Origin of the sequence: Leptospira sanjuanensis, from assembly GCF_022267325.1 — a bacterium.
Taxonomy (GTDB): domain Bacteria; phylum Spirochaetota; class Leptospiria; order Leptospirales; family Leptospiraceae; genus Leptospira; species Leptospira sanjuanensis.
Window position 1 is genome coordinate 342948 of the sequence record NZ_JAIZBG010000002.1, and the last position, 115343, is coordinate 458290.

Here is a 115343-nt window from a genome sequence, read left to right on the forward strand (position 1 = left end):
TTCTCGACGTTTGCGGTTCTGAAGCGCGCTAAACGCGCGAAAGAATTGGCGCGAGGTTCGAGCGACCTTAGTCGCGGCTCGCGAACCGAGTGACAAAGCAAATGTGCCGAAGGCCAAGCAAGAGTTGCGTAGCAATCTCGAAGCGCCGCGAGAAGCCGCAGTTAGACGACGTTTGGTTGTTGAATCATCTTCTTATTCAAGTAATTTATCAGGCTTCGAAAGACCTGATAAATTTAGTATCACTTTCAAGTCCGAATTTCATTCTTCAATGTAATCAACATGATTTTTATCATTTAAAACCTGATGAACTAATTTGCGATCAATACCAAGACTTATTAAATACCCTTCCCTATCTTTGTTCCAAAAATCCCAGTTGAATTCAAACTCAAAAACTTCTTTTTCTTTAATTAAGAATTGCTGAAGCTCTTGTAATTCTTTTCTAGAATAGAACTTCTCTGGTGGATTATCCCATTTTTGACCATTACACTTTCTACAAAGAGCAACTAGATTACCTGGTATTAAATGTCCGCCCAAAGACATAGGAATATGGTGATCAATAACTAAGTGCTTTTCTTTCTTACATTTAAAGCATTGATTGTCGAAACATTCAAAGAATTTTTGCTTATAGTGATTAATAATTACGCGAAGTCTGAATCGCTTAAATAACTCCGATTTTTCCTTTCGTCTTAGTCTTTCGAGACTTTTTTCATTAATCGACTCCTGCTGATTTGAATAATTTTGAATTGGATTATTAAAATCAGTTGGAGTCTTTAGATTTAGAAAAGTATAAATGTTTTCAATTAACTCACCAGAACTTGGGATAACCGCTTCTACGATTCCTGAAATCATGAATCCCATCTCCATGTCCCGTAAATGGCAGTAAGCATAAATTTTATCATCGCCATTTGGTCGAATATTTGTGATTCGCCTGCTCGTAATTTTACCTTCAACCGCTCTATATTTTATTATTAATTCTTTCACTGATATAATGAAATTTTCCAAATGTCGTCTAACGAAAGAGTCTCCTCGACGTTGCGTCTCCGAGCGCTTACGCGCGAAGGAGTTGGCACGAGGTTCGAGGCGCCTTAGCGCCGGCTCGCGAACCGAAGTGACAAAGCAATGTGGCGAAGCCCGTAGTGAGGGGCGCATTAGCGATCCCGAACGGAGCGAGGAGATGAAGTTAGTCGACGTTGCGTTTTCTTTTAGATTTCTTATATTCTTCGAAATTAAAAACTTTTAACTTTGTAATTCCTGAAAGTCGTAAAAAGTCATTATCATAAGTTGCAAGAATTAGATTGTGAGTAATTGCAATTTGAGCAATTAAAGCATCGATTGTTGCCAATACGATTCCTTTTTTAGAAAGTGAGTTTCTTAATTTTGCAGCTTCAATATGATCTCTTTCTGTTGGAGAGATGAAATTAAAATATCTAAACTGTTCTTCTATTTCTGAGAACATTTTCGGTTCTTTTATTCCCGTGAGAATTTCTTGAAGTATTATCCCAGTAACAAAAATATCGTCTTCGTTTTGAATAATGTCGTAAAGATAAGTTTCTTCAGAATTTAGAGTTTTACCCTTTCTTCTTAAAGCTTCAGACCAAACTGAAGTATCTACTAGTAATTTCATAGAGGTTCGGCAATCTTATCTTTTATTACGTGCCTCTTTATAATCGTAACTCTTATCATACTCGACTAAATTGATAAATTTGAGAATGTCTTTCTGCTTATGACGTTTAATAAATTCGATTAAAGCTAAATTCACAGTCTCACGTTTAGTTCGCAACCCGCTAACCGTATAGGCCTCTTCTAGTAATTTTGGATCGATATTTAAGTTTGTAGCCATTTTGTGCTCTTTTATCAAGTTTACACAACTACTTGTGTATGGTTCAAGCAATTTTCTCTTCCGAATTTAGCCCCTTTTCTTGATTTTTTCTTCATTCTCAAAATCACCGTCAGCTTACGCAATGTCGACTAACGACAAATGGTTGTCGACGTTCCGCAAGTGCGCAAGCACTTGGCACGAGGCTTGCTAAGCAAGACGAGTGACAAAGCGGAATGTGGCGAAGCCCAAGCAAGGGTTGCGTAGCAAGCCCGCAGCGCAGCGACAACTTTTTAGTTATGTGCAGTGCTATAGTCTGTTAAATAGGGGCACCTAATAAGAAACCAGTGGTTAGACCTTTATTTCTAAACCAATCTTTTAGATTACTTTTTGTTCCTGCAATTTGTGTATCAATGTCGGAATGAATTGGAGCAGACCAAATTTGCCAATTAAATAAACGTTCAAGAATTGATTTTATTTTAGTAAAATCAGTATCTGATATTTCACGATAGAATATTTTATCTTTTTCATCTGAATCATGTATTTCGAGTTTTGCAGCTACAGCATCCTTAAATAGTTCCATCCACGCCATTATAGATTTAGAGGAGAATATTCTATTTAGCTTTGTTTGATTGAGATCCGAGGAAGGCAAATCAGCATTCCAATTTGAGAGGGATAGATCGAATGTCAAATTCATTAAAGAAATTAAATTCTTGGATTCAATATCTCGTTTATAATTTTCTGATAACATATCATCCGAAAGTGGTGATTGGTGAAGGAAACAAGCAAAGTAGGATTTTGTAATCATATCAATTGTCAATGGTTGATCTTTCGAACTTCTATTACTTACAGAAATTAGTCTCTTAAGCTTATTATTTTCGTCTTCTAATATCGAATTGTATAGATAATTCTTGAATCGCTTATTTATGTCGGCTGTGGATAAGGATTCATCTCTTTGCCGAATAAAATTTAAGAAATTGATTTCATTCTTTATGTTTCCATCGTCAAGACTTTTATATTCCTCAAAATCATTACCAAATTGGCTTCCAAGTTTGAGTATCATAATTGAGGAGAAAAATCTTGTTTGACCAAATTTATCATGAGCCGATATATTCGCTTGATTCAATTTAGAAATTTCCGGATTTAAATAAATTTTACATTCAAATATCTTGCGATTATTCCAAAGAAGTGCGGCTGCTTTATGTTGCCCATCAAACAATAGTATTGAGTCATTGCTGATTCTTCCAATTGATGGTTGTAATACGGGGTAAGATTGAAAGTGCCTATACATATCAAAGACTTTGGTCGAAATTAAATACCTTGGTTGTAGTCCATAAGAATTTTCTTCACCGTCATCACTATTTAAGATTTCTACAGGGAGATTCCCATAAAAATATTCCCATGATGTTAAAGGACATTTCTGTAAAGGGAATATTCCGGAGTATGAATGAGAAGATAGTCTAATTAATTCATTTTCTTTTTCTATGGAAATTTTGTTTCCATAAGATGCTATTTCATCCTTGCCTTTAAGATACTTGAGCAAATCTTTTAAAGTTAATCTATCTCCAAGTTCGAAAAATTCATCCATTTTTATTTTTATCCGATAATCATTTAAAGATAAAGTTCCTTTAGATTTATTATGGAATTCACACATAGGAGCTATATTATCGAGCTCCGATTCCCCTCCTTTTGAGAAAGGAAAGATATGGTCGTAGTGCAATGAATCGCTATCTGGTATTAAGTGGCCAGTAGCAAAGCAATGTCTACCATGTCGGTTAAGAATAATATTTTTCTCTTCATCGTTTAGTTGTCTTTTTAATGTTATAGCCATATTTTATTCCTAATTTTATTTATTTTTATAGCATTGCACATAACGACGCAGGTTTCTCGACGTTTGCGTTCCCGGAGCGCTTGTGCGCGAAGGGATTTAAACTCAACTTGAGTGAGCCTTAGCGAACGTCCCGCAAGTTGAGTTTAAAAGCAAATGTGCCAAAGGCCAAGCGAGAGTCGCGGAGCGATCTCGAAGCGCAGCGAGAAAGCGCAGTTAGGCGTAGTTGGATTGTTTATCTACTCTTCCGAAAGCTCATTATTTCCTTATGAACTTCAAGTTCTTTCAAAATACGATCTTTTCTCAATACATAAAGCAAATTTTCAATATCTTCAAATCCTATTGGTTTATTTGTAGATGTTAACGCATTATATAGATCAGAGTATTTATTAATCAATTCTAAACCTTCTTCGCTCAAAGTAATAAGATCAACCCCACTCAAAGGGGAATCTTGAAAGATATCAATGTCCTGAATAATTGATTTTGCTGACAAATGAGCAAGAGCGTTATTTCTCCATCTTATTAAGTTTCTAATTTTAGAATTATTTTTAATTTTATTAATATCTGCGTTTATCGATTCAATGCTCGGGATAATTCTTGAATCCACCAAATTTTTATATTGACTTCGGCGTGGATTACGGTTTAAAAAATATTCTTTCCCAAAGTATTCTTTATTAAGTCTCAACGTTTTGAGTAAATTTAAAATATTCAAATTCGTAGACTTTTCTGAAAGTTCATAGAACTTGTATAGAAACGTTAGACCGGAAAGAAAATAACCCCTTAAAACGTATCCCCAAAAAGTATTATATGTAGTAAATGTAAGCCTATCCTTTTTTACTTCTTTCTTAACTTTAATCCAATAGTTTAAGTAAATATTTGCCTGAACAATTTCAGAAGACAAAGTATTAATGTATTTTTCAATATCTTTTGAATTTTCAACCTTCAACATAAAATTAATCCAATTACGCCTAACGAAAGAGTCTCCTCGACGTTGCGGCTCCGAGCGCATATGCGCGAAGGAGTTGGCACGAGGTTCGAGCGACCTTAGTCGCGTTCCGCGAACCGAAGTGACAAAGCAATGTGGCTTTAGCCCGCAGTGAGGGTCGCGTTAGCGATCCCGAACGAAGCGAGGAGACGAAGTTATGCGAAGTGTAGCCTAAATTAAATCGAATATCATATTTTAAAGTAAGTGTATTATCAGTTCTTTACTTTTTATTGACTGAGCGAGATATTATGCTATTTTTGGATATTCCCTTATCTAAAAAGTCGTAATAGAGTTTATTATATTCTCTGAGATTTACAATTGTTGAAGCATTCCATGTAAAAATATGCGCATTACCTTTTCTTTGTTTTAAAAATATTTTCCATTTTGAATGAGTAGTAGCTTTAAAAAATGGTGATGCCAGTTGATTTCTTATTTCATCAGAGAATTCTGTCATTTCAGCTGCATAGTCAGGCGCTAAATCGCTAAATCTGTTAGACTCAATGTAGTCGCCAAGGCTATCAAACGATCTTATAGAAACATTTCTTTCATAAGCTAATTCATTTCTTTTTTCTAAGAAAGGTTCAGAATTTTCTCGGTTTCCAATATAAATAGTAAATGAATAATTTAAATGGCCCTTAAAAACTTTGTAAGCTTCGTTCGGAAACAATCTTTTAAACTTTTCTCTATTTTCTTTAATCCAAAATTTCCAATCATCAATCTGCTGAAGCGCAGTCGTTAATCTATCCGAAGGTTTCCCAGCTTTTGTAAAGGGTGGAGAATGCGGCGATTCTATTTCTATTAAATTATAGCACATACCATTACTGCACATATCCTCAATCGTTACAAAATCCACTTCGTAATCATCCGCAAGTTTAATCTTCGATAAGACCATATAACTGAAATCGTCTGGAGCTAAGATAATTCCCGCATGTTCACTGAGAAATTTATGGTAATCATGTTCGGTCAGTTTTTTATTCTTTAAATGCTCGTTCCATTCTGCTTTTATTTTTTTAAGAATCTTTTTATCACTATTAAGAAGAGACCATTTATATATCATAACTTTTACTCCGGGACAGATAAGTTGCTACATTTCGCATAACGACGTAGGTTTCTCGACGTTTGCGGTCCTGAAGCGCGCTAAACGCGCGGAAGGATTGGAACGAGGTTTGAGCGAACCTAGTGAGCGGCTCGCAAACCGAGTGACAAAGCAAATGTGCCGAAGGCCAAGCGAGAGTCGCGAAGCGATCTCGAAGCGCCGCGAGAAACCGCAGTTAGACGCCGTTTTGTTTATCTATATTTAGTTCTTTGAATCACGATGTTTAATTACTCTCGATTAAGCTTTTCTAGTTTTTTAATATTTTCTTCAGTTTTTCTAGCAATATCGATAAAACCATCAAAAGACATGATCTTAATATCATACTCAGAAAATTGATTAATTTTTTGCCTAGCTTTTGCATTGATACTTTCCCTTCTTCCTATTATAATATTGTAAGTAAATCTCACGAAAGAATCTGGATCTTTAAGCTTTTGACCAGAATAGTTAGAAGGCTCGAGTTCAGTAGAATGATATTTAATCAAATCACTTTTCATACAGGCTCTGGATAAATCTTGAAGGACTATCGATCTATTATTTTCAACAAATTGTTTCCATTCCTTAACCTGCGAAAGTGCCGTATTTAATCTTTTCGTTGGGATACCTTGTTTCGTAATTAGCTTGTCCTCAGTATTTTCAAGTTCTATAAAATTCACTTCCCAATTCCCAGAATAGGAAAGTAAAACAACGAAATCTACTTTATATTGGTTCCCAAGCTGAAATTCGTTTAAAACGAATTTAGTGTGTCCTCCGGTCCAGCAAAATTTCCAAAGCACTAAATCTGGATTATTTTTTAGAAATTTAGTTATTGCCCGCTCTCCATTTGTCGCAATGGATTTCTTTAAGTTTCTTGTTAAGTTTAATTTATTAGGCATATTTTCAAAAAATGGCGTCTAACGAAAGAGTCTCCTCGACGTTGCGTCCCTGAAGCGCATTTGCGCGAAGGGTTGGCACGAGGTTCGAGTGAGCCTTAGCGAACGTCTCGCGAACCGAAGTGACAAAGCAATGTGTCGAAGACCGTAGTGAGGGTCGCCTTAGCGATCCCGAACGAAGCGAGGAGACGAAGTTATGCGAAGTTTGGCTTTTTTATTCAGAAAAATGCTTTAATATAAATTCTTCTAAAAAAGCGATTAAACTTTTTACTTCAGGTGTATCAATTTTATCCCACTCCGCATGAAAAGCTTTATTTCGTAATTTTGTATACGATTGAATAACTTTTAATTGAGGACCGCTTATTATTTCTTTCGATTTTAATGTATTAATCGTTTCAGACATTTCTTTGTTTTCGACGTCAATATTTTTTATCTTCGCTAACCTTTTAAGGGAATCTTCTAAAGCTGCACAAGTTAAGACTGCTGCTACGTCCTTTTGGTTAGAATCCATCGCTTCCTTTGCCATGACCATAAAGTCGGAAAATAAATCGCCTGAAATAATTTTTTCCAAACTGTAAATCATATCACCAGTAACTTCGTTTTCTAAATTCTTAATATACCCCATTGTAGCATGATATAGAGCTAAATACTTTTCACCTTCCATATATTTGGAATTTGCAACTTTATCTCTCAAATCAATTAAATATCGTAATTGAGGAGAGTTAATTCCGTAAACGCTTGTAGCTATGCTTAACGTTCCTACAAACAGCTCCTCAGAAGATTGAAGGCTATTCCCATCGATCGAGATTTCTTTTAGTTCTGAAATACGTTTAAGAATTTTCTCTTTTATTATTTGCATTAGAATCCTTTATCCAACGAAGTGATCATTGCCAAATTTCGCATAACGACGTAGGTTTCTCGACGTTTGCGGTTCTGAAGCGCGTTAAACGCGCGAAAGAATTGGCGCGAGGCTTGAGACGCCTTAGCGTCGTCTCGCAAGCCGAGTGACAAAGCGAATGTGCCGAAGGCCAAGCGAGGGTTGCGATAGCAATCCCGAAGCGCCGCGAGAAATCGAAGTTATGCGAAGTGCGCATTTTATATATAAATTGAATTTGAAAGTATTCAATCTGCTTGTAATCTAGAAATCACATTATAAAGAAATAAATAAAGCCCTAATAAACCTTGCTTTGCCTCCCCTATATCAACTTTAGAATGAACTCCTTTTGAAGAAATGTCATTCAATCTCCTCAGAAAAACCGTTAGATTCTTAAGTTCCGATTCTAAAAGTTCTGTTGATGTTGATTTGCTGAAATTGGTGCTTAAAAATTCTTCAAGGCGATTTAAATATTTTTCACTACTTAAATCTCGCTCTTTCCCATCTGAGCATCTATAAAGACCAGTCGTAACTGGTGGAAAAAAGTGGTCCGCCGCAGATTGAATCGATTTTCTTACCAATGTCAGCAAAAGAGCAAAATCTTCTGGATCAGTGGAATCAATTAACTGAGAAGCCTTAATTAATTTTTTATAGGTATCTTCAGAACGAGACTCAAAGAAATTGTTTACTTCAGTCTGTACACTTTTTAGGAAAGATTCGCTCTTGGTTTGCGCAGCTAATTGTTTTTCTATTTTTATAATATAATTTGTGCATCTAACAAGGATGTTTCTTTTTATTTGATTTAAAGCTTTTATTCGTAACCTAATGTTTCCTTTTATCTGAAGTGCTTGATTATAAAAAACAGCGGTATCGATTGGAGTCATGCCAGTCGGAATATTCAGATCAATAATCGATTTTTCGCTCTGTTTAATTTCATCCTCAATTTCTGACGAAGTTACTCGCATAATGTTTAGATCATAACCTTTATCGTCTTTACCGAAACTAAAGTCTAATGTATGAGAAATTAACCAATACTCTTTAGATTTTTTCAAAAGATACGCTTTCGTCTTATCATTTAGCTGTTCCGTATCCTCCATCAGCGTTCGCGTGAGTTCATCTTCGTTTAGAATCATTTCTCTAAGAAAAATAGCCGTATAAAAATGATCTTTAAGCTTTCGAGAAATTTTTAGACAACTAATGACTAGGCTACCAATGGAATCTGCATCTATTTGTTCATGCGCTTTATTTATTAATTCTATTAGCTCCATTTTAGTAATTATTTTGACTTAATTTGCGCATTTCGCATAACGACGTAGGTTTCTCGACGTTTGCGGTTCTGGAGCGCGCTAAACGCGCGGAAGAATTGGAACGAGGCTTGAGCGACCTTAGTCGCGTCTCGCAAGCCGAGTGACAAAGCAAATGTGCCGGAGGCCAAGCGAGAATTGCGAAGCAATCTCGAAGCGCCGCGAGAAACCGCAGTTAGGCGAAGGTGGCTAAATTTCCGGGAATCCCGGAGCCCATCCAATTCGCTTTAAGCTATTATATAGGAACCTAAGATTTTCATCTTCATATTCGGTAATCTCAAAATCTTGCATGTAATCTATTAATACGCCAGAGAAAAACTTCGCGTGTAAATATTTTATTTCATTTAATGACAGTTTCAGAAATTGAATTTTACTTTTTAAATAGTCAATTTCATCATTGGAAATCTCGAAATCGTAAAAAGTAGTTTTAAGTGCTTCCCAGTATTCATTCAACCGTTTACTTTTGTCATCGATAACCTTAGATCGCGCCTTTAAACTATTAGAAACATTAAGTGATTTATTCGTTTGTTTTTTAAACAGAGGGCGCTTAAAACTTTGAAGAAATTTATAAGTGCCTAATTTGGTCATCTCACCGAACGTCGCAATGTTCTTATTTTGCAATTCACTTTTATAACGTTTCCATAAATGTGCTCCGGATAAAGCATCCGAAGATGCTCTATGGTGCTGCTCAATTTTTATACCTTCCTCATTACATGCATCCGTTAGGGGACATTTTTTTCCAATCTTGAGCATCGGTCTCATGTACATTAAACAAAAATAAGGTATATCAAAATCTATTTTTAAATTTGCTAAGCCTGACTGAAGAAAACTCAAATCAAAGTATACGTTATAAGAAGCTAAAATGGATCCGTCAATCGCCTCAATGATATTACCTGCAATTTCTTTGAAAGTCGGAGCACCTTGAACGTCTAAATCACTAATCCCATGAATGCTAGTTCCCCTAACCTTTATTTCTGGATTTACAAGTGTATCTAAGATAAGCTTTGGTTCTTGATCGGGCTCAATTTTTACTAATGAAATTTCCACTATCTTGTCACCGACTGGATCAAGACCAGTGGTTTCTGTATCAATGATTACTATGGGAACTTCTAAATAACTTAATCCTGATATACTCATGTGAATTTCCTTAATAAAATATTTTTGCCACTTTCGCCTAACGAAAGAGTCTCCTCGACGTTGCGTGTCCAAGCGCTTTAAGCGCGCCGGACTTGGCACGAGGTTCGAGGCGCCTTAGCGCCGTCTCGCGAACCGAAGTGGCAAAGCAATGTGGCTTTAGCCCGGAGTGAGGGTCGCATGAGCGATCCCGAACGAAGCGAGGAGACGAAGTTATGCGATGATGCCTAATATTAATTAAAGCAACTATTTGAATGTTCCAGTCTTAATAAATTGCAACGTTGCTTTCTGGACTTCCACGCCATCCATAATAAAAGTGTGGGTTCGATCAACGAGTAGAAATTCTTTCATAGAATTCAATTTACTATTTTCAATCGAAACTTTACCATCATCGTCGCCAGGAATAATCATTGAAGAAATTGGATCATTGCTCGAATCTCCCATAATAATTCCAAGTTCAAAATTCGGTGTTCCTATGTTATTAACAAAACTCGAGTTATCTGTTTTTAGTTGCATCAATATCGGACCAAGCAAGGTATTAACAAAATTATAGCCCGATAGAAAATCAGCGATCTCGCTTCCCTTATTTGGTGGAGCCAACATTACAACTCGACCAAGCCTTTTGATTTTATTCTCTTTAAGAAAGTGCCTCAGAACGATTCCGCCTGCGGAATGAGTAACGAAATGAATTTTATTAAACTTAGAAATACAATTATTTTGAACTATAGGGGATAAATAAGATTTAGATACTTCTTGTATAGTATTACTCCTCGAAGGATAATCCACGTAAAAAACCAAAAGATTATTATCAGTCAAATAATCCCCCATATTTTTAAGCTGTTTTGAAGATCTTAAAAACCCATGAATAAGTATAACGCAATCAAATGATTTTCCATTCTTTGCTTTCTCAAACTTTTGAGCAAACAGAGGAATTGATAAACTAAGAAAGAGGATAATCAAATAATTTCTTGTCATGGTATTTTTATAATAAGTGCTTTTTAGGCATTGTCGCATAACGAAAGAGGCTTCTCGACGTTTGCGTTTCTGGAGCGCGCTAAACGCGCGGAAGAATTGGCGCGAGGCTTGAGTGAGCCTTAGCGAACGATCACAAGCCGAGTGACAAAGCAAATGTGCCGAAGGCCAAGCGAGGGTTGCAAAGCAATCCCGATGCGCCGCGAGAAGCCGAAGTTAGGCGAAGTGCAGAAATCTATTTAAAATATTTATCAATGGCTTCCTTTAAAGATTGAAATAACCGCTCCGCTTCAGCCCCTTGTTTTATTTTCTGATCCAAAGCCTTTTCTATTAAATCCACTGTATGCTTTTCCATTTGATAAGTGTTAAAGATTGTATCATTTATTGCGGTCTGCAATACTCCAATTGACCCCATTGCTACAGTATAACCAAAAAAATATAGATAGAGGCTTTCATGCTTCCCTAATTTTAACAATTCTTTCAAATCAAATGCTTTCTTAGTCGTAAATGATTTATAACAAATATAAATACTGAATAATCCGTACGTAGATGATGCCGAAAGTATCTGCTTAGATAAGGCTTCATTGATTTCAACCTTTTTCGTGGAAGTTGTATTCTCGCCCTTTGATGTAACTTCCAAATCCTTGTTATCGTTTTTCTGACTGATATTCTGTAACAATAAATTCGACTGGTCAACCTTGGCCTCAACTTTTCCTACAATTGTCGGAATTTGATTGATTACTTCTTTCAAATGCGAAGCGTTAGATTCAATAGTCGTGGAAGCAGATGACATATTCAATGAAGCATTAGACAATAATTGTAAACTATTAGTAAGAGTACTATTGGAGACGATAGAATAAAAAATAGCAATTAAGCCTAAAAACAAAGAAGTTAAAGTAGCTCCAAAGCTAATATAATTCACCGTATTTGAATCCGTTGATAGTTGAATTGTTAACAAAATAATTATAATCGTAAGCAAAATCCCTGATGTATAATAAAAATGTATCGTTATATTTTTCATTTTTCCTCTTAATATAGTTTCTTTCTGCATTTCGCCTAACGAAAGAGTCTCCTCGACGTTGCGTGTCCAAGCGCTTTAAGCGCGCGGACTTGGCACGAGGTTCGAGTGAGCCTTAGCGAACGGCTCGCGAACCGAAGTGGCAAAGCAATGTGGCTTTAGCCCGGAGTGAGGGTCGCATTAGCGATCCCGAACGAAGCGAGGAGACGAAGTTAGTTGCAGTAGTGGCTTTAGCTACCTACCCTATCTTTTAAGCTCTTCCTCTACTTTATCTGAAAGCAAAAGTTTTATTAAAGATTGATACGGAATGTCTTTCTTGTTCGCCATAACTTTCAATCTATCAATTAGTGCTTCAGGCAATCTAAGTGAAATCATTTTTGTTGTAGGCTTTAAATTCGGAAAAGATACTTTTTTTGCCTTCGAATAATCGATATAGTCAGTAGAATCATTCTTTGACCAAAAATCAATTTCTGCACTCTCTGTTTTTAAAGACGATATTTTTTTACGAGTTTTCATAGACTTTTCTTTCCCGAGGTGTCATTTCACGAACTGAGATAGGACGGATCTTATCTTTACGAATCGTTATTACAGCGAACAACTTTCTCCCTGAATTCGTAATCCCTAAAACGATATATCGATCTTCTATTCCTGAATGGTAATCATCCGGTATTACAAGTAAAGGATCGTTAAAAAAGATTTCTTCTATTTCACCTGGCTTTACTTTGTGCTTTTTCCAGTTCTTTTCAATATTACCTAAATCCCAGTCAAAACCTGTAATTTGGCTTAAATCCGGTAATTCCATTTGTATATTCCTAAAATATACGAAAGAAAGTGAGTTTCAAGCAAAATTAATCACATACTCTCCGTTTTTCTTCCAATTTCTTTTATAGAGATTTTAAAATCAAACGCTGCTTTCAAATTTATTTTTGCCACTATTGCAACTAACGAAAGAGTCTCCTCGACGTTGCGGCCGCAAGCGCTTGTGCGCGACGCGGTTGACACGAGGTTCGAGGCGCCTTAGCGCCGTCTCACGAACCGAAGTGGCAAAGCAATGTGGCTTTAGCCCGGAGTGAGGATCGCATTAGCGATTCCGAACGGAGCGAGGAGACGAAGTTAGACGGCGTCTGCTTTTAATCTCATGCAATATTCTTGCGAGATTTAACCTTTACTTCTAAATCTAATGCATGACAAACTTTCAAAAAAGTAGCAAGATTACAATTCACACCGTTTTCAATTTTTGAAAGTTGTTGTTGAGTTACATGAGCCATCTTTGCAAGTTCTGATTGAGATAGACCCTTTTTTTCTCGTAACTCATGTAGTTCTATAGATAAATTTATAAGTTCTTTTTCTTCTTGGAACTTTTCTTTGAATTTCTCGTTTTTAATTTTAGTTTTTAAATGTGTTTTGAATGATTTCATGATAATAACTTCCCAATTTCTTTTTCCGGATATTTCTTCAGAAACTTTTCCCTTCTCTTTATAGCTTTATCCATTTCAGACTTCGGAACCTTGTCAGAGCGCTTAATAAAATAATTTGTTAGTATAACGTAGTCTTTATAACAAAAAAAAGTATAAAATACGAACCTGATCTCCCGAAAGTTTAATTCGCAATTCATGAATTACATCTTTTAAAATATCTGCGTAAGGCCTTGGTAAATTTGGACCTAATTCTTCAAGTTTATCGATCCAAGCTAATATCTTCGCTTGATTTCGTTCATCTTTTGAATTGATAGAAGTTTCGATCTCGCTTTCTTCGTTCTCTGATTCCGAATAATAGTAGGCTTTCCATTTTCTCGCCACAAATCATATTACATCATATATGACGTATTGTCAATTCCAAAAATAAACAAAACTCGCTTAAATATCAAACTACGTTGCAATATTCATTTTTAGCAGATGCCGTCTAACGAAAGAGTCTCCTCGACGTTGCGGCCGCAAGCGCATTGGCGCGACGCGGTTGGCACAAGGTTCGAGGCGCCTTAGCGCTGGCTCGCGAACCGAAGTGACAAAGCAATGTGCCGGAGGCCGGAGTGAGGGTCGCATGAGCGATCCCGAACGAAGCGAGGAGACGAAGTTAGGCGCTGGTCCCGCAATTATTTAGTTTTTCTTTAATAAGTCGACACAGGCAATTTTTAAAGATGATAAACGATTAGTAACAATATCCCAAATTATATCATCATCGACAGAAAAATATCCATGAGCAAGAATATCTCGGACTCCAGCAATTTTCTTCCATTCGATTTCAGGACGTAAATTCCGTAAACTCTCAGGGAGTTTCTTTACTGCTTCACCAATAATTTCTATATCCCGTTCAACGGCTCTTTTCTTTTCTAAATTACTGACAAGCTTAGATTTTGAATCAATTCCAGAAGTAAATTTCTCGATTTCGTTTATGCTATCAAGTATATCTTGTAAATAGGCACCAAAATCACGCTGCATAGATAACTTCTTCTAAAATACGTTCCTTTAGATACGGCTTGATGCTAGATTTCGTAACTAAATCTACCTTGCATTGAAATAAACTTTCTAGAAAAAACTTCAGATCCATATAAGAATCCAAATTAAGTTTGCCATCTCGATAATTTACAAGAATGTCTAAATCACTATTTTGCGAATTTTCGTTTCTTGCCACAGATCCGAATAAACCGATTGAATCTATTCCAAATGATTGAATAGTTTCAATATGCTTTCGAATATTTTCTAAAACTTGTTCCCGATCCATAACTATTAATAAATTTGCTAATTCGACTTCGTCTTGTCGAGGAATTTTCTCATTGAACTTTACGATTTGCGGGACTGGCGCCTAACGAAAGAGTCTCCTCGACGTTGCGGCCGCAAGCGCTTTTGCGCGATGCGGTTGGCACGAGGTTCGAGCGACCTTAGTCGCGTCCCGCGAACCGAAGTGACAAAGCAATGTGTCGAAGACCGTAGTGAGGGTCGCATCAGCGATCCCGAACGAAGCGAGGAGCCGTAGTTATACGCCGTCGCAATGTAAATAATCAATTATAAATGGCTCAATAGAAATATCAATAATCCCTTTGGATCTATTGACTTCATATTCTTTTCCAATGCCTATAATATATAAACGATTTTCATGAGTTGGAATATAAAAAATAGGTGCTCCACTCAAGCCGTTCAGTTCCGGTTGTAAATCGCCTTCCTCAGTTTTCCAAGGTAATGCAAACATGATTTTACCAGTTTCTGTTAATATTGGAGTAAGTTCGTGGCTAAAGGCCCTAACGTAAAGAAATTTGCTATTTACGATAAATTCAGTTTTCGATGTAAGAAAGCCAGCGATAATAAATATACCAGCACCGAAGCTTCTGTGCTGGTATATAAAACTTTCATCAAAGCCGATTATATTATCTGCATTTTTCTTCATAAATAATTTAGTTAATGTAATAATACAAAAATCAGGTTTAAACTGTCCTGAAATTTTACCTTCTACGTCGTACGAAAAATAAGGAAAATGTGCATCCCCTTCTATTGGAATAAACTCTTCTTTATGTGAAACATAAAATTCTGTTCCCTTCCCTTCGAAAACATGCCTTGCAGTGACTAATTTTGATTTTTCTTTTTGGTGTATAATGAAACCACTGCCATGCAATTCGTATCTAAGTTTTTCCTTTTTGAAGATTGGAATTCCGGTGCAATGAATCAAAGAAGCAAAGCTGCCATCATACTTTTTTTCTTTAAATTTGATTTTTTGCCTAATGAATTTTCCGAATTTTTTCATAACTTAAAAAAGGTTTTTGCGATGGCGTATAACGACGCATGATTGTCGAAGTTCCGCGCGTCCGAAGGACTTGGCGCGAGGCTTGCTTTGCAAGACGAGTGACAAAGCGGAATTTGGCGAAGCCCAAGCAAGGGTTGCGAAGCAATCCCGCAGCGCCGCGACAATTTTTAGTTATCTGCTGTGCCGCGCCCCGAATGTCTAACCGAGCGAAGCCATGGAAGGCTGAGCCGGTTAGGGAACGCCAATAAAATTGCTGTTTAAGATTTAATATAGCATTGTTTAAATATCTAAAAGATCTTTGGGCTTAACCTTTAATCGTTTAGAAAGCTTGAAAATTGAGTTAGCAGTAAAATTAGCCCTGCCCGCTTCAATATCTTGTAAAGTTCTTACCGGAACGGCGTAATCACCTTCATCCATATTTTCCTGGGTAAGTCCCTTTTCCTTTCGTATTCTCTGAATATTCTTTCCGACTTTTATTAAAAATTCTTCGAAATCCACACACGGTATAATGCGGCATGGTTGACAAAATGTGAACTCGGTATACCGTGGGACATGTATTCTTTACAAATCTCTGCTCAATAAGGTTTCTTTATGATGGGAAAATCTAAAAACAAGTCTCAAAGTATTGTCCGAAAATGGCCTAAATCGGAGATCATAAGAAGAATTTCCGAGGAAGAAAGGAAAGCATTCTATCATCAGCTAAAAATCGCGAGACTAGAAGCTAATCTTACCCAAGCGCAGGTTGCAAAGATGATTAAAAGGAGCAGAAGTCAGGTTTCAAAGATAGAATCAGGGAAATGTAGAGTAAGCGCCTAAACAACCGCACCTTTTTCTAATCGTATAAATGTTGTAAACTGTCTTTGATGAAAAAAACGAAAATAGATTGGCCCAAAGAGTTTGATGACTTTTCAAAGAGTGGACTTTCCCAGCCTCAGTATTGTAAAGAAAGACACCTCAAATACACGACGTTTCGATATCATTGGGAGAGACGTTCTAAGCATTCAGAGAAGAACGACTTTGTAGAAATTCCTCCTTCCTCGACAAATTCTCAGTCATTGGTAGAAGCCGAATTTTTGACCCTAAAGATAGATACGTCGGGGAAGGCATCGCTCCAAGTAAACGTTCAGTTTAGTTTAGGACGATGGAGTTAAATCCCGGAAACAGAAAAGTGTATCTTCGACCTGGGGCGACGGATTTAAGGAAATCGATCAATACGCTCTCTGTAATCGTAGAAGGAAAGATGAAAAAAGATCCGTATTCGGCGAGCGTCTTTCTCTTCTGCAATCGCAAGAAAGATAAACTGAAGATGCTCTACTGGGATAAGAGCGGGTTTTGCCTTTGGCAGAAGAGACTGGAAGAGAGTAAATTCCCGTGGCCGAACTCAGAGGAGGAAGTGCATAAAATACCCGTTGAAAGGTTTCATTGGCTATTGAATGGGATCGATTTTTTCAAAGAGCACAAGAAACTAAAATACAAGAATGTCAGTTGAAAATGTTTGACTCAAGAAAAGAAAGTATTAAGACTGAATCCGAATGTCTTTGGATCTAAACTCTCTTCCTGATGATGTAGAAGAACTAAAAAGAATCATTATATTAGAGAATAATAAATATCAGGAAGAATTACGACTCCAAAAACAGAAAGAATCCGAACATTTGGATCAGATCGAGAGATTGAAGATCCAGCTTTTCGGGAGAAAGACTGAGAAATGGAGTCAGATCGAAAAAGATCAAGGATTTCTTTTTAACGAAATAGAAAGCTCCTTGCAAGAAGATTCTCCTGAACCCGAAGAAGAAAGTCTTTTTAGTCCTGTTAAAAGCCATACAAGAAAGAAGACGGGAAGAAAACCTTTCCCGGACTACTTTCCAAGAATCGAAATCCTACATGATATTCCTGAAATTGATAAAACCTGTTCTTGTGGTCACGAGCTTACTCGTATCGGAGAAGACAAGTCCGAGAAGTTAGATATTATCCCGGCTAAAATACAAGTCGAAGTTCATATTCGCCCTAAGTATGCGTGTAAGCATTGTGAAGGAACTTCTGATGAAACTCTACCTGTCGTAAGAATCGCGCCGGTTCCCCATCAGATCGCTGAGAAGAGTATGCTTTCTTCCGGATTCTTAGCTCACACGCTTACTCAAAAGTTTGCGGATGCTCTTCCGTTTTACAGACAAGCCGGGATTCTCCAGAGATCGGGAGTGGATATTTCAAGGAGCACCCTTTCCAATACCGCAATTCAAGTTTTTGAAAAACTTTCTCCGATGATCGAGGATGTGAGAAGGGAACTTTTCAAATCGAAGTATTTGCAGATCGATGAGACGATTCTTCAAGTGTTAAACGAAGAAGGAAAGTTGAATACATCCAAATCGTATATGTGGGTGATCCGAGGGTTCATCAGAGAAAAGCCCGTTGTTCTCTATCATTATGAGCCGAGTCGGAGCGCTAAGTTTTTAGAAGAATGGATCCAGGGATTTGAAGGAATCATCCAAACGGACGGTTTTGAATCTTACGATTCTTTGTTGAAAGTTAAATCTAAGATTCTTCACGCGGGATGTTGGAATCATGCGAGGAGGAGATTTTTCGAAATTCTAAAAATCGATTCTAAGAATGTGCAAGCAGAATGGATCGTAAAGAAAATCGGTAAGCTTTATACAATCGAGTCAAAAGCTAAGGTAGAAAGTTTAAGTTCTGAAGAACATCTGAAACTCAGGCAATCCGAATCTAAGCCTATCGTTGATGAGATTCGTTCTTGGATGAACAAACGGATCGTCGAAGTTGCTCCCAAATCTTCTATGGGAAAAGCGCTCTCTTATCTTTCTGGCCAGTGGGAAAAACTGCTTCTCTTTTTGGATCATCCGGAATTGCAATTAGATACGAATCTCGTTGAGAACGACATTCGTCCTTTTGTGATCGGTAGAAAAAACTGGCTCTTCTCCGGTTGTCCACAAGGGGCAACTGCGAGCGCGGGATTCTATTCGTTAATTCAAAATGCAAAGATCTCAGGTATCGATCCTTACGCTTATTTACGAGATCTTTTTAAGTCTTGGGAAACGATACCGAGAAGTCTTTCTTGCGAGGATCTGCCAAAAAACGGTGGGCTTGTGGTTCGTTAGGCGGTTACAATGTAGATTATACATGGATGAGTTTTTAAAGTTTATGAAGATTTATAAGAAGTCTCCTTTCTTCTTTTACTCCGTATTTACGACAAATGAAGTTATTAAATAGCAGAAGAGAGCCCGAGTAAAATCTGCGAAGCAGTTTTAACGAGGGCAATTAGAACAAACTAAGCCAAGATTCTGCGACCCGATCGCGAAGCGTTCGGGGTGAATCTGGTTCGTATGAACCAGGATAAACCCAGAAGACTACAAAAGACTATTGAGAACATTTAAGCATTTACTAAATCTTTCAATAGTATTCATATCAAGCTCATCATTAAATTTTGATACATTTTCAAGAAAATATCGTGCTGGTCGGTAATGATTAAAGCTGACGCCATTTTTCAGTGGCTTTTGTTTAAAGTATTCTTCTAGCTTTGCAGTAATTCTTGGTAAAGCGCCATTTAGTTCTTCCAACACAATCGGAAGTTGAAGTTCAGTAGCAAATTCTTCATTCACCAACCGAATATAAAAACCTGGGTCAAACATATCTTCAATATCAGCCTCTGTTGCACTAACAAAGTCTACAAATGTTACAACCTGTTTTTGTTTTAATAACTTTCTTTTATATAGATTTTCAATTGTTTGCTGATCTTTCTTCTGATAATCCATTAAGACAGCTATATTAAGATCTTTCTGCGCTCCTAAAAGTGCAACAAAAGTCGGAATTTTATCAGCACCGCCTACAGGAGTAATAACCCAACGCTGATCTAAGCCATTCTTTTTTTTCAATTCTAAAATTATACTTATTCCTTGAATAAATAAAAGATCTGAAACGCCTTCAACGACTAAGCTATTCGGTCCAACAAATAAAGTTTGGCTAAGTTCATACCCTAAAGCTCCTTGTAACGGGAATAAACTATCTCCACTTGCCTCTAGAACATCTGAAATAATCTTTGTTCCATCTTGACTTATAGGAAGATCTTCATCTGAGGTAATAGAATTATCTTGAACAATGCGGATTCTATCGAATTGCTTTGGGTTAACCATAAATGGAGAGTGAGTAGAATAGATCAGTTGATGCTTATCCTTCAATTCAGACTCAAAATAGTTTAATAAGTCCTCTTGCGCTTTTGCATGGAGGAATAACCCTGGTTCATCTAATAACAATATAAGCGGACTGTCTTTTTGCTTTAAATCTGAATACCACGCAAGAAAAGAAAAAAACCAAACAAACCCTCGTGATCTTGTTTCTAAACCAGTACTTACCCAATGCTTACTATCATATACTTCAGCCCAAATATTCGTTCCTGATCTCATTCCCTCTGGATCTTGAGGTTGCGCTGGTCTAACATCAAATCTCATTTGAAGATGCTTATTTTGAGACCAATATTTAACTATTTGTTTAGTGAGATGATTCCCTGCCCCTTCTAATCGATTTTTCAACTCTTGAGTTCTTCCCGGATTCAGAAGTTCATCAAGTTTGAGTCGAGATAAGTTCACAAGACCTATCAGTGGATAATCTGGGCTTTGCAAGGTATTCGTTTCAAGTCTATGTTTCAATTGCTCTATATTATCTCGACCGCGCATTTGATGATATTCATCAAAGTATAAGAACTGAGGAACCCTTGGTCTCAACAATTGATTGTATGCGTAATGTGAAAAACCTTCCTTCATTGCCGCAACTTTCTTTTCAAGCTTTGCAACAGCTTCCGTCTTTTCAACACTTGATATTAAAGATAACACATCCTCTGCGTCTTCACTATTAATAATTTTTTCCTTAAAATCTGGAAGCAATTCAATCCCAGAGCATAGAAACTCTAAAGATTTTTTTATATCAATCTCAAAGACAAATGTGCGTACGTTACTATATCCTTTTGAAAGTTTAAGCTCCTTTGTTATAATACAATTTTTTCCAAAAACTTTAGTTAATTCGGAGATGTCTGAATCTTCTAATTCAAAGATTGCATCGACGACTGTCACATGACTCTTTTTTCCATTTTGAACAGATTGACGATAGTCTTCTACATCTCTACGCGGATAATCATCAGTAATGCTAAATTCTCCCAATTTAGCTTCTACAGGATTCAACCGACGAAGGGCTTCTAAAACGGCGGTCTTCCCTGCTTCATTTTTACCAACAAGACAAGTAATATCACCGATTGAAAATTCGTTAGAATCTCGAATGCTATGAAAATCTGATATTTTAACTTTTTTTAAAATCATATTTAGTTCTTCCTAAAATAGTTTCCCTTTAAATTGCGTTGTAACTCCATCACCTGTAGCAATTTCTGAAGATACTGCCATTTTACTCGGGGTAGCTGCTTTCTTCAGACCTGGATATTCAAGAATTATTTCAAAATCTTCATGTGATCCGCTATGTTCAATTGTAGGAAATGGCAATGTTTGCTCAGACGGCAACACAATCTGTTTTAAGCTAGATATAGTCTTAATGACACATTGTAATTTATTTTCTGAATTCTCTATTGCAGTAAATGAATCATTTACAATATAATTTTTTTCTTTATGCAATACTAATTTTATGGCTTCTGATAAATGATATCCGGTATCGTATATCTCATATAATATTAGCGAAATCTCTCTATTCAAAGAAACAGGACTTCCGTTATTTATTTCGTTATATGGACCAATCGCATTGCCATCGCCCTTTCCATGCAGTATATATCCTAAAATCAAATCATCTTTATTTTTCCAAATGCTTGCCATGAGTCTTGCTTGATTATGCTTTATTTTATTTACATAATCTGCAACATGCTGTCGACTTTTCTGAATTGAATTTTTGAAGTATTTAATGCCTGGACAAGAAACTGATTCTAACCACTTATCTGCAAATATATTCTTTTTAGAAGCTCTTGTGAATGAGTAAAAAGTTTTTAGAATAGAATAACAATCATCGTAGTGAGATTGCATCAGATGAAGCAGGTTTGATAAAGAAGATATAATAGATTCCTTTAATGGGGAATTTAGTTTAGCATCCTTTCTCTCTTCAATTAGATTCTGATAGTCAGTCACTATTTTTTCTAATTCTTCAAATAAGGAGAAAAGAGAAGTATTATATATCCCTAAAGGATGTCTTAAACTGTGTTCTTGATGTTTAAATATAGAATCATCTAACTGTTTTAATGTATTATATGCAAATGGAAAACAATTTCCTCGTTTTTTCTTTTCAATATGAAATTTCATTTTATACTCCTATTGTAAATAGATAACACCTGCCATGGACGGCAGGCGTTCAAATTGGAAGGGGCGCGGCATGGCAGATAACGAAAGAGTCTCCTCGACGTTGCGTCCGCAAGCGCTTATGCGCGATGCGGTTGGCACGAGGTTCGAGCGACCTTAGTCGCGTCCCGCGAACCGAAGTGGCAAAGCAATGTGGCTTTAGCCCGTAGTGAGGATCGCATTAGCGATTCCGAACGAAGCGAGGAGACGAAGTTAGACGGCGTCTGCTTTTAATCTCATGCAATATTCTTGCGAGATTTAACCTTTACTTCTAAATCTAATGCGTGACAAACTTTCAAAAAAGTAGCAAGATTACAATTCACACCGTTTTCAATTTTCGAAAGTTGTTGTTGAGTTACATGAGCCATCTTTGCAAGTTCTGATTGAGATAGACCCTTTTTTTCTCGTAACTCATGTAGTTCTATAGATAAATTTATAAGTTCTTTTTCTTCTTGGAACTTTTCTTTGAATTTCTCGTTTTTAATTTTAGTTTTTAAATGTGTTTTGAATGATTTCATGATAATAACTTCCCAATTTCTTTTTCCGGATATTTCTTCAGAAACTTTTCCCTTCTCTTTATAGCTTTATCCATTTCAGACTTCGGAACCTTGTCAGAGCGCTTAATAAAATAATTTGTTAGTATAACGTAGTCTTTATAACAAAAAAAAGTATAAAATACGAACCTGATCTCCCGAAAGTTTAATTCGCAATTCATGAATTACATCTTTTAAAATATCTGCGTAAGGCCTTGGTAAATTTGGACCTAATTCTTCAAGTTTATCGATCCAAGCTAATATCTTCGCTTGATTTCGTTCATCTTTTGAATTGATAGAAGTTTCGATCTCGCTTTCTTCGTTCTCTGATTCCGAATAATAGTAGGCTTTCCATTTTCTCGCCACAAATCATATTACATCATATATGACGTATTGTCAATTCCAAAAATAAACAAAACTCGCTTAAATATCAAACTACGTTGCAATATTCATTTTTAGCAGATGCCGTCTAACGACGTAGGTTTCTCGACGTTTGCGGTTCTGGAGCGCGTTAAACGCGCGGAAGAATTGGAACGAGGGTCGAGCGACCTTAGTCGCGTCTCGCGAACCGAGTGACAAAGCAAATGTGCCGGAGGCCAAGCAAGAGTCGCGAAGCGATCTCGTAGCGCAGCGAGAAACCGCAGTTAGACGCCGTAATGCTTCGTTATTTCGGCACAAACGGGCTTTCAATAAAACTATCATTTAATTTCGTTATATTAATACCAAGATTACTTGCCATATGCTTAATGAGGCTAATAATGTTGTCAATTAGTCGACCTTGTAATTGTAATTCATCATGCAATTTTTTTAAGCAATTTAGAATTTCTTTTGAATCGTGAAAAATAATAAATACTTCATTTAATGCTGCAAAAAATTCTTTATTATCATTTGTAATAGATCCGGAAGATAGGAGGAAAAAACGAAACTTCACAATATTTCGCAAAACATCTAATTTCAATTTTCGAGTTTCTAATCTTCGAAAATAATAATTTGAAATCAAAACGCCGATTAAACCCGAAATCAAAGAGCTAAATAAAGTAAAAAAAATATAAAATGTCTTTTCAGAAAAATCTATCATATCACTTAACTTCCTTTATTTTTTCTTTAAGTGGGACTTGAAGCATTATTTTACTTAGCTGGTTAATCGAAATTGAATAATATCCATACTTTGGAATTTTTCGGTTTTTAATCAGATCCCAAACTCTAACACCTTTCCCATTATAAATCTCATGAAATTCTCCATTGTCTTCCAATTTAAGCACAATCAAGTGCTTTGGTTTATGCGCAATTACTATTGATTTCCTTTGAGTTGTCTTAACTTGAACTAATTTATTACCTTTTTGGCAATCATGCGTTTTAGTCCCACTTTTCAAAGGTGTTAGTCCATATTTATATTCTGCATAAACTTCTCCAATACTCCCTATAAGTATGCCATCTAAAGTAAATTTTTTTCCCGGATGATCGATCTGTAAAGATCTGACAATTTTTTTTAGAGCAATGATTTGATTGGGTAAATTATCCAAAAACTGAGTTCCTTATGCATTATGGCGTCTAACGACGTAGGTTTCTCGACGTTTGCGGTTCTGGAGCGCGTCTAAAACGCGCGGAAGAATTGGCGCGAGGCTTGAGCGACCTTAGTCGCGGCCTGCAAGCCGAGGGACAAAGCAAATGTGCCGAAGGCCAAGCGAGGGTTGCCTTAGCAATCCCGAAGCGCCGCGAGAAATCGCAGTTAGACGGCGTAATCTCGTTTTCTTACTTCTAACCTAATCCTTTCTCAAATCATTAGAAGCTTCCATTTTCTTTTCACCTGTATTGATTATTAAAGCAAAAAACTTATCAGATGAAAGCCCCGCTATTAGTGATAAAAATGCTAAGCTATAAGGATTGAAAAATCCGGGATCAAATGAAGAATTCAAAAACAGTATTGCCTTACCACCAATAATCGCAATATATGCAGCAAATCCTGTTAAGAAGCCGAGAACCGCATTTGATAAGTTAATACTTTGCTGCTTACGAAAACTATGTATAAAAGTGCCTACGATAGCAGATGATATCATTAAAGCAGAAAGCAACGCTTGATATGAGAATGTTTCTATCGGATTTATCGATATTGCTTTAACTTTGATAGTCGCCGATTTCGATTCGAGTAACTTCGATTCTACTTGCATTTTAAACTCTTGAAACCCTTGTTCAGAACTCACTCCAGAATGCTGCTTAGAATATTCATCTAAATAATTCAAAGTGTCTTCTAAGCTTTTAGTAACCTCATAGCTTTTTCTTTCTTCCGCCGTCATAGCCATAATATGCTTAATTGAATAATATGGAGAGCCTGTAATACTTAGGTCTTGAATTGTATTCAACTGCCTTTTACTTACATTCAGCTCTTGCTTAACTTCATACTCAGAAGTAGTAAATTGAGACTCTCGAATCTGTTCCTCTAACAATTTAATTTTCTTTTCCAGAGACTTAATTGCATTGGATCGCGATTCAATTTCTGCAAGAGCGGTAATTGCCGAATAAAATGAAAGAATCAGAAACAAACTTGCTACAGAAACGTTTGCTATTTTTCTAATTATTTCCAAATATCTTAGGTAATTCTTCATATCAAGCTCGTTTAGAGATTATGCCGCCTAACGAAAGAGTCTCCTCGACGTTGCGTCCCTGAAGCGCATTTGCGCGAAGGGTTGGCACGAGGTTCGAGCGAGCCTTAGCGAGCGTCCCGCGAACCGAAGTGACAAAGCAATGTGGCTTTAGCCCGCAGTGAGGGTCGCATGAGCGATCCCGAACGAAGCGAGGAGACGAAGTTAAGCGACGTGCCGCATCGTTAAGATAAAATTAATCGAATAAATCCGAATGTGTTCCAGTTCTTTCAAATATGATTAAATTGCCTTCTAACTTGTAGATCAAAAGCCAATCAGGTTCAATATGACATTCACGTCGATTCTTATAATTCCCAGTTAACTTATGATCTTTATGCTTTGAACTTAGTGAAATCCCATCAATCAGTAGCGACATGATTTCTTTAAGTTTGCCTAAGTCCTTTTTGCGCTTTTTCTGTAACTTAATATCTTTATTGAATTGAGTTGTAAAGCTAGGATTAAATTTCATATTCCCAGCTTCGTGAATAATTCCTCTTTAGATTTAAAAGACTTTATTCCTTTCTTTTTATCAGTGGCTTCAAAAGTCTTTTGCGTTACTTTATTTGGTAGTTTAACTGGAAATGGTAAACCTTTACTAAGTTTAATTTGATGATAAAAAATATTGATAGCTTCTGAAGCAGAAATACCTAAATGGTCGAGTATGTTTTCTACGTCCTTTTTTAAATTCCCTTCAACTCTCGCCCGAATCATTGCTGTTTTTGCCATGACAATTACCTTTAATTTAATTGTTCCCCAATTGAGATACATTGTCAATCATTACTTTGCCTTAAAAATACTCAAACAAAATGATTTTAATTATCTGATAAATCGCGGCATGTTCGCTTAACGAAAGAGTCTCCTCGACGTTGCGTCCGCAAGCGCTTATGCGCGACGCGGTTGGCACAAGGTTCGAGTGAGCCTTAGCGAACGGCGCGCGAACCGATGTGACAAAGCAATGTGCCGGAGGCCGTAGTGAGCGCGAGCGGGGACCGTGAGTCGCGAACGAAGCGAGGAGACGAAGTTAAGCGACGTTGTGATTTTTAGTTAATCAAAAAGAGTTTTTTCTTTTGATATAATTAAATTAATTTGAATTTCTAGATTGGGAATTTTAGTTATTACCAAATCCCAAACAATATCATAATCCACTACAAAGTAACCATGAATTAAGCGATTCCGGGTAGCCGACAGCTTTTTCCATTCCACATCGGAATATTTTTTCTTGAATGAATCTGATAGTTTATTAGAAGCCTCGCCTATTATCTCAATGCTTCTAACGAAAGCTCTTTTCATTAAATCATCAGAAACGAACTGATCACGATTTAATTTTTTCGATTCAATCTGTAAGAAAATAATCTCTTCTTTAATGTGATTTATATAACCTAAATCAGATTTCAATAAGAATTGCCTCAGAAAGTATAAAATCTCGTAAATCTTTAGTAAGAGACTCTTCAGTTAATAGATCAACGTGAGTATTTAAAAGATCTTCCAATCGGAAGGAAAGATCCATAAAGCTATCAAAGTTTTTCTTACCAGAATGGAATTGAACAAGAATATCTACGTCACTACCTTCATGATTTTCATTTCTCGCAACGGAACCAAAAAGCAAAAGTTTTTGAACTCCTAAATTTAGGAGTTCTTGCTTATGTTCGACTAATATATCTTTAACTTCGCCGGAATTCATACTTACTAATGATTTGTTCAGTAATTTTCTTTTCTCGCTTAATAAATGTCAAGATTATTTAGATCCGGCAATTTCTAATCTACTTTCATTCTAAAGTGATTTTTCTCACAATGTCGCTTAACGACCAAGGTTTCTCGACGTTTGCGTTCCCAGAGCGCTTACGCGCGGAGGGATTTTAACTCAACTTGAGTGAGCCTTAGCGAACGTCCTGCAAGTTGAGTTAAAAAGCAAATGTGCCGAAGGCCGTAGTGAGGATCGCATGAGCGATTCCGAACGAAGCGAGAAATCGCAGTTAGGCGTAGTCGGGTATTTCTAAGAAGACGTTTTTAATCTCGATGACTCATTCATAATTTCTGTCATTGGTTTTCCAAGCGAGTTTAAAATATCATCATATAAGAATACTAAATTCATTACAGAGGACTTTTCAATGGATCGATAGATTGAATTGTATTCTATGAAATTGTGGTCTCTGTGGCCCCCGAAAGCATTTCGGACGTTTTGAAGATCGATAAAATAGCACTTTTTAAAATTTATGATCTTATTTCTTTCCTGCTTTAAATCATTTAAAATTCTTTTTTCTAACCCCAGTTTAATTAACTCTTTCGATAATTTTCCACCTAATAAACTTTCTAAATCACTAATAGATTCATAAATTAGGTTAATTATATTCTTTATATATAAACGTTGCTTATCAAATTCAGTCTCATAAGTTAATAATTCAATCGCATGTTTTGATTCTAAAGAAATGTATAACATATATCCAATTGCGTTCCAAATTATTATAATATCATCCCATTTATTTATTTCTGCTGCTATTATAACATCATGAGTGATTTTTATCATCTTATCTATATTTTCATATGTATTTCTAAATGTTGACCGTAGATCCGATTTGTTTTTTCCTAGAAGAATCTCGAAAGATGCTTTAGCATCCTCTTCGAGTTTTAGATTATCCCAGGAAAAATTTTTCGTTTTTTTCATAGTTTTACCCGATTACGCCTAACGAAAGAGGCTTCTCGACGTTTGCGTTCCCGGAGCGCTTGCGCGCGAAGGGATTGGAACGAGACTTGAGTGAGCATTAGCGAACGGCTTGCAAGTCGAGTTACAAAGCAAATGTGCCGAAGGCCAAGCGAGGGTTGCGAAGCAATCCCGAAGCGCCGCGAGAAGCCGAAGTTAGACGCCGTGGCTAAACTTCGATTACGAATTTAATATGTGCTCGAGATACTGAATCCCTTTATAAACAAATGTGGATCCCGTTACAATCGCATTGAAATCCTTCAATTTATTTAGCACCATCTGAAGATAGTTCGTATGCTTTGTATTGATCTTTTCAATATCTTCTAAGTAAACTTCAATTAACCCCGCTAATTCCTCTTTTGCCGAAAAACTTGATGAATTTATCTCTTTTAAAATAATAGAAAATAATTTGGAGATCTCCGAATTATCGATAGTTTGCGCTATATTTTGAGAATTTTGAGCGATTTGAAGATTTCCAGCTAAGTAACCTATTGATACTGATGAAGAAGAAGTTGTTGATGAATCGGCAGAACTTAATTGATCAATCAAATGGCTTTCCAAAAGCTGGAGAAATGGCATAATGACGGCCTCATTGAACGGTCGGATATGCTTGCTTACGTCTTTTGAACCGCCACACGCGTTTCCATAGTGGTCAGCAAGATTCCAGTATTGCATATCTTGATCTTTAAGGAAGAATTCAATTAATGACCAAGTAAATCCAATTCTGCCTTTTGTATTTCCAGGAATTTGGTACCGGGACCAATCTCTTCCAGCAAAAAGCTCCTCTTCCGAATATTCTCGATCTCTACTCTCTATCACATAATTTAATAGGATAGAGTTCTCTAAAATAAAATTGTAAATTTCTTCTAATGAATTTTTTGCGTCATCCAATCCTGAATTAAGTAAGGCTGTGGACAATATCTCTAACCTTCGCTTAATTTGATTAATATTCATAGATTATCCTTTTTATTTCAATTTTAGCCATGGCGTCTAACGAAAGAGTCTCCTCGACGTTGCGTGTCCAAGCGCTTTAAGCGCGCCGGACTTGGCACGAGGTTCGAGGCGCCTTAGCGCCGTCTCGCGAACCGAAGTGGCAAAGCAATGTGGCTTTAGCCCGGAGTGAGGGTCGCATGAGCGATCCCGAACGAAGCGAGGAGACGAAGTTATGCGATGATGCCTAATATTAATTAAAGCAACTATTTGAATGTTCCAGTCTTAATAAATTGCAACGTTGCTTTCTGGACTTCCACGCCATCCATAATAAAAGTGTGGGTTCGATCAACGAGTAGAAATTCTTTCATAGAATTCAATTTACTATTTTCAATCGAAACTTTACCATCATCGTCGCCAGGAATAATCATTGAAGAAATTGGATCATTGCTCGAATCTCCCATAATAATTCCAAGTTCAAAATTCGGTGTTCCTATGTTATTAACAAAACTCGAGTTATCTGTTTTTAGTTGCATCAATATCGGACCAAGCAAGGTATTAACAAAATTATAGCCCGATAGAAAATCAGCGATCTCGCTTCCCTTATTTGGTGGAGCCAACATTACAACTCGACCAAGCCTTTTGATTTTATTCTCTTTAAGAAAGTGCCTCAGAACGATTCCGCCTGCGGAATGAGTAACGAAATGAATTTTATTAAACTTAGAAATACAATTATTTTGAACTATAGGGGATAAATAAGATTTAGATACTTCTTGTATAGTATTACTCCTCGAAGGATAATCCACGTAAAAAACCAAAAGATTATTATCAGTCAAATAATCCCCCATATTTTTAAGCTGTTTTGAAGATCTTAAAAACCCATGAATAAGTATAACGCAATCAAATGATTTTCCATTCTTTGCTTTCTCAAACTTTTGAGCAAACAGAGGAATTGATAAACTAAGAAAGAGGATAATCAAATAATTTCTTGTCATGGTATTTTTATAATAAGTGCTTTTTAGGCATTGTCGCATAACGACGCAGGTTTCTCGACGTTTGCGTTCCCGGAGCGCTTGTGCGCTAAGGGATTTAAACTCAACTTGAGTGAGCCTTAGCGAACGTCTCGCAAGTTGAGTTTAAAAGCAAATGTGCCGAAGGCCAAGCAAGAGTCGCGAAGCGATCTCGCAGCGCAGCGAGAAACCGCAGTTAGACGACGTCGCGTAGCAATTAGAATAATGAATCCAATATCGCGTTTGCTTCGACTGGAAATAGAATTTTTGGACTTTTTTTATCCAAATGTTTTAAAACTGCGTTTATCCGTTTTGCTAACGCTCGATCATTGGTAATGAAGAAATCACAGAAAAGAGAATTATTAAAATGGGGCATGTCAAATAACTCTAGAAAAAAACCCTTTTTCTTAACTTCACGCTTTCTTTTTTCTGAATCAGGATAGTAGCCCGCCATTTCAATAATACTTACCATAACTGTTTCTGTCTGAAATTGAAATTGCTTATTCATTGATAATGTTTCAGTGAAATATTCAATCAATTCGGAGTGCGAAGATAAGGAAACAGGGGGTGATTTGGGAAAAATGCCTAAACTCATTTTAAGTGAATTGTCTATCAGCTCACGACATTTGTTAATGTTATTTCTGTATTCCTTACTTTTCTTAACATATTCTGGTTTTACTAATTCAAATAGATCCTCTATTTCCGAATTATTTCTAAGATGATTCCTTGTCATCGTTTTAAGCTGTACTCTTAATTCTTTAAAATCAGATGATGCTTGCTGTAATAATCTAATCGAACCAGAACACAGTAATGATAATATTTTACTTCCAGAGTTTTTAAGCTCGACGATTTCCTTAGGAGTAATCTTTTTACTATATTTTTCTGGATGCTGTAAAATCTGGTTAAGTTCTTTTGAAATATCTTCATACGATTTATTATTCATCACTAAAGGGCCAAAGCCTATCCTATGAAAAATCTCTCGATTTCTTTCATAAATTCGTAATGCTTCTTGAAATTCAGGGGCCAATTCAAACTCATTTAATTGAAGCTTTTCGTAAACGTTATATGCATCATTAAATACAACAGTGCAATTTTTGCCGTAAGAATAGAGCATCATTCCTTGACTTAGTTTATTGATAATTGAAAGCTCTTTTTTAATTGATTCAGCTTTAGCTCTATTTTTTGTTTCTTGAATATGTGAAACTGAAAAAGGAACAATTATTTTTCTACTTTTAACAAGAGTGCATAGTTTATCGTAAAGAGACGTGCATAGTTTATCTTTTTTTGAAATAAATTCTCCGTAAATATTTTGGTCTAAGTAAACTATTTTCATAATAAATCCTAGCGATGTCGTCTAACGACGTAGGTTTCTCGACGTTTGCGTTCCCGGAGCGCTTGTGCGCGAAGGGATTGGCACGAGACTTGAGTGAGCCTTAGCGAACGGCTCGCAAGTCGAGTGACAAAGCAAATGTGGCGAAGCCCGAAGTGAGTCCGAACGGGAACCCGTGAGTGACGAACGAAGCGAGAAACCGCAGTTAGACGAAGTGCCCTTAATTTAAGCCTGTAACTAACTTGAGGCCTGCTTCAACTTCGTTAATCTTACTTGATTTAAGCTTTCCCGCCCGTTCAATGAATCTCTCTTTATCTAAAGTCACAATTTGAGACACGTTCACTACTGAATCTTTTGATAAGCTGGATTCTTTCTTACTAATCAGAACATTGCCAGGAGCATCAGATAAATTTAAGTTCGATGTAATCGCAATCGATATTACTGTATTAATATTACTTTGATTAAAAGAATCATCTTGAATAATCAAAACAGGTCGCTTAAATCCAGGTTCACTTCCGAATGGAATTCCTAAGTCTACCCACCAGATATCACCACGAATCATTTTTTAAACTCTTACGCAGTAACTCTACGGATAAATCTGCGATATTGCTTTTAAGCTCTTTGGATTTACTGCTATAAACTTTATTTAACTTCTCAGTTACAGATTCTTTACTATGGGATTGAATAAATTCTTCTAATGCCTTTGCAAAAAGCTGACTTCGAGGTATTCCAAGTTTTTTTGCTGTTTTCTCAGCGGTCTTAAATAACTCATCCGGAATTGAAATTGCAGTTTTCATATTAGTGGTATAACCTTGGTAATACCAATGTCAACTTCAAAATATGTGATTTTTTATCCTAAATTCTAAAAATAGATTTTTCTTTTAACCTTTACCGCTCTTCAAAATCAAATTAAGCTTAGGGCATTTCGTCTAACGAAAGAGTCTCCTCGACGTTGCGTCCGCAAGCGCTTATGCGCGACGCGGTTGGCACAAGGTTCGAGTGAGCCTTAGCGAACGGCGCGCGAACCGATGTGACAAAGCAATGTGCCGGAGGCCGTAGTGAGCGCGAGCGGGGACCGTGAGTCGCGAACGAAGCGAGGAGACGTAGTTAAGCGCTGTGCATTTATATTGCGTAACTTATAATTTTGCCAGTAAATTTTTCATTATGCTTACTTTCAAAAGAATAACCTTCTTCTGCATAACTATATTTCAAATTCCTTTCAATATTTCTCTTACTGCTCGTTAGATTATCTAATAAGCATACTTTTATCGAATAATTACTAACGTTCTTCCAAGATGTTGGTTTAATAGAATGAGCTCTCCTGTGGAACAAAGTTACATTTTCTGAATTGAAATCCCACTTATTGTCCAGGGTTCGAACAAATCCAGAAAAGTCTTCAGGGGTATAATCTATCTTATCCAAATAAATAGTTAATTTAAATTCTTTTCCGTTAATTTGCTTAGATAAAACCTTAATGAATTGGAACGCATCTTGAATATCTAAAAAGGCAATTATAGATGCGTCGCCTTTTGCCATTAACGGTAAGTAAGCCTTATTACAATTTCTCAATGAAGATGGGAAATAATTTGACCACAATTGCCTTATATAACTATTATATAGAATCGAACTACTTTTTTGAAGTGTCTCAGAACCTTCTATATCGCATAATAAATAAAAAATAGTTCCTCTTTGTAAGGCCTGCTTTGAGAGGATCAATGCATTTAACTCATAAGACGCTTCGTTAAGAACGGAAATTCCTCGACCATCGATCAATATTAGTATAGAATCTTCGATATCGGTATATTCGAAATCAGTTCCACATTTTTCGCATTCACTAATATTTGATTTGGCATTTAGAAAATCTAATGGATCCCCGCAATTTGGACAGTTAGGAGAATAGGAAATAATATTCGCTTCCGTTAACGCTTTAATTACATTGCAAAAATATGTAAAATTTCCGTTTAGAATATTAAAGATTACATTGGGCAAAACATAAGATTTAGTATAATAGTTAGATAATAGCGAGTGAATCCTTTCTAAAGCGGGAATATCAATATCGGAAATCGCTTTATTCCGAAAAAATTCTATCCAATTCTTCATAGAATCTTGCATTTTCTAATCCTCCTTTTTCTGGAGCAACTCTGAGAGATCCTAAAGCCGAATTAACGAAAACTTTAGAAATTTCTACATGACCATTCCTATTAACGATGCAAAAGAAAAACCCTGTAGCCGTTCTCTCTATTTCTTGGTCATTCGTTAGTACCTTAATAATGTGCCCGCTTCTTTCGGCGTCTAGTTGAGGATTCGCCAGAAAAAAGCCTTCAAATGTGGAATTTTCTTCATAAAACGATTTAACTGATTTCCTAATCATTTGTATAGTATAATTTTCAAAAGTATTAGAATTTTTCTCGGTGACTTCTCCACCCTGATACTTTTGCTCATGTTTATACGGAATAATGATACTATTACCATCGGACAAAGCTTTAATCTTTGAAACAGATCCACGAGAAATTCGGAGATTATTTTTAATTTCATCGTGAACGGCTTCAGGAGATTTGACATTGAGCAATTCTAAACTCTGCTGAACAAAATTGTTAAGCCTATTTTCCGGAGAAATTATCGTTTTTTCGTCCAAATCTGGATCGACAAGCTTAGGTTGATCTGTTGAAAACGATAGGTTCCCAGATACTTTATTCACTTTGACAATATTTATAATACGAGAATGAACAGCATATGATGCGACCAATTCTTCTAAAGATTCAAAATTTGGATTTGTCCCCTTAATATATTCTTCTATTACTGTAACGGTTTTCGACGGTAAACTAGCAATTTCTATTCTTTCTGGATAAAGCTTTTCGGCCTTTATTGAGAACCAAAATTCAAATTCTGTATCATTTTGCGCTGCAAATATTAATTTTGGATTCTGCCAGTTACCCATGCCAACAGGATCATAATCTAAAGGTGCAAAATTTTTGATAAGCCCACTTAGAAATTTATCTTTGGATTCAGATAGCTTGAGTAACGTTGTTGTCTTGTTTCTATCTCCCTCAAAAACCTTATTGTATCTTAAGAAAATGTCCAAATTCGAATCGTTATTTTCCACCCACCTTATTATATTTTGCTCATATATGCTTTTATTATAAGCAATTGGAATCTGCGAGTCCTTAGCTTTGAGTTCTCGTATATACTGAGAAATTAAAGTGTGACCCCAAAAATTAAAACTTTTAGGTTGGGTAATCGCATTTGTAATAAGTTTTTTTAATTTACTGTTCATTCTTTACTCTTTCAAAAAATTATTGCATGGCGCTTAACGAAAGAGTCTCCTCGACGTTGCGGCCGCAAGCGCATTGGCGCGACGCGGTTGGCACAAGGTTCGAGGCGCCTTAGCGCCGTCCCGCGAACCGAAGTGACAAAGCAATGTGGCTTTAGCCCGAAGTGAGGGTCGCATTAGCGATCCCGAACGAAGCGAGGAGACGAAGTTAGGCGACGTTTTTGCCGTTGCACAAACAAATTACGCCAAGGATGGCGTTTTTAATTTTTAATCCCTAAAATATTCAATGCTTTAGAATTATTTTTAAGAATGAATAACATTCTTTGAGCTGGACCTTGTGGAATATTTTTTCCAGATTCCCAAGCTTCAATTGTTTTAGTGGATACACCTAAGGCTTGAGCAAAAGTATTTTGAGTCAGATGTAAATTGGTCCTGATATTTCTTATTTCTTTACCTTTAAAAGTTGGTAATTTTTGAATCTCAATAATCTGCGCTTTGACACCTGGAACTTTTTTGCCTGTCGTGTATTCAATGGCTTCATTAAGTCCTTTGGAAAGACTATTGAATAGTTTGCTACTTTCTTTTTTCATGTCGTTCTCTCTTGGATTGAATTAGTTCTTTTAGTGAAGTTACTAAATCCGCTAAGATCGTAAGTTCTTTCTTTGAAAGGTTCTCTTTGTCGTTCTTTTCCAGAAGTGTTATTAAGAATGATACAGAAAATTCTTCAATATCCAAATAAAAGATTCGTATTCCCCCACTTTTACCTATTCCTTTCTTTTTCCATCGTATTTTTCTGATTCCGTTAGAGCCTTTAATTACCGGGCCATATTTCGGATTTTCTAATAGAAACTCTTGGAGTTCTTTTAACTCTTCATCTTTAAGTCCTGCTTTCTTCCAAAATTGATCAAAATCTGGAAGGTGGATAAATATTCTCTTCAATAAATCAATTGTCCCTATTTAATAGGGTATTGTCAATCGCTAAACCTTTAGAAAATCGTTATTTTAATCGCCGCATGGACGCGGCGAAATAAATCTGAGAAGCCTTGGCAAAAATGTTCGCCTAACGACGCAGGTTTCTCGACGTTTGTGTTCCCGGAGCGCCTGTGCGCGAAGGGATTTAAACTCAGCTTGAGTGAGCCTTAGCGAACGGCTTGCAAGCTGAGTTTAAAAGCAAATGTGCCGGAGGCCGTAGTGAGGATCGCATTAGCGATTCCGAACGAAGCGAGAAACCACAGTTAGGCGAAGTGCCATCAGTTAGCTAATAGTACCTTTAATTCGATTTTTTAACTTTTCAAATAAATCGTTTTCATCTGACCAAACAACATGATTATATTGTCTAGTATCAAAATGCACATTATCTATTTCATCTTTTTTGCAACACCAGATTACGGGTAATCCCAGCGCAAGGGCAAATCCAGCTTCAAAGTAAACGCCTTGCCTTTGACCAGTAACTTCAGAAATTAAAAAATGGCTTTTTTTGATTTCACTTAGTATTTCTCCCGAAATCTCATTGTTATGTTCTTTCCCGCTGATTTTAAATGCATCGAAACCATTTGCTTTACAAGCCATTTCAATTGCAAGGTACGATTTATCCATTTTTGGATCAAACCACATAGCAACAAATGCTTGCTTTGAAAAAGATGGCTTTTCGATTTCTTCAATTTCTATCCATCCTCTTTCTTCAATTCTAATTCCGCCAGAATGTATAGTAAGATGGCCGGCCCCCGACAACCTTACTCCGCTAAAAATGAATTTTTTTTCATATAAAATATTTAATCAGAAGATAGTCTCATAATTATCTCTAGAGAAACAATCATATCCATTTATTTCAGTGATAAATTTTCCATAATCAGACTGTATCCGTTTAAGGTTTAGTAATGTCCTAGTTTGTTTATCGATAATATTTTTGGGAAACTCCAATTGGATTTCTTCTAACGTTTTACAAATAGACTTAGCGTAATTAGTATATTTTAGTTTTTCGCTTTCTATACATATAATCAGGTTTTGCTTTTTGAGAAAATATTCTCTCAAAATCGATTGAATAATATAATCATTATTTTCAGGAATTTGTTTACTTCCGAACAAAGCATATTCAGAAACTTTCAAAATTCCAAAATCTTTGTGAATAAAAACATAAATCGGCCCATTCTCATCTGAATACTGCTCTTGTTTTTCCCAATTGATATTAAATAGTTTATTCATTTTTTAACCTTACTTGGCATTTCGCCTAACGAAAGAGTCTCCTCGACGTTGCGTGTCCAAGCGCTTTAAGCGCGCGGACTTGGCACGAGGTTCGAGGCGCCTTAGCGCCGGCTCGCGAACCGAGGTGGCAAAGCAATGTGTCGAAGACCGTAGTGAGGATCGCATTAGCGATTCCGAACGGAGCGAGGAGACGAAGTTATACGCAGTTGCGGAATTTCGCGACACGGATGTCGCTGAATTAAGTTTCGTTTCTTACTTTAATACTTAAATACTCATCTGGAGTAATGATGTTAAAGTTCTTAATTTTCTGAAGAGTTAATAAATCTTTGTCTCCAGTGATTAAATAGTCTACTTTTGCTGCAAAAGCAGACTCCAGAATGTGATAATCATCTCTATCTCTTAACTCTAAATAATCTTGAATAGGTTTATTTTTAACAAGCGCAGTAATATCTCTGATTTCAGATAAAACAATCTGAATAAAATTATCATCAAGTTTGAATTTTGGTTTAGAGAGCGTAGATTCAATCTCAGCTAATATTTCTTTCGAAATATATCCTGTAAAAACCTCATCAATTAAATCTTGGAAAACAAGCCTTGGTTTTCCCCTAAATAAAATAGCAGAGATGTAAATATTAGTATCTAATAATACCTTCAACATTAAGAAGCATTTCTTTTATTTCTAACGGATTTAATTTCATTAAAAACATCCTTTTCAGAAATATTACTTCGATCAGTAACTTTTGAAGTGAAGTCAAAGATGGCTTGCCATCTAGTTTTTTTCTCAATATACGCTCTAGCGGCTTCACGAATCAATTCTGACCTGGACCTGTGTTCCCTCTTTGCAATTTTATCGATTTCTTTTAAAAGTGCTTTTTCAAAGGAAATATTAACAGTCTGATTCATAATCTAAATAATATACAAAGATTGTATGCTTGTCAACCTAATTTCATCCTTTTCGCCCCTACTTCTCGCCACATGGATGTGGCGTCTCCCCCGCAATTGCGTATAACGAAAGAGTCTCCTCGACGTTGCGTCTCCGAAGCGCTTGTGCGCGAAGGAGTTGGCACGAGGTTCGAGCGACCTTAGTCGCGTCCCGCGAACCGAAGTGACAAAGCAATGTGTCGAAGACCGTAGTGAGGGTCGCATGGCGATCCCGAACGAAGCGAGGAGACGAAGTTAGACGACGTGCATAATCAAAATTAAGGTGAGTTTATTAAATTCGCACAAATACTCGAAAGAATACCGAGTACAAAAGTGAAAATAATTCCAGCAATAGCTTTCCGAGTTGAATTTTTTCTTTCTTTCTCGTTTGACGAAAATAATTTATCATCCCCTTTATTGATTCTGATATACGATTGCGCTCCCGTATCTTCGATGGAATTCTCAATAAAAAATCCGATTCTCATCCCAACTCTTAGCGAAATATATAAAAAGCTTATAACTATTGGAATAAAAATAGCTACAAAATCTAAAGAAATATTTGGGATATATATTTTATAGCTTTTAAAAAATATCCAAATAGAGAGAGCTGCTGAAGCTCCTAACAAATACTTAAATAAAGGGAGACTCCATTCAGAGTATTTCCGCATAAAATTTCCAAGGGAAGTCGTCTCAACTTTTTCCAAACCTTCAATCCAATCTTTAATATGAGTGGAAAATGTCTTTGCTAATAAATAATCAATGTATTCGATATCGACCCGGGCAGTTTCAAGTCCAAATATTTTATAAATTCCTTTGGGAACTTTCATAGGCATATCATACTTGGCAAGAACCCCAGACCTAAGATTAATAGTAATTTTATAATTTTGAGTTTTATCTACTTGTGGCAGTAGCACTGAAAAATTATAGACAATAATGATACGTGTAATTGGATTATTGTTAGTCTTATTATAGCCACAATATCTCTCGTAACTGCTGAAATACTCATCAATCGAATCTTTGTGAAATAGTGTTATATTGCAGTTACCGGCAATAACATTATACTGTTCAAATGTTTGAATTATTTTTTTATTTAATTGATCCAACTCTCCTTCTGTAAGAACAAAGGCATCATCGCTTGATAACGATAACTTTTCAGTTTTACCTGTAATTTCATTATAAATCGATTGGTATTGTTGAACAGTTAGTTTCGTTGGCTGTGTCGGTGGGCCAAATGATACAAACTTCGTCTCTACTCCAGAATCTGGACCTATTATTTCCTGAGTCATAACTTTCTCCTTGAAAATTTGATTTGCATGTCGTCTAACGACGCAGGTTTCTCGACGTTTGCGTTCCCGAAGCGCTTACGCGCGAAGGGATTTAAACTCAACTTGAGTGAGCCTTAGCGAACGTCTTGCAAGTTGAGTTTAAAAGCAAATGTGCCGAAGGCCAAGCAAGAGTCGCGAAGCGATCTCGCAGCGCCGCGAGAAACCGCAGTTATGCGAAGTGAGTTTTTATTTGAAATAAATCTTTACCTGTGTTAATGTTGAGATATCAAATGGAAATTTAACATCATGTAATTGCCGAATAGCTTCCAGTATTACATGTATCCTAATTCCCATAATTACGTTTTGTTTTTTATGATATTCTATAGATACAGCAACTAGCTTTTTGCTATTTTTAGTTTCGGTAATGATATCTGAAATCCAAAATATTCCTCCTCCGCTCATACCGTGTGGGGTGATTCCTATACATGGAATATTTTCTTCATTTGCTACATTATCAATGTCATATTTCACTAATAAATGCGCGTGTTTTTCTGCTTTTATAGCTGAGTAGATATGATTGTCCAATTCTGGATGATCGAATATAAAATATATTATACTTTTAATTTTTTTCTGGTCATTATCAATAAGCTTATTATTATGCTCACCTGGAAATCCCGCTACGGAATAGAAATTCTTTAAATCAAATTTGTGATCTATGTCAATATTCGCTAATGTCAAGAATTCATAATCATTTTTCAGACCATTAAGACAAACTTCATCTAATTCTAATATTGCAAAATCATATTTATCTTCTTTTCTTTTCGTTATTTCTTCTACATAGACTCCCGTTATAACGCCTGAAATTTTATAAATATCACCAAGATATGGCGCATAATATTCAGTTCCATTATCCATTAAGACATGGGCGGCTGAGATCAAAAAATATTTACTATCTAAGGTGATTAAAACTGCTGAACCCAATTGATAAACCTTTGATTTATTCATAATGTAAATAGGTATTACCGATTTTTTTATGAGCCCTTGTTTGTCGGATATTATGTCTTTGAAGTGTTCCTTAAGTGTTACAATTTTTTTTTCATTCATTTGGTATCTCCTGTGAATTTTTACTCATTTCGCATAACGACGCAGGTTTCTCGACGTTTGCGTTCCCGGAGCGCTTGTGCGCGAAGGGATTTTAACTCAGCTTGAGCGAACCTTAGTGAGCGTCTTGCAAGCTGAGTTAAAAAGCAAATGTGGCGAAGCCCGTAGTGAGAGTCGCATGAGCGATCTCGAACGAAGCGAGAAACCGCAGTTAGGCGCAGTTAAGGTATTAAACAGATTGATCGAAATTTGATCCGGGAAGATACTTAGTCTGATATTCAATATAATCAGTATGTCTTTGAAAGACAGGTTTTTCATTACCGTTAATGTAGACTTTGTATTGCTTTGATATGTTTTTATCCAAACTACGTGCGAGCTGGATAGCGCTATTTTTAAGGGATTCAGAGACATCATCCATTGAATCAACGCCGTCTTTTTTTAACTGTTCAACTAGGTCTAATTTTTTAATTACATCATCGAATTGCCCGCTAATCTTTGCATATTCTCCGTCGGCGGTATAGTTTGCAAAAAAATAGTCTGTTGTCTTATCAAGAATTTTAGAGACAACTCCAATTGCAGGCTTTGCACCAATTAAGTCAAATGTATCCGATCCTGAGTAATATGTCTTAATTTTAAGCGGATAAGTAGTTACATTAATCGAATATAATGCACAGCTAAAAGTATACGCGTCGATGAGCATTTTACATAAATTCACATGCTCATCGAGTGAATAGTTATTATTCTCAAAATTTAATTTTAATCTATCTTCTTCTTCCGACCCTTCTACTTTATTAGCAATCAGATCTTCTTCAATAATTGAAATAACTTGTAACTGACCGTCAAGATATTCATAGCTTTTATAAAATTCATTAATATTCTCATAAATATTAATAATATTATTCTGCGCGGAAAATTTTAATTTTTCAAAAGCATCGACTACTTTTTCGGAACTTTCTTTAAGTCTATGTACTCCATCTAAAAGTTGCTGCGAAGTGACCGAAGCATATTGATCAAGTAAATTATCTATGCTTTGCATTCTTCTACCAATTTTGTAGGACGAAAAACCATTGAGCTGAGCGTTCAAGATTTTTGTTATTGATTTCTGATAATCCGCTCCAGTAAAAGTTGTATTAAGATTTTGCATTAAGGACTTCTCAAAATCTTTTTTCCTATCATGTAAATCTTTAGCTACATTTATTAAAGTTGCAAATTCATCGCTGGAGAAAATTTCTTTTACTTTTTCAATTAAATTCTTTGATTCTTGAATACTCATAATTTTACCTTAATTGCGCCTAACGAAAGAGTCTCCTCGACGTTGCGGCCGCAAGCGCTTTTGCGCGATGCGGTTGGCACGAGGTTCGAGTGAGCCTTAGCGAACGTCTTGCGAACCGAAGTGGCAAAGCAATGTGGCTTTAGCCCGTAGTGAGGGTCGCATTAGCGATCCCGAACGGAGCGAGGAGACGAAGTTAGCCGAAGTTGGAAATCCTATTTAATTGCTTTTGTATTTTTTGATAATGCTCGGTCTTTTTCGCAATTTTAATATATTGTAAAAGATCTTCGCTGAGAATGTTATATAGAACCCCGAAAAATCGATTTTGATCATCTAACATGCCAAATGAATGTTCATCAATAAGATCAATTATACTCGCAAGGTGAAATAAATGACGATGCATTCTTCGATCAAGACTATTCAAGATACCATCAGCGGGTGAATTAGTAAATTGAGTTACGCTGTTTGATAAACAATTATTAAAATATTGGCTACCGCTATAACCGCCTGTTTGATATGAATCAAGGAGCTTAAAATGTATTTCAATCATTTGCGTGAAGGCTGATTCGAAAACGGTTTGATGTTGTGCTTTTGCTTGTGACTTTAGAGATTCTTCCTGGAGAATTGCAACCTTGCGGGATGCTTGTAATTCTCTTCTTGTTAATGCTAATTCTTTTCTCTGATAATATAGCGTTATTACAACGGTGATAAGTGTCAAAAAAGTAAATATTGAATTTGTAACTCCTCCAAAGTAATCACCTAATTTTGCCCAATCATCTGGATTATTAGAAATAGAATACCCATTGATTAGCCAAAACCACATGACATATGATCCAAGGGAGCCCGAAATTATTATTAGGCTGAATGTTGGAATTAGTCTTATATAATTACGCAGAAAATAATTCATTTATTCGATTAATCCCTTCCAATTTCGGCTAACGAAAGAGTCTCCTCGACGTTGCGTGTCCAAGCGCTTTAAGCGCGCCGGACTTGGCACGAGGTTCGAGGCGCCTTAGCGCCGTCCCGCGAACCGATGTGACAAAGCAATGTGCCGGAGGCCGTAGTGAGGGTTGCATTAGCAATCCCGAACGAAGCGAGGAGACGAAGTTAAGCGACGTGCCGCTCTGTTAGAATAAAATTAATCGAATAAATCCGAATGCGTTCCAGTTCTTTCGAGTATGATTATATTGCCTTCTATCTTGTAGATCAAAAGCCAATCAGGTTCAATATGACATTCACGTCGATCCTTATAATTCCCAGTTAACTTATGATCTTTGTGCTTTGAACTCAGTGAAATCCCATCGATAAGCTGAGACATGATTCCTTTAAGTTTACCTAAGTCCTTTTTGCGTTTTTTCTGTAACTTAATATCTTTATCGAATTGAGTTGTAAAGCTAGGATTAAATTTCATATTCCCAGCTTCGTAAATAATTCCTCTTTAGATTTAAAAGACTTTATACCTTTCTTTTTATCAGTTGCTTCAAAAGTCTTTTGCGTTACTTTATTCGGTAGTTTAACTGGAAATGGTAACCCTTTACTAAGTTTAATTTGATGATAGAAAATATTGATAGCTTCCGAAGCAGAAATTCCTAAATGGTCGAGTATGTTTTCTACGTCCTTTTTTAAGTTATCTTCAACTCTCGCCCGAATCATTGCTGTTTTTGCCATGACAACTACCCCTTTAATTTAATTGTTCCCCAATTGAGATACATTGTCAATCATTACTTTGCCTTAAAAATACTCAAACGAAATGGTTTTAATTATCTGATAAATCGCGGCATGTTCGCTTAACGAAATAGGCTTCTCGACGTTCGCGGTTCTGGAGCGCGCTAAACGCGCGAAAGAATTGGAACGAGGCTTGAGGCGCCTTAGCGCCGTCTCGCAAGCCGAGTGACAAAGCGAATGTGCCGGAGGCCAAGCGAGAGTTGCGAAGCAATCTCGAAGCGCCGCGAGAAGCCGCAGTTAGACGCAGGCGACAACTAACCTATTTTAGCCCTTAGTATCTCAATATCATTATATTCCATATATTTGGCTGGCAAATAATGAGTCGGATCAAACTCCTTACTCTCATTAAAAAAACCTTTTGGAATATTTCTGACTAACCTATACTTTTCTAAAAAGAATTCCTTTTTCCAAGTCAAACCGATATCAGAAATGATATTAATTAGAAGTAATGCTTGTTCATGATTTGATAACTGAGACCGAATATTTCTAACGTACTCATATTTATCTATGTTTATTCTTTGATAGTGAACAAATTTAACAATCGCATATAAATTCCTATAGTAATGACCTAAACGAGATTGATGTCCTTGAAAAGGAATATAACTCAGTTTACTTTTCTTTCTCACTTTTTTTATGGTTTTAGGATTTTGTAACTTTATAACCAATTTCTTAATGAGAAACTTAGGATAACGAGCAAGGGCGTTAGTGAGTATTTTTGTAGAAGTTTTTCCAACTCCGTAAAAAAAGATTAAGTACGAAATATTTACAACTTCTTCATTGTTGTAAATCAGATGAAGTCTCTCGATCTCCTTCTTTACAATGCGTAATAGTATTCGATATTCTCTTAACATAGGAATAAATATACTTCTACCTTTAAACCGACCAAGTTGAAATTCACCTACATTTTCTCGATGAAATTCAATCATTTCAAATAATTTATTCTGAAAATTTTGTAATTCGGATGCTCTTATCTGATGATTCAAAGTCGTAAAAACGAACACGACGGTCAACAAAGATACGCTGATAGTTACATATGACTCGAAAGTGAGTTTGTATTCATCAAACGATTTCAAATTACAACCATTCTTCCTAAAACAAGATTCAAGTAATGGATAGTTTATTAAAATCAATCCGATCAAAAGCAGAGAATAGTCTTTCCAATAACTTCTAAAGTGTCTAATAAGATTCTTCATATTTTTAAATTTTGTAGTTTTAATGGCGCTTGCGTCTAACGAAAGAGACTTCTCGACGTTTGCGGTTCTGGAGCGCGCTAAACGCGCGGAAGAATTGGCACGAGACTTGAGTGAGCCTTAGCGAACGTCTCGCAAGTCGAGTGACAAAGCAAATGTGCCGAAGGCCAAGCGAGGGTTGCGATAGCAATCCCGAAGCGCCGCGAGAAGTCGAAGTTATGCGCTGTAAACATTATTCTACGGCAAACTCATTCTGTAGCAATAATCACAGATAAATGGGAGCATATGGGTATAGGATGAAATTATTGCTATAATAATCCAAAGAAATATAAATAGAATAGGAAGTAATGATTCTTGTTGTCCGCTAGAATTATGTTTAGGTAAAAATTTCTCTCTGTCGTGAATTTTAATTAAACGAATATGACCAAGTTTCTTTTCGATTTTTTTTGATCTTCTGAATCTTAAATTAAGATATTCCTTCGTTCTTAGGCAGCTTAATCTCCAAATTAAGCAAATTAGTATGTTAAATACAATAAGAGAGATTAGTATTGTAATGATAGGTAATTCAATATTAATTTCTCCCTTTAAAAGGAAAATTGAGATTCCAGAAAGGAATAAAGATTCTATTGCTAAGAAAAAATTACTTTTTATCCAATATTGTTTGTCCCAATGAATTATTTGATTTGAAATAATTTTATATTCTTCTAGTAGTACTTCGTATTTGTGTTTCATATTTGCGTTTATATTAAGCGATTCTGCTATTGCTGATTATTAATTTCAATTTGAATGACTTTTACTTTTGCGCAACCTAGGTCATTTCCACCATTACAAGATTTCTTAAAGTATTCATGTGCCTTACTTAAATCTTTAGGGACCAAATTGCCATTGTAAAATATATTTCCTAATTTTCCGCAATTGTTTGAATCACCTTTCTGGCAAAGTTTAGATAAATAATCCGTATATTTATATAGATCGTTTTCTGGTCCTAGTCCGTCCTTCGACATCTGAGTAAGTCCGAAACATGCATCTTCAATATTTGAATTGCAGGCCAGTGTAAAATATTTTTGAGCATTAATTAAATCTTTTTCACCATCTATGCCATATAGAAACATATGACCTAGATTATAACAGCTAATCATATTTCGTTTTGAACACTCACTAGTATAAATTTCCCTGTTTTTTAATGAGTCTGAATTAATGTTAGTTGTTAAAAGAAATATCAATAGGATATATTTTCTCATTATCGAAGTATCCTTCATTGTGTTAAAATTTTTGTATATGAAAATTGGAATTCAATTTTTTTTAAAAGCATTATTTTGGGAATTTAAAGTATTTTTGTTTATAGCGCATAACGACGTAGGTTTCTCGACGTTTGCGGTCCTGAAGCGCGCTAAACGCGCGGAAGGATTGGAACGAGGTTTGAGCGAACCTAGTGAGCGGCTCGCAAACCGAGTGACAAAGCAAATGTGCCGAAGGCCAAGCGAGAGTCGCGAAGCGATCTCGAAGCGCCGCGAGAAACCGCAGTTAGACGCCGTTTTGTTTATCTATATTTAGTTCTTTGAATCACGATGTTTAATTACTCTCGATTAAGCTTTTCTAGTTTTTTAATATTTTCTTCAGTTTTTCTAGCAATATCGATAAAACCATCAAAAGACATGATCTTAATATCATACTCAGAAAATTGATTAATTTTTTGCCTAGCTTTTGCATTGATACTTTCCCTTCTTCCTATTATAATATTGTAAGTAAATCTCACGAAAGAATCTGGATCTTTAAGCTTTTGACCAGAATAGTTAGAAGGCTCGAGTTCAGTAGAATGATATTTAATCAAATCACTTTTCATACAGGCTCTGGATAAATCTTGAAGGACTATCGATCTATTATTTTCAACAAATTGTTTCCATTCCTTAACCTGCGAAAGTGCCGTATTTAATCTTTTCGTTGGGATACCTTGTTTCGTAATTAGCTTGTCCTCAGTATTTTCAAGTTCTATAAAATTCACTTCCCAATTCCCAGAATAGGAAAGTAAAACAACGAAATCTACTTTATATTGGTTCCCAAGCTGAAATTCGTTTAAAACGAATTTAGTGTGTCCTCCGGTCCAGCAAAATTTCCAAAGCACTAAATCTGGATTATTTTTTAGAAATTTAGTTATTGCCCGCTCTCCATTTGTCGCAATGGATTTCTTTAAGTTTCTTGTTAAGTTTAATTTATTAGGCATATTTTCAAAAAATGGCGTCTAACGAAAGAGTCTCCTCGACGTTGCGTCTCCGAAGCGCTTGTGCGCGAAGGAGTTGGCACAAGGTTCGAGGCGCCTTGGCGCCGTCCCGCGAACCGAAGTGACAAAGCAATGTGTCGAAGACCGTAGTGAGTCCGAGCGGGAACCGTGAGTGACGAACGAAGCGAGGAGACGAAGTTATACGCAGTTGCGGAATTTCGCGACACGGATGTCGCTGAATTAAGTTTCGTTTCTTACTTTAATACTTAAATACTCATCTGGAGTAATGATGTTAAAGTTCTTAATTTTCTGAAGAGTTAATAAATCTTTGTCTCCAGTGATTAAATAGTCTACTTTTGCTGCAAAAGCAGACTCCAGAATGTGATAATCATCTCTATCTCTTAACTCTAAATAATCTTGAATAGGTTTATTTTTAACAAGCGCAGTAATATCTCTGATTTCAGATAAAACAATCTGAATAAAATTATCATCAAGTTTGAATTTTGGTTTAGAGAGTGTAGATTCAATCTCAGCTAATATTTCTTTCGAAATATATCCTGTAAAAACCTCATCAATTAAATCTTGGAAAACAAGCCTTGGTTTTCCTCTAAATAAAATAGCAGAGATGTAAATATTAGTATCTAATAATACCTTCAACATTATTAAGAAGCATTTCTTTTATTTCTAACGGATTTAATTTCATTAAAAACATCCTTTTCAGAAATATTACTTCGATCAGTAACTTTTGAAGTGAAGTCAAAGATGGCTTGCCATCTAGTTTTTTTCTCAATATACGCTCTAGCGGCTTCACGAATCAATTCTGACCTGGACCTGTGTTCCCTCTTTGCAATTTTATCGATTTCTTTTAAAAGTGCTTTTTCAAAGGAAATATTAACAGTCTGATTCATAATCTAAATAATATACAATGATTGTATGCTTGTCAACCTAATTTCATCCTTTTCGCCCCTACTTCTCGCCACATGGATGTGGCGTCTCCCCCGCAATTGCGTATAACGAAAGAGTCTCCTCGACGTTGCGTCCCTGAAGCGCATCTGCGCGAAGGGTTGGCACGAGGTTCGAGGCGCCTTAGCGCCGTCCCGCGAACCGAAGTGACAAAGCAATGTGCCGGAGGCCGGAGTGAGGGTCGCATGAGCGATCCCGAACGAAGCGAGGAGACGAAGTTAGGCGAAGTGATGCAAAATACACTACAAGCATCCTTCTACTAAATTTAATTCGGGATATCTTCCAACACTAATTGATGTAATATTCTTATTATTTGTCTCAAAAATAATTCCATAATTTTTATCTGATTTATCCACTGGCTTATAAGTATATTCCAAGTAGTTTGTATAATGCCCGCGCGTTTCTTCTAACTTTTCTTTATATACACTTTTTAATTTAGCTAATGAATCTCCTATTTTAATGCCAGAAATTGTTTCATTCTCTGGCTTGTATAAGTAAATTCGTGCAAGTTTCATGTTATTTTTAGCAGGTCCAGTAAACATAAAGCCCAAGCTAGAAGTAGAATTTTTGAAATAATAGAAAGCGCAATTTTGCTCTACTAACGGATCCTCTTCTATTTTCAATTTTTGACCTGTCACTTTTTCAATTTCAACAACACTCATACCAATAAGAATTTTACCAACGCCACGAATGTGAATTTTGTATTTCTCAACGGTAAGCGGTAGATCCTGTGCAAAGCCAATTTGAGCATAACAGACTGCTAAAAGTATTAGTATTTTCTTAATCATAAAACATGTTTTCCTGTAAAAAATTGCATCATTTCGCCTAACGAAAGAGTCTCCTCGACGTTGCGTCTCCGAGCGCTTACGCGCGAAGGAGTTGGCACGAGGTTCGAGGCGCCTTAGCGCCGTCTCACGAACCGAAGTGGCAAAGCAATGTGGCTTTAGCCCGGAGTGAGGATCGCATTAGCGATTCCGAACGGAGCGAGGAGACGAAGTTATGCGAAGTGTAGCCTAAATTAAATCGAATATCATATTTTAAAGTAAGTGTATTATCAGTTCTTTACTTTTTATTTACTGAGCGAGATATTATGCTATTTTTGGATATTCCCTTATCTAAAAAGTCGTAATAGAGTTTATTATATTCTCTGAGATTTACAATTGTTGAAGCATTCCATGTAAAAATATGCGCATTACCTTTTCTTTGTTTTAAAAATATTTTCCATTTTGAATGAGTAGTAGCTTTAAAAAATGGTGATGCCAGTTGATTTCTTATTTCATCAGAGAATTCTGTCATTTCAGCTGCATAGTCAGGCGCTAAATCGCTAAATCTGTTAGACTCAATGTAGTCGCCAAGGCTATCAAACGATCTTATAGAAACATTTCTTTCATAAGCTAATTCATTTCTTTTTTCTAAGAAAGGTTCAGAATTTTCTCGGTTTCCAATATAAATAGTAAATGAATAATTTAAATGGCCCTTAAAAACTTTGTAAGCTTCGTTCGGAAACAATCTTTTAAACTTTTCTCTATTTTCTTTAATCCAAAATCTCCAATCATCAATCTGCTGAAGCGCAGTCGTTAATCTATCCGAAGGTTTCCCAGCTTTTGTAAAGGGTGGAGAATGCGGCGATTCTATTTCTATTAAATTATAGCACATACCATTACTGCGCATATCCTCAATCGTTACAAAATCCACTTCGTAATCATCCGCAAGTTTAATCTTCGATAAGACCATATAACTGAAATCGTCTGGAGCTAAGATAATTCCCGCATGTTCACTGAGAAATTTATGGTAATCATGTTCGGTCAGTTTTTTATTCTTTAAATGCTCGTTCCATTCTGCTTTTATTTTTTTAAGAATCTTTTTATCACTATTAAGAAGAGACCATTTATATATCATAACTTTTACTCCGGGACAGATAAGTTGCTACATTTCGCATAACGAAAGAGTCTCCTCGACGTTTCGTGTCCAAGCGCTTTAAGCGCGCCGGACTTGGCACGAGGTTCGAGGCGTCTTAGCGCCGTTTCGCGAACCGAAGTGACAAAGCAATGTGGCTTTAGCCCGTAGTGAGGATCGCATTAGCGATTCCGAACGAAGCGAGGAGACGAAGTTAGGCGATCGGTTTGGCTGTATTTAAAATCATACCTAAGCAGAAATTGGAAATTTAATCACATTCTTAGGTTTATCTTGTAAAGCATTCCATAAATCTAATTTAGTCTGCATATTAAGCCAACTTTCGGGAGAAGTATTAGTCGCTAATGCAATCCTAATTGCTGTTTCAGGAGTAATTGAACTTTTGGAATTGACGATCTCAGAAAGTGTTTTACGTGATATCCCTAAATCTTTTGCCGCTTCTGTAATAGTCAAACCCAATGGTTTGATTACGTCTTCCAATAATACTTCCCCTGGATGCGTTGGTTTTCTTTTATTCATAATAGTTACTTCTAATGATAATCTTCGTAATCGACTAAGATTGCGTTTTCACCTTCGAATTCAAATATAATACGCCAATTTCCATTTACCCAGACCGACCATCGATCTTGCTCCTTACCTTTAAGTTGATGCAATTTAAATGAAGGTAAATCCATATCCTTTGGATTTAATGAAGCGTCTAATCTATCTAAAATTCTACCTAACTTACCTGCGTGATCCGGTTGAATTCCTTTCTTACTGCCGGTTTCAAAATACTGCTCTAAACCTTTATGTTTAAATGAAAGTATCAATCGCCTCCATTGTAACCCAATAGGTTACAATGTCAAACAATTTAATGATTTAAATCCAAATTTGCCAAACTGTCGCCTAACGAAAGAGTCTCCTCGACGTTGCGTGTCCAAGCGCTTTAAGCGCGCCGGACTTGGCACGAGGTTCGAGGCGCCTTAGCGCCGTCTCGCGAACCGAAGTGACAAAGCAATGTGCCGGAGGCCGGAGTGAGGGTTGCATGAGTGATCCCGAACGGAGCGAGGAGACGAAGTTATACGCCGTAGGCTTTACAACCCTATGACCGCTGAAATTGAATAAACTATTTCTTTTTTATCTTTGTTTTTTGTTAATGTAAAATATTCACCGAATTCATTTTTCGATAAACTTATATCTTTGTTTATGATATTTTTTTCATTAGATTTTTTGAGTATGCTTAGAATTTTTGCAATATTTATGCTAGATTCGTTGTGTTTCTCGATTATTGAAAGTGATTTTTGAATTTCCAAATAATAATCTATCTTGTTATTAATGGGAAATTTGAAAGTATATTCAATCCAATAATTTTCACATCCTTTATTCTCAATAATGATGAATTGTTGATTATTGAAAGTAAAGGATTCAGTAAAAATTTGTTTTTGATTTGAAAAAGTAGATCTAATTTTTATAGGAAAATTAGAACTGAGGGTTGCGACAGGTTCTCCCCTCTGACATTCTTCTGCTAATAAAATGTTTAAATATGGAAGAATTGATAATATGAGAAATATGATATATTTCATGATGTTTTTCTTAAATAATAAAAACGGATAGGCCCATCTTTGAAAGATTATTCTAAAACTTAAAGAATCATTAGATTCATAGAGTATTTTTAATGATATATATTATTGCATTTTTTATGATTTTTTTAAAAAAAATATCTTTATAATATTTTTTCTGCCTATGGCGTATAACTCAAACTAGCTGATTGTAGACTATAAATCGCCTGTGCGAGTGTCGTATAAACGCCCACAGTATCCGGATATGCGACAGTCGTCAAGGTCAACCGCGCGCTCGGGTCATTCCGAGGGTTCAAACTTCCTTCAACCTTCCGGCTTTAGGGACCAGAGATCGAGAGGGCTGGTCACTTCTGTCAGACGAATCTGACTGACACGGGTGTAAATCTCGGTAGTCTTCACGCTTTTATGACCGAGAAGAAACTGAATGTGTTTGATGTTCGTTCCTGCTTCGAGCAAATGAGTCGCGAACGCGTGACGAAGACTGTGAATGCTGACTGCTTTTTTGACCCCTGCTTTTTCCTTGGCGATCTCGAAGATTCTTTCGGCTGAACGGATATGCAAGTGTTTGGAAGCGTCCTGTCCCGGAAATACCCAGTCTTCGTACGGAAACTTATCGCGGAATTCTTTCCAGAGAACGGTGCACGCCTGCGATAACATCGTAAACCGATCCTTCTTTCCTTTACCTTGTCTTACTTTAAGAGTTCTTCTTTTATCGTCGATATCTTCCGGTCGAAGTTTAACAAGTTCACTGACCCTTAATCCGCTGGCATAACAAAACGAAAGGAGAAGTTTGTGTTTCGGATTCCGCGTCGCTTCGAGAATATTAGAAACTTCGAATGTGGAAAGAATATCCGGAAGTTTTCGTTCCCGTTTCGGTCTCGGTAAATCTCGGAACCAAGGTTTACCGAGATAGGCGCCGAATAAAGAATTCAACGCTTGAATCCGCGCCGTAATCGTCGCGGGACTCAGTTTCTTTTGCAGAAAGGAAAACTCTAAAAAAGAATGAACGTCCTTTTTCAGAACGTCTTTCGGTTCCTTGCCGATCCAGCGCAAGAATGAGACCGCGTTCGAATAATACGACTGAATCGTTCTTCGAGACGAATTCCGCATCCTTAGGTTTTTGATCCAATCTCGAAGCGCCAACTCGCCCATAAGGGAAACTTTACAATTTTTGAATCCTTGGAATTTCTCCAGAAGCTCATCGGAAAAAGGGAGAATCCAGTGTTTCTTTACGGGATCCCATTTAACCTTGGGAATACGACGGACAAACGCATATGCCTCCGGATCGTAAGAATGCCGGACAAAAAGAAATCTTCCTCGTTTTTCTAAGATGAAATGCATGAGGAAAGATTACGAAATACTAAATATATGTATAGTTATTTTTGCGATTGAGGGAAGGTACAGCTTCGCCGGGTCGGTCACATGGTTTTGAAAAAATAGATGCGCTGTAGTATACGTCAAGGAGATTCCGACACATTTTCCGACCTAGATTGCTTTCATTTTTCATATCTCTGAAATTCAGAATCATTTTGAACGAAAAGTGACGTTAAGGCGTATAAAATATTGGATTCTTTCCGAAGTCTGGCGTTTGGATCAGCCCGCTCTTCGCGGAAATTGCACGAGAAATTTCCATCCGCAGATAGGAATGCGAACTCGGTTTCAAAATTCCTGCAAAACGGAGGATAAGCGGGAGAATAGGACAAAGAACGTTCGTCATCGTTTTTTTCGGACAGAACGGCTTTGCTGTTCTGATCATGAATCGGGCAACAACCACTACTACAAATATCAAAGTGGCGGTAAAGCCGCTGCGTCACGAAGTCCGGGCGCGCCAAGAAAGAATATTCTAAAAACGGAATGTTATTTCGATTTCAGGGATGAGAAAGCCTTAGCCCAGTCTCGCTTGAGATATTCGAAAATTTTTTCCTTGTTCAAGCGTGCATCTTGTTTCCCGAGTTCGTACGCCCTTCTGACTCCGATCGGATCGGTATAATCGAAAGAAGTGATCGGCAACGGTTCGGAAGGCATCTGTAAAAAACAACGTTCGAGCAATTTCGGATCCTTCCCTATGATCGTCGTGGGTTCGTAGTAGATTCCGATCGTCTTTTTATCGGGAGGAAACGCTTCGAGCAGAAGGTTGTTCGTCAATCCTCCGTCGAAATAATATTCTTTTCCGAGACTTTGCACGGATACGATCGGCGGTACGGAGGAAGAATTGAGAATGATCTGTTCGACCGTTTGTTCGTTCTCGAAGTCCTTTTCCGTAAATAAGACTTCTTTCATATTCCAATTTCGGAGAATTCTCTGCATTCTTTCGGTGTTGAGTCCGCGGAGACGATCCCGTTCGTCCTCCAGAAACGCCTTTGCGGTTTCGGCGATCAGCCTCGCCAAACGGAACTTATTCTTGAAAGAATCCTCTTTGGGAATGGCGCGTAACGTGTGAATGAATACTTTCGTTCCGGACTTAATGATCTTTTGAAAGTCCATTCCGAATCGGATCGTTTTCCGATACATTTCCTCGTGCGGAAACGCCCTTTCCCCTTTGAAAAGTCGACTGAAATAAAAGTTCGCAGGATTTTTACGGACGATGTTTTCGAAAAAGGCCACACATTCTTCCTCGTCTCCGCAAAGAAGACAAAGAACCATAGCCGCTCCAGCGGAAACCCCGGATACTTCCCGGAATTTAAGCCCCCAGCTTTTCATTTCGTGGCCGAATCCCAATCCGTAAAACGCCTTACAACCTCCTCCGGCGATCGCAAAACAAATTTCGTCTTCAAGCCAAAGTCCTTGAAAGGCTTCTTCGATGGCGTTCGGGGCTTCTTGTTTTCGTTCAAATGCGATCGAGTCGTCTAAAACGGGAGGCATTTCTTTTTCTTTCTCCGGATCCTGATGGAACCATTGTCGAGCGGAGCCCGTCTTTCTGGAAAGAAATTATTCGCTTTGGAAATCGTTCGATTTTCCCTTTTCCGTTTAGAACTTGTCCCAAAACCGGAACTCTGTGGGAACTCCTGCGTGGTCAATCGACGAAAATCCTCTTCGAAAGCCAAATAGGCCGAAATACAAGGCTTTTGTGGGAACTATTACAGTTATGCTCCGAGTTTGGAACAAGTTCCAGAGCTATTTGTGGGAACTCCTGCAATGTTTTTCCGGTTTTAGAGATAATCGCTTATGGCAAACGAACAGATTCTTTTCAACGGTTGCGATAGCGATTGAAGCGGAAATCCCCGAGCGGTTCAAATAGAGAATCCGGATCGAACGATAGAAGTGCGAGGGATTGGAGCGGAAAGCGCGGCGCGAGCACGAAAGCCGGTTCGATCGAACAACAGCCCGCGGCAAGTTCCGCGAACACTGGCCTATTCGCGAGCGAATCGCCCTTATTTTTTACGTGGAATTTCGACGGTTTGAGAATGTGTTGGATTTCCTGTGCGTGAATTCATCTATATCAGAATTACAGCAATTCGTTGTGACAACAATCGACGGAGAACTTTTGTGGGAACTCCCGCGTAATCGTAATTTTTTTTCTTTCCTATTCCTGTTCGGCCGGATTGTCGGCGATCGCCTGCTTCTCGAATCCGTAACCCCTTCTTTCCATAAAATCCCCGACCATAAGCGCGACAAAACTCGCGGTCAAACCCGGGATCGACGCGGGAGTTTCAAAATTCATTATATTCCAAAAAAGCCATACGATGAATCCGACGATCATGGAAAATACGGCGCCTGTCGACGTCGAACTTTTTCGAAAAAGTCCGGCCACAAGCGGAACGAACAAGGATACGAGACTCAGAGCGGACGCCTGCGACACAAGTTCGTAGATATTGCTCTTGGTAATCGCCATCGACAAGGATACGACCGTAATGGCGACCACCGAGATCCTCAGAATCCGGAGCAGTTTTTTCTCGTTCGGATCTTTGAGAAACGGACGCACGACGTTTTCGCCTAACACCGATGCAGGCGCTAGGATCGCGCCGCTCGCGGTGCTCATCACCGCGGATAACAACGCTCCGAAGAATAATATCTGCGTGAACAATCCGGTATGCGTCAATACGGTTTTGGGAAGAATCATCTGCGCGTCTTCTCCCGCGATTTCCGGATACACTTTTCGCGCGCAAAGTACGGCGAGAAGCGGAAGCATAGCGACGCTCAAATAAAAAAAAGATCCAAGCAAGGAAGAATACACGGCGATCTTTTCGGATTTGGAAGCCATCACCCTTTGAAAGATATCCTGTTGCGGAATCGAGCCGAGTCCGATCGTCATCCAAGCGGCGATATAAACCAAGACGCTCTTCGTTTCCATCTCGGGCACGAATCGGAAAAATCCCGGTTTTGTCGAGGAAAGCACGACGTCCAATCCTCCCGCCTGCGAACTCAGATCCCAAACTAGATAAGCAAGTCCTAATACGATTAAGATCGTCTGTAAAAAATCCGTAAGAGAAATCGCCCACATTCCTCCGATCACCGTGTAGATCAACACCACACCGGCTCCGATGAAAATTCCCGTCGACACGGGCAGATCCGTAAGAGAATGAAGAATGATTCCGAGCGCGACGAACTGCGCCGCGATCCACCCGAAATACGAAGGAATCATAAAGACGCTCGATACGATCTCCGCCCTTCTTCCGAATCGATTCTTATAAAAATCTCCGAAGGTGAGAATGTTCATCCGATAGAGAGGTCGTGCAAAAAACACTCCGACTAAAAAAAGACAAAGGGCCGCTCCGAACGGATCTTCTATGACTCCGAGAACTCCTTCCTCGACAAAACGCGAAGACGCTCCGAGCAAGGTTTCCGATCCGAACCAGGTTGCAAATAATGCGGAGGAAGCGAGAAAAAGCGGAAGTCTTCTTCCCGCGAGAACGTAGTCTTTCGAATCGCTTACGAAGCGCGAGGCGGCGGCTCCGATGAGAATCGTAGTGAGGAGATAGAGGACGACTGAAATTCCGAGCAATGATTTACCTTCGATCTTCTCCTTTCCTATTTTTGTCTTAGGAAGGCAATTCAAATCCCGGATATTTTCAAACGGAACGACGGATTCTTTTTTTCTTCCTCGTTTTTAGGAAACAAATCCGATTTGCGATTCAAGAAGAATCGCGATTCTTTCCAGCTCGCGTTTCGAATTGTGAATCGAATACCTTTCCATTTTTCGGTTTGCCTTTGCGGATAGCCGTCTCGTTCCAATTCACCGCGGGAGCCGCGAGCGAGACCGGAAGACGGGAAAGACTTACTTTTTTAGAACCGCTTTTTTACAAAGCTCGGCCAACTCCGTATGCGACAAGCCCTTTGTTTCACCAAGATTCTTAGGAGAATTTCTGACAGGAAGTCCTGCAAACCCGCCTTCTTTCTCGGAAAGATTGATCAGACATTCCCGAGAGGGTTCGCTTCCTTTTAGTTTCTGCATTTTTTCCGAAGCGGTCGTAAAACCGTCCTTCGTGTTTTCAAAAACGAATTCGGACTTTCCGTCCGAACGACCGGAAACCGCGTTCACACGTTCCGAGATCAATTTGAGTTCGGTCGGAGACAGAATGAGAAGCGTAAAGATGATCAGAATTTCGGACATTCTTTTTATTCCTTAGGAAGATTTCGGAGATTCGTTGCCTCTTGAATGAGAATCGCCGCGGCTTCTTCCTGAAACCGAATCAACAATTCCAATTCTTCGTCGGAATATTTTTCGAAAAGGTTTCGCATCGCCTCTCCCATCGCAGCATACACCTTCGCGGTTTCTTGCATTCGTTCCGGATTGAATTCCACCACAACCTTACGCCGGTCGTTCGGGTCCGCCACGCGGCGCACGATTCCGGATTTCTCCAAACGATCGATCACGGTTGTGACCGCCCCCGTTGTTAAACCCAAGGATTGAGCCAATTTTCCGGCGGCGATCGGACCTTCTTCCAGCAGAGGAAGAGTTTTCATATCCGTCGCGTTCAACCCGAATCGTTCCGCCGCGGCCTGATGGAACAAAACGGTCGCGTTGCTGGATCGATGCCCCGTTAGAGACATTTTTTGTAGGAGCTCCTCACGGGAGAGTTTTCGGGAGTTTTTGGTTGACATATTTAGTTAGATTTATTAAGATACTTAACAGTTCTAGCAATTACAAGAAAAATAGAACCGGAAAAGGAGCTTTTTCATGAATCTACAAGGCAAAGAATGGGAAGAATCCGTCAAGCTTTCGCTCGGAAAATGGTACAGCTGGGATACGCCGATCGGATTGAGCGTGGCGATGGTCAGTTTCGGGATCTTTTTGGTGCTTCTAACAGTTGTCGGTTATATCGGAAAATCCATCGCGCTATTGCAATAAGAAGAATCGGAGACGGGAACCGCTTTCAAAAAACCGCTTCCGAATTCGACAACCCTCCTGTCTATGGACTTTCTTACAAAGGTCGGCGAGTTCGGAATGGCTCAAACATTCCGTCTCGCCTAAATCTTTCGGAAAATCCCGATCGTCAAGAAAGACGTCCGGCGCATTTTAATAAAATGTAACGAGATCCGCGATCGGTTCCCTCGGAGTATGAAACGAATTCAAGTCGGAATCGATCTTCGGGTATCCCAAACTCAAACCGCAAACCACTTTCTCCGTCGCGGGAAGATTCAACTCTTGTCGAACGACTTCGGGAAAGGCAGATAACGCGGCTTGCGGAACGCTTCCCAAACCGTAGCCTCTCGCCAAAAGCATCAACGTATTCAGATAACAACCGATGTCCAACGCGATGTAAAAATTCAATTCGAACTCGGTCGTGATGAACACGGCGGTCGGCGCGCCGAAAAATTCGAAGTTGCGCAGCATAAAACCGTCGCGCGCGTCTTTGTCTTTTCGTTCGATACCGGCGACACCGTAGATTTTCATCCCGAGATCGAACATTCTCCGTTTTGCGTCGGAAGGGAAACCGGTGGGCCAAACGGTATCGGGAACCGGATCTCCTTGTTTGGCGCGGTCGACGAGTAGCTCCGCCATACGATCTCTTCTCGCACCGCTCACGACATGAACTTTCCAAGGCTGACTGTTCTTCCAGCTCGGAGCGCGCAAAGAATTCCGAAACAACTCGGAAAGAATTTTTTCGTCGATCGGTTTGGATTCGAAGTCTCGAATACTATGACGCGTATTGACCGCCTCTTCTACGGTCTTGGCCGCGCCCGTTATATTTACGAATTCGGATTGTGTGGATTCCATAAAATCTCCAAAAAGACTTGCATTTTCGAACGTTTCCGGCTTTGATAAAGGAAGAAAAACCAGAACAGACAAGTCTGTCTGCTATTGAATCAAAAAGGAAAGAAAATGTCAAGTCGAGAATCCGGACCCAAGGATAGAATTCTAGAAACCGCGGTCCGATTGTTTCAAACGCAAGGCTACGGAAATACGGGAATCAATCAAATCATCCAGGAATCTAAAACCGCTAAAGCGAGTTTTTACGACCATTTCCCCTCCAAAGACGATCTTGGAAAGGCAACCATAGAATTTTACGGAAACGAACAAATCCTTTTGCTCGAACGTTTAAAGTCCCGCTCGGAAACTCCCAAAGAATTCATCCGCGCGTGGACCCAAATCCTGCGCAGACAAACCAAAAGCACGGGATTTGCCGGCTGCCCGATGGCAAACACAGTGGCACAGATCGCCTCCACTTCGCATTCCATTTCCGAAGAAGCGAGAAAAGTTTCCCTGCGAACGATCGATATTCTTACCGAATATCTTTCGCAGTGGCAGCAAACGGGTTTGATTACGAAACAAGCCGATCCGAAACTTTTAGCGCGCAGAATTTTTGCCTGTTACGAAGGAGTTCTGCACACTTGGAAATTGACGGGAAAAGTAAGCGCGCTCGACGACTTGCCGATTCTCGTGGAAGCGGTTTTCGCAGCAGCGGCGTGATATCGAAATTGACCAAATAGAATACCCCCTATCCTATGTAACTATGAAATCCGAAACCGGCACAAAATTGCTCATAAATCGAATCCACCGCATCCAAGGCCAATTGGAAGCAGTGGAAAAAGGTCTTCAAAACGACACGATGGATTGCGAAAAAACGCTTCTTCTTTTAAAAGCGGCGAGCCAAGCGATCAAAAAGTTCGGAGAAGCGTATGTTCAAGAGTATATGGATCGTTGTTTAATCGAGAGCAAAAAGAAGCCCGATATGGAAAACATTCGAACCGCGATCAAAGCCGCCTTCTTCCTTTGAGAAATTTCTCTCCCACTTAAGGAATAAAAAATCGATAAATACCGACGTGCCCGTAAAAAACTCTTGTCCGTTTTATATACTATACGGGGTATTGTATAATTATACTCTATGGGGTATATAAAAAAGGAGAATCAGATGAACAGTTGGTATTTGGAAAGGTATTTATTTTTGATCGCAGGCACGGTTTCCCTTGCGGGATTGACTTTGGGATTCTTCGTGAATCAATGGGGATTCGCCTTCAATCTTTTGGTAGGGTTGAACCTGATCCTGTTTTCGTTCACGGGATTTTGTCCGATGTCTTATTTTTTGAAAAAGATCGGCATTCCGTCCCTTGCGGAAATCAAAGGCGGAAACAGATGAGATCCGCGGCCGTCTTTACGATCGTGTTTTTGTCGTTTGCGTTTTTCGAAAACGTTTCCGCGACGGAAGAGAAACGAATCGAGTTCTCGGAAATATGGGATCAAATCCGGTCCCAATCCGCCGTTTTAAAATCTAAAACGGCGGAAGTCCGAGTCGCCGAAATCGGAAAAGACCGCGCCGCAAAACACTGGCTTCCGAAAGTATATGCCGACGTTCGTTCTTACAGAACGAACGATCCTGCTTTGAACTTCCTCGGGAAACTCGGACAAAGATCCGCAAACCAATCCGATTTTTCCACTGCGAGCGTTCGAACCCAACCTTCGAACTTTCTCGACGCGAACAATCAACCGTATACCGTCTTAAATTCGGATTCGGTCAACCTCTTTGCAAAAGACACGCTCAATCGTCCGGGCGATCACACGTATTCCCGCGGCACGATCGGCGTGGAACTTCCCCTCTTTGAAGGAGGAGGAAAAACGGCGGCTCATTCCGCTCTTGAAAAAAGGTTTTCCGCGGTAAAATCGGAACAACAATACATTCGTATTTTAGAATATTCGAATGCGGCTGCGGCTTTCCAGTCGATTTCGCTCTCGGAGGAGAATCTCGCGAAAACGGAATCTTTACTCCGGGAGATCCGCGATTTTTTAGGTAGATATAGAATCGGAAATCGCGATAACCCCGTGGGGTATTCCGGCTTTCTCGCGTTACGCAGTCTTCAAAATCTTTTGGAGGTTTCCAAAAAGGAACAGGAGACCGCGCGCAGAACCGCCGAAGAAACGATTCGCATGATGGCTCCGGAGATTTCGGAGGAACAACTTCGTCCGAAGCGAATCTCACTCCTGAAATTTGCGGACCAATATCTTCCTCTTCCCGCTTTGCGTGAATCCGGACATACGCCTCTTTCCGAAGCGTTTCGCTTTCATTCAGAGGAAGCGAAAGCAGGGATAGAAGCGGAACGCGCCCGTTTTCTTCCGAAGATCGCGGCTTATGCGGAAACCTACGCCTATGACGGCAGTCGAAATCAGGCGAACGCTTACAACGCCGGTGTTTATCTTCAGATGAATCTTCTGAGTCCTTCCGATCTTGGCGCTTTGGACGAAGCGAAGGCGAAAGAAGAAGCAGTCCGTAAAAAAGCGGAAGAGATCCGTCTCAAAGAGGAAGGGAATTTTCGGCTTCTTCTTTCCAGAGAAAAAAGTATATTCGATAATTTGAATTCGATTTACGACTCCGTCCGTTTTCAGGAGGAGCAGCTCAAAATTTCTCAGAGATTGTTTCAAAACGGCTCGATTCTCGTGCCTCAAATGGCGGAATCATTTTCAAGAATGGCCGAACTGTTACGAATCAAATCCGCAACGGAAACCGAATATCTCCGTATCCGCGGAGAACTTTCCCTTTACAACGCAAAAGGAGCATCCCATGAAAACGAATTCTAATCCGTCGAAATCCGGCGTCGGCTTTGCGGGAAAAATCGCCGGGGCATTCGTCCATTCCAAGTTGACTCCCGTATTGATTCTTTCCAGTTTACTACTCGGTTTGATCGCCGTGTTTCTGACTCCGAAAGAGGAAGAGCCTCAGATTTCCGTTCCGATGATAGACATTCAACTCGCGGCTCCGGGTTTTAGCGCTCACGAAGTGGAACGAAAAATCACGGAGCCGGTGGAACGGTCCGTTTGGGGTTTGGAAGGGGTGGAATACGTGTATTCTTCCAGTACGGATCACGGCGCGTTGGTTACGGTTCGTTTCGAAGTCGGTCAACCTTTGGAACCTTCTTTGGTGAAAATACATCATAAACTTCTCGAGATTAGAAACGATCTTCCGCCTAACGTAAGTTATTCCTCAGTCCGTTCCTTGACCATAGACGACGTTCCCTTTCTTGCGCTGACGTTCAGTTCGGATCAGAGGGACGATTTTTCCCTCCGAACGTTAGTCGCTCCTTTAGCACGAGAATTGTCCGGAACACCCGACCTTTCGAAGGTGGAACTTCTCGGAGGAAGAAAACGATCCGTACGCGTCATCGCGGACCCGGTTCGATTGAATCGTTATGGAATCGGGCTTTCCGATCTGGCAAACGCGCTCCGTGCAAACGACGCGTTTCTTCCCGCGGGTCAAACCTGGGGGAAGAATCAAAATTACGACGTGGAAGTGGGGACCACGATTTCGCGTTCGAACGACGTGCGTTCTCTTCCGATCGCACAAAGAGGCGGACGGGTGATTCGAGTTTTCGAAGTGGCCGACGTCATCGACGGCCCTCAGGAAAAAACGAAAGAATCGGTTCTTTATGAACGGGAGAATTCTTCCGTTGCAAAAACCGCCGTTACGATCAGTTTCGCAAAACGGAAAGGTACGAACGTCGTGCCTCTTTCGAAAGAACTTTTGGACAAGGCGGAATCGTTTTCAAAACGTCTTCCTCCCGACGTTCGGATGTCCGTACTGCGGGATTACGGCTCCACCGCCTCCGCGAAATCCAACGAGTTGATCGAACACTTGTTGATCGCCACGATCTCGGTCGCGATTCTCATCGCGTTATGGATGGGTTTGCGCGCATCGCTCGTCGTTTCGGTTGCGATTCCGGTTACTCTCGCGCTGACTCTGGCTTTGTATTACTTTTTGGGATATACGTTGAATCGGGTCACGTTATTCGCGCTTATCTTCTCGATCGGGATCTTAGTAGACGACGCCATCGTAGTCGTGGAAAACATTGAACGCCATCTCAAAGAAAATCCGGAGTTGGGAATTTTACGGGCAGCGTTGAATGCGGTCTCCGAAGTGGGAAATCCCACGATCCTCGCCACGTTTACCGTGATCGCGGCGATTCTTCCGATGGCGTTCGTAAGAGGACTGATGGGCCCTTACATGAAACCGATTCCCGTGGGTGCGAGTCTTGCGATGATTCTATCCCTGCTCGTCGCGTTTATCGTAACTCCTTGGATGAGCGTTCGAATTTTAAAACACGAAGCGGAGCATTCTCCCGAAAAACGGGAACGCCAAAAGATTTCCAAACTGGATCGACTCTACATTCGATTTACCGATTGGCTTTTGCGGAACAAAAAGAATTCGGCCAAGTTCCTCGTCGGAGTGGCGACGCTTCTTTTGATTTCGTTCGCATTCGTCGGATTGAAGATCGTAAAAGTCAAAATGCTGCCGTTCGACGACAAGGACGAGTTTCAGATTCTGATCGACTACGATCCGAAAACTACATTGGAAAAGAACCTGCAGATTTCCAAACGTCTCGCACAAGAAATATTAAAAAATGATAATGTAGAAAAAGTGCAGATTTTTGCGGGAGAAGCGGCGCCCTTTTCCTTTTCGGGTATGGTCAAACACAGCTTTTTACGAAGCGACGATTGGAAAGCGGACCTGCATATCGTTCTTAAATCGAAAGACGAACGAAACTCGAAAAGTCACTCGATCATCGAGTCGATCCGTCCGATTCTCGCCGAGTTTGATAGGAATGAAAACGCCCTGACAAAGGTTTTGGAAATTCCTCCCGGTCCTCCCGTGCTTGCCACCTTTGTCGCGGAGATTTACGGTCCTTCGGAAACGGAACGCAAACAAGCGGCGGCCAAGGTGCGCTCGATTCTTTCCGAACAGGAAGGCGTCGTCGATTTGGATTCAAGCTTGAGAACGGGACGTCCTAAGGTCGTATATCCGTTCGATACGAACCTCGGCGGAATTTTGGGAGTTCGATCTGAAACGGCCGCGAGAGATTCTCGGATTTTGTTTTCGGAAACCGCCCTATTCTCTTTGAGCGAGGCCGTAAACCCCGAAGAAATCACGGTGGATCTTTCCGTTACAAACTCGGCCCGATCCTCCGCACATCCGTTTCACGGCCTGGGAGTTTCCACGTTCGAAAGCGGAGTCGTATCGACCGAACGATTATTCAATTCTCCTTATATTCAAAATACGGTATATTTGAATCGGAAGAATTTGAGACCGGTGGAATACGTCACGAGCGAGTTTAGCGGAGCGGAAGAAGCGCCCGTCTACGGGATTCTTAAACTGTCTCCGAAAATTCCGTTCCCGACTTCCACGCTCGAAACGCCGAAACAAACCGATCAGGTCTCGATCAAATGGGACGGAGAATGGTTCATCACCTACGAGGTCTTTCGTGATTTAGGAGGAGCTTTTGCGATCGTGATGATTCTGATTTACGTTTTGATTTTGGCGTGGTTCGGAAGTTATTCCGTTCCTCTTGTGATCATGGCTCCGATCCCGATTTCGTTAATCGGAATTCTTCCGGGACATTGGTTTACGGGCGCGTATTTTACCGCGACTTCGATGATCGGTTTTATCGCGGGAGCGGGAATCATCGTACGGAATTCGATCATCCTCGTGGATTTTATCGAATCGGAACTCAAACTCGGGAAACCGTTGCGCCAAGCGGTGATCGACGCGGGAGTCGTTCGATTTAGACCGATGCTTTTGACCGCGGCCGCAGTCGTTGTGGGAAGTTCGATCATGCTCTTTGATCCGATCTTTCAAGGTTTGGCCGTGTCATTGATTTTCGGAGAAGTGGCGGCGACCTTACTCAGTCGATTTACCGTTCCGATTTTATACTTTTGGTTTTTGGGAGAACAAAGAAAGAACGCAATCCTGCATTCTTCTTCCATGACGGATTAAAAAATCTCGCTCCGAACGATTTGAAAGTCTGTACGTTTTTTCAGCACATCCAAGGATCATTCATTTCGGAATCGAATTCACTAATACGTTCGATGTATTGGTGAGCGATTCCCACTTTTTTTCTAAGAATTTTTCGGTTCAATTTCGCGGAGATATGTCTTTCAACCTTCTTCAATAAATTATTGCAGCAACCTTTTGTAACGGTTGTGCCTCATTTTTTTTCAAAAACAAAATTAGATTCAAGTGCAGAAGAACGACGAAAGAAAACCTTTTGCTCTTACGTTTTGTTCCTTATTTTAAAATTTTTTTTTAAAATCGAACGTAGGATCGCTCTGGAAACAAAAGACTTCACTTTATAGCCTGCAATGATTTTGAAGCTTTAAAGAACGATAATCTATCTTGGTCATGAAAAAATCCCTTCGCTTGCAGATTATCGTTATTTATACGATCTTAACGGTCGTCAATCTTACGTTTGTAGCGGTCATGATTTTTGAAAACCAAACCGATCTTTTGATCTCCAATTTCACGCTCGAATCCGATCGAGTCGCGCGCGAAATTCTAAAGAAGGTGGAATCCTTCGGCAATATCAACTTTGAAGACGCGACCCAAACCGACGAGTTTCAATCCAAATTGCTCAGCATCGGACTTACGAACTTTTCCGTAATCGCCGCAGACGACGCTTCTTTAGAAAAAACGCATACTCTCCTTTCCAACGGAGTTACGGCGTCCGTAGCGGATCTCAAAACGAAACTCAAAAACATGACCAACGCCAAAGCGGCGTTGAATACTTCCTATGATATCGAACTCGATACCGATCATTTTATCGTAAATCTGATCTTTTATCTGAATCCGAAAACGTTTCTGATTTCTCAAATTAAGATGAGGGAGATGGTCGATCGTCTACGTTCTCTTTACATCCAGCTCGGTTTGTTGCTGGTTTGGGGATTTGCCTTTCATATCCTTTTCGGAATTTTTCTCTACCGCAAGATTTTCGTGCGCCTGTTTCTTTTAAAAGAAGTCAGCGAAACGATGGCAACGGGAAATCTCAACGCGAGAATTTCCTGGAACGTCTCCGCGCAAGACGAATTGGACGCGTTAGGAAACACGTTTAACGGAATGGCGGAACAGATTTCCTCTCAATTCGATTCTCTTCGATTGAAGAACACGCAGATTCAAACCGAATTGGAAATCGGAAAGAACGTTCAGGAATGTTTTCTTCCCGAAAAACGGAAGAATTTCAATCTGATCGACGCCGAAATCGTCTATCAACCCATGAGGGAAGTCAGCGGCGACATCTACGACATCATCGAAATCAACGATACAAGAACGGCCTTCTTTTTGGCGGACGCAACGGGACACGGAGTTTCGGCGGCGTTGATCACTTCGATCATCCACTACAACGTGGAAAACATCATGAAGGAAACCGTCAATCCCGCGTTTATCTTCAACCGTCTCAGCGACAATCTGTTTGAGACGTTGCAAGGGACGTTCTTTGCGACGGGAATCTTCATTCTTTTTGAAAAGGAAGGAGGTTACGCCTACTTCTGCAGCGCGGGCCACAACCCGATTTATTACTACCGCAAGGCGCAGAATAAGATCGTCGTTCTCAATTCCACCGGGTTCGTACTCGGAATCGGAATCCCGGACGACTACAACGTGTTGAAAATCAAAACGTCTCCTGGCGATAAGATTCTCGTTTATACGGACGGTGTTTTGGACGCGACCAACGAAACCAACGAACCCTTCGGAGACGATCGTTTGATCGAGGCGTTTCAAAAATACGCGACGCTTCCTACCGGAGAATTAACCGAAAAGCTTAGAGGAGAAATTCATTCCTACGCGAATGTTTTTCCGGACGACGTAACGTTCGGAATCTTAGAGATCACCGAATGAAAAAAAGTGTGTTCATCGCTATTTTAGGATTTCTATTGATCGTCTTTTTCGGTCTTGTCGTACTCGACACAAAACTCTACGAACTCAAAGTCACTCTCGAAAAGAGAAAACTCTTCAACTTCTCCTTTTCGAGCGAAATTCTCCGGTCCAAATTCGAAAGTATTCTTTCCAACCGGGACAATATCCAAGCGGAGATGAATCTCAACAATCTCCAGAGTTCCCTGATCGAAAGCAATCATCTCGAATCGTTCAGCGTCGGGGTTTTACAGAGTTTCGGTTCGGTTTTGATCAACGCGGTCCGTTTCGTAACTGGCAAACCTCCCATCGATTTCGAAATCAATTCCTCCAAAATCCGCGCCTTGGAACACGCATTCAGTCTGGAACGGAACCAAGGTTATAAGGAAGCCTACCAAGCCTACGGAGAAACGTTAGGCGACTTCGCAAAAGGAACGGACGAAAGCGGGTTCATTCTTCTTCATCAAGGATTTTGTCTCGCGGTTCAAGGAGAATTCGATCACGCTCTCAAGGATTTGGAAAGCGTTCTGGAAAACAATCCGGGAACCGTCTTCGCAAACGACGCGGAAATTCTCATCGCGATCCTGCAAAAATCGAAACAAAGCGCCCAAGAGATCGAGGAGAATTTCGACAGTCCCGAATCCAGAGCCAGAGCCTTTTTTGCAAAGGGAAACTACGCCAAGGTTTTGGAAGAATTCGCCAAAGCGAAGATGGATTCCGCCGAGATGCGCTACATCCGCGCCTATTCTCTGGAAAAGACCGGAAATCAGAGCGCCGCGATCACGGAATACGCAAAACTCGCCTTTTCCGATACGGATAAGGAAATCGCGATCAAAGCCAATCGAAGACTTCTGATGCTCGGATATTACTACAACGCCGGCAGCGAGATCGCGAGAATCTCCGATAAAAACGCGGAACGTCTCGGTGATAAGAGCGAAGCAGCGGAAATCAAAGCCTCTTCCGAAAAACTAAAACCCACTCCCAGCTTGGAGGACAGTTTCAAAAGTTTTCGGGAATCCGCCAAGGTCGACGACAAGAAAAATCTTCTCAGTTCCGAACTGCAGGATATCGTCTCTAAGTCGGACGCGTTCTTAAAAAAAGCGGAAGAAGAAGCGAAAGCCGACGCACGGAACTTTATCGCGGTGCAAGTCGCGGATTCCGTTCCCGTATACGGCGATAAGATCGTAATCGACGGAGATCAGACAAAACTCTACTCCGCTCACTTCCCCGTTACGATACCGACCTACACGATCGATTCCATCGCGTTGATGAGAACTCCCGTGAAAGCGCAGCACAAACTTTTATTCGTTCGGAATTCGCAGAAAACCCCGTTTTTAAAAGCGATCTTCGAGGACGACCAATCGATCACCTTAATCGAAAAAAAATCCAAAAAGAAAATCAGCCTGAGCGAGCCGATACAAATCGAGTTATCCAAATGAGAAGAATCCCGATCTACGTTCTATTGTTTACTTTTATCACGGCGAGTCTTTCCGCGCATCGAGTGATTTTAAAATCCGGAGAAGTTCTTTCGGGAGAATTGAAAGAAACGGAAGGCGCTTCCGATCATATCATTCTCAATACCGAAGACGAAGACATTAAGATTTTCAAAAAGGACGTGGCCGAGATCTTTTTCGAAGAATCCGGAAATCATCTTTGTATGCGTTTGAAAAAACAGGCCGAAACGAAATGCGGTTTAAAACTTCTCAAACTCAATTCCAGCACGGTGTATTATATCGACGAAAACAACCGTTATCTCCGTGCGTCTTTCAAAGACTTGGAATCGATCACGATCGAAGCCGCTTCCACGAAGGTTTTGGAACAATTCGCGAAAGCCGGATTTTCCGTTTTAATTACGTCCAAAGATAAAAAAGAAGTTCGAGCGCCGATCGCGGAAGTGAACGAAAATTCGGTTCTCATTCAAAAAGAATCCGAACCCGTGCCGACCGAAATAACACGCGACGAAATCTCCACCCTTCATTACAAAACCGCGGAGGAGGAAAAAGAGATTTCGGAAGAAAGCACGAGCAAGGAAATCCGACTGATCGATTATCTGATTCCGGGTTATTACATTCGCAAACAGGGTTATGTCAAAAGCGGAACGACTTTGATGGGTTTGACGGCTTTTTTGATGGCCGGATCCGTCTATGAATTTATGGCTGCAAAGAACTCGGAAGGGAAAACCCCCGTTTATATTCCGCAAAGCAACGGATCGATTCTGTGGGCGGAACAAGCCAACGGAGAATTTGAAAAACACAAACAGCTGAATCAGCTTTTTTTAATTTCTTTGGCTTGCACGTATTTATTCAATGCGGTACTACTTACGTTTCCGGTGACGTTCGCCTTCTTTTTTCACGACGGAGCCGCGGCCCCCGCAATCAATCCGAGTCCGGAACTCAATCCGATCGGGAAAGATCAAAAAATCGAAATGAAAATCAATATTAATTTTTAGGAAAACAAAAATGGAAGCAACCAACAATTCAAAAGATGAGTTATCCGTAGAGATCGTGTCCAATTCTCACGTAAATCACTTACTAAAACCGCATATTACGATCGTGAAAACGAACGGGGAAGTAAATATTTTCTCTTCTAAGAAACTCAAGGATCTATTCAATCTGAAAATCGACGAAGGAGCGAGGGTTCTACTTTTAGATCTTTCCGCGACGACGCATATCGATTCTTCCGGACTCGCGGTTCTGATCAGCACGCAAGCCAGATTGATGAAGCAGTTAAAAGGAGCATTGATCGTGTATTCGATCCCGAACGCGATCAGCAAAATTTTCGAATTAACAAGATTGGACAAATTGATTATATTGTCGATCGACTTGGACGAAGCAATGGACAAAGCGATGACGTTTTGATCGAAAAAAGAAGCGATTTTTCGGACTCGAATGTTTCGGGTTCCGAAAGGGCCGCCCTACTCGAAAAGAGAACTTTCTTCCGAGGACTGGGCGGATAGATTTTTTTCCGGAAGAATTCTTATCGAAAAAGATCCATTCTTCTAAAATTTCCCTTCAATAACTATCTTTAATCAGATAATCGAGGTGCAGACGAATATCGGACTCGTCGGTCGTATCGTCCAAAAGCGTATCGTTTGAAATCTTCTCATTCAAAACCTGAGCCAATTCCGAATCGTTCTTAGCGAGATAGACTCCGTTAAAAACGGAATAATTTTCGATCCACAATTCCAACTTTCTACACTCGGATAAGATTACGCAATTCTGGTTTACCCGAATCGAGTCCGAGATCATCTTTCGAAAATTGGTAAGATTGATGAACTCTTCGTTTTCGATCTTATTCAAATCCAAAATGTAGATCCCCGAAAATTCGTCCAAAATCGATAGGATGATATCGCGAACGTTCATAATGGAACGATTGTCGATCACTCCCGAAAGTTTAATCAACATAACTTTGGTAGTCGTTCCCTGTACATTGAATGTAACGAACTCATTACTAACCTGCATTTGCGCCCTCATAGTTTGATTTTATTGTCTGATACATAAGATAGAATGACGGACATCGCAGTTCGAATACGAGTCGTCGAAAATGGAACTCATGACCAATGCCGAAACGGTGTTCGCACTCGAAGTCCAGTTCGAACAATCGACCGATGTCTGAAACGAATTGTAATATCCCGACCAAACGACGGGGGGATTCGGCAGAATCGAATTGGGAATCCCGTTGGTCAAAGGAATCGGAAGAATTCCCGACGGATCCTCCGAGGCGGGCGCGGGAGAATACGCCGCTCCTAAGAAGAAATGAATTCTTCTTTCATCGTTGCTGTGAATGTAATATCGCAAACCTCTGCGCATCGGCCAAACGGAGATTCCGCTCTGTTCGATGTTCAGGGCCGGTTTCCGAGTAACCGTAGTCGCTAAAAATGCGGAATATTCTCTTTTATCTCCGGGCAGAAAGTCGCTTTTTTCCGTCTGACAGATCGCATCCGCACCGGCAAGACCGCCTAAATCGCCGGTAAACCCGGTGCCGTTTGCCGTTGCAAAGAACATACATTTATCCGCTTCTAGGATCCGTATATTTACTTTTCCGATCCCAACGTTGTTTTCCGCTTTTAAACCAAGAACATAGTTCTCTTCTTCGCAATTTGCATCCGTAGCGACGGCAAGACGAATGAGAATTTTCGGGGAGCCGGACGTGCGTTGTATTTCCGCTTCCTCGGAGAAAGTCAAGGAGTCGTCGTCGGGCGCATTCAATTCTTTGAATATTTTGACTTTTTGAATATCCGAAGATGTCGTTATTCCCAGCTCTATGGTTCTGGAGCTCCCCTCTTCCAAAATCAGATTCTCAGTTCCGTTCCTCAAAGAATGAGCGCTGTATACGAATGCGTTTAACAGAAATCCGACCGGACTATGCGAAACATCGAGCTCGATCGGCTCCGCTTGTGCGCAGTGTAGAAGAAAAGCTCCCCCAAAGATCCAGAGTATATTTGTAAAATGAGTCGCTTGAAATTGCAACAAAGGATGTTTGAAAGAGCCTTTCCATCGAAAATCAAGACGAAGAACATTTGGCATACCTATAGTTTATAGAATCCACTGTCTTTGTTCGCCGCATTCTATAAAAGGAACACTTTTTTATTATTGGCCCCTTGAAAGTTACAAAGCTATTCTATTCTTTAGGATTTTATGTTTTTCTAACTTATCAATTCGAATTCATATTTCTATTTTGAATACTTTACTTTGATAATTCTGAAAAATGAATTTTAATTTAAAACGGATCAAACAAGTTTTACGATTCTTCGGTTGAAAGATAACCTAAATGCCGAGTCAGAAATCGACTGGAAAAATATTCGAATGGAAAGAGCGTTTAACGCAGAACGCTTGATGGGATTATCGAGGAATTTGAAAGGAAGAAAGATCTTGAATCAAGGTCGGCTTTCCATAGTGATACCCTTGGAGATAATTCGCACCGTAATCGATCGCGATATTTTCCAAGGTCGCGTTTTCGATTCCTTCAAAAACGGTTTTCTTACCGAGCGAAGAAAGAACTTGAGAAATGGCTTTCAAAACGCTTCGTTTGCTGTGATTGACGTCGACTCCGATCACAAGGCTTTTATCCAATTTCACATAATCGCATTCGATTTTTTCGATTCTGGAAAAATTCGAATTCCCGATTCCGAAGTCGTCGATCGCAATCTGAAACCCGAAACGTTTTAAAATCGCCATCTGTTCGATGATCAGAGCGGTTTCTTCGTAACGGCTTTCCGTCATTTCCAAAACGATCGAATTCGGATTCAAATTCAGCTTTGAAAAATAAGAAATCAAATTGTCCGCAAATTCGGGATTCTTCAATTGAAATGGAGAAACGTTGATCGAAATCAATGCGTTCGAAACCGAAGAATCGCTTTTTCGAATTTGAGAAAGATCCCAGAGAGCGCTTTGAATCACCCAAGCTCCGATGGAACTGATCAAACCGGATTCTTCCGCTAAAGGAATAAACACGTCCGGACTGATCATCCCTTTTGCGGAATGATTCCAGCGCGAAAGCGCTTCCAAAGAATGAAGTTCTTTCGTTTCCGAACGAACGATCGGTTGATAATACAAGAGGAGTTCCTTTTTGTGAACCGAATTGCGAAGGGATAAATACGTGGAAATCAGATTGGAAGAATCGTTTTGGCTCTGTGTCGCATAACGGCTGAACGGATAATCGATCACTTTTTTCAGATTGGCCCGCAGCCCTTTGAGAATTCGTAGCGGACTCGTATCGGTCTCCGCCGTATGGTAACCGCCGATCGAAAGTTTCAGATGAAATTCGTGATTTTCAATTTGAATCGTGTTCTTCATATACGAAATCAAACTGGAAGGAATCCAATTGATATCGACGTCCGGTTTGTTGATCTGATACGCGAAGAAAATCTGATTCGTGGAAATCCGAAGCCCCACGTTTTGACTGTTCGTAATCGTTAAGAATTCCGTATGCAGATCCAAAAAAACCGCTTCGTATACCTGAGTTTCGTATTTGTGAAGAAAGGGGTGATTGTAAATTTCAATGTTTACCAGATAAAAATACGTTTTTTCAAGCTTGAGAGTTCTCACCAAATCGTGTTTGAGAGAACGAAATCTTTGCACTCGATTCTTTTCGAGATTCGATAGAATTCGAGTCGTGGATTCGATATGCGCGAGAACGTAACCGCCTTTCGGATTGATTTCAAAATTAACCCGATAAATGCGATCGTTGTTCGACCGCACCATCAACTGGACATTTCTGCCGTTCTTGAATCTGCGGAGAGTGGAAACGGCGGAATGAAGATTTCCGTAATCGATAAATCTTTCTACGATTTTTTTGAGTTTTGCTTCGGAATCCAAGAGCGGATTGTAATTCGGTTCGGAATACAATTGCTTCCCTTCCAGGTTATAGAGAGAATAACTATATACATCCATTACATGTGGCTTATTCTCAATGTAGAAAGCGCTGCTTTCAGAAATCATACATCGATTTTATACTATAAATTCATTCTTTCTTTTCATCTTATAACATAAATTTCAAAAGAAATTTAAGGAAAATTTTCAACTTATAGTAATCTATCCACTTCGATAAGAAGACCACAGCGATCAACGCAAATGAACAAACCGATCGAAGAACGTTTCGTTTTGTTTTCAAGAAATTGGTAAATTATCACTTTCTAAAGTAGGCAAAGGATCCCCGCATGGCTCAACTAAGCTCACATCCTTCTTTTAGAAAAACCTTTTTTCTTCCCGGCGGTTTGTCGGCAGTTCAATTTATGAAAAGGAACGATTCTTTCAAAAAGAAAAAACGTGCAATGGGAACCTGCATTTCGGCAGGGCTCCCGAGTCGAATCTCCCCCAAACAAGGGATTTTTTTACAATTTTCTTTGAATAAAAAAGTGTCACTCACCGTCCTTCTCTTTTCTCGAGATGAATTTTCTGCGCGAGTCGCCTGATATCTTCGAAAACCTTCACGAATTTATGAATTTACATTCCTGTTGAACGGAAGCGTAGGCAAAAGGGGCATTTCCTTTTAATTTTTTTTCTACTTTTACGGAGCGCATCAAAGCGATCATTCGTTTCTATGACGGAAAACGAAGTCGAATTGGGTAAAACGAGTTATACGTTTCTCAATTCAGCATGTTTTTCTTTTTTCAAATCATCGCATTCGCACAAATTCATTTGAATTTCATGAAATCAATTCTTTCCATAATATAAATTGAAATGTGCATTTCCTTTAATTCGACATGAATCTGTTGATTTGATTGCAGGCCCAACAGAAAGACTCAGAAATTAATTTCTTTCATTTCATTTAACGATAGAACGTTAGATACAATCCTTATTCTCTTGCGACACTTCCGACCCAAGGATTCTTGAACTTCGTTTAACATTTTAAAGATTTCTAAATTAACGACTATACTCCGAAAATAAGAATTGGTTGATCTGTTTGTATTTTTTGAACATCAATTTAAAAAGAATTTATTTTTTTTTACAATACATTGATCGCAGGTTATAAACCGAATAACCATAATCCAATTTAAGGATGGGTTCTGGAATATTTTACATACAAAAGAAACTATTTATCACTTGAATTGATCTTAATCTATAGAGTTGTTAATCGAAATAAAAGTAATCACGAATATTCAAAATTTCTTTTACAATTTAAATGTCAATTTCACCTTCGTATATAGAATGATTTCTTTTAATTGAATTTGAATGGACCAAATTGAATTCAAATTAAAAATGAATCTCGTGATTGGAATATGGTGAGTTCACTGACTTTAATTAGAGATGAGCTTTGGTTTTCTTAACAAATAAATGGAGAAGATACAAAGCGAATAACGGATATGGCGAATATTTTAGATTCAATGTTAAATGAAGAAATCTTATTGAGCTTGATAAGATTTGGAGCGGGCTTTGCCTTAGTCCTGGGAATTGGAAGTTGGATTCGTGCGAACAGACAGATCGATTATCTGGTATCGACCGTCTTGGTATTGACGGCGATTTTTCAGTTCGTCGACGAATCGAGCCTGAATTGGGTCACTCTTCCCTGGCTTCGTAAATTTCTCTTTTTGATCGATATCATCGCTTTAGCCGCAAGCGGCACGATCGTATTTCTGATCTCAACGATGATCTTTAAGAAGTTTTCGACCCTTCCTCTCATCTATTATTGGAATCTGTTGGGGCCTTTTATTCTCGCGCTGCCGATCGCGACGTTTTACGAGCAACAAGGCACTCAAGAGCTGGAATTCTTCTTATTTGCGGCCGATTTGTATGTTTTCGTCTATTTCGTAATTGCGGTAGCCAATGTATTTATCGACAAAAAATACGAATCTTCTTCGTTCAGTTTTCGGACAATTCTTACGCTGGTGATCTTGATTTCGCTGTGTATTCCCTTGGAAATCCTCGGAATCGTGTTTGAAAACAAGATTCTCGTGCTTCTTTCCAGCGTCCACACCACGTTTGCGGTCGTTTTTTACTACTTTCTGACTCTCATCCATCCGAATCTTTTGGATTTTTTAACGATCGAACCCGGCAAAAACCTAGTCAAACGTTCCCTTTTACACGACGTAGACATCAACGCGTTGGAAGAAAAACTCGCGCATATCATCAAAGAGGAAAGAATTTATTTGGATGAAGACATCCGCCTCCCCGACGTTTCGGAAGAACTCGGAATTTCCGTTCATCAGCTTTCCTTTTTTCTGAATAATCATCTTGGAATCAATTTCAACAACTATATCAATCGTTTCCGGGTGGAAGAAGCCAAGTCGATGTTGTTGAACGACCCGGCTCGTTCGGTTGTTTCGGTCGGAATCGCCGTCGGTTTCAATTCCAATTCTTCTTTTTATAAGGCTTTTTTAAAGGAGACGGGAATGTCACCGAAACAGTTTCGGGAAACTCAGCCCAAAGTGCTTCACTTTCAGTCTTCATCGGCGGACATTCAATTTAGAAATTAAGAATCCGGGAAAAGAATTGTATACGGAGCTTCCGGCAAACAAGGGTCATACGATTGTGACCCCGGTTCGCCGAGTTTTTTTCTACGAGTTGTTATACGATCCTACTTCAGATTAAATTAAATTCTAAAATGGCATATATGATATTTATAATTTTCCTTTTTTAGAATTATATTTACCGATGACCGGACGGGATCCGGCGGGTTATACTCGATGGAACGCAATACAAAGATAGAACGATTCTATTGCAAGGGATGATTTCGAATGTTTAATTTCAATAACTTCTCCGAGATTGTATCTTCTCTATTTTTTTCCGAGATTCATCTGTTCTACGCGCACGCGGCCGGCGTCGGAACGGGAATCGTGATGGCGATCGTAAAACTGTATTCGGGCAAAAGGGACGAATTCAGTAAGGCCTATGGAACGATTCTTCTCAGCGTCAGCATCTTTTTGATGGTGAACAACAAGGTCATCTTCCCGCAGGAATCGGACCCGCGATTGGAAAAAGATCCTCTCTTTCTAGGAATTTATTTCGGTCTTGTTCTGTATGCGTCTTCCGCGGTTTTGATTTGTATCCGTTTCGTCCTCGATCGCCTACACAACCCTTGGTTTTACTGCAAGCGACTGATCGTAATCATCCCGATTGCGATGGGAAGCGCCTTCGCGGTTCCAGGAACGATTTTCATTTGTATTTGCGATTCGATCGCGGTTTCTCTGATGTCTTACACGACCGTTTGGTCCATCATAGAAATTCGATCTTCCGCAAAGCCCCGTGTTTTCTTTAACTTTCCTTTTATTACCTCTGCGATTACGCTTTCGCTGATTTTGGACTTGCTCGGAACCGTTCTGCATTCCACGAGAATTCTGATGTTTTCCGAGCTGATTCCGGGAATTATGATCGCGTATATCACTTTGATCGAACGGTTTTATCCGATTCTTTTCAGCCGCGCGTATGGAGAATCGAACAAGGAGTTTGTGGACAGTCATTCGTTGGTTGATTCTCCCGTGGAAGATCTGATGGAATCGGAGATGCTTTCGGAAGGTTCTAGAAACATTTTAGAAGGAGTGGAACTGGAGAAGATCGAAGAAAGAATCAATTCCTTTCTTCAAGTGAGAGGTTACGCGGACGAAGAGTTGCGTTTGCCGGACTTTGCTTCCTATCTCGGACTTTCCACGCACCAAGCTTCGTATTATCTCAACAAACACATGTCCATGAAGTTTGCGGACTTCTTGAACATGAATCGGATCGAAGACGTTAAACGGAATCTAAGAAACAAGTCTCATATGAATTTATTGCAGATCGCTTTAGAATGCGGGTTCAACTCCGCTTCTTCCTTTCATCGAGCTTGTGTTAAATTTACGGGGAAGTCTCCGAGAGAATTTCGAAAACTAATCAATTCTCAGAATTGAAAATTCGTTTCAAAAAACGCAAACGCGGGCAATCCATTGTTTGCGTCGTGTGATCCTTTCGCTTAAAACGAATCCGATCCATACTACACGTTAGTTGTCTTTTCTCTCAATTAAACAAAGCGCTTTGACGATTTAGTCCTTTTGGTTTAAGCGAATACACATCTTCGCCATTCCATCGACATGAACGAACGAAAGAATTCTTCCTTTTTTTCAAAGAAGCATCCTCGATTTTTTTGGTCCGAAAAAACGATCCAAATTCATGGCTTTAGAAAAACTTATCAGGTTATAACGCGAGCGGAAATCCCGCTCTTTTTAGAATAAATTTACGTGTATATAGAAAGGATGTTGGATGTCTTGATTCTCTTCTCCGTTTTCAGGAAAAGGAAGCAGTTTCGATTTTGAATCCAAGTTGGATCTCGGGGATTTCCCGATTCTTTCTTCGGAGAATGAATCGATTTTCTTTAGAGAAATCGCACGGAAACCATTCCGTTCGTAAATCATCCAACAAGCGGTTCCAATTCTTTTGAGTCATTTTTTTATTTTTGGATGGATCATTGCAGGAAGTAGGTAAAAAATTTATGAAAGAAAAACATCGATTCAATTCGTTCCAGAGTCGGATTCTTACATTCTTTTTTTGGAAAAGAAATCGCTTCCCCTTGAGAAGCCGCACACCGCTCGTCCTTTCTCCGTTGTTATTCATTTTCCTTTCAATCCATTGTTTAGGAAGTTCGAATTCTTTTAGTTTCAAAGGTTTTTTCGGTCCGATGAATCTTTTTCAATCACCGACAGATCCACTTTCTCTCAATTATTCTTCAAGTCCTTATGTTCTTACGAAAGACGCGCCGATCGCTACGATCCAACCCAGCACCGCGGGGTTGATCGAACAATGTTCCGCAAGCCCCGCGCTCCCGGCGGGACTCTCGATTGACGGCAAAACCTGTGCGATTTCAGGAACTCCGACGGTCAACCAAGCGGCGACGAATTACACGATCACCGCCAGCAATTCTTCGCAAAGCAAAACCAGTTCTATTCTTATAAGCGTGAATATGAATCCTCCCGCGGCGTTGAATTTTGCTACGGGCGCTATGGTTTTTACCGTCGGCACTTCCACGTTTGCGCCGATCGTTCCGACCTATACCGGCACAATTACCGCTTGTACTTCGGACATTCCCCTTCCGACGGGATTGAGTCTGAACGCCTCGAATTGCGGAATTTCCGGAAATCCGACCACGCCCCAAGCTGCGACCAATTATACGATTACGGGAAGCAACGCGTTCGGGAACACCAGTACGACGATTTCCATTACGGTAAACCTCGCGCCTCCTTCCGCTTTGAATTACGCGGGAAGTCCGTATGTCTTTACGGAAAACGCGACAATCGCAACGATCATTCCTACGGTTACGGGAACGGTGACCAACTGCGTCTCCGATATTGCATTTCCCGCAGGTTTATTTTTAGACAATACGAATTGCCGAATCACCGGAACTCCCACCGTTGCGCAAGCGGCGACAAACTATGTAATCACCGCGAGCAATCCGTTCGGAAGCACGACCTTCCCGATTACGATTACCATAAATTTAGCCCCGCCCTCGGCTTTGAATTTTGCAGGAAGCTCTTATACGTTTACGGAGAATTCTACAATTGCAACGGTAACGCCTACGTTCACGGGAACTGCGACGAACTGCGTTTCCGATATTCCGTTGCCGAACGGTTTAGGAATCAATGCGGCTACTTGTGCGATTTCGGGAACTCCGACAACAGCACAACCTGCGACAACGTATACGATCACCGCGAGCAATCCATTCGGAAGTACGAATACAACGATTTCCATCACGGTAAACTTAGCTCCTCCTTCCGGATTAACGTATGCGGGCGATCCGTTCGTTTTTACGCAAGGTGCAACGATTACTACGGCGACTCCAACCGTCACGGGAACCGTTACGAATTGTACTTCGGATATTCCCTTACCGGCCGGTTTGAATCTCAATACGACGACTTGTGCGATTTCGGGAACTCCGACGACCACTCAAGGAGCGACCACATATGCAATCACTGCGAGCAATGCATTCGGAAGCACCACCCGAAACATTTCCATTAAAGTGAACTTGGCCCCTCCTACAGCGCTGAGTTACGCAGGAACACCTTTCACTTTTACACAAGGGGTTACGATCACAACCGCAACTCCTTCCGTTACGGGAACGGTCACCGGATGCAGTTCGGATATCACACTGCCTACAGGACTAGGGCTCAATCCAACCACCTGTGCATTATCGGGAACGCCGACCGTAGCACAACCAGCTACGACGTACACGATTACCGCAAGCAACTCATTCGGAAGCACTAACACGACAATTTCGATCACGGTCAATTTGGCTCCTCCGACGGGACTCGCTTACTCCGGTAGTCCGTTCACATTTACGCAAGGAACGGCGATTCCTACACAAACACCTTCGTTAACCGGAACGATTACAAGTTGTACGTCGGACATCACATTGCCCGCTGGACTTGGACTCAACGCAACCACATGCGCATTGTCCGGAACGCCGACCGTAGCACAACCAGCTACGACGTACACGATTACCGCAAGCAACGCATTCGGAAGCACCAATACGACTTTTTCCATCCAAGTCAACATTCCTCCGCCTTCTTCGTTGAACTACGCGGGTAGCCCGTATGTTCTTTTTAGAGGAATGGCCGCAACGGCGACTCCGACGTTTACCGGAACCGTAACCAGTTGTACTTCCGATATCGCTTTGCCGGCCGGTCTTTCGATCAACGCAACTACCTGTGCGATTTCGGGAACACCGACTTCATTTCAGTTGGCGACTGCTTACACAATCACTGCGAGCAATTCTTCGGGAAGCACGACCGCAAATATCAATATCATGATCTTCGGAACGGCGCCTCTCAAAACGATGCAGATCAATTGTTGGGATTCTTCGGGGACTTTGGACGCAACCTGCTCTTTGGCAAGCTCAGCGGGACAGGATGGGAAACTCCAGAAAGGAGTCAATCCTGCGTTCTCCCTGCTAACCGTAAACGGAAACGAATATATAACACTCGATGCAAACACCGGTCTCTATTGGAAAACCTGTCATCAGGGTAGAACCAATTCGGATTGTTCCGGCGGGTCCAACACTCTCTACGACTTAACGGGCGCGACCAACGCTTGCCTCGCTTTAAACGCACTTAATTCAGGCGCGGGATATGCGAATCGAAATAACTGGCGACTTTCAACAATTTCGGAAATCGAAACGTTAGTCGACTTCAATGCGGCGGCATCTCCTCGAACCTTTACGACCGTATTTCCGAATGCGACGGGAAGCTATTACTACTGGAGCTCGACTCTATATCTCCCGGATACGACGAAGTCATTGGTTCTGTATTTTTCCGACGGGGGAACGACTTGGACCACAAGCTCTTCGGCTGGATCTCTGGCCCGGTGCGTTTCTCCGTAAAAAGGTAAAAACAGTATGAAATTCAAATATGTGAATCTTCCATCGTTGCCCAAAAGAATCCGAAATCCGATTTCGAGAACCGAAACCTCAAAGAACGCAAAGGAGACCGCAATGAGCTTACGACAAATTCGAAATAAAATGAAAATGTGGAATGCAGTTTTTATTTGGGGAATCATCTCCTTCCTGTATGCCATGACACTTTCCTTGTCGGCTGCTCCCTTTGTGGATAACAACGACGGAACGATCACGGACATCGGGAAGGGTCTCATTTGGCAGAAATGTACAAACAACTTATCCGGAACCTCCTGCGGAACGGGAGGGACGAATCAATTAAACTGGGCTAACGCGCTCACATACTGCAACGGCCTCTCATTAGCAGGGAAGACCTGGCGGCTTCCATCGGTGACCGAATTGAGAAGTATCTTGGATCATTCTGTCGGAGTTTCTCCGTTGATCAATGGAACGTATTTCCCCGCAACGCCAACGCAGTATTTTTGGACTTCGACCACATATAAGCTGAGTACCACAAACGCTTGGGCGATCAACTTTCAATCCGGATTCACCTCCGGTAGCGCTTCCAAAGCAACCACCTACTATGTTCGGTGTGTGACCTCCGCACCATAACCGGATGCAAGGATTTAATTTTATAAGGAAAATTCGGGGCGTTCCCGCTCCGCGGTCGGGCTCCAACTCAATGTTGCTCCTTACGGTCGCAACATAATGCTCCAGTCAATCAATCGCGGATCGGGAAGTCGTTTCAAAAGAAGGCGGTAAAACGATTGATTGACTCCGCTTCGATCCCTAACGCAGGAATCTCATTCGAACGAATGATAATTCCATACTTTTAGAAAAGATAAACAAAGTAAAAACGATCCCGTTTATCCCGTTCGCGACAGAATCTTCATTTCGCATTAAAAAACCGGATCATTCCTCTTAAAATCAATGCCGAAATGGCATGAGGTAAACTATTTGTCAATTTTATAGTTTACTTATACTCCCCTTTCAGAGACATGGCTCATAGAAGCGTTCGATAAGAATCAAACCAAATCACTTCGGTTTAGAATGATTCAAATTATACAACGATACTCAGAATCAAAATGAAATCATTTCGTATTAGCAAAACAGCGTCTTTGCAAATCATCGAGTTGTTCAATCGATACTTTGCAATTACGAATCGATTCTTACATTATAGATTCAACATACAGTTTCAAGTTCGAAACCAAGGGATCCAAAAACACGATCTTCCATTAAGCGAAAAAATAAGCCGAATCGAAACAACCCGGAAGTTTTTAAAGAGCCTCCTATTTGAAAATATAAAATTCGAATCCGCAAATAGAGAGCTCGTAGCTTATGAATACTCACATCCAGAATTTCTTAATTACCGTCTATAATTCGAAACTAAGATCAAGCTTCGAGTATAGGTCGGTTTTGAAATCCGATCTGCAATCGTGCATCGAGAGGAATATTTTCTCCGCGTTTATTTTGTTTTTCGGAGCTTACCTTGCGCTCTGGAACGGAATCGTTTCCGAGGCGCTCGATACCGGAGCATTCCCTAAACTCAAATGGATCGCATTGATTTATGGAACCGGAATCTATTCTTTTCTATTGCTCCGAATGACGATCCAAAACGTTCTTCAAAATCCGGTTCCGTGTAAGACCGTTCTCCGAAACGCCGGCGGTGCGGGCGCTCTTTCTTTCATCTTTTTGATTTATTTCGAAGAACCCGCTCCTCTTTTAATCGCCGGAGAACTCGCGTGCTTCAGTATTTGTCTGATTACGGCCGTTGAAAACGGTTTGTTTTTCCGCAAAGTCGAGCCGAATCGGAAAAATCCGTATTTGTTCGCGATCCCGGTCGGATTCGGCGCGGGGATTCTGGGAAATGTAATCGGGATAACGTTTTATAACTCGAACTGGAACAGTATTTCAAACTATACTCAAATACTTCTCGTTTCAATTCTATACTTCATCAACAGAGAAGCCGCAAACCGGAATCTGAAAAAATCCGAATTCAAAGAGTTTACGGAAAACGAAGAGATCGAGGAAATCAACGAACAGCCGTCGACCTTAAACGATTCCGAACGAACAAACGATCGGATCGAGGAAAAAAATCTTCTCAAAGAGGACGATCTTAAACGCGCGGAAGAAAGATTGAGCGCCTTTATAGCGGCGAAATTATACGCGGATGACAGCATCCGTTTGATCGATCTTTCCGCGTATCTGGGAATCAGCCTTCACCAAGCATCTTTTTATTTGAACAATTATAAGAACACCGGCTTTTCCGATTTTATCAATCGCAATCGCATGAACGATGCAGTACGCCTTCTCTCGGAAAAACAAAACATGAATCTCTTGGACATCGCGTTCGAATGCGGATTTAACTCCTACACTTCCTTTCACCGGGCGTGTAAAAAGTGGACCGGCGATTCTCCAAAGGGACTCAGAAAGAAAGCTCTCCTTTAAGAAATCAGGGAACATCCGTTTCGGTTTTTCCCGAATTCCCGAAAAACCGAAACGTTGACAAAAGATTCCGCGTCCAATCAATAGAACACACACCTATAACGATTCCCGATATGATTGAAAGAATTTTAGAGAGAACGACACGGCTTTTTTTATCCGCCGGATTTGCCAAAACGAACACGGATGAAATCGCCAAACATATAGGAATCAGTAAACGTACCCTTTATCGATATTACGACGCGAAAGAAAAATTGATCAGCGCGGTTTTCGATTTCATTAAGGAAAAAATCAAAAGCCAGCACGAAGCGATCATCGCCGATAAATCCAAAAGTCCGAGTCAAAGACTGCGCGAAATCCTGTTTATCGTTTCTGAACTAGGTTCGAAGATGGGGAAACCCTTTGCAAGGGACATTCAGAATCTCCGCCCCGATCTTTACTCCATGATGCAGGAATACCGTCGGGAACGAATGAGACGACTCGCTGATTTAATCCAAGAAGGTCAGGAAATCGGCGAATTTAGAAAGGATATCAATCGCGAACTTACGATCGATATCTTGGTCGCAGCATTGGACGGAGTTATCAATCCCACGTATCTAACCCAAACCGACCACTCGATTGCAAGCGCCTTCGAAAGCATTTTTAACATGTTTTTGCAAGGAATCGAATGCAGGAGCGAAAACATTCCCATAATTGATCGCAAACAAACGCTCCCGCTTGATTCACATTCCGGCATTTTCTTGTTCCAAGTCATGCACTTTGACGACTATGAAGAAAAAGACCCCCACTCGATCGAACCTCTTCTTCCTAAAGAAAACAAAAAAAAATCTACCTGGCTAATGAATGCAAATTAGCCAAATAGATTCAGTGCTGTGTTTATGGAGATATAGGAGCGAGTCGATTGAATCGTTTTCTTTCAATGGAACGTTATTCTTCCTTTATTCTAATATAAGTTTGATTTCAAATCTCCCCTAGTTATAAATTGAATTTAAGAATTAAAGAATGACAACTCGGCAACGATCATTAGCATCACATTCGATTTCCGCAATAGGATTTGATTTTTTCCGATCCCGTCTCCAAGCCGAACAGAAACGATTTACCCCATCCGGCGTTGTCCGAAGTTATACAAAAAATTGCGCAAGGAAATATAGATTTTCTTTAATCAAAATAAAAAGGAAGGAAGAAGTCCGTACTGCGGAGAATCGGAGAAGATTGAAAACGAAAACTCTCTAAAATTATCTATCTGGCTCGTTGTTGCGAACGGAACCAGATAGACGAGTGTAATAGAGTGAGTTCCCTTCTACACTCAATAGTATAACAGATCTAAAATTGGGTTCCCTTCAAAATATAAAATGAATATAAGAAATTATTTTCGCTCTGATTTTTTATAAGAACCTGTCCCACAGAAAACTCAGCGACACCGCTCTCTACGGATCGCAGCGGGAAACTCAGCGACGCTGCTCTCTACGGATCGCAGCGTCAGGACAAGAACCTTGCAGCTTGCTTTTCTATCCAAGTAGAAATAAGTTTTGGCACAAGCTGTAATTCATAATTCGAATTCGCGGATCAAAGAGTCCAGTTCCAACTCTTTTTTTAAATCTTCGAAATTCAGAATCGGGTCCACGTCCCGCAGCTTACTGGAATTTAGAATCCAATTGTAAACTTTTCTTTCACTCGTCATGATAAAGTAACGGACAAAACGCTCCGAAATGCCGAGCAAAATATTGGTAAAGGCTCTTACGAACTCGGCATCGGGATTTTTTACCCCTCGAATATCAATGACCAACGTCCCTTCCAATTCGTGGAATATTGAGTGCAATTTTGCGGGAATCCCTCTCAAGGTTTCGTGATTCACGATGCCGGAAAATTCGATAATGAGAAGCTTATAACAAACCGAATTGACTTGTAGATCTTTTAACCCGTAGTCGATTGCAATTGTATGGCCCATATAAAACTCCGAAACAGGAAACGCGATTTTTTCAAATCAATCTTTCAAAAGAATCGCTTTGTATTTTTACAAACTATAACAAATCGGATTTCGAAAAGCTGCTCAGCTTATAGCTTGAAGAATAAAAGTTAAATCTGAATGATAGATCGACTTCCCTTTAATGAGAGGGAACGGTTGCGGGCATTTTAGGATCAAACGCACAAACTCGATTTCTTCCGGAAGACTTTGCACGATACAAGGCTTGATCCGCGTTCGCAAAGGCTTCTTCCAAGTTTCTTTTTCCTTGTGAAATTCCGATACTCAATGTCACCGGCCTTCCATCCTCGAGGTGGATTCGATTCTCCACTTCTTTGCGCAAGTTTTCCGCGATGTTTATCGAGTCCTCTTGCGTCGCTCCGAATAAAAAGACTGCGAATTCTTCCCCGCCCCAACGGCAAACGGCATCGCTTTGTCGCACGGAATCGTTCAATACCTGTGCGACTTTCACGAGCGTTTTGTCCCCCGTCTCATGGCCGAATTTATCGTTCACCTGCTTGAAGTGATCGATATCCACCATCAAGATCGTCCAATCGTGCTTTCCGTTACGGCTTTGACGGTTTCCGATCGCAAGAGACTTCTGTGTTAATTTCAAAAATCCCCGGCGATTCCAAATGCCGGTCAATGGATCGGTATGAATCAACGTGGAAACCTGATTCATCGATGATCTCAGCTTAATATAGAGAATCAGAACGATGGAAAACGTGAATACGAGAGCCCAAAACGGCAATAGATTTTTCAATATGTAAAGAATATATTCAAAAATCTTAATTTCGTGAACGAGCCACATCTCGTTGTTTTTAATCTGAAATCCTATCCAAAAACTACCGTCTTTGATAAAGAACGATTCTTCGGGGGTCATGATCAGGGAAGCGACGTTTACCGGCAGCCGGTCGTTCAGTTTAAACGGACCGGGTTTTGCGACGATCTTTCCGTTTTCGTCGATGAGCATGCTTTCTCCGATACAATCCCCGCTTTCTAAAATTCTCCGCATCGCATCCAAACCGATATCGATCGATGCGACCCCTAAGAATTTCCCTTTTACATACACGGGCTCGGAAACGGTGATCATCAAACCCTTTCCGGCAAGATCTTCATAGAGATCGGTGATGATCTGACGTCCTTGCGGGTTTGCCTGCGGATTGGCCTGAGTCCAGAAAGGTCCGGTGTAGAGATCGTCCGTGAAATAATAATTTTCGTCCTTGAATTTGGGAGTGATGTAAAGGAATTTCTGCGCGGATAAATAATAAGCCCATACGACTTCGCTTTGTTTTTCGGTGAGGGATTCGAATTGTCCTCTTAAACTCAACGCGGCTTCGATTTCCTTCAAATGCTGCGGCTCGACCTTTGCGATCGATCCGACCGCGGTGAGCGTTCCCGCATCCGCGCCGTCGATCAACTCACGGCTTACATTGGGAATTCCGAAACGATTCAGATTCGGATAGGTCTTTAACTTTTTCAGCAAACTCGGATTGGCAGGCACATCCTCATTAAAGTTGAGATAATCGGCAATCGACAAGCCCAGGGCTCTAGTCTGCGATCCCACTCTGCGGATATAATCGTTCATCACGCGGGCTCTCATGCCTACGATCCGATCGATTTCTTTTTCCATTCTAAGATTTTCGTAGATGAGAAACAAAAACATTAGAATCAAAATCACGGCTAAGAGAGAGAAGATGATTCGCTTTTTGATTCTTACCTTTTCGACTTGTACACCGATACGATTCTTTAACTGCAATGGATTCACCTCGAGAACGGAACCGTCCGACCGTTGGACCGTTCTCGAAGCCGATACTATCAACTCTTTTCAAAAATAAATCCAAAATCTTTTTCAGCACTTCTCAAAATAAAATTTGAGAATCAATCCTTTAAATTGTAGAAGATATGAATCTTTAGATGTTTTTCCTCCCAATAGATTGGCAAAAAGTTCTTCAGATTTGACAAAAACGCAACCGTTCCGAGTTTCGAGATGGATTCTAAACATGAAATTCTGTTAGCCAACGGATCGCATGATCACTTCGCATACATTATATAACAAAAAGAATTTTTCCGCATTGTGTTTGGATTCAAAGAAGATTTGGGCTCAGCGAAAGAAATAATTTCATCTTATAATAAGGAAAGATGAGACAAGGAAAGCATCGACGAAAAATCCGAGAGCGGGCGTCACTTCCGTTTAGCAAACGAATTCAATCTTTATAATATACCGTTCGCCCACGGACGATTCAAATCAAATCCGTGACGGTTTCAAATACGCAGACTCGATTTCTTCCGGATGTTTTGGCCTGATACAATGCTTGGTCGGCGTGAGTAAAGGCTTCCTCCAGACCGCTTCTACCTCCTCTTCCTTCCGAAATGCCGATGCTCAGCGTTACGGCTTTTCCGTCTTGTAGAAAGACTTTGTTTTCCACTTCCTTGCGGAGATGTTCGGCGATGTTCACGGAATCTTCCGGATTGGCTCCGAATAAAAATACGGCGAATTCTTCCCCGCCCCAGCGACAAAGCGCATCGCTCTGTCGAATACAGGTTCCGAGCACTTGCGCGACTTTGACGAGAATTCGATCTCCCGTATCGTGTCCGAATTGATCGTTCACTTGTTTGAAGTGATCTATATCGATCATCAGAATGGTCCAGTTTTGTCCGTGGCGATTGCTGATCGCGAGAGCCTTTTGCGTCAGTTTTAAAAAACCGCGACGATTCGCGATTCCCGTCAACGGATCGGTGTGAATCAATTGGGAAACATGTTCCATCGAGGACTTCAACTTTATATAAAGAATGAGCACGATCCCGAGCGCGCAAACAAGTCCCCAGAACGGCAATAAACCCGTAATGATGTAGAGAATAAACCAAATCGCGGAAATCCGATGTATTAAACGGACATCACCTTCTTTGATGTCGAAGAAAACCCAGTAATTTCCGCCCTGTAGAAAGAATTTCTCCGAAGGTCCGCTTGGAACTTGAATCAACGAATCGTTCAAATCGATCGGCGCCACTTTTGCGATGATCCGATTGTTTTCGTCGATCAGAATACTTTCTCCGATACAATCCCCCACTTCCAAAATTCTCCGCATCGCATCCAAACCTATGTCGATCGAAGCGACCCCGAGAAAACGATCTCGAAAATACACGGGCTCGGAAACGGTGATCATCAAACCTTGATCGATGATATCGTTGTATAATCCGGTGATGACCTGTCTGCGATCCGGATTGGCCTCGGGAGTCGCTTGCACCCAAAACGGCCTTTCATACAATCCGTCATTGAATACGTCCTTGTAAACATTACCTTTAGGCGCGTAATACATAAACCCCTGCGCGGATAAATAATACGCCCATATAAATTCGCTTTTTGTTTCTACAAGCGTATCGAATTGTCCTTTTAAACCCAACGCGGCTTCCGCTTCTTTTAAAAGAAAGGGCGTGATCTGTTTGGAATACTGCGGCGCTGGGGAGGTTTGCGAGGTTTCCCCAGCAAGCGCTGGAGAATTCCTTACATCTCGATTTTCAATTCCGAACAATTTCAAACTCGGAAAGTTGCGGAACTTCCGAAGAACCGATGCGCTTGGAGTTTCATCCGAATGATACAGCATCGCGTTCGTAATCGACGACCCCAATGCCTTGGTTTGATTGCTGACTCTACGAATGTAATCCTGCGTCACTCTCGCTCGCATCCAAACGATTCGATGAATCTCTTCCTGTTTCTTTTTCGCTTCGTAAACGAACGTGCCTATGATTAAAACGGGGGCAATCGTCAAAACCATAAGAATCGTTTTTCGTTGAATTTTCTTCTCGTTCTGATGTACGTTCATGCTTGGAATCGCTCGTATTTCCCGAGTGCAGAATCAGCAGGAAATTGATTCTACGCAAATGTTTATTTAATTTTAGCCAGTTTGGATCGTATGATTCTATATTTTAAGAAGGGATGGAACAAAGTTCCCAAAAGAACCTCGGGAAGAATGATAAAATGATAACTTTTTAGGAGGATGACATTTCTGAAGAAACAGAATGAATTCTGCTCGGAAGAGGTTCCTTTTGTCGGAACGAGTTTAAGTGAATTCTAAAAAATTCCTTAAAAAGAATTCATTTCAATAACTTGAAACGCAATTTAGACACAATTAGAAAGATGATTCGAAAAGCAAAAAGAAGAATGAAAACTTTAAAATCAAATTATAAAAGAAGAACGAGCCTCTTCTTCGATTCGATCGCGGAAGAGACTGCTTTCCGCAAGCAAGTCAGCGCTCGTTGCTTGCGGAATTTGCGATCCGATTAAGGGGTTACGAATTTTTTCTTAACCAATTCCAAAACCGTTCGGAATTGTTCCGGCGTCATTTTGCTCTGAGCGCCCAATTGCGAATTTTCCAAATCGCTGTGCTCATGGCTGTACGGTACATTCGATTTTTGTAAATCGGCGGGCGTGATGTAAATCGTTTTGTTTCCTTTGGTTACCGCCAGGTAATCGGAATCGTTGATCTTTTTGGAATGACTCTGCATATTTTCCAATTCGATTTGACCTTCGCAATGACAAGTAAACGTCATATCCTCGTAGATCGAAGTATAAAATTTAGTTCCCCGTACGCCCGCCGTTGTGGTCGGCGTGTGCAGACTCATCCGATCGGTTTTGAGAAGTTTGTTCGCAAGAATCCAAGAGCTTCCTTTGTTTTGAAGAAACGACTTCTCGTCGGCGTCCGCCTTGACTTGAAACTCGGAATCCGATTCGATTTCGATCACGTAAGAATTCTCCCCAAATACGAGCGTAGCGACCGATTGAGGACCTGTAACGATCGTATCTCCGACTTCGAGCACTTGCGAAACGGAGGCCTTGCGTTTTTGATCCCCTCTTTGAACGCTCACATCGCCCTTAACGAATGTGATCGCGCCTTTGTGCGGATCCGTTTGTTTTTTTCCGCAATCGGCCAAGAACGCGGCGATACAAACCGCAAAGAACAACATCTCGATTCTTTTCATAAATTCTCCCATAGATAAAGTCAGGTTTTGAAATCGAACTCCAAACAATGTTCTCGGATTGTGAAAAGGCAAACGAAATATTTCCGATCGGATTCCTGAATTCTTTTTTGCGGAGTCGAATTAGAATCGAATCTTAAATTTACAGCGAAGAAAGCCTGTTTTTTCGGTAGAGGGCGGGCGACAGACCCGTGGCTTTTAGGAATTGAGAATTGAACGCCGATTTGGAATTGAATCCCACTTCGAATCCGATATCCAACACGGCCTTTTGCGGTTCTTCAATCAAAAGCCGACACGCTTCCTGAACGCGATAATGATTGACGAGTTCGTAAAAACTCATTCTCTGAACTTCGTTGAGATAACGGGAAGTTTGATGCAGACTCAAACCCAGACCGGCGGCGAGATCGATCAGTCTCAATTCTCCGTCCCGATAAAAGGCGCGGCTTTCCATCATCTCCTTGAGCTTCCGATCGGCTTGCAGAATTTCTTCGCTTAACAAAACGGTGTTTTGATACTTGGAGCTTTGGATCGCCACGGTCATCTCGTTGAAAAACGCGGGGTGATTTTCCCGCAAAACGAACATCAAAAGAACGACCGAAACGATGCAGGAAGCGCCCGTTTTAAACAGAATTTCGTTTTTCAAAAAGAAAGCGGAGCCGATGAGGACGTTCGCCGATACGGGCAATAGAAGAATGATCCACACGAGTTTCAATTCATAGATCTCGTATTTCCGGCTGATCCGCAGATAAACACGCAGGCAAAGAATGGAATATAAGGAAACTTGAATGCACGCAAGAAAAGTCGCGAGATGAATCGGGTCCCATTGAAATCTGCGGAAGCTGTTCGAAACCCCTTCTTTCAAAACGTCCGGTTCCTGCAAAAAATAGGCGATTTCGAAAATCGCGAATACGACCGCGGGTATAAAATGAAACCAGTATCTGGCTCCGATTTCCCGAAAGGAAATCCTTCCTTCGGAAATTTTATGGAGATGGGATTTTACGTAAACATATACGAGCGGACCTACGAGCGTGATTCCCGTAAATAAAAAACAGAATAAATACGGAACCGCAAGCAGGGAAGGTTCGAAATACCAGGCATAACGAAGTAAAATGCTTCCGGTAAGACATTGAATGAGGATCAAAGTCGGATTGATCGGAGTTTTTTTGACCGATTCCAAAATCGAATAGAAGAAGGCGTTCGCCGCTCCGAAGTAAATAAAGAATGTCAGACTCGAATTCAGATATTCCATCTTTTTGATTCCGTTTCGTTTTTCAAATTCTTCCCGGACGATTCGCGGTTTAACGACCTATCCGATAGGATCGCACGGCCCAACCGATCGGGAAGGTCGATCCTTCTTCCCCGATGGTTTATAGTTTCGGACATGAAACGCAAAACACATCCTCTCGCAGTCGTACATCTCAAAGGAACCCAGGAAGAAATGGGACGTCAGTTCGGTGAAATCATGAAGAACATCGGAGAGTTCGAACCGATCTTCGATTTTTATCCGGTTATGGCGCGCAACTTACTCTTAGGTAGCCTTCCACGCGACAAACGCAATTTCCCCGCAAAAGGATTCCTATCCATGTATCTCAAGTTCGCGCAGAATCAAATGAGAAAACGCAGGCCGGAAGAATTTTCTAAACGGACAATCGCCGCGTTGCAAGCCGCGGGTAAAACCGCCAAGATCGAGAAGGATCTGTTCACGATGGATGCGTTTCAAAACTCGGTGGGACTTTTAGGCGCGATTCAGATGTTGCCCGAACTCGCCCACTTCGGCGGATTCGGTAATTCGCAATTGGTGCCCGCCTGCACGAGCGCGGCGGTCTGGGGAAGTCACAGCAAGGACGGAATGTTATATCACGCCCGGAACTTCGACTTTCCGGGAGTCGACGTATGGGATTTAAGACCCGTGGTGGTTTTTTGCACTCCGGTAAACGGCCTTCGATACGGATACGTCACTTGCAGAGGAGCGGACGCTCCCGGAATCACGGCGTTCAACGAAGCGGGATTGACTCTTTCGTTTCACACCCGCTTTCACAAAAAGATCGGATCCAAAGGTTTGGGAGTGATCGACTTCGGGCATAAGATCATTTCCGAATCGCATAACATCGATGAGGCGGTCGAGATCGCGAGAAAACACAAAATCAACTCCACGTGGGGAGCGATCGTTACGAGTTTCCGGGACAAAGTTTCAAAGGCGGCGGTCATCGAAACCAACTTCGGCGATATGGACGTTACGTATTCCCAAGCGGGTTCGGAATCCTTCGTAAACACCAATCACTATTTGAGTCCGCGTCTGCAAAGCGGAGAGATCTTGGCTTCTCCGGTTTTTTACAATCACACGTTCGGAAGATACAAACGAGCGCATCAGATTCTCGCCCAAAGCCGTTCCAAAGGAACGAGCGTAAAGGATCTGCAGAATTTGTTAAACGACACGGTTGATCCGAGTAGCGGAGAATTTCGAGTCATGGGTTCCACGATCCGTCAGATCACGTCCGTTAAATCGGTGGTGATGAGCCCGGAAGCGCAGAAACTTTATATCTCCGTCGGAGCCGCCCCCACGGGAGAAGGACCGTATCTCGAAATTCCGATCGTCTGGGAGGACGGGCCCGGCTATTCAATCGTCGATCCGAGCGGCAAACGTACGTCGATCGCAAAGAAAAAGTCGATTCAATCGGAAAAGCCCACGGCCGTCGAACATTATAAAGAAGCGATGTTGATCAACGACAATCCGCAGTTAGGCGGAATCCCCGAGATATTCGATCAACTGGAGCAGGCAAAGAGGCTCTCACTCAAAGATCCGGCCCTTTCCTTTTTGCAAGCGATCCTCAAGTTGGAAACGGGAGAATGGAACGAAGCGATCCGGCTTTTAGAGGAATCTGCCGCGTACGAATCCGGTTCCTTCCGAAAAAACCAGGCTCATCTTTGGCTCGCTCGCACCCAGTCCGCGATCGGAAAGAAAAAGACGGCGGATCATTATTACGAAAAGGTAATGAACGGTCCGAACACCGCGGACGGTTTGATTTGGAAAAAGAAAGCCGTGGCGGACAAAGGGTCATATTCCAAACGAAAATTGAAACAGGTTTCGCCGAATTTTCTGTTGGTCGACGTGAACGAACTCTGAAGAAAACGAAGAATTGCTTTTCCAAAAAAAGACATTTGTCATTCTTTCCAAATAAGAATCGCTAAGAACGTTCCGTTGAATTCGGATCGTTTTTGTTTCTTGAGGGAATTAACGTATGAATTTGGAAGCAGCAAAGAATTTCTGTGTTCGCTGGTTGTCCGCTTGGACCGGTAATCGGCCGGAACATCTTCTCACCTTTTATGCGGACGACGCGTTTTATTCCGATCCGACCGCAAAGAAAGGCTTGCGAGGCCGCGGAAAACTTCTTTCCTACTTTAGGATTTTACTTCGGAATAATCCGAACTGGGTTTGGACGCACGACGAAATCATTCCGAACGAGAAAGGATTCGTTTTAAAATGGAAAGCGGTGATTCCCGTTCGGGATACGGAAGTGATCGAATACGGAATGGACATCGTGGAAGTGGAAAACGAAAAGATCACCCGCAACGAAGTTTATTTCGACACGAGAAAGCTGATGGAAACGATTCAGAATCGTTGAAAGAAAGTTACGATCCTTCCGCCCAGCGTTCTCTTACTTCGAGAAGTTTCGGCATCACTTCCAAAAAGATCGGAATCAAACTCGGATCAAAGTGTTTGCCGGATTCTTTTTGAATGTAATCGATCGCTTCCGAAATTTCCCAAGCTTTCTTATACGGCCTTTGCGTCGTGAGCGCATCGAAAACATCGGCTAACGCGACGATACGAGCCTCGATCGGAATCGCTTCCTCTTTCAATCCGCCCGGGTATCCGGAGCCGTCCCATTTTTCATGATGATTCAATGCGATCGTCTTCGCTAATTGCAACAATCTGGAATCGTGATCGCCGATGATTTCCGCTCCGATGGTGGGATGTTTTTTCATCACTTCCCATTCTTCGGGATCGAGCTTTCCTTGTTTTTGTAATATATTATCCGGAATTCCGATCTTCCCGATGTCGTGCATCGGAGAAGCGTGAAGCAAATCCTCCGCGCAATCGGGAGAAAAGCCCGCGGCCAACGCGATGATACGGGAATAATGACTCATACGGATTACGTGAAGACCCGTTTCATTGTCCTTGTATTCGGCGGCAAGTCCGAGTCTTTGAATGATTTGCAGACGCGTTTCCCGAAGTTCCTCGGTTCGAACCAACGAAAGATGCGTTTTCACCCTTGCCTTTACGATCGCAGGGCTGATCGGTTTCGTGATATAATCCACCGCGCCCGAATCGAATCCGTCCGCTTCGTCTTCTTCGTCCGCCATCGCGGTCACGAAGATGATGGGAATTCTCGAAGTGGAAGGTTCGGCTCTGAGAATTCTACACGTTTCATGACCGGTCATGCCGGGCATCATCACATCCAGAAGAATGATGTTCGGCTTTTCGGATTTGGCGAGTTCGATTCCTTTGTAACCGTCCTTCGCGAAGTACAAACGATAATCCGCGCTCAGAATCTGTTTCAACACCTGAAGATTCGCGGCTTCGTCGTCTATGATCAGAATTTTGGCCTGTGAATTCGTAACTATGCTCATTTAACTTTCAATTCCCGGAATATTCAAAAAAGATGAAAATTCAAATAATCTCGACCGCGCCTCTTCGAATTCGAACTGATTGACGTTGGAAAGGAATTTTTCGATCCGCTCCTCCTCCACTTTTCCGGCGATCAAGGTCAACAATTCGTTGATATGCGATTCTTCGATCGTTCCTCTTTGAAACGCGTTTAGAATTTCCGGGAACAAAATTCTGATTCGTTCCTTATCGGATTCGCTGGGCGCGATCAACGCGGGAATTTTCGTTTCCTTCCTGGAACCGGAAACCCCGTCCAACCGAAGAACGGAAGCGAGTTCGCTTAACAATTCGGGAAGATCGATCGGCTTGGCGACGAAACCGTCCATTCCCGCCTCTTTCGCCGCTTCCCGATCCTCTTGAAATACGCTCGCGGTCAAAGCGATGATCGGAGTTCTTTTTACCTTCTCCTGCGTTTCATGAAAGCGGATGATTCTTGCGGTTTCCAAACCGTCGATACCCGGCATTTGAACGTCCATAAAGATCACGTCGAACGTTTCTTCCGAGTATTTGCGGACCGCGTCCTCCCCTCTATAAACTACCGAAACGGCGTGACCTTCGTTCGTCAGAAGAAGTTTGAGTAGTTCCGTGTTCTTTTCCATATCGTCCACGACGAGAATCTTGAGTTTCGGGTATCGATAATCGAACGGCTTTTCCTTATGCCAATCGATCCTCGTATTGGGAACCAAAGGAAGCCTAACGTGAAATACGCTTCCTTTTCCGAATTCGCTTTCCACCCAGATTTCGCCCTTCATCAGATCCGTTAACTGTTTACAGATCGTCGTTCCCAAGCCGGTCCCGCCGTAACGTCTCGTGGTCGAAATGTCCGCTTGCGTAAACGGATCGAAGATCTTATCCAATCTGTCGGCCCGGATTCCGATTCCGGTATCCTTTACGGAAAAATGTATATAAGAATCCTCTGAATCGATTCGGAAAACGACCTTGCCTCGATCGGTGAACTTGATCGCGTTTCCGATCAGATTGGTGAGAATCTGGCGGATTCTTAAGGAATCGCCGATGAAAAATTCGTTCAGATTCGGATCGCGGATCACTTCGAACTCGAGATTCTTCTTGCGCGCGTTTAAGCCGAAGATGGACTTCAATTCGCTTATCAATTTAAAAAGGGAGAACGTGTTGTTTTCCAGCTCCACCGCTCCTTTTTCGAGCTTGGCGGTGTTGAGAATGTCGTTTAACAAACGCAACAAGGATCTAGCCGAACCTTTGATGATTTCAAGATGACTGACTTGATCCTTCTTCAATTCTCCCGAAAGAAGAACTTCCGTAAAGCCGATGATCGAATTCATAGGAGTTCTGATCTCATGACTCATGTTCGCGAGAAAGGAGGTTTTAGTAAGCGCGGCGAGTTCCGCTTTTTCCATGGATCTTCGTAATTCTTCCTCCATGTTTCTTCGTTCGGTGATGTCCAAAATAACGCCGTCCAAAAAAAGGACTTCTCCGTTGCCTCCGAAAATGGCGCTGCCGTGGCCCCAGCACCATTTGACGTTTCCGTTTTTATCGAGGATACGGTATTCCAAGACGAAGGCCTTTTTCTTTTGGACCGCTTCCTGCACGACCGCGCCGATGCGTTCCCGGTCTTCCGGAACGATCAAGTCGACGAAGTATCGTTTCGGATTCGGTTCCATAAAATCGCTGACCGGATAACCGGTTAACGTTTCCACCGCTTCGCTCAAAAACACGATGGTCCATTTATCGTTCAGCAAACAACGATACGTGACGCCGGGAATGTTTTCGATGAGGGAACGTTTTTGAAGTTCGCTTTGTTTCAGAGCGGTCTCGATCAGTTTTTGTTCGCTGATGTCCGTGACAAAACAAACAAGAATGTCTTCGTTCGGAAGTTTCGCATAACCGACCGCTAGACGAATCGGAAATCGCCCTCCGTCCTTTTTTAAACCGAAGGATTCCTGACCCGTGCCGATGAATTTTCCGAGAAGTCGCTTATCAATCCAGTCTTCCTCTTTGTTTCCGAGCGCTTCCGGAATGAGAAGCTGGATGTTCTTACCGATCACTTCTTCGCTTTGGTAACCGAATATCTTTTCGGCTGAATTGTTGAAATCAAGAATGCGGCCTTCCTTGTTAAGAGTAAACACTCCGTCTACCGCGGTCGTAACGATCGCTCTCATACGGGTTTCACTCGCGCGGAGGTTGTTGACAAGTTTTCTGTAACGGATGAACGCATTTACCGCAAACGTAAACGCGGTGAACGTGATCGTAGTGATCGAAACCGCCAGCGCTAAAAAAGTAGGATTGGAAGATCCTGCGGCAAAGGAAGTGTCCGGAGTTCCTATGAATCTTGCGGCGAACATCCCGGTATAATGCATACCGGAAATCGCAAGTCCCATCACGGAACCCGCGATCAAAGTGGAAACATTTCGGCTTAATTTTAAATTCGATAAACCGAAACGGACCCAAAGGGAAAGAATCGCGAGAATCACCGCGACTAAAATCGAAAGCGAGAAGAATACGGGATCGTAACGCAGTAAAACATCGGTTCTCATCGCAGCCATTCCGGTATAGTGCATGGCTCCTATACCCGAACCCACCAACACGCCGCCGAAAACCAATTCCACCCAGTGAATCTTGGGGCGCGCTACGTACGCAAGAGCGATCATAGAAGCGACGAAGCTCGGAATCATCGAAACGATGGTAAGAGTTTTGTCATAAGAAACGGTCGTGCAGAGTTGAAAGGAAAGCATTCCGATAAAATGCATCGCCCAAACTCCGCAACCGAGCGCAAGACTACCTGCAAAAAGAATCAGAAGCTTACTTCCTTTACTCGAAGACTCGGGGTCGCTTTGACCGACCATCTGAAGCGCGATAAACGAAGAAAAAATCGAAACAAGAACGGAAAGAACGATCAGCGCCGGATCGTAGGAACTGGGAAGAAAGGGGGTGGACGTATCGAATAGAAAAAAATTCTGAAACAATGTCATAAACGAATCGGATATCCCAAAAATAAAAAGCCGCAAAACTTCGACCAAACCGGTCGATTCCGAAGTTTTTCAGCGTTCGGCTACTTTTTCAAATTTTGGGTCCCGAAAATCCGATTGGACCTCGCGGGTATTCGCTTATTTTTTATAGTTTAATAAGCCCTATTATTTAAGCAATAGAAAATATCTTTCGTTCCGCTTCTTATAAATTAGGAAATCGAGTTGGGAGCTTGAAAGCGGACTCTCCGATTAGCGGGAAGGATTCTGTTGTTCTAAGGAATATCCGGTAATCAGATTCAAACAATATCCAACGATTCCTTTACCTATATACATCGCATCCGATTCCGGTCTGCATTTCCCGGAGTCTGCGCACACTTGATGACTTACGATGCAAGAAATCAGTAATTTGTCGTAATCTCGAGCATCGTTTTCCGCGGAACGATTACACGAGAAGAAACAAAGAAGCAATGGAATTAGAATCGCGTTCCTAAGTATTTTCATTGCCAGTAACATAATTGATCCGATAAAAATCGCACTCGGGAGAATTCCGTAAAGATGAAATCAACGAAATTTACGAAAATGGAAGTTCATCGAAATAGGATCAAAGGTTCTTCGTTTTAAGAAGAGATTTCAACAATTTTAATGTCCTTCAAATCCTCGAAAAAACTTCGCCCAAAAGCTCGGCGACGATACCTGCGCCCGCCATCGAACCGGAAGCGGCGGCCAATAGAACGGAATGACCCATCGTAACATTATCTCCGCAAGCAAAAACCCCGTCCACGGTCGTTGCGCCTCTTTCGTTCACTTTGTAAAAACCGAACTGAGTTTTTTCGCAACCGAGTTCTTCTCCGATTTGCGATTTGAGTTTGAACGGTAAGAGCGGTTGAAAAAACGCTACTTGCCGTTCCACGACTTGACCGTTTGAGAGTGAAATCCCTTTGAGTTGTTCGCCTTCATGCACGAAACCTACGATCGGATCCTCGATTAGTCGAATACTTCTTCTGTTTAAAACTTCTTTCTGTTCTTCACTGAACACCGCCTTCCCATTCGTAAGCAAGATCAGATCGGATGCCAAGTCGTTTATCAAAGATACCATATGAAACGTCATTTCAGAATTAGAGATCAGACCGATTCGAGAGCCGCGGATTTCGAATCCATGACAATACGGACAATGAAAAATGGATTTCCCCCAAAGCTCTTTAAAACCGGGAACAAGCAAAGGACGGTCCTCCACTCCGTAAGCGAGGACCACTTTCTTAAAAGAAGCCCGCTCTCCCGAAGAAAACTTTGCGGTAAAACCGGAAACGGATTTCTCTACGGACAAAACCGAACCTTCAAAGAAAGAAATCGTCTTATATTTTTCCAAATCCTTTTTCACCAGCCTTCTCCACTCCGCAGGATGAATTCCATCACGCGTAGGAAAATTATTCAGATGAGAGGAAGGGGCGTTTCTGGGACGATTGTCGTCGCACACCAAAGCCGTTCGGCTCATACGACCCAAAGATAGGGCGGCGCTCAGACCCGCAGGTCCGCCGCCGATAATCAACACCTCGGAATCCAACTTCATAAAACTTTTCTCCTTGAAAAGGAACGCTTTTGCGTTCCATTTCGACATTCTAATTAAAAAAATCGAAACGCCGTTGCAGATGTAAAGAATAATGCGAGGAACATTCCATTTTTTTGATATTATTCCGAATTTAGTTGCTTAATTGATACCACAAAGGTATCAATGTTCTATGGACCTGTCAAAACTGAAGTCGTTTATCGTCGTCGCCGAAGAATTGAACTTCCGAAAAAGCGCGGAAATCCTGGGGATGTCGCAACCGCCCCTGACTCGATTGATCTCTTCCTTAGAAGAGGAACTCTCCACGAAGCTGTTCGAACGTACGACACGGCGGGTTCATCTGACCGGCGCGGGAATTTTTCTTTTGAAAGAAGGAAAAGAAATCATTGCACGGGCCGAAAATCTCGAAAGAGAAGTGCGTTCTATCGGCAAACTCAAGGCCGGAAACTTAAACATCGGATTCTCAACAACTTCCTTCTTAGCGAACCTGCCGCAAATCATCGGAGAATTTCAAAATCGGTTTCCGAAACTGAAATTTCAGCTCCATCAAGAAACAAGGATTCGGATTTTAAAAGGGTTACGATCGGGCCAATTCGACGTTTGTTTTATGGAAGGAAGCGGCTTCGAGGAAGGATTGGAAAGTCATTCCGTTCACGACGAAGGACTCGGAGTCTTGGTGCCGAAAAAACACTCCCTCGCAAAACGAAAAGAAATCGAACTTCGAGAATTGAAAGACGAAACGATCATTTTACATCCGAAAAAAGAGGCGGGAAAATTCTACGATACAATCTCTCAGCTTTTCAAACAAAGCGGTATCAAACCGAGGATCTATGTAAAAAACGATCGAGAAAGTTGTCCCATCCTAGTGGCGACAGGCAAAGGAGTTTCACTTACCGTATTAGGAGCTCAGAATATCGCGCCTTCGGAAACTCAATTCGTTCCGATCAAGAGATTATATCTGCCGGTTTCCGTCTTTTGGTCCCCGGAAAACAAAAACCCTTTGCTGAAAACTTTTTTAAGTTTTGTGGTCGAAAGCGATTCCTTTAAGAATAAAAAAGCGGAATGCCTGATGGACGTAATGAGATTGTAGATACGGATTCAAACGAGGAATTCTTTGCTCCGTAGAATATTCGGAATCCTATAAAACCGCGCAAGATCGAAAGCCGTATCTACCGCTCAGCGGCCATCAACAACGCGCATCAGCGAATTCTCATCCGTGTGAGAAAAGATTTTGTCATAGATTTGAATCTTTAATTCTTGAGAATAAAAAAGGTGATCGCCTCGAATGATAAGAATATTCTTAAATTCTAAAGCTTTTGCGTTGGATGTCATAAACGGCGGCTGGATAATTCCCCAATCCGCGCTCCCCTCTTTTGCCTTGACTTCCAGATGAATCGGATCGCCCGCCTCGACGTAACTTCCACCCGCAACGACACACGTTCCTCTCGGAATCACAAAGGAATGAAACACGATCCCCGTTTTCGCTTCCCACATCCAATATCCCGTTTGGTCATGAATCACCTGTTTGGTCGACTTATCGGTCACCAACTGTCTGTAAAACAGACCCGCTAAAATCTGAGATTGCGCGTTCGTCGTAATGCCGATCGGTTCGTAAGAAACCGTTTCGTAGTATTGTATGACCCCTTTTCCGATCTTTTGCGGCGAAATATCAAGTCCCTTATCCCCTTCCCATCGTCCGATCAAACGGGCCAATGGACCGTAAATTCCGTTATCATTAGAGTTTTCTTCTTCGCTTGATTCGTTCCTTCTTTGATCCACAAATGCTTCCATGACAAGGCGCTCCGTATCGCACTATATTCTACTTTACTAAATTACTTCCGAAAGAATTCCGTTAAGACCGAAGCGCCGTTTCCGTATTTAACTATCTATCGAGCTGTTTTAGCGCTGCGAAACTGTCTCTTGTAAGCTTAGACGATTTCCGCAAGAGCCGCCGTCGGTTTTTCGAATAAAATCGACATGGTCTTTAGATCGGGGCGGGTTTCGGGGAAAAAACCTTGTTGTAGCGGTAGGTTTTGTCGAATGTAATCTGACCAATTTTTATAGGAGCATTTTTTATTACCCTGAAACCGCTTCTAATCGAAACGATAACTCTTCAAGGATCGATTCTCTGTTAAATGAAAAAATCGATCTTCATTCTCCATTAGAATTTTAAAAAATCGCTTCATATTTTCCTTATTATGGGAATAATTAAAACGATTGCAGAGTCTTAAATGAAATATTCGCCGAACAAAAAACGATGCTTATGAACCCGTGGAAGGTTATTCTGCTACATTTCGTAATACCTCTTTGCCTCATTGCATGCAATGGCACAGGAAGCAAAACATATGTTGCGGAACAGGGAATCATCGATTTATCGGATTGGGACCCGACTTCGGGTGCAATCAATCTCAATGGGGATTGGGAATTTTGTTGGGATCGTTTCGTATCGCCGAACGCCTAAGAAAAAGAATGGAAGGAGAATTGCAGCGGATATTTTCCTGTTCCTTCCTATTGGAAATTTTATGAGATAGCCGGAAAAAATCTGCCCCCGGACGGCAAAGCCACTTACCGATTGAAGATTAAACTACCGATCCATTACAACGGCTCCTATGGTCTACGCTGGACGGAGATTTTGTCCGCCTTTAAGATGTATATGAAATCGGATATCGTGGCTCAAGTCGGACAGGTCGGAAGTAGTTATGAAACGATGACCCCTCAATTGAAACCGGATCGAGCCTTTTTAGGGAATCTTGAAAATGAGGTTACGATCGTTCTTTGGGTCTCGAATTTTAATCACGAAAATCACGGCATCTGGCAACCGATATATTTCGGCGAGTGGGAAGAGATTCGAAATTCTAACCGAATGTATTCGATGCTCGAAACAGCCGGCTTCGCATCCATCTGTCTCATGGGCCTATATCATATTATTCTATTCTTTTTCAGACGAGGTTCCAAAGAGTATCTGTATTTTGGATTATTCTGCATTCTTATGGGAATACGTCAGCTTCACAACGAGAATCACACTTTCTACCCAAACCTTATTATCAAACGGACATTGAACAAATCATCTACGATTGGCTCGTCAAGACGAAGTAGAATCAGATTCTGAAATATTCCATACGATATCCGCGGATTACGCATTGAATCAGCAAAACGTATCTTAAAGGAAAACTGATACGTCGATGAATCGAAGACTCGACTTTTTCGACGTTGGCCCCAAACGAACAACGCCGTTCTTATTTAAGTCGAAATTGTTTAAGCTCTAATCTGTTTTTGACCGTTGCATTCGGGTCATCAATCTCAACGACTTCTCCTCTGGATACCATCGGCGCAATCGCTTGAATGACTTTACCGCGATTCATGAATGAATCTTTAAGACCGATCCGTTTGACAAGCTCGGGTAAGGTCAAAACTCCTCCCGCGTCTTGCAGTTCTTTAAGAATACTCGGTTCTAATTTTTTCCCGCGACGCGCGACGATACCCAGCGCCAAAGCGACGCCGATTCCGGCAACAATACTCGTTATGATCGTGTCATCCATTGTAGATCCCTTTTGGCGATACAAAATACAGACTCTCTCCAATGTGTCAAGATCAAGATTAGAGATTCAGAATATTCTAAGTTGTATACAATAACAAGAATGAACCTTTTAAATAAAGGAACAAAGGCGTATTTATTTGGAATGTAACTTTGGCCGTTCGTGTTCGGGAAATTTTTATACTTCTACCCCGCTACATCCGCAAACTTTGAAAGACAAAAGAAATCACAAACGCAGGAATTCGAAGTTCAGTTTCAAGATTCGATACCAAACGTAAGAGCGCCGTGATTTCCAAAGTTCGTCATTGGGAATAGAGACATTCGTCCAATTCGTTTAAGCTGCCGTTTTCTTGATCGGTGGTTGAGGACTTTTTTTCGGTTTTGAAGAAGTAAATTGATCCACCACTTCCGAGAATTTGTTGCGAACGTCCTCGTATCCCTTTTCTGCCTGGTTCGCTAATCCCGAATATCTTTTGAATATCGTATCTACGAACTCACGCAATCTCATTACGGATTCGGAGTTATCGGCGGCGCCTTTTGCTACCAAATTCTGGAAGTTCTTATTTAAGGTCTGTTTCAGATTTTCAATTTGTTCCCTTCCGATTTGTAGAACACCAAATCCTGCGTTTAATCCGTCTCTGATTTGTTGATCCATTATTTTCTCCTTTGAAAAAGTTGATTCGAATTTATACCGAAAGAGCGAGTTCGTCCAATACTTTAAAAATTATTCTCCGAATGTCGAAACTCGAGATTGAATCGAACGGACTATGTCCCGTAAATGAAGAACCGCCAAATCGATGTTACTTGGTTTACGTCTCTATCGTTATAATCGATTTTCAAAAGCGAAAACTCTCCGCATAAAGTCCTACGAATCGTCTAAAACGATGCAAAAGAATTCGTTTCATAAAAATGAATGCGAACGTTTTGTCGAAGTTTCATCCGATTTCATTCCGGTATAAAGATAATGAATCAATTCCTTCGTGATTCTTCTTGCTTCTTTCAGATCTACGGACCGAAACATAACTTGTTTTCCCGCTAAGAGGACAGCAATGCCGTGCACCATGGTCCAAGCGGAAGTCGCCGAACTTACCGCATCCTCGGTTCGAATGACTCCCGCCCGCTGACAATCGCGGATGATTTCGACGATGATTTGAAAGGATTCATCTTCCGTTCTAACCAAGGATTTGTATTTAGAATGGCTCTCGATCTGATTTCCGTACATGATACGGAAAAGATCCGGAAATTCCAGAGCGAATTCCACGTAACAAACACCCGATTCGCGAAATAGCAGAAGAGGTTTTTTCCTATATTTGATCTGCAATTTTTTTTGACGCTCGGCGAGCAACCGAAAGCCCTCTTCCGCTATGTCCGCATATAAGGATTCTAAATCCTCATAGTGTCGATAAGGCGCGGATTGACTGACTCCCGCGTAGGCGGCGGCTTTTCTAAGACTCAACGCCTTATAACCTTCTTCTTTCAGAATGCGGAGTGAAGCCTCTAATAAGGCTTTTTTTAAGTCGCCGTGATGATACGAAATTTTATCGGAGGAGTTTTTCATGTTGACGATTATTACATCTATCGCTATTATCGGATATACAAATGTGATAACCGTTCACATTAAATCGATCCGGGAGGATTTTGTCAATGAATATCGATCAAATAGAAAACGAGTTCGATATAATATTTATAGGTTCCGGAATGGGAAGTCTTTGCGCGGCCAGCCTTCTGGCTCAATCTTACGGTAAAAAGATTCTTATACTGGAAAAACACTTCCAACCCGGAGGTTTTACGCACGAGTTCCAAAGGAAACAAGGCAAGTATCATTGGGATGTAGGAATCCATTACGTTGGAGACATGCAGGACGACGGCCTTTGCAGAAAAATCTCGGATAAGATCACCCGAAAAAAAGTCCAATGGAAGAGAATGCCGGAACCGTTTGAAAAGTTGATCTTCCCTACGGTGTCTTTCGACATCTATGGCGATCCGGAGAAATTCAAATCGGACCTAGTAAATAAATTTCCAGAAGAAGCGGCAGCCGTCGATCGATATTTCAAAGATATCAAGAAGACTTCGAATCTGTTCGGGAAATCGATCATGATGCGACTTGCTCCTCCCCCTTTGGATTCCGTGGCCGGACTATTGGGAGAATCGAAAATCTTCACTCTCAAAGATTACTTGGATGTTAACTTTAAAAGCCAGGAACTCAAAGGAATTCTCGCTGCCCAATGGGGGGATTACGGATTGCCTCCGTCGAAAGTCGCTTTTGCAATGCACGCAACTCTTGTACAACATTACCTTTACGGCGGCTATTACCCGATCGGCGGCGCCGGAAAAATTTTCGACGCGGTAGAACCGATTCTGGAGGAATTCGGAGGCGCGGTTCTTTCATCCGTTGAAGTTAAAGAAATTCTAATCAAAGAAGGAAAGACCGTCGGAGTCAGGGCCAAGGCTCTTCGAGGAGAAGAATCGGAAAAGGATTTCTTCGCACCGATCGTCGTTTCCTGTGCGGGCGCTTATCCGACTTATACGAAGTTGATTCCGGAGAATTATCCGATTCCGTTTCGAAAAGGTCTAAAAGAATTTTATAATAAAGAAAAGATGACTACGAGCGTCTGTCTTTATCTCGGCTTGTCGGAAAGTCCGGCAAAGTTCGGTTTTAAGGGAGAGAATTATTGGATCTTTTCCTCAAGCGATCACGACCAAAACTTTTCGGAAAGAAACGATTGGATCGGTGCGGATGGAGAAATTCCCAATCTTTACCTTTCGTTTCCAAGTTTGAAAAACCCGGAGGCGAAAAGTCATACGATGGATGTGATCACGTTCACGGATTACGAACATTTTTCTCCCTGGAAATCGGAGCCTTGGAAACGAAGAGGAGAGGAATACAAACTACTCAAAGAGAAAATCACGGAAAGAATTCTGACAACCTTGGAAGCTCGTTTTCCGGGAATCACAAAAATCGTGGAATACGCGGAACTTTCGACTCCGATCACCAACGAACATTTCACTTCGCATCCGGATGGAGCGATTTACGGCTTGGCCTGCGTTCCCGAAAGATACAAAAAGGAAGAATGCCCTTGGTTCAACGTTCGAACTCCGATAGAAGGTTTGTATCTTACCGGCGCCGACGCGGCTTCTCCCGGAGTTGCGGGAGCGATGATGGGAGGTCTTGCTTCCGCACTTGCGATTACCGGAAGCGCCGAACTTCTGAAAGAGTTACGCAACTAAACAAGTTCTTCCGCGTTCGATCCTTTGGAAAGAATCGGACGCGAAAGATGTCGAGTTTTCGAACGGAAAACATGTCGATAATTTTTGAATATTTACGGATGATATATTCATAATTTTTAATTTACCAATTTGCGAAGGCGCCTTCAATATCGGACACAGCCCTCCGGACTGCAGCGAAAGGAAACATCCTTAGAATCGCGATTTATTTCGAATTCAATCTCATAATCGTAGAATTTCGCCTTATCTTCGTGAAATTCCAAACGCAGTTTGTATTTTCCGGGTAAAAAGTAAAACCCGATCTCATCGAAACGCGAAGGTTGCACGTGATAGGAATAAAAAAGAGTTCGTTTTTCGGAGACGATATTCAAGGACAAAGGTTCCTGAAAATCTTTCCACGTCAGCGAAAAGCGGATCTTCGGCGAACCGTCCACGGATAAACGTTTTGTTTTTTTAATCTCGTCGAGAACATTCTTCCAATTCGATTTCCAATACGATTGGATCAGAGTCATTCCCGCATCCGATTTGTTATACGTTTCCCGGTCGATTCCCACTTGTACACTTTCTCCGCCACGATCATAGATCGTTTCCTTTCTTGTTTCGATTCGATCAAAACGATTTTTCACTAACGTTTCGTATAGATTCCGAAACAATACGGGATCGGTCTTAAAACAAAGAATCTCCTCTTTTCGATCCCTTCTTTCCTTAACGTAAGAAAGATCTTTCGAAAAATAAAATTCGGTATTGTCCGGCCGCATTCCTCCGCCGCGATGAAATTCCAAATAAAACTCGGCAGGCATTTCTTTCGGCAGAGCGCTCAAACAAGATACGAAGAACATTTGAATCGAGATCAAGAGCAGACAATTTCTTAACATGCGACGATCCTTTATGCCGGGGGCATTTTTTCGAATTTCGGAATAGACGGATCCATTTGATCCCAAGCGTGACCGCGCACTGTGTAGGTCACCGCTTGCGGTTTGTATCGATGAGGTTCGTCCAAACTCGCGGCGTGCACCGTAAAAAGTTCAGGCATTGCAGCGAAGGTCATGTACACGGGCGAGCCGCATTTTGGACAGAACGCGGAAGTCTTAATGCCGCCGCTATCTCCGACCCTATCAAAATGGGTCGCTTTGCCGTTCAGGTTTACGGCCGTTCGAGTTGGAAACGTCAGATAAGATCCATGACCGGTACCGCTCATCCGTTGACAATCCCGGCATTGACAATCGTTCATAAATATGGGTTCATCGGAAATGGTGTAACGGATTGCACCGCATGCACATCCGCCCGCGTAAGACGCATTCATGAAAGATCCGCACTCGAAGTCGACTTCGGTTTAGCAAAGACATCGATACCCTGCCCCGTTTCCAGCAATGACTTCAGACTGGAAAGCACAATCGGCCAACCTTGTTGGATTCCCTTTGCCATTCCGCTTCCCGCTTCTAGTTCGTCATGAGTAACCGTTAGGCGCACCATATCCTCGTATTCCTCGACATTGAAAGTCACTCGACTATAACTTTCCGGATCTGCCGCTTGGGAAGGGCTCGCCCAAGTGATTACGAGGCGACTCGGCGGCATAACCTCGACCACCTTTCCGACGATGTTCACCGTTCGTTGTTCGTTCGCACGCACATGTTCCCATGTTGATTCAGGTTTCCAGTCGGAGATATTCTCGTGACCCCAATAGAGCCTCGCGACCTCGGGCTTTGTGATCGCCTCGAAGACTTTCTCCGGTGTCGAGCGGATATAGGTCACGTAAACAAAACTCGTTTTCTCTTTACTCATGGTTCTCTCCTTCAAGTTCCTTCTTCAGATCATGCAACAGACTCAGTCGCCGATGTTCAAATTTCCTCACCCACCGCTCGTATATCTCGTGCAGAGGGACCGGATTGATGAAATGCAGCTTCTCGCGACCCCGCCAAACTATGCTGATCAGGTTGGCTGTTTCAAGGAGCCCGATATGCTGCGTTGCCGATTGTCGTGTCATATCCAAGTGCTCGCAAAGCTGACTTAGGGTCTGGCCGTTCTTCTCATAAAGAAGGTCCAATAACTTTCTGCGCGTCGGGTCTCCTAACGCTTTGAAAACAAGATCGGCGTCCATTCGTTGTGCTTGTTAGAAAACAATATGCAGTTAAATACCTGCATGTCAAGTAAAATATTCGAAAAATACCCGACCAATCGATTGATAAAGGAACGGCACTCAGAACAATGAGAAAGAAAATTGAAAACAAATGACCTATTCCTTCTTCTTCTTCACGCAACTCTCCAAAAGCCTTATCACCGCGACTGCAGAAGAACTTAAATAAGGGGCTGAATCGAATGGAAAAACACAGAATCTTTACTATGCCTTTCGCAAGCGTCTACCCTATGTATATTCAAAAAGCGGAACGTAAAGGACGAACCAAAGAGGAAGTTGATGCGATTATTTTTTGGCTCACGGGATACGATTCGAAAGGTTTTCAAAAACAACTTAAGAATGAAGTCAGTTTCGAAGAATTCTTCGATCAAGCTCCTCATATCAACGATCACGTTTCTCTCATCAAAGGAGTCGTTTGCGGTCTTCGTGTAGAAGAAATCGAAGATAAACTGATGCAGAAAATCCGTTATCTGGATAAGTTAGTGGATGAATTGGCCAAAGGAAAGGCGATGGAAAAAATTCTACGAGATCCGAATCAAAAGCGATAGCGGTTATAGACTACTCCGTGCCGTTCGGTGATACTTTTATACGGCACGGATAACCTACTGCAGACTTATCCTGCAAGCTCCGTCAATAATCGATCGAGCGATTCGCAAAGCGGTATCCAACCTTCGGCCGCACCAAGTTCCATCTCGCGCACTTCGGCGGAAGCGTATTTCCATACGTGCGTCAAAAGCGTGAGATCTCCTTCGGTCGTAAAGGTACGCGACTCCACGGTAGCATCCGGATTTTCCGGACCATCCGGATTAAACGAGGACATGTCCGTAGCATAATTTTCATCGTTCGCCACTTTCTCTGGCGCGATTACTTCTAAAAATTTTCCATAAATACCCATTTTGGTTCCTTTGGAATCCGCAAAGACATACAGATATTTACCGCCGACCCGAAGATCGTTTTCTATAGTCTCAATCGTCCAACCTTCGGGGCCGGTCAGCCAACGACGCATCAGTTCGGGTTTGGTAAAACAATCGAATACCAATTTTCGCGGTGCGGCGAAATAGCGCGTGAGTACGACTTCGGTTTCTCCCCGCAATTCTATCTTGACTTCTTTTTGATCCGTTTTCATTTTCATTGATCTCCTTTTGATTGCATCGTCTGCAATTCTTCGAGTAACCCATCGAGCACCTGATAACGTCCCTCCCACATCCGGCGATACTTTTCGATCCAATCCGTGGCTTTCTTGAGCGGCGCGGTTTCAAGTCGTCGCGGTCGCTCCTGTGCGCGGATCGTGGTCGAGATTAGGCCCGCTTCCTCCAAAACTTTGAGATGCCGTGAAATGGCTGGCTGGCTCATTTTGAAGGGTTTTGCGAGTTCCATGACCGTTAATTCGCCTTTTGCAAGGCGCATCAGTATCGCACGGCGAGTAGAATCAGCGAGTGCGGCAAAAGTAGAATCGAGAGTTTGCATAGCTAAATTGTTATATAAATAACCTGCTATATAATAAAATAATGTCAATCCTTTTGCGGTTTCTTTTTGCAAAAAGAATGTAAACTATAAAGAATTAGTCGGGATTTTGATTCGCACTTGCGCACAAAGCTGTTCGTATCGTTTTCGAAACACTTCGTTCGGAATCCGTTCTTCTCCTTTTCTTCTTAGGTCGGCCAGAAGCCCGTTGACAAAATACATTCCGATTTCGCCTTTGTTTTTGGCCGGTACGGCGCAACGATCAAAATTAGAATCTTTTAACAGGATAAAAAAACGTCACGAGTCCGATCGAAACCCGATTTGTTTCACATTTGCTTTCTGTAATGAAGAGCCACGGCGCCGGATTGAAACGTTTCCGAACCCAGAAATTCAAGCCTCAAAACCTCCGGAAGATGTACGGCGTTAAACAAGCGCGGTCCCTTTCCGGCAACAACCGGATGAACCACAAAACGATACTCATCGATCAAACGATGTTCCGTAAGCTGGGAGGCTATGCTTAAACTGCCGACGGCAATGTCTTTTCCAGATTGTCGCTTTAACGCAAGCGCTTCTTCCGCAAGATTTGTGCGAACGATTCTCGTGTTTGTCCCGGGCGCTTCGGTCAATGTGGTTGAGAATACAACTTTTTCGAGCGAATCAAAAACTCGCGCAAAATCGTTGGTTGCTTGCGATTCAGATTGGCTCTTGGCGATGTCGGGCCAATAAGGAACCATAAGCTGATACGTGATTCGGCCATAGAGGATGACGCTCGTAGTGCGCAAAAAATCCGCAAAATATTCATGCAACCTTTCGTCGGCGATCATGCCCGTATGGCTGCAATTTCCGTCGGTCGTCATATTGATTGCAAAAATAATTTTTCTCATAGGCAGTTTATATTTCTTTCGTTGAAAAGTTCAAGCATCAATTGATCGGACTTTACTTTCCGGGGTGTCGAGTCAGAAGAAGACGTTGAGAAATCGCGGCGTTTGATTCGACATGGCGAAGATTTAAGAAAAGAAAATTAAAAGAACCGTTTTAAAATCACTTACTCATCGCAAGAATTCAATTGCATTCAGTCGTAATCGCCGGATCCAAAGGGAACGAATTTTTTTCGATCTCCTTCTTCGGTTATATGCCGACTTGATTCCAATCGTGGCAATCTATCTTTACAATTCGTTCACGGTAAAGAAGCGATAGAAATATCGTAAATGCGAGTATATGCTCATGTGCTTATAGATCGACACAAGTACTCATCCGGAATGTATCCGCAAAACGATAACCATGTGCTTTGAAAGTTTAGCGTTTTAAAATATAACTTTCCGATCGCCATAAGACAACTCCTTCTATACGGTTTTGCCACATTTTAAATGAATTTCACCCTCCTCCATTTTTAGTTAGATATAAAACGAATTGAGCGCGAATAATTTCGTAAAATCACTATCGAGTTTATAAACTCGATAGTGCGCAATCCGAGATTCAACTAAAATCGAACCAATCGAAAAACGATCCAAGAGGTTATATATGTCGTTCGATATTTATTTTGCGAGTGCGATCCAGTATATTGTATTAGGTTCAATTTATTATTATAAAAGAAAGAGGCCTTTCCACAAGAAACAAGCCTTGATCCTTATTTTTATCGGTTTCAATCTGCTTATTTTTTCGAATCAGTCTCAAATGACGGACAAGATTCTACAATCTATAGGGAACTTTCTTTACTCCTTCTTCACCATAGCCGGAAGCATTATCATCTATACCGTCTGCAAAGAATCGTTCGAATTCACCGAGATGAAAAGAAACGATTCTCCTCTCAAGACCGAATTAAAAAGGGAACTACTTCTTATCGGGACCATATCTTTGATTTTTAGCGCGACGATCATCTATTTTTGGCATAATTCCGAAACTAAAACCCTGCCGAATCTCTTTGCTACAGTCAGCGGCGTTTCAATCACGATTCTAACGTTCTATTGTCTTTACGTTCAGTTTTTCATTAAGAGTTATTACGTAAAGAAAGGGCTTAAACTGATCTATTTTCTCATCGCCCTTATGCTGGTAGAAAAACTAAACCAAATTCTCCCTCTATCTTATTCGGACTCTGCAATGAAAATCAGCTGTATTGTCTATACGATCTCGCCTATTTTCCTGTTCAGCAATCTGATTACATTCCCTTCCCCCAAAAAAGAAAATGTGAATCGAGGAACAGCAAGTTCGTCTTCCAATTCCTACCAAAAAAGAACGACCAGCGATTATCTCATAACGAGTTTGGACAATGAAAGAATTATGGAAAAACTGTACGACTTATTCGTAAAAGAAAAGATTTTTTTGGACGAGGATATAAGACTTCCTTCCGTTGCTACGGAAATGGGCCTCTCCGTTCATCAACTTTCCGCGTTCATCAATCGTTATCTTCGAACCAATTTCAACACTTTCGTAAACTATTACCGCATCAAAGCGGCAATGTCGCTGCTGAAAGAAGAACCCTCCCGATCCGTAATTTCGATCGGTATGGCGGTCGGATTTAATGCGCTCTCCACGTTTCAAAGATTCTTCGTATATGCCACGAAAATAACTCCGAGTAAATATCGGGAAGAAGCGCTGCAAGGACGCGATGTCGAGTTTAATCCGATATTTCAGCCGATCGAATCCGAAATCCGGAGGTTCGAAGATCAGTATATGAGAAAATCGGACGATTCCACCGTTTCAGAGCGTTATACGAATGCATCCGTTTAAACTTCCCATCTATTTAAAGGAAAGTTGATCGCTGGTATTTCGATGGAAAATTTTTCCGGGATACGGATTTAAAAACGAATTCGAAAAAAAATATTTACTAAAACGAATTCATCGTATAACGTTGCGCGACTATTTTCCAACGGGATCATCGTTCAGGGTAAGCGATCCGAGTTCGGTCATTATGAGTCAAATCATCGGTTACATTTTTAGTCAGTTTGTAGGTTTCGGCGGCGTTCTTTCTCTGATATTCGGTTTGATACAAATTCTTAAAGGACGAAGCCGAAAGAACTGGATCGTCTTTGCCATTTTCATCTCCATGAGCTTTTTTCTGATCAAAGGACTCGTATTGCTCAACGGGTTGGGCCTAAACTACTCGCACTTCTTTTCGAGCGAAATATTCTTTATCCTGTTGATCGGTCCTTCCCTTTTTATTTATTTCAATCTACTTCTTTTGGATGAAAAGGTGAATCTGAAAGCGCTCCTTCCGCACTATGTTCCCGCGGTTCTCTTTTTATTCTACTTTTTGATCGATACTCTATTTCTTTTTTACGAAGGTAAGCCATTCTCCGACCTAAATGAAAAATTCGAATCGCGGTACGATCTGGCATACGGATTTTCAACCATAATCACTCTCGCATATATGTTCGTGATTTTGGTCAAATTTCTCCAGCTTTTCCAAGGAAGCTTTTCAGAATATCCCTGGTCCAAACATATCATCGGAATCTTGAGCGTCGGTATAGCCGGAGTCATAGTTAATTTGTGGATCGACTTCCGGTTTTTATTTCCGGGATTCTCTTATTTTCTCGAACTCTATATCTTAGACTTATGTATGCTTACTCTCACCGTTCTTTACGCTTTCGTAATAAGTCAGATCTATCCGATTACGTTTAACATCATATCGGAAACCTTTCAAAAAATGCGGTATCAGAAAACGACGCTGCAAAATATCGACCCGGACGATCTTACCGAAAGATTGGAAAGATTGATGCTGCAAGATAAGATCTATTTAGAGACCGGAGTAACTTTGAATCTTCTCGCCAAAAAACTGAATATAAAGTCGCATCAACTTTCCGAATTTCTCAATAAACATCTCAACAAAAGTTTTTTTACTTATATCAATTCTTTTAGAATTGAAGAGGCGAAAATGCGCCTTATAAACGAAGCCGAAAGTTCGGTGATCAAAATCGCTTATGACAGCGGTTTTAATTCTTTATCCGTTTTTAATACGACATTTAAAAAAGAATTAGGACTTACTCCTTCCCAATTCAAGAAGAAATATTCTAAAAAAACGAACCAATCCTCCGTAAGAAAAAACCTGAAACGAAAAGTCGAACCTCGTTAATTCGCTCGTTGCAAAAAGAATATACGCACGTAGCGTTTTATAGAATTGGGGGACGATTCCCTAAATCGCCGCTATTCTCAGTGCATGCTTAACTCGTTGGAGGACCTCATGAAGTTAAAGGCTGCACATAAGTCTCATATCTTTTTCCGTCTCCGATTCTATTCGTTTCTTTTATTACTTCTGACCGTTGTCTTAAACTGCCTTACGGATGACGGAAAGAGAAACGGTTCTTTTTTCTTCTTCCCGTCTAGCATAGGCCCCGATATCGGAAAGAAGCCTACCATTCCTTCGGTGGGTAAAATCACCTATTCCTCGGCGAATACCATTTATCTCAGCGGACAAAGCGGCGCTATAGAATATTACGATATTCAATGGAGCAGTTCCCTCGATGCTTCCTATCAAATTCGATACGGCGCTACGAATTGCTCGGACGGTAGTTTGTACGATTCGGGTTCGATATCCGCATCCGTTTCGAACACTTCCAGAATTCATGCCGTTGCGGGAGCGGTTCCTCTCATCGTCGGCAGCAATTCGATTCGTATTTGCCTTTTCAATATAAGCGGTACGAATCTTTGGGATTCGTATGCGATCCTGGCGGAAAGAGATGACACCCCTCCTACGGTTAGCTTTTCTCCCTCATCAGGGACGTTCGGAACTGCCGCACCTAACATTACAATTTCCTGTAGTGATACGGGGAATTCCGGCTGTAACAAAATTGCCTTTCGAACGGACGGAACGGCGGCTTCCATTTCGAACGCGGGAACAGCCGCAACGGGAAGCTCTCTGTTTTCCTCCGCGTTATCGCTACCCAACAATACAACCACAAACTTAAGTGCGATTGCGGTAGACAATGCCGGCAACATCGGATCCGCGAATGCGGCAACGTATGTTGTGGCGGTCGGCAATCCCACAATTACGATCGTTTCGTTAAGTCCAACGATCATCAAGTCATCCGGAAGTTCCAATCTACGTTGGAAATCGGATATTGCCGGTAACTATTCAATCCGAGTGGGCGGAACCGATTGTAGCAACGGAACTTCCCTCAGTACCGGTTCCGCCGCCGCCAATACAAACGTTGATTACACCGTCGCTGGTTCCAGCCTGGTAGCAGGCTCTAACACTCTGCGGGTCTGTCTAACTACCGCCGGCTCCAATCAGGGTTACAGTACAGCGACGATAACGAGAGACGATACCGCCCCTCAGATCGTCGCAACTTCTCCGGTTATCAGTCCGAACGCCGCGGCTTATTCTTTAAACGTTACACAACGAACGTTTAGTCTGACCTTCAACGAAGATATGGATACTTCTTCGATTCCTATTCCGCAACATAGAGATCAAACTCAAGGCGGAGATCCGGAAATCAAATGGCCCGGAGCAATCGGAAGCTGGAGCGCGGATAAAAGAACCTATACTCTGAACGTTCAAAGCAATTTACCCGAGTGGCATAAATTCTATTTTCTCTATGCAAGTTCTTCTTTCAAAGATATCGCAGGAAACATCGTTGCTTCCAGTCCCGTCGTCTCCGTAGTTTCAGGAAATATCAAACTCGATCACGGCACGATTCACGACACTCGATATTTGGCCCCTTCCGATTCTCGGCAAATGGATTGTACGGATACGAACGGAGTCTCGATTTCCTGCAGTGGAAGCGGTCAAGACGGAGAAACGAACGCACTCGCTTCCGGCCTACTCCCTCCCGGATCTCTCGCCGGTTTTCCCTCGGATTACGTGACCGTCGATATTAGAAATTCTAGATATTGGAAGTCTTGTCTTGCGGACTATGAATGGAATGGAGTCACCTGCTCCAAAATCTGTGCAGTCGATTTAAAATGGAACGGCTCCGCCTGCGTAGCGGACGTAGGAAATCCGTATAAATCTTTCAATCGATCTGTCGAGGATTGTTCATCTCTCAATACAAGAAATTCAGGAGCGGGATACGCGGGAAGAACCGGTTGGAGAGTTCCCACAATAGCCGAATATTATACGATCTTGGAATACAATGGGAGTTCCGGTAACGAGACGATTCCTGAAACGTATTTCCCCGGGATTTTACGCAGCAATTTCGAACGCTACTGGAGTAGTAGCAATGGAATCACGATCAATAATACAAACCGTTACGGGTACGGCGCAAATCCTCCATCCCCGAATCCATCTCACTCCATCGAACAATTATCCAACGGTCCGATTCCGGCCGCCTACAATTATTCGGACCCTTCGCTTTTGATTAGCTGGGGGGCTTGGTCCGTCACGGTTTTCGAAGGAATTACGCACGTATCCAATAAACTAAAAAATAGCGGATGGTCCGGCAATTTCGATTATACGTCAATGTGCATTTCGGATTAAATTAGGAGTTAAACATGAAAATAATATTTAATAGATTTATAATGTACAAAATAGTCATAATCCTCATCGTGTTTTTCGGTTTTACCGCCTCCGTGACTGCTTTGGACGGGCCTTTTACGGATAATTTAAATGGAACGATCACGTCCGGCAGCGGGCTTGTTTGGCAGAAATGCACGCAAGGACAGGGCGTTACGGATTGTAGTATCGGAGCGCCGATCACTTCTAACTGGACTTCCGCTCTCGGCTATTGCAATACTCTTACGTTAGGTGGACGCATATGGAGATTGCCAAACGTTAAAGAGCTTATGAGTTTGGTCGACCACGGCCGATCTGCAAATCCGATCGTCAACACATCCTTTTTTCCGAATACACAAGGAGCTTTCTATTGGACCTCTACATCCGGAATTTCAACGGGAACAAGTCCGAACGTCGCCACAGATTCCGATCCAGCGGTTCACATAGCTACAACGGCATCC

General features: G+C 41.0%; 118 protein-coding genes and 2 pseudogenes (1 of these 120 only partly in view). 30 read left to right on the plus strand and 90 right to left on the minus strand.

Going from position 1 to position 115343, the window contains the following annotated elements; genetic code table 11:
• Positions 1 to 258: 258 nt before the first annotated feature.
• The 20 genes and pseudogenes from LFX25_RS20825 to LFX25_RS19850 form a co-directional block, all read right to left on the minus strand.
• Positions 259 to 981 carry an HNH endonuclease gene (locus tag LFX25_RS20825; RefSeq protein WP_238731954.1) on the minus strand — a complete coding sequence of 241 codons (723 nt, stop codon included), beginning with the start codon at positions 979 to 981 and terminating at the stop codon, positions 259 to 261.
• Between the two features lie 199 nt (positions 982 to 1180).
• Entirely contained in the window at positions 1181 to 1624 is a 444-nt protein-coding gene (gene vapC, locus LFX25_RS19760; RefSeq protein ID WP_238731955.1) for a type II toxin-antitoxin system VapC family toxin, read from the minus strand.
• Between the two features lie 15 nt (positions 1625 to 1639).
• The gene (locus LFX25_RS19765; RefSeq protein WP_238731956.1) at positions 1640 to 1840 is read right to left on the minus strand and encodes a type II toxin-antitoxin system VapB family antitoxin; all 201 of its coding nucleotides are present in this window, start codon (positions 1838 to 1840) and stop codon (positions 1640 to 1642) included.
• Positions 1841 to 2135: 295 nt separating this feature from the next.
• Complete coding sequence (locus LFX25_RS19770) at positions 2136 to 3647, minus strand: HNH endonuclease (protein WP_238731957.1); 1512 nt, start codon at positions 3645 to 3647, stop codon at positions 2136 to 2138.
• A gap of 232 nt (positions 3648 to 3879) precedes the next feature.
• The gene (locus LFX25_RS19775) at positions 3880 to 4593 is read right to left on the minus strand and encodes an AbiU2 domain-containing protein (RefSeq protein ID WP_238731958.1); all 714 of its coding nucleotides are present in this window, start codon (positions 4591 to 4593) and stop codon (positions 3880 to 3882) included.
• Between the two features lie 256 nt (positions 4594 to 4849).
• Positions 4850 to 5686: a Shedu anti-phage system protein SduA domain-containing protein gene (locus tag LFX25_RS19780; RefSeq protein WP_238731959.1), complete on the minus strand. Its 837-nt coding sequence runs from the start codon at positions 5684 to 5686 to the stop codon at positions 4850 to 4852.
• A gap of 266 nt (positions 5687 to 5952) precedes the next feature.
• Positions 5953 to 6597 carry a Shedu anti-phage system protein SduA domain-containing protein gene (locus tag LFX25_RS19785; RefSeq protein WP_238731960.1) on the minus strand — a complete coding sequence of 215 codons (645 nt, stop codon included), beginning with the start codon at positions 6595 to 6597 and terminating at the stop codon, positions 5953 to 5955.
• Between the two features lie 211 nt (positions 6598 to 6808).
• On the minus strand, positions 6809 to 7453 hold the full coding sequence (locus tag LFX25_RS19790) for a hypothetical protein (RefSeq protein ID WP_238731961.1): 645 nt from the start codon (positions 7451 to 7453) through the stop codon (positions 6809 to 6811).
• Positions 7454 to 7716: 263 nt separating this feature from the next.
• Positions 7717 to 8736: a hypothetical protein gene (locus tag LFX25_RS19795; protein ID WP_238731962.1), complete on the minus strand. Its 1020-nt coding sequence runs from the start codon at positions 8734 to 8736 to the stop codon at positions 7717 to 7719.
• A 225-nt stretch (positions 8737 to 8961) separates the two neighbouring features.
• Complete coding sequence (locus LFX25_RS19800) at positions 8962 to 9909, minus strand: 3'-5' exonuclease (protein WP_238731963.1); 948 nt, start codon at positions 9907 to 9909, stop codon at positions 8962 to 8964.
• A gap of 243 nt (positions 9910 to 10152) precedes the next feature.
• Complete coding sequence (locus LFX25_RS19805; RefSeq protein ID WP_238731964.1) at positions 10153 to 10881, minus strand: esterase/lipase family protein; 729 nt, start codon at positions 10879 to 10881, stop codon at positions 10153 to 10155.
• A gap of 232 nt (positions 10882 to 11113) precedes the next feature.
• Positions 11114 to 11929, minus strand: coding sequence for a hypothetical protein (locus LFX25_RS19810; RefSeq protein ID WP_238731965.1), 816 nt, complete (start codon positions 11927 to 11929; stop codon positions 11114 to 11116).
• Positions 11930 to 12139: 210 nt separating this feature from the next.
• The gene (locus tag LFX25_RS19815; RefSeq protein ID WP_238731966.1) at positions 12140 to 12412 is read right to left on the minus strand and encodes a BrnA antitoxin family protein; all 273 of its coding nucleotides are present in this window, start codon (positions 12410 to 12412) and stop codon (positions 12140 to 12142) included.
• Positions 12399 to 12698, minus strand: coding sequence for a BrnT family toxin (locus LFX25_RS19820; protein WP_238731967.1), 300 nt, complete (start codon positions 12696 to 12698; stop codon positions 12399 to 12401). The genes LFX25_RS19815 and LFX25_RS19820 overlap by 14 nt, the downstream gene beginning before the upstream one ends.
• A gap of 334 nt (positions 12699 to 13032) precedes the next feature.
• Positions 13033 to 13314, minus strand: coding sequence for a helix-turn-helix domain-containing protein (locus LFX25_RS19825; protein WP_238731968.1), 282 nt, complete (start codon positions 13312 to 13314; stop codon positions 13033 to 13035).
• Positions 13311 to 13695, minus strand: a pseudogene (locus LFX25_RS19830) (type II toxin-antitoxin system RelE/ParE family toxin). The gene LFX25_RS19825 and the pseudogene LFX25_RS19830 overlap by 4 nt, the downstream one beginning before the upstream one ends.
• 297 nt (positions 13696 to 13992) lie before the next feature.
• Entirely contained in the window at positions 13993 to 14334 is a 342-nt protein-coding gene (locus LFX25_RS19835; RefSeq protein WP_238731969.1) for a HepT-like ribonuclease domain-containing protein, read from the minus strand.
• The gene (locus LFX25_RS19840; protein WP_238731970.1) at positions 14324 to 14617 is read right to left on the minus strand and encodes a nucleotidyltransferase family protein; all 294 of its coding nucleotides are present in this window, start codon (positions 14615 to 14617) and stop codon (positions 14324 to 14326) included. Before LFX25_RS19840 ends, LFX25_RS19835 begins: the two co-directional genes overlap by 11 nt.
• 252 nt (positions 14618 to 14869) lie before the next feature.
• Positions 14870 to 15631 (minus strand): hypothetical protein, encoded by a 762-nt coding sequence (locus LFX25_RS19845; RefSeq protein WP_238731971.1) that lies wholly within the window; start codon positions 15629 to 15631, stop codon positions 14870 to 14872.
• 279 nt (positions 15632 to 15910) lie between these two features.
• Positions 15911 to 16129, minus strand: coding sequence for a helix-turn-helix domain-containing protein (locus LFX25_RS19850; RefSeq protein WP_238731972.1), 219 nt, complete (start codon positions 16127 to 16129; stop codon positions 15911 to 15913).
• A gap of 96 nt (positions 16130 to 16225) precedes the next feature.
• On the opposite strand from LFX25_RS19850, the gene LFX25_RS19855 reads away from it, so the two are divergent.
• The 4 genes from LFX25_RS19855 to tnpC are packed head-to-tail and all read left to right on the plus strand — an operon-like array spanning position 16226 to position 18741.
• Positions 16226 to 16447: a helix-turn-helix transcriptional regulator gene (locus tag LFX25_RS19855; RefSeq protein ID WP_238732086.1), complete on the plus strand. Its 222-nt coding sequence runs from the start codon at positions 16226 to 16228 to the stop codon at positions 16445 to 16447.
• A gap of 47 nt (positions 16448 to 16494) precedes the next feature.
• Positions 16495 to 16782: an IS66 family insertion sequence element accessory protein TnpA gene (gene tnpA / locus LFX25_RS19860; RefSeq protein ID WP_118966454.1), complete on the plus strand. Its 288-nt coding sequence runs from the start codon at positions 16495 to 16497 to the stop codon at positions 16780 to 16782.
• Entirely contained in the window at positions 16773 to 17120 is a 348-nt protein-coding gene (gene tnpB, locus LFX25_RS19865; RefSeq protein WP_118966397.1) for an IS66 family insertion sequence element accessory protein TnpB, read from the plus strand. The genes tnpA and tnpB overlap by 10 nt, the downstream gene beginning before the upstream one ends.
• A gap of 43 nt (positions 17121 to 17163) precedes the next feature.
• Complete coding sequence (gene tnpC / locus LFX25_RS19870) at positions 17164 to 18741, plus strand: IS66 family transposase (protein WP_118966396.1); 1578 nt, start codon at positions 17164 to 17166, stop codon at positions 18739 to 18741.
• Between the two features lie 249 nt (positions 18742 to 18990).
• Here tnpC and LFX25_RS19875 read toward each other — a convergent pair whose 3' ends face one another.
• The 47 genes and pseudogenes from LFX25_RS19875 to LFX25_RS20100 form a co-directional block, all read right to left on the minus strand.
• Positions 18991 to 20949, minus strand: a complete 1959-nt coding sequence (locus LFX25_RS19875; RefSeq protein ID WP_238731973.1) for an AAA family ATPase — start codon at positions 20947 to 20949, stop codon at positions 18991 to 18993.
• 12 nt (positions 20950 to 20961) lie between these two features.
• Positions 20962 to 21927 (minus strand): hypothetical protein, encoded by a 966-nt coding sequence (locus LFX25_RS19880; RefSeq protein WP_238731974.1) that lies wholly within the window; start codon positions 21925 to 21927, stop codon positions 20962 to 20964.
• Between the two features lie 272 nt (positions 21928 to 22199).
• Entirely contained in the window at positions 22200 to 22481 is a 282-nt protein-coding gene (locus LFX25_RS19885; RefSeq protein ID WP_238731968.1) for a helix-turn-helix domain-containing protein, read from the minus strand.
• Positions 22478 to 22862: pseudogene (locus LFX25_RS19890) on the minus strand (type II toxin-antitoxin system RelE/ParE family toxin). Before LFX25_RS19890 ends, LFX25_RS19885 begins: the two are co-directional and overlap by 4 nt.
• Before the next feature lie 298 nt (positions 22863 to 23160).
• Positions 23161 to 23574 (minus strand): DUF6680 family protein, encoded by a 414-nt coding sequence (locus LFX25_RS19895; protein ID WP_238731975.1) that lies wholly within the window; start codon positions 23572 to 23574, stop codon positions 23161 to 23163.
• Between the two features lies 1 nt (position 23575).
• Positions 23576 to 24019 carry a DUF6998 domain-containing protein gene (locus LFX25_RS19900; protein WP_238731976.1) on the minus strand — a complete coding sequence of 148 codons (444 nt, stop codon included), beginning with the start codon at positions 24017 to 24019 and terminating at the stop codon, positions 23576 to 23578.
• A 240-nt stretch (positions 24020 to 24259) separates the two neighbouring features.
• Positions 24260 to 25099 carry a hypothetical protein gene (locus LFX25_RS19905; protein WP_238731907.1) on the minus strand — a complete coding sequence of 280 codons (840 nt, stop codon included), beginning with the start codon at positions 25097 to 25099 and terminating at the stop codon, positions 24260 to 24262.
• A gap of 232 nt (positions 25100 to 25331) precedes the next feature.
• A complete protein-coding gene (locus tag LFX25_RS19910) occupies positions 25332 to 25604 on the minus strand; it encodes a type II toxin-antitoxin system YafQ family toxin (protein WP_238731949.1) in 273 nt (90 codons plus the stop codon).
• Positions 25601 to 25861 carry a type II toxin-antitoxin system RelB/DinJ family antitoxin gene (locus LFX25_RS19915; protein WP_238731950.1) on the minus strand — a complete coding sequence of 87 codons (261 nt, stop codon included), beginning with the start codon at positions 25859 to 25861 and terminating at the stop codon, positions 25601 to 25603. The genes LFX25_RS19910 and LFX25_RS19915 overlap by 4 nt, the downstream gene beginning before the upstream one ends.
• A 318-nt stretch (positions 25862 to 26179) precedes the next feature.
• Positions 26180 to 26530: a HepT-like ribonuclease domain-containing protein gene (locus tag LFX25_RS19920; RefSeq protein ID WP_238731929.1), complete on the minus strand. Its 351-nt coding sequence runs from the start codon at positions 26528 to 26530 to the stop codon at positions 26180 to 26182.
• On the minus strand, positions 26520 to 26816 hold the full coding sequence (locus LFX25_RS19925) for a nucleotidyltransferase family protein (RefSeq protein ID WP_238731930.1): 297 nt from the start codon (positions 26814 to 26816) through the stop codon (positions 26520 to 26522). Before LFX25_RS19925 ends, LFX25_RS19920 begins: the two co-directional genes overlap by 11 nt.
• Before the next feature lie 312 nt (positions 26817 to 27128).
• Entirely contained in the window at positions 27129 to 27797 is a 669-nt protein-coding gene (locus LFX25_RS19930) for a hypothetical protein (protein WP_238731977.1), read from the minus strand.
• A 216-nt stretch (positions 27798 to 28013) separates the two neighbouring features.
• Positions 28014 to 28787 carry a hypothetical protein gene (locus tag LFX25_RS19935; protein WP_238731978.1) on the minus strand — a complete coding sequence of 258 codons (774 nt, stop codon included), beginning with the start codon at positions 28785 to 28787 and terminating at the stop codon, positions 28014 to 28016.
• Between the two features lie 242 nt (positions 28788 to 29029).
• Positions 29030 to 29758 carry an esterase/lipase family protein gene (locus LFX25_RS19940; protein ID WP_238731964.1) on the minus strand — a complete coding sequence of 243 codons (729 nt, stop codon included), beginning with the start codon at positions 29756 to 29758 and terminating at the stop codon, positions 29030 to 29032.
• Between the two features lie 232 nt (positions 29759 to 29990).
• The gene (locus tag LFX25_RS19945; RefSeq protein WP_238731979.1) at positions 29991 to 31106 is read right to left on the minus strand and encodes a hypothetical protein; all 1116 of its coding nucleotides are present in this window, start codon (positions 31104 to 31106) and stop codon (positions 29991 to 29993) included.
• 217 nt (positions 31107 to 31323) lie between these two features.
• Positions 31324 to 31665, minus strand: a complete 342-nt coding sequence (locus LFX25_RS19950; protein ID WP_238731980.1) for a type II toxin-antitoxin system PemK/MazF family toxin — start codon at positions 31663 to 31665, stop codon at positions 31324 to 31326.
• A complete protein-coding gene (locus LFX25_RS19955; RefSeq protein ID WP_238731981.1) occupies positions 31652 to 31900 on the minus strand; it encodes a ChpI protein in 249 nt (82 codons plus the stop codon). The genes LFX25_RS19950 and LFX25_RS19955 overlap by 14 nt, the downstream gene beginning before the upstream one ends.
• 325 nt (positions 31901 to 32225) lie before the next feature.
• Entirely contained in the window at positions 32226 to 33215 is a 990-nt protein-coding gene (locus LFX25_RS19960) for a hypothetical protein (RefSeq protein ID WP_238731982.1), read from the minus strand.
• Entirely contained in the window at positions 33172 to 34377 is a 1206-nt protein-coding gene (locus LFX25_RS19965) for a hypothetical protein (RefSeq protein WP_238731983.1), read from the minus strand. Before LFX25_RS19965 ends, LFX25_RS19960 begins: the two co-directional genes overlap by 44 nt.
• A gap of 257 nt (positions 34378 to 34634) precedes the next feature.
• The gene (locus LFX25_RS19970; protein ID WP_238731984.1) at positions 34635 to 34964 is read right to left on the minus strand and encodes a helix-turn-helix domain-containing protein; all 330 of its coding nucleotides are present in this window, start codon (positions 34962 to 34964) and stop codon (positions 34635 to 34637) included.
• Positions 34948 to 35313, minus strand: coding sequence for a type II toxin-antitoxin system RelE/ParE family toxin (locus LFX25_RS19975; protein ID WP_238731985.1), 366 nt, complete (start codon positions 35311 to 35313; stop codon positions 34948 to 34950). Before LFX25_RS19975 ends, LFX25_RS19970 begins: the two co-directional genes overlap by 17 nt.
• A 315-nt stretch (positions 35314 to 35628) precedes the next feature.
• Positions 35629 to 36105 carry a nucleoside 2-deoxyribosyltransferase gene (locus tag LFX25_RS19980; RefSeq protein ID WP_238731986.1) on the minus strand — a complete coding sequence of 159 codons (477 nt, stop codon included), beginning with the start codon at positions 36103 to 36105 and terminating at the stop codon, positions 35629 to 35631.
• Between the two features lie 45 nt (positions 36106 to 36150).
• A complete protein-coding gene (locus LFX25_RS19985; protein WP_238731987.1) occupies positions 36151 to 36576 on the minus strand; it encodes a hypothetical protein in 426 nt (141 codons plus the stop codon).
• A gap of 238 nt (positions 36577 to 36814) precedes the next feature.
• Positions 36815 to 37234: a putative toxin-antitoxin system toxin component, PIN family gene (locus LFX25_RS19990; RefSeq protein ID WP_238731932.1), complete on the minus strand. Its 420-nt coding sequence runs from the start codon at positions 37232 to 37234 to the stop codon at positions 36815 to 36817.
• Complete coding sequence (locus LFX25_RS19995) at positions 37234 to 37479, minus strand: CopG family ribbon-helix-helix protein (RefSeq protein WP_135595075.1); 246 nt, start codon at positions 37477 to 37479, stop codon at positions 37234 to 37236. Before LFX25_RS19995 ends, LFX25_RS19990 begins: the two co-directional genes overlap by 1 nt.
• Before the next feature lie 296 nt (positions 37480 to 37775).
• Positions 37776 to 38783, minus strand: a complete 1008-nt coding sequence (locus tag LFX25_RS20000; RefSeq protein ID WP_238731988.1) for a hypothetical protein — start codon at positions 38781 to 38783, stop codon at positions 37776 to 37778.
• 225 nt (positions 38784 to 39008) lie between these two features.
• On the minus strand, positions 39009 to 39866 hold the full coding sequence (locus LFX25_RS20005; protein ID WP_238731990.1) for a hypothetical protein: 858 nt from the start codon (positions 39864 to 39866) through the stop codon (positions 39009 to 39011).
• A gap of 226 nt (positions 39867 to 40092) precedes the next feature.
• Positions 40093 to 41136, minus strand: coding sequence for a hypothetical protein (locus LFX25_RS20010; protein ID WP_238731991.1), 1044 nt, complete (start codon positions 41134 to 41136; stop codon positions 40093 to 40095).
• 193 nt (positions 41137 to 41329) lie between these two features.
• Positions 41330 to 41956, minus strand: a complete 627-nt coding sequence (locus tag LFX25_RS20015; protein ID WP_238731992.1) for a hypothetical protein — start codon at positions 41954 to 41956, stop codon at positions 41330 to 41332.
• A 315-nt stretch (positions 41957 to 42271) separates the two neighbouring features.
• On the minus strand, positions 42272 to 42544 hold the full coding sequence (locus tag LFX25_RS20020; protein ID WP_238731993.1) for a type II toxin-antitoxin system YafQ family toxin: 273 nt from the start codon (positions 42542 to 42544) through the stop codon (positions 42272 to 42274).
• On the minus strand, positions 42541 to 42801 hold the full coding sequence (locus LFX25_RS20025; protein ID WP_238731994.1) for a type II toxin-antitoxin system RelB/DinJ family antitoxin: 261 nt from the start codon (positions 42799 to 42801) through the stop codon (positions 42541 to 42543). The genes LFX25_RS20020 and LFX25_RS20025 overlap by 4 nt, the downstream gene beginning before the upstream one ends.
• Positions 42802 to 43112: 311 nt before the next feature.
• Positions 43113 to 43784, minus strand: coding sequence for a putative phage abortive infection protein (locus LFX25_RS20030; protein ID WP_238731995.1), 672 nt, complete (start codon positions 43782 to 43784; stop codon positions 43113 to 43115).
• Between the two features lie 501 nt (positions 43785 to 44285).
• On the minus strand, positions 44286 to 44780 hold the full coding sequence (locus LFX25_RS21045) for a RipA family octameric membrane protein (RefSeq protein ID WP_455032237.1): 495 nt from the start codon (positions 44778 to 44780) through the stop codon (positions 44286 to 44288).
• Positions 44781 to 44806: 26 nt separating this feature from the next.
• On the minus strand, positions 44807 to 45289 hold the full coding sequence (locus tag LFX25_RS20035; protein WP_238731996.1) for a tetratricopeptide repeat protein: 483 nt from the start codon (positions 45287 to 45289) through the stop codon (positions 44807 to 44809).
• A 335-nt stretch (positions 45290 to 45624) separates the two neighbouring features.
• Positions 45625 to 46269 carry a Shedu anti-phage system protein SduA domain-containing protein gene (locus LFX25_RS20040; RefSeq protein ID WP_238731960.1) on the minus strand — a complete coding sequence of 215 codons (645 nt, stop codon included), beginning with the start codon at positions 46267 to 46269 and terminating at the stop codon, positions 45625 to 45627.
• 237 nt (positions 46270 to 46506) lie between these two features.
• On the minus strand, positions 46507 to 46926 hold the full coding sequence (locus tag LFX25_RS20045; RefSeq protein WP_238731932.1) for a putative toxin-antitoxin system toxin component, PIN family: 420 nt from the start codon (positions 46924 to 46926) through the stop codon (positions 46507 to 46509).
• A gap of 2 nt (positions 46927 to 46928) precedes the next feature.
• Complete coding sequence (locus LFX25_RS20050; RefSeq protein WP_135595075.1) at positions 46929 to 47174, minus strand: CopG family ribbon-helix-helix protein; 246 nt, start codon at positions 47172 to 47174, stop codon at positions 46929 to 46931.
• A 297-nt stretch (positions 47175 to 47471) separates the two neighbouring features.
• Positions 47472 to 48017 (minus strand): hypothetical protein, encoded by a 546-nt coding sequence (locus tag LFX25_RS20055; RefSeq protein ID WP_238731931.1) that lies wholly within the window; start codon positions 48015 to 48017, stop codon positions 47472 to 47474.
• Between the two features lie 274 nt (positions 48018 to 48291).
• Positions 48292 to 49128, minus strand: a complete 837-nt coding sequence (locus tag LFX25_RS20060) for a Shedu anti-phage system protein SduA domain-containing protein (protein WP_238731997.1) — start codon at positions 49126 to 49128, stop codon at positions 48292 to 48294.
• 246 nt (positions 49129 to 49374) lie between these two features.
• The gene (locus tag LFX25_RS20065) at positions 49375 to 49662 is read right to left on the minus strand and encodes a HigA family addiction module antitoxin (protein ID WP_100755623.1); all 288 of its coding nucleotides are present in this window, start codon (positions 49660 to 49662) and stop codon (positions 49375 to 49377) included.
• A gap of 11 nt (positions 49663 to 49673) precedes the next feature.
• Positions 49674 to 49952, minus strand: a complete 279-nt coding sequence (locus LFX25_RS20070; protein WP_238731953.1) for a type II toxin-antitoxin system RelE/ParE family toxin — start codon at positions 49950 to 49952, stop codon at positions 49674 to 49676.
• Between the two features lie 264 nt (positions 49953 to 50216).
• Positions 50217 to 50705 carry a hypothetical protein gene (locus LFX25_RS20075; RefSeq protein ID WP_238731998.1) on the minus strand — a complete coding sequence of 163 codons (489 nt, stop codon included), beginning with the start codon at positions 50703 to 50705 and terminating at the stop codon, positions 50217 to 50219.
• A 300-nt stretch (positions 50706 to 51005) separates the two neighbouring features.
• Complete coding sequence (locus LFX25_RS20080; RefSeq protein WP_238731999.1) at positions 51006 to 52043, minus strand: tyrosine-type recombinase/integrase; 1038 nt, start codon at positions 52041 to 52043, stop codon at positions 51006 to 51008.
• A gap of 516 nt (positions 52044 to 52559) precedes the next feature.
• Complete coding sequence (locus tag LFX25_RS20085; RefSeq protein ID WP_238732001.1) at positions 52560 to 53564, minus strand: patatin-like phospholipase family protein; 1005 nt, start codon at positions 53562 to 53564, stop codon at positions 52560 to 52562.
• A 661-nt stretch (positions 53565 to 54225) separates the two neighbouring features.
• On the minus strand, positions 54226 to 55644 hold the full coding sequence (locus LFX25_RS20090) for a sodium:solute symporter family protein (RefSeq protein WP_238732002.1): 1419 nt from the start codon (positions 55642 to 55644) through the stop codon (positions 54226 to 54228).
• 273 nt (positions 55645 to 55917) lie between these two features.
• Complete coding sequence (locus tag LFX25_RS20095) at positions 55918 to 56253, minus strand: hypothetical protein (RefSeq protein WP_238732004.1); 336 nt, start codon at positions 56251 to 56253, stop codon at positions 55918 to 55920.
• Positions 56254 to 56258: 5 nt separating this feature from the next.
• Positions 56259 to 56693, minus strand: coding sequence for a MarR family transcriptional regulator (locus tag LFX25_RS20100; protein WP_238732005.1), 435 nt, complete (start codon positions 56691 to 56693; stop codon positions 56259 to 56261).
• Positions 56694 to 56820: 127 nt separating this feature from the next.
• Between LFX25_RS20100 and LFX25_RS20105 the strand changes: the two genes are divergently transcribed.
• Positions 56821 to 56991, plus strand: coding sequence for a hypothetical protein (locus LFX25_RS20105; protein WP_238732006.1), 171 nt, complete (start codon positions 56821 to 56823; stop codon positions 56989 to 56991).
• A 168-nt stretch (positions 56992 to 57159) separates the two neighbouring features.
• Here the strand turns inward: LFX25_RS20105 and LFX25_RS20110 are convergent, their stop codons facing one another.
• Positions 57160 to 57861 (minus strand): nitroreductase, encoded by a 702-nt coding sequence (locus tag LFX25_RS20110; protein ID WP_238732007.1) that lies wholly within the window; start codon positions 57859 to 57861, stop codon positions 57160 to 57162.
• Between the two features lie 105 nt (positions 57862 to 57966).
• Between LFX25_RS20110 and LFX25_RS20115 the strand changes: the two genes are divergently transcribed.
• The 9 genes from LFX25_RS20115 to LFX25_RS20155 all read left to right on the plus strand — a co-directional run bounded on the left by LFX25_RS20115 (position 57967) and on the right by LFX25_RS20155 (position 68607).
• Positions 57967 to 58554 (plus strand): TetR/AcrR family transcriptional regulator, encoded by a 588-nt coding sequence (locus LFX25_RS20115; RefSeq protein ID WP_238732008.1) that lies wholly within the window; start codon positions 57967 to 57969, stop codon positions 58552 to 58554.
• A 43-nt stretch (positions 58555 to 58597) separates the two neighbouring features.
• Positions 58598 to 58861: a metal-sensitive transcriptional regulator gene (locus tag LFX25_RS20120; protein ID WP_238732009.1), complete on the plus strand. Its 264-nt coding sequence runs from the start codon at positions 58598 to 58600 to the stop codon at positions 58859 to 58861.
• Between the two features lie 135 nt (positions 58862 to 58996).
• Complete coding sequence (locus tag LFX25_RS20125) at positions 58997 to 59221, plus strand: YgaP family membrane protein (RefSeq protein WP_238732010.1); 225 nt, start codon at positions 58997 to 58999, stop codon at positions 59219 to 59221.
• Complete coding sequence (locus LFX25_RS20130; RefSeq protein ID WP_238732011.1) at positions 59218 to 60654, plus strand: TolC family protein; 1437 nt, start codon at positions 59218 to 59220, stop codon at positions 60652 to 60654. The genes LFX25_RS20125 and LFX25_RS20130 overlap by 4 nt, the downstream gene beginning before the upstream one ends.
• The gene (locus tag LFX25_RS20135) at positions 60638 to 63841 is read left to right on the plus strand and encodes an efflux RND transporter permease subunit (RefSeq protein ID WP_238732012.1); all 3204 of its coding nucleotides are present in this window, start codon (positions 60638 to 60640) and stop codon (positions 63839 to 63841) included. Before LFX25_RS20130 ends, LFX25_RS20135 begins: the two co-directional genes overlap by 17 nt.
• 405 nt (positions 63842 to 64246) lie before the next feature.
• A complete protein-coding gene (locus LFX25_RS20140) occupies positions 64247 to 65734 on the plus strand; it encodes a SpoIIE family protein phosphatase (RefSeq protein ID WP_238732013.1) in 1488 nt (495 codons plus the stop codon).
• Positions 65731 to 67188: a tetratricopeptide repeat protein gene (locus LFX25_RS20145; protein ID WP_238732014.1), complete on the plus strand. Its 1458-nt coding sequence runs from the start codon at positions 65731 to 65733 to the stop codon at positions 67186 to 67188. Before LFX25_RS20140 ends, LFX25_RS20145 begins: the two co-directional genes overlap by 4 nt.
• Entirely contained in the window at positions 67185 to 68198 is a 1014-nt protein-coding gene (locus tag LFX25_RS20150; protein WP_238732016.1) for an LB_137 family protein, read from the plus strand. The genes LFX25_RS20145 and LFX25_RS20150 overlap by 4 nt, the downstream gene beginning before the upstream one ends.
• 10 nt (positions 68199 to 68208) lie before the next feature.
• Positions 68209 to 68607 carry an STAS domain-containing protein gene (locus LFX25_RS20155; protein WP_238732018.1) on the plus strand — a complete coding sequence of 133 codons (399 nt, stop codon included), beginning with the start codon at positions 68209 to 68211 and terminating at the stop codon, positions 68605 to 68607.
• 153 nt (positions 68608 to 68760) lie between these two features.
• Here LFX25_RS20155 and LFX25_RS20160 read toward each other — a convergent pair whose 3' ends face one another.
• From LFX25_RS20160 to LFX25_RS20170, 3 genes are all read right to left on the minus strand, one after another.
• A complete protein-coding gene (locus LFX25_RS20160; protein WP_238732087.1) occupies positions 68761 to 69153 on the minus strand; it encodes a hypothetical protein in 393 nt (130 codons plus the stop codon).
• A 78-nt stretch (positions 69154 to 69231) separates the two neighbouring features.
• Positions 69232 to 70221, minus strand: coding sequence for a DUF1554 domain-containing protein (locus tag LFX25_RS20165; protein WP_238732019.1), 990 nt, complete (start codon positions 70219 to 70221; stop codon positions 69232 to 69234).
• A 369-nt stretch (positions 70222 to 70590) separates the two neighbouring features.
• Entirely contained in the window at positions 70591 to 72189 is a 1599-nt protein-coding gene (locus tag LFX25_RS20170; RefSeq protein ID WP_238732020.1) for an EAL domain-containing protein, read from the minus strand.
• 1364 nt (positions 72190 to 73553) lie between these two features.
• On the opposite strand from LFX25_RS20170, the gene LFX25_RS20175 reads away from it, so the two are divergent.
• The 6 genes from LFX25_RS20175 to LFX25_RS20200 all read left to right on the plus strand — a co-directional run bounded on the left by LFX25_RS20175 (position 73554) and on the right by LFX25_RS20200 (position 82836).
• Positions 73554 to 74663 (plus strand): AraC family transcriptional regulator, encoded by a 1110-nt coding sequence (locus LFX25_RS20175; protein WP_238732021.1) that lies wholly within the window; start codon positions 73554 to 73556, stop codon positions 74661 to 74663.
• Between the two features lie 261 nt (positions 74664 to 74924).
• Positions 74925 to 76070 (plus strand): helix-turn-helix domain-containing protein, encoded by a 1146-nt coding sequence (locus LFX25_RS20180; RefSeq protein ID WP_238732022.1) that lies wholly within the window; start codon positions 74925 to 74927, stop codon positions 76068 to 76070.
• A gap of 764 nt (positions 76071 to 76834) precedes the next feature.
• Positions 76835 to 79528 carry a putative Ig domain-containing protein gene (locus LFX25_RS20185; protein ID WP_238732023.1) on the plus strand — a complete coding sequence of 898 codons (2694 nt, stop codon included), beginning with the start codon at positions 76835 to 76837 and terminating at the stop codon, positions 79526 to 79528.
• Positions 79529 to 79672: 144 nt separating this feature from the next.
• On the plus strand, positions 79673 to 80152 hold the full coding sequence (locus LFX25_RS20190) for an Lcl C-terminal domain-containing protein (protein WP_238732088.1): 480 nt from the start codon (positions 79673 to 79675) through the stop codon (positions 80150 to 80152).
• An 804-nt stretch (positions 80153 to 80956) separates the two neighbouring features.
• Positions 80957 to 81988, plus strand: a complete 1032-nt coding sequence (locus tag LFX25_RS20195; protein WP_406600549.1) for a helix-turn-helix domain-containing protein — start codon at positions 80957 to 80959, stop codon at positions 81986 to 81988.
• Between the two features lie 110 nt (positions 81989 to 82098).
• The gene (locus LFX25_RS20200; protein WP_238732025.1) at positions 82099 to 82836 is read left to right on the plus strand and encodes a TetR/AcrR family transcriptional regulator; all 738 of its coding nucleotides are present in this window, start codon (positions 82099 to 82101) and stop codon (positions 82834 to 82836) included.
• 692 nt (positions 82837 to 83528) lie between these two features.
• On the opposite strand, the gene LFX25_RS20205 is transcribed toward LFX25_RS20200, so the two are convergent.
• The 5 genes from LFX25_RS20205 to LFX25_RS20225 all read right to left on the minus strand — a co-directional run bounded on the left by LFX25_RS20205 (position 83529) and on the right by LFX25_RS20225 (position 90171).
• Positions 83529 to 83930, minus strand: a complete 402-nt coding sequence (locus LFX25_RS20205; RefSeq protein WP_238732027.1) for a hypothetical protein — start codon at positions 83928 to 83930, stop codon at positions 83529 to 83531.
• Positions 83931 to 84087: 157 nt separating this feature from the next.
• A complete protein-coding gene (locus LFX25_RS20210) occupies positions 84088 to 85704 on the minus strand; it encodes a sensor domain-containing diguanylate cyclase (RefSeq protein WP_238732028.1) in 1617 nt (538 codons plus the stop codon).
• A gap of 484 nt (positions 85705 to 86188) precedes the next feature.
• Positions 86189 to 87769 (minus strand): sensor domain-containing diguanylate cyclase, encoded by a 1581-nt coding sequence (locus LFX25_RS20215; protein WP_238732029.1) that lies wholly within the window; start codon positions 87767 to 87769, stop codon positions 86189 to 86191.
• A 457-nt stretch (positions 87770 to 88226) separates the two neighbouring features.
• Positions 88227 to 88937 carry a FecR family protein gene (locus LFX25_RS20220; RefSeq protein WP_406600555.1) on the minus strand — a complete coding sequence of 237 codons (711 nt, stop codon included), beginning with the start codon at positions 88935 to 88937 and terminating at the stop codon, positions 88227 to 88229.
• A gap of 127 nt (positions 88938 to 89064) precedes the next feature.
• Positions 89065 to 90171: an AraC family transcriptional regulator gene (locus tag LFX25_RS20225; RefSeq protein ID WP_238732031.1), complete on the minus strand. Its 1107-nt coding sequence runs from the start codon at positions 90169 to 90171 to the stop codon at positions 89065 to 89067.
• A gap of 132 nt (positions 90172 to 90303) precedes the next feature.
• Here LFX25_RS20225 and LFX25_RS20230 point away from each other — a divergent pair, with 132 nt between their 5' ends.
• Positions 90304 to 92046, plus strand: coding sequence for a C45 family peptidase (locus tag LFX25_RS20230; protein ID WP_238732032.1), 1743 nt, complete (start codon positions 90304 to 90306; stop codon positions 92044 to 92046).
• A gap of 115 nt (positions 92047 to 92161) precedes the next feature.
• Entirely contained in the window at positions 92162 to 92545 is a 384-nt protein-coding gene (locus LFX25_RS20235; protein ID WP_238732034.1) for a nuclear transport factor 2 family protein, read from the plus strand.
• A 7-nt stretch (positions 92546 to 92552) separates the two neighbouring features.
• On the opposite strand, the gene LFX25_RS20240 is transcribed toward LFX25_RS20235, so the two are convergent.
• From LFX25_RS20240 to LFX25_RS20250, 3 genes are all read right to left on the minus strand, one after another.
• Positions 92553 to 93551: a response regulator gene (locus LFX25_RS20240; protein ID WP_238732035.1), complete on the minus strand. Its 999-nt coding sequence runs from the start codon at positions 93549 to 93551 to the stop codon at positions 92553 to 92555.
• Positions 93552 to 96536 carry an MHYT domain-containing protein gene (locus LFX25_RS20245; RefSeq protein ID WP_238732036.1) on the minus strand — a complete coding sequence of 995 codons (2985 nt, stop codon included), beginning with the start codon at positions 96534 to 96536 and terminating at the stop codon, positions 93552 to 93554.
• Positions 96537 to 97182: 646 nt separating this feature from the next.
• Entirely contained in the window at positions 97183 to 98100 is a 918-nt protein-coding gene (locus LFX25_RS20250) for an NAD(P)/FAD-dependent oxidoreductase (protein ID WP_238732037.1), read from the minus strand.
• A gap of 169 nt (positions 98101 to 98269) precedes the next feature.
• Between LFX25_RS20250 and LFX25_RS20255 the strand changes: the two genes are divergently transcribed.
• Complete coding sequence (locus tag LFX25_RS20255) at positions 98270 to 99187, plus strand: LysR family transcriptional regulator (protein ID WP_238732038.1); 918 nt, start codon at positions 98270 to 98272, stop codon at positions 99185 to 99187.
• A gap of 86 nt (positions 99188 to 99273) precedes the next feature.
• On the opposite strand, the gene LFX25_RS20260 is transcribed toward LFX25_RS20255, so the two are convergent.
• Positions 99274 to 99888: a heme-binding beta-barrel domain-containing protein gene (locus tag LFX25_RS20260; RefSeq protein ID WP_238732039.1), complete on the minus strand. Its 615-nt coding sequence runs from the start codon at positions 99886 to 99888 to the stop codon at positions 99274 to 99276.
• Between the two features lie 1081 nt (positions 99889 to 100969).
• Between LFX25_RS20260 and LFX25_RS21010 the strand changes: the two genes are divergently transcribed.
• A complete protein-coding gene (locus LFX25_RS21010) occupies positions 100970 to 101206 on the plus strand; it encodes a 7TM-DISM domain-containing protein (RefSeq protein WP_255717877.1) in 237 nt (78 codons plus the stop codon).
• 127 nt (positions 101207 to 101333) lie between these two features.
• On the opposite strand, the gene LFX25_RS20270 is transcribed toward LFX25_RS21010, so the two are convergent.
• The 3 genes from LFX25_RS20270 to LFX25_RS20280 all read right to left on the minus strand — a co-directional run bounded on the left by LFX25_RS20270 (position 101334) and on the right by LFX25_RS20280 (position 103190).
• The gene (locus tag LFX25_RS20270; RefSeq protein WP_238732040.1) at positions 101334 to 101636 is read right to left on the minus strand and encodes a hypothetical protein; all 303 of its coding nucleotides are present in this window, start codon (positions 101634 to 101636) and stop codon (positions 101334 to 101336) included.
• Between the two features lie 330 nt (positions 101637 to 101966).
• Positions 101967 to 102287: a phasin-related domain-containing protein gene (locus LFX25_RS20275; protein WP_238732041.1), complete on the minus strand. Its 321-nt coding sequence runs from the start codon at positions 102285 to 102287 to the stop codon at positions 101967 to 101969.
• Between the two features lie 246 nt (positions 102288 to 102533).
• The gene (locus tag LFX25_RS20280) at positions 102534 to 103190 is read right to left on the minus strand and encodes a TetR/AcrR family transcriptional regulator (RefSeq protein WP_238732042.1); all 657 of its coding nucleotides are present in this window, start codon (positions 103188 to 103190) and stop codon (positions 102534 to 102536) included.
• Positions 103191 to 103276: 86 nt separating this feature from the next.
• Here LFX25_RS20280 and LFX25_RS20285 point away from each other — a divergent pair, with 86 nt between their 5' ends.
• Positions 103277 to 104860 carry a phytoene desaturase family protein gene (locus LFX25_RS20285; protein ID WP_238732043.1) on the plus strand — a complete coding sequence of 528 codons (1584 nt, stop codon included), beginning with the start codon at positions 103277 to 103279 and terminating at the stop codon, positions 104858 to 104860.
• A gap of 143 nt (positions 104861 to 105003) precedes the next feature.
• Here the strand turns inward: LFX25_RS20285 and LFX25_RS20290 are convergent, their stop codons facing one another.
• From LFX25_RS20290 to LFX25_RS20305, 4 genes are read right to left on the minus strand one after another with little or no spacing between them, the layout of a single operon-like run.
• On the minus strand, positions 105004 to 105732 hold the full coding sequence (locus LFX25_RS20290; protein ID WP_238732044.1) for a hypothetical protein: 729 nt from the start codon (positions 105730 to 105732) through the stop codon (positions 105004 to 105006).
• A gap of 11 nt (positions 105733 to 105743) precedes the next feature.
• Complete coding sequence (locus tag LFX25_RS20295) at positions 105744 to 106160, minus strand: GFA family protein (RefSeq protein WP_319937455.1); 417 nt, start codon at positions 106158 to 106160, stop codon at positions 105744 to 105746.
• A complete protein-coding gene (locus LFX25_RS20300; RefSeq protein WP_238732046.1) occupies positions 106157 to 106639 on the minus strand; it encodes an SRPBCC family protein in 483 nt (160 codons plus the stop codon). Before LFX25_RS20300 ends, LFX25_RS20295 begins: the two co-directional genes overlap by 4 nt.
• A complete protein-coding gene (locus LFX25_RS20305) occupies positions 106632 to 106955 on the minus strand; it encodes an ArsR/SmtB family transcription factor (RefSeq protein WP_238732047.1) in 324 nt (107 codons plus the stop codon). The genes LFX25_RS20300 and LFX25_RS20305 overlap by 8 nt, the downstream gene beginning before the upstream one ends.
• A gap of 218 nt (positions 106956 to 107173) precedes the next feature.
• On the opposite strand from LFX25_RS20305, the gene LFX25_RS20310 reads away from it, so the two are divergent.
• Entirely contained in the window at positions 107174 to 107539 is a 366-nt protein-coding gene (locus tag LFX25_RS20310; protein ID WP_238732048.1) for a DUF2200 domain-containing protein, read from the plus strand.
• 65 nt (positions 107540 to 107604) lie between these two features.
• Here LFX25_RS20310 and LFX25_RS20315 read toward each other — a convergent pair whose 3' ends face one another.
• From LFX25_RS20315 to LFX25_RS20325, 3 genes are all read right to left on the minus strand, one after another.
• Positions 107605 to 108117: an SRPBCC domain-containing protein gene (locus LFX25_RS20315; RefSeq protein WP_238732049.1), complete on the minus strand. Its 513-nt coding sequence runs from the start codon at positions 108115 to 108117 to the stop codon at positions 107605 to 107607.
• A 2-nt stretch (positions 108118 to 108119) separates the two neighbouring features.
• On the minus strand, positions 108120 to 108458 hold the full coding sequence (locus LFX25_RS20320) for an ArsR/SmtB family transcription factor (protein ID WP_238732090.1): 339 nt from the start codon (positions 108456 to 108458) through the stop codon (positions 108120 to 108122).
• A 323-nt stretch (positions 108459 to 108781) separates the two neighbouring features.
• Entirely contained in the window at positions 108782 to 109339 is a 558-nt protein-coding gene (locus LFX25_RS20325) for a dihydrofolate reductase family protein (protein WP_238732050.1), read from the minus strand.
• A gap of 901 nt (positions 109340 to 110240) precedes the next feature.
• Here LFX25_RS20325 and LFX25_RS20330 point away from each other — a divergent pair.
• From LFX25_RS20330 to LFX25_RS20345, 4 genes are all read left to right on the plus strand, one after another.
• Positions 110241 to 111182 carry an AraC family transcriptional regulator gene (locus tag LFX25_RS20330; RefSeq protein WP_238732051.1) on the plus strand — a complete coding sequence of 314 codons (942 nt, stop codon included), beginning with the start codon at positions 110241 to 110243 and terminating at the stop codon, positions 111180 to 111182.
• Positions 111183 to 111363: 181 nt separating this feature from the next.
• On the plus strand, positions 111364 to 112524 hold the full coding sequence (locus LFX25_RS20335) for a helix-turn-helix domain-containing protein (RefSeq protein WP_238732052.1): 1161 nt from the start codon (positions 111364 to 111366) through the stop codon (positions 112522 to 112524).
• 108 nt (positions 112525 to 112632) lie between these two features.
• On the plus strand, positions 112633 to 114867 hold the full coding sequence (locus LFX25_RS20340; RefSeq protein ID WP_238732053.1) for an Lcl domain-containing protein: 2235 nt from the start codon (positions 112633 to 112635) through the stop codon (positions 114865 to 114867).
• A 41-nt stretch (positions 114868 to 114908) separates the two neighbouring features.
• On the plus strand, positions 114909 to 115343 hold the 5' portion of the coding sequence (locus LFX25_RS20345) for an Lcl C-terminal domain-containing protein (protein WP_238732054.1). Its footprint extends 141 nt past the window's final position; 435 of the gene's 576 nt are visible here — the first part of the coding sequence; the start codon lies at positions 114909 to 114911; its stop codon lies off the right edge, out of view.

What these genes read in the sequence shown, in the direction of transcription:
- vapC (WP_238731955.1), bottom strand. Translation starts at nt 1,624, where the DNA reads ATGAAATTACTAGTAGATACTTCAGTTTGGTCTGAAGCTTTAAGAAGA.
- LFX25_RS19765 (WP_238731956.1), bottom strand. Translation starts at nt 1,840, where the DNA reads ATGGCTACAAACTTAAATATCGATCCAAAATTACTAGAAGAGGCCTAT.
- LFX25_RS19770 (WP_238731957.1), bottom strand. Translation starts at nt 3,647, where the DNA reads ATGGCTATAACATTAAAAAGACAACTAAACGATGAAGAGAAAAATATT.
- LFX25_RS19775 (WP_238731958.1), bottom strand. Translation starts at nt 4,593, where the DNA reads ATGTTGAAGGTTGAAAATTCAAAAGATATTGAAAAATACATTAATACT.
- LFX25_RS19780 (WP_238731959.1), bottom strand. Translation starts at nt 5,686, where the DNA reads ATGATATATAAATGGTCTCTTCTTAATAGTGATAAAAAGATTCTTAAA.
- LFX25_RS19785 (WP_238731960.1), bottom strand. Translation starts at nt 6,597, where the DNA reads ATGCCTAATAAATTAAACTTAACAAGAAACTTAAAGAAATCCATTGCG.
- LFX25_RS19790 (WP_238731961.1), bottom strand. Translation starts at nt 7,453, where the DNA reads ATGCAAATAATAAAAGAGAAAATTCTTAAACGTATTTCAGAACTAAAA.
- LFX25_RS19795 (WP_238731962.1), bottom strand. Translation starts at nt 8,736, where the DNA reads ATGGAGCTAATAGAATTAATAAATAAAGCGCATGAACAAATAGATGCA.
- LFX25_RS19800 (WP_238731963.1), bottom strand. Translation starts at nt 9,909, where the DNA reads ATGAGTATATCAGGATTAAGTTATTTAGAAGTTCCCATAGTAATCATT.
- LFX25_RS19805 (WP_238731964.1), bottom strand. Translation starts at nt 10,881, where the DNA reads ATGACAAGAAATTATTTGATTATCCTCTTTCTTAGTTTATCAATTCCT.
- LFX25_RS19810 (WP_238731965.1), bottom strand. Translation starts at nt 11,929, where the DNA reads ATGCAGAAAGAAACTATATTAAGAGGAAAAATGAAAAATATAACGATA.
- LFX25_RS19815 (WP_238731966.1), bottom strand. Translation starts at nt 12,412, where the DNA reads ATGAAAACTCGTAAAAAAATATCGTCTTTAAAAACAGAGAGTGCAGAA.
- LFX25_RS19820 (WP_238731967.1), bottom strand. Translation starts at nt 12,698, where the DNA reads ATGGAATTACCGGATTTAAGCCAAATTACAGGTTTTGACTGGGATTTA.
- LFX25_RS19825 (WP_238731968.1), bottom strand. Translation starts at nt 13,314, where the DNA reads ATGAAATCATTCAAAACACATTTAAAAACTAAAATTAAAAACGAGAAA.
- LFX25_RS19835 (WP_238731969.1), bottom strand. Translation starts at nt 14,334, where the DNA reads ATGCAGCGTGATTTTGGTGCCTATTTACAAGATATACTTGATAGCATA.
- LFX25_RS19840 (WP_238731970.1), bottom strand. Translation starts at nt 14,617, where the DNA reads ATGGATCGGGAACAAGTTTTAGAAAATATTCGAAAGCATATTGAAACT.
- LFX25_RS19845 (WP_238731971.1), bottom strand. Translation starts at nt 15,631, where the DNA reads ATGAAAAAATTCGGAAAATTCATTAGGCAAAAAATCAAATTTAAAGAA.
- LFX25_RS19855 (WP_238732086.1), top strand. Translation starts at nt 16,226, where the DNA reads ATGGGAAAATCTAAAAACAAGTCTCAAAGTATTGTCCGAAAATGGCCT.
- tnpA (WP_118966454.1), top strand. Translation starts at nt 16,495, where the DNA reads ATGAAAAAAACGAAAATAGATTGGCCCAAAGAGTTTGATGACTTTTCA.
- tnpB (WP_118966397.1), top strand. Translation starts at nt 16,773, where the DNA reads ATGGAGTTAAATCCCGGAAACAGAAAAGTGTATCTTCGACCTGGGGCG.
- tnpC (WP_118966396.1), top strand. Translation starts at nt 17,164, where the DNA reads ATGTCTTTGGATCTAAACTCTCTTCCTGATGATGTAGAAGAACTAAAA.
- LFX25_RS19875 (WP_238731973.1), bottom strand. Translation starts at nt 20,949, where the DNA reads ATGATTTTAAAAAAAGTTAAAATATCAGATTTTCATAGCATTCGAGAT.
- LFX25_RS19880 (WP_238731974.1), bottom strand. Translation starts at nt 21,927, where the DNA reads ATGAAATTTCATATTGAAAAGAAAAAACGAGGAAATTGTTTTCCATTT.
- LFX25_RS19885 (WP_238731968.1), bottom strand. Translation starts at nt 22,481, where the DNA reads ATGAAATCATTCAAAACACATTTAAAAACTAAAATTAAAAACGAGAAA.
- LFX25_RS19895 (WP_238731975.1), bottom strand. Translation starts at nt 23,574, where the DNA reads ATGATAGATTTTTCTGAAAAGACATTTTATATTTTTTTTACTTTATTT.
- LFX25_RS19905 (WP_238731907.1), bottom strand. Translation starts at nt 25,099, where the DNA reads ATGAAGAATTACCTAAGATATTTGGAAATAATTAGAAAAATAGCAAAC.
- LFX25_RS19910 (WP_238731949.1), bottom strand. Translation starts at nt 25,604, where the DNA reads ATGAAATTTAATCCTAGCTTTACAACTCAATTCAATAAAGATATTAAG.
- LFX25_RS19915 (WP_238731950.1), bottom strand. Translation starts at nt 25,861, where the DNA reads ATGGCAAAAACAGCAATGATTCGGGCGAGAGTTGAAGGGAATTTAAAA.
- LFX25_RS19925 (WP_238731930.1), bottom strand. Translation starts at nt 26,816, where the DNA reads ATGAATTCCGGCGAAGTTAAAGATATATTAGTCGAACATAAGCAAGAA.
- LFX25_RS19930 (WP_238731977.1), bottom strand. Translation starts at nt 27,797, where the DNA reads ATGAAAAAAACGAAAAATTTTTCCTGGGATAATCTAAAACTCGAAGAG.
- LFX25_RS19935 (WP_238731978.1), bottom strand. Translation starts at nt 28,787, where the DNA reads ATGAATATTAATCAAATTAAGCGAAGGTTAGAGATATTGTCCACAGCC.
- LFX25_RS19940 (WP_238731964.1), bottom strand. Translation starts at nt 29,758, where the DNA reads ATGACAAGAAATTATTTGATTATCCTCTTTCTTAGTTTATCAATTCCT.
- LFX25_RS19945 (WP_238731979.1), bottom strand. Translation starts at nt 31,106, where the DNA reads ATGAAAATAGTTTACTTAGACCAAAATATTTACGGAGAATTTATTTCA.
- LFX25_RS19950 (WP_238731980.1), bottom strand. Translation starts at nt 31,665, where the DNA reads ATGATTCGTGGTGATATCTGGTGGGTAGACTTAGGAATTCCATTCGGA.
- LFX25_RS19955 (WP_238731981.1), bottom strand. Translation starts at nt 31,900, where the DNA reads ATGAAAACTGCAATTTCAATTCCGGATGAGTTATTTAAGACCGCTGAG.
- LFX25_RS19960 (WP_238731982.1), bottom strand. Translation starts at nt 33,215, where the DNA reads ATGCAAGATTCTATGAAGAATTGGATAGAATTTTTTCGGAATAAAGCG.
- LFX25_RS19965 (WP_238731983.1), bottom strand. Translation starts at nt 34,377, where the DNA reads ATGAACAGTAAATTAAAAAAACTTATTACAAATGCGATTACCCAACCT.
- LFX25_RS19970 (WP_238731984.1), bottom strand. Translation starts at nt 34,964, where the DNA reads ATGAAAAAAGAAAGTAGCAAACTATTCAATAGTCTTTCCAAAGGACTT.
- LFX25_RS19985 (WP_238731987.1), bottom strand. Translation starts at nt 36,576, where the DNA reads ATGAATAAACTATTTAATATCAATTGGGAAAAACAAGAGCAGTATTCA.
- LFX25_RS19990 (WP_238731932.1), bottom strand. Translation starts at nt 37,234, where the DNA reads ATGTTGAAGGTATTATTAGATACTAATATTTACATCTCTGCTATTTTA.
- LFX25_RS19995 (WP_135595075.1), bottom strand. Translation starts at nt 37,479, where the DNA reads ATGAATCAGACTGTTAATATTTCCTTTGAAAAAGCACTTTTAAAAGAA.
- LFX25_RS20000 (WP_238731988.1), bottom strand. Translation starts at nt 38,783, where the DNA reads ATGACTCAGGAAATAATAGGTCCAGATTCTGGAGTAGAGACGAAGTTT.
- LFX25_RS20005 (WP_238731990.1), bottom strand. Translation starts at nt 39,866, where the DNA reads ATGAATGAAAAAAAAATTGTAACACTTAAGGAACACTTCAAAGACATA.
- LFX25_RS20010 (WP_238731991.1), bottom strand. Translation starts at nt 41,136, where the DNA reads ATGAGTATTCAAGAATCAAAGAATTTAATTGAAAAAGTAAAAGAAATT.
- LFX25_RS20015 (WP_238731992.1), bottom strand. Translation starts at nt 41,956, where the DNA reads ATGTGGTTTTGGCTAATCAATGGGTATTCTATTTCTAATAATCCAGAT.
- LFX25_RS20020 (WP_238731993.1), bottom strand. Translation starts at nt 42,544, where the DNA reads ATGAAATTTAATCCTAGCTTTACAACTCAATTCGATAAAGATATTAAG.
- LFX25_RS20025 (WP_238731994.1), bottom strand. Translation starts at nt 42,801, where the DNA reads ATGGCAAAAACAGCAATGATTCGGGCGAGAGTTGAAGATAACTTAAAA.
- LFX25_RS20030 (WP_238731995.1), bottom strand. Translation starts at nt 43,784, where the DNA reads ATGATTGAATTTCATCGAGAAAATGTAGGTGAATTTCAACTTGGTCGG.
- LFX25_RS21045 (WP_455032237.1), bottom strand. Translation starts at nt 44,780, where the DNA reads ATGAAACACAAATACGAAGTACTACTAGAAGAATATAAAATTATTTCA.
- LFX25_RS20035 (WP_238731996.1), bottom strand. Translation starts at nt 45,289, where the DNA reads ATGAGAAAATATATCCTATTGATATTTCTTTTAACAACTAACATTAAT.
- LFX25_RS20040 (WP_238731960.1), bottom strand. Translation starts at nt 46,269, where the DNA reads ATGCCTAATAAATTAAACTTAACAAGAAACTTAAAGAAATCCATTGCG.
- LFX25_RS20045 (WP_238731932.1), bottom strand. Translation starts at nt 46,926, where the DNA reads ATGTTGAAGGTATTATTAGATACTAATATTTACATCTCTGCTATTTTA.
- LFX25_RS20050 (WP_135595075.1), bottom strand. Translation starts at nt 47,174, where the DNA reads ATGAATCAGACTGTTAATATTTCCTTTGAAAAAGCACTTTTAAAAGAA.
- LFX25_RS20055 (WP_238731931.1), bottom strand. Translation starts at nt 48,017, where the DNA reads ATGATTAAGAAAATACTAATACTTTTAGCAGTCTGTTATGCTCAAATT.
- LFX25_RS20060 (WP_238731997.1), bottom strand. Translation starts at nt 49,128, where the DNA reads ATGATATATAAATGGTCTCTTCTTAATAGTGATAAAAAGATTCTTAAA.
- LFX25_RS20065 (WP_100755623.1), bottom strand. Translation starts at nt 49,662, where the DNA reads ATGAATAAAAGAAAACCAACGCATCCAGGGGAAGTATTATTGGAAGAC.
- LFX25_RS20075 (WP_238731998.1), bottom strand. Translation starts at nt 50,705, where the DNA reads ATGAAATATATCATATTTCTCATATTATCAATTCTTCCATATTTAAAC.
- LFX25_RS20080 (WP_238731999.1), bottom strand. Translation starts at nt 52,043, where the DNA reads ATGCATTTCATCTTAGAAAAACGAGGAAGATTTCTTTTTGTCCGGCAT.
- LFX25_RS20085 (WP_238732001.1), bottom strand. Translation starts at nt 53,564, where the DNA reads ATGCCTCCCGTTTTAGACGACTCGATCGCATTTGAACGAAAACAAGAA.
- LFX25_RS20095 (WP_238732004.1), bottom strand. Translation starts at nt 56,253, where the DNA reads ATGTCCGAAATTCTGATCATCTTTACGCTTCTCATTCTGTCTCCGACC.
- LFX25_RS20100 (WP_238732005.1), bottom strand. Translation starts at nt 56,693, where the DNA reads ATGTCTCTAACGGGGCATCGATCCAGCAACGCGACCGTTTTGTTCCAT.
- LFX25_RS20105 (WP_238732006.1), top strand. Translation starts at nt 56,821, where the DNA reads ATGAATCTACAAGGCAAAGAATGGGAAGAATCCGTCAAGCTTTCGCTC.
- LFX25_RS20110 (WP_238732007.1), bottom strand. Translation starts at nt 57,861, where the DNA reads ATGGAATCCACACAATCCGAATTCGTAAATATAACGGGCGCGGCCAAG.
- LFX25_RS20115 (WP_238732008.1), top strand. Translation starts at nt 57,967, where the DNA reads ATGTCAAGTCGAGAATCCGGACCCAAGGATAGAATTCTAGAAACCGCG.
- LFX25_RS20120 (WP_238732009.1), top strand. Translation starts at nt 58,598, where the DNA reads ATGAAATCCGAAACCGGCACAAAATTGCTCATAAATCGAATCCACCGC.
- LFX25_RS20125 (WP_238732010.1), top strand. Translation starts at nt 58,997, where the DNA reads ATGAACAGTTGGTATTTGGAAAGGTATTTATTTTTGATCGCAGGCACG.
- LFX25_RS20130 (WP_238732011.1), top strand. Translation starts at nt 59,218, where the DNA reads ATGAGATCCGCGGCCGTCTTTACGATCGTGTTTTTGTCGTTTGCGTTT.
- LFX25_RS20135 (WP_238732012.1), top strand. Translation starts at nt 60,638, where the DNA reads ATGAAAACGAATTCTAATCCGTCGAAATCCGGCGTCGGCTTTGCGGGA.
- LFX25_RS20140 (WP_238732013.1), top strand. Translation starts at nt 64,247, where the DNA reads ATGAAAAAATCCCTTCGCTTGCAGATTATCGTTATTTATACGATCTTA.
- LFX25_RS20145 (WP_238732014.1), top strand. Translation starts at nt 65,731, where the DNA reads ATGAAAAAAAGTGTGTTCATCGCTATTTTAGGATTTCTATTGATCGTC.
- LFX25_RS20150 (WP_238732016.1), top strand. Translation starts at nt 67,185, where the DNA reads ATGAGAAGAATCCCGATCTACGTTCTATTGTTTACTTTTATCACGGCG.
- LFX25_RS20155 (WP_238732018.1), top strand. Translation starts at nt 68,209, where the DNA reads ATGGAAGCAACCAACAATTCAAAAGATGAGTTATCCGTAGAGATCGTG.
- LFX25_RS20160 (WP_238732087.1), bottom strand. Translation starts at nt 69,153, where the DNA reads ATGTTGATTAAACTTTCGGGAGTGATCGACAATCGTTCCATTATGAAC.
- LFX25_RS20170 (WP_238732020.1), bottom strand. Translation starts at nt 72,189, where the DNA reads ATGATTTCTGAAAGCAGCGCTTTCTACATTGAGAATAAGCCACATGTA.
- LFX25_RS20175 (WP_238732021.1), top strand. Translation starts at nt 73,554, where the DNA reads ATGGCGAATATTTTAGATTCAATGTTAAATGAAGAAATCTTATTGAGC.
- LFX25_RS20180 (WP_238732022.1), top strand. Translation starts at nt 74,925, where the DNA reads ATGTTTAATTTCAATAACTTCTCCGAGATTGTATCTTCTCTATTTTTT.
- LFX25_RS20185 (WP_238732023.1), top strand. Translation starts at nt 76,835, where the DNA reads ATGAATCTTTTTCAATCACCGACAGATCCACTTTCTCTCAATTATTCT.
- LFX25_RS20190 (WP_238732088.1), top strand. Translation starts at nt 79,673, where the DNA reads ATGTGGAATGCAGTTTTTATTTGGGGAATCATCTCCTTCCTGTATGCC.
- LFX25_RS20200 (WP_238732025.1), top strand. Translation starts at nt 82,099, where the DNA reads ATGATTGAAAGAATTTTAGAGAGAACGACACGGCTTTTTTTATCCGCC.
- LFX25_RS20205 (WP_238732027.1), bottom strand. Translation starts at nt 83,930, where the DNA reads ATGGGCCATACAATTGCAATCGACTACGGGTTAAAAGATCTACAAGTC.
- LFX25_RS20215 (WP_238732029.1), bottom strand. Translation starts at nt 87,769, where the DNA reads ATGAACGTACATCAGAACGAGAAGAAAATTCAACGAAAAACGATTCTT.
- LFX25_RS20220 (WP_406600555.1), bottom strand. Translation starts at nt 88,937, where the DNA reads ATGGGAGAATTTATGAAAAGAATCGAGATGTTGTTCTTTGCGGTTTGT.
- LFX25_RS20225 (WP_238732031.1), bottom strand. Translation starts at nt 90,171, where the DNA reads ATGGAATATCTGAATTCGAGTCTGACATTCTTTATTTACTTCGGAGCG.
- LFX25_RS20230 (WP_238732032.1), top strand. Translation starts at nt 90,304, where the DNA reads ATGAAACGCAAAACACATCCTCTCGCAGTCGTACATCTCAAAGGAACC.
- LFX25_RS20235 (WP_238732034.1), top strand. Translation starts at nt 92,162, where the DNA reads ATGAATTTGGAAGCAGCAAAGAATTTCTGTGTTCGCTGGTTGTCCGCT.
- LFX25_RS20240 (WP_238732035.1), bottom strand. Translation starts at nt 93,551, where the DNA reads ATGAGCATAGTTACGAATTCACAGGCCAAAATTCTGATCATAGACGAC.
- LFX25_RS20245 (WP_238732036.1), bottom strand. Translation starts at nt 96,536, where the DNA reads ATGACATTGTTTCAGAATTTTTTTCTATTCGATACGTCCACCCCCTTT.
- LFX25_RS20250 (WP_238732037.1), bottom strand. Translation starts at nt 98,100, where the DNA reads ATGAAGTTGGATTCCGAGGTGTTGATTATCGGCGGCGGACCTGCGGGT.
- LFX25_RS20255 (WP_238732038.1), top strand. Translation starts at nt 98,270, where the DNA reads ATGGACCTGTCAAAACTGAAGTCGTTTATCGTCGTCGCCGAAGAATTG.
- LFX25_RS20260 (WP_238732039.1), bottom strand. Translation starts at nt 99,888, where the DNA reads ATGGAAGCATTTGTGGATCAAAGAAGGAACGAATCAAGCGAAGAAGAA.
- LFX25_RS21010 (WP_255717877.1), top strand. Translation starts at nt 100,970, where the DNA reads ATGCTCGAAACAGCCGGCTTCGCATCCATCTGTCTCATGGGCCTATAT.
- LFX25_RS20270 (WP_238732040.1), bottom strand. Translation starts at nt 101,636, where the DNA reads ATGGATGACACGATCATAACGAGTATTGTTGCCGGAATCGGCGTCGCT.
- LFX25_RS20275 (WP_238732041.1), bottom strand. Translation starts at nt 102,287, where the DNA reads ATGGATCAACAAATCAGAGACGGATTAAACGCAGGATTTGGTGTTCTA.
- LFX25_RS20280 (WP_238732042.1), bottom strand. Translation starts at nt 103,190, where the DNA reads ATGAAAAACTCCTCCGATAAAATTTCGTATCATCACGGCGACTTAAAA.
- LFX25_RS20285 (WP_238732043.1), top strand. Translation starts at nt 103,277, where the DNA reads ATGAATATCGATCAAATAGAAAACGAGTTCGATATAATATTTATAGGT.
- LFX25_RS20290 (WP_238732044.1), bottom strand. Translation starts at nt 105,732, where the DNA reads ATGTTAAGAAATTGTCTGCTCTTGATCTCGATTCAAATGTTCTTCGTA.
- LFX25_RS20295 (WP_319937455.1), bottom strand. Translation starts at nt 106,160, where the DNA reads ATGAATGCGTCTTACGCGGGCGGATGTGCATGCGGTGCAATCCGTTAC.
- LFX25_RS20300 (WP_238732046.1), bottom strand. Translation starts at nt 106,639, where the DNA reads ATGAGTAAAGAGAAAACGAGTTTTGTTTACGTGACCTATATCCGCTCG.
- LFX25_RS20305 (WP_238732047.1), bottom strand. Translation starts at nt 106,955, where the DNA reads ATGGACGCCGATCTTGTTTTCAAAGCGTTAGGAGACCCGACGCGCAGA.
- LFX25_RS20310 (WP_238732048.1), top strand. Translation starts at nt 107,174, where the DNA reads ATGGAAAAACACAGAATCTTTACTATGCCTTTCGCAAGCGTCTACCCT.
- LFX25_RS20315 (WP_238732049.1), bottom strand. Translation starts at nt 108,117, where the DNA reads ATGAAAACGGATCAAAAAGAAGTCAAGATAGAATTGCGGGGAGAAACC.
- LFX25_RS20320 (WP_238732090.1), bottom strand. Translation starts at nt 108,458, where the DNA reads ATGCAAACTCTCGATTCTACTTTTGCCGCACTCGCTGATTCTACTCGC.
- LFX25_RS20325 (WP_238732050.1), bottom strand. Translation starts at nt 109,339, where the DNA reads ATGAGAAAAATTATTTTTGCAATCAATATGACGACCGACGGAAATTGC.
- LFX25_RS20330 (WP_238732051.1), top strand. Translation starts at nt 110,241, where the DNA reads ATGAAAAGAAACGATTCTCCTCTCAAGACCGAATTAAAAAGGGAACTA.
- LFX25_RS20335 (WP_238732052.1), top strand. Translation starts at nt 111,364, where the DNA reads ATGAGTCAAATCATCGGTTACATTTTTAGTCAGTTTGTAGGTTTCGGC.
- LFX25_RS20340 (WP_238732053.1), top strand. Translation starts at nt 112,633, where the DNA reads ATGAAGTTAAAGGCTGCACATAAGTCTCATATCTTTTTCCGTCTCCGA.